The organism is Micromonospora sp. NPDC047756, from assembly GCF_055587245.1.
Map to the genome: position 1 here is coordinate 1 of NZ_JBVJGQ010000011.1, position 115,343 is coordinate 115,343.

The following is a 115,343-nucleotide window of genomic DNA, read 5'->3' on the forward strand; positions in this document are numbered from 1 at the left end:
CCTGACCCGCACAGCAAAGATCCCCGCCCAACGGGACGGGGATCGCTCGAAACGCGAAGAGAAATCACGCTTTGTGGGGAAATAACGTGTCCGAGGGGGGACTTGAACCCCCACACCCTATACGGGTACTAGCACCTCAAGCTAGCGCGTCTGCCATTCCGCCACCCGGACCTACACGTTCAGCCTACCTCGCCGACCAGATGATCTTTCATCCGGTGGTCAGCACAGCGGGCCGCACGGGGAGTTACTGTACACGCCGCCCGTGGATCATGCACATCGCCTTCCACCGCCTCTCCCCTGGCGCTTCCGGCGCTGCTAAAGCCGCCTCAAAACGGCCGCCCCGACACGCCGTCGGGCCGCGCCCGGGTAGCGTCCGGCGGCCTTCTGACGGCAGCATTGCCTCGTGTCCCATCCCTCCCCCCTGGCAGCCGCCCAGCACCGAGCCCTCGCCCTGCGCGCCGCGGGCGACCTCAGCGCCGCCCGGCAACTGCTCGCGGAGGTCGTCGATTCCGCTCCCCCGCCATACGGTGACGACCATCCCGAGGTGCTGCACACCGCGCACCTGCTGGCACGGCTGCACCGGGAGGGGGACGACCCGCTCGCCGCCCGCCGGGTCCTGGAGGAGGCGTTCGCCGCGGGCGAGCGGCGCTGGGAGCACTCCTACCCGCTGATGCTCGCCCTCGCCTTCGAACTCGCCGAGGTGGCCGAGGAACTCGGCAACCGGCACGAGGCCCGCCGCAACTACACCCGCGTCGCCACCGCCGGGCCCGCCGCGCTGGGGGAGAACCACCCGGCGGTACGCGCAGCCCGCGACTACCTCGGCCCACCCCCGCCGTCCCCGGGCGAGCAGCACCCCGCGCCGACGCCCGGTGCTGCCCCGGCCGCCCCGGTGACCGAGCCGGGCACCCGGTCGGCGCTGTCCGGCCCGACCCTGTCGCTGGCGACCCTCGCCGCGATGCGGCCCTCCGCCGTTGGCCCGCCGCCCGCCACCTCACCCTGGGCGCCGCAACCGCCGGCCGCACCCCCACAAACCCCTCCGTCGGTACGCGCAGCCGCCACACCCACGTCGCCCAGCAACGTCACCCCCGCACCGGTCCCAGCCCCTCGGGCGATGCCCGTTCAGCCGGCAGTTCCCTCGATGCCGCTTCAGCCGGCAGCTCAATCGGTGACCGGTCAGCCGGCAGTCCCCTCGATCACGCCAGCGCCGCCCGACCCGTCGACGGCCGTACCCCGACCTGCGACGCTTCCCCGCCCGCGCGCCGACGCGTCACCACCGGCAAGCGCGACGCCGCCCCGTCAGCGCCCCAACGAGCAACCGCCCGGACCGTCCCGCCCACCGGCCGGTCCGATGCCCCGGCCGGGGGTTGAAGGCCAGCCGACGACGCCGGCCGAGCAGCGGTCACCGGAGCGACCGCCGTCCGGGCCGGCCGTGGCACCACGTCAACGGGTGGGTGGTCACGTGACCCCGCCGGTGGCGGACGCGCCACCCCCGACGTCGACCCCAACTACGCCAACCTCAACCGCCCCGGCCGCGACCGCCCCGGCGTCGACACCGGGGGTGCCGGCACCTCGCTGGGACAACCCCACCATCCAGGTACGGCAGATCGAACCGCTGCTCGCCGAGGAAGCCGCCCGAGCTGCCGCCCAGCCAACCATGGCGAGCGAGTCGCACAACGTGTCCGGCGCCGAGGCGACATCATCGGGCGGCCGCCTCTCCCCGACCGTCGGCCCGCCGGGGCCGGCCTACCCGGTGAGCGGGTTACCGGCCCAGCCCATCAGCGCACCGCCGGTGACTCCGTCTCCGATCTCCGCGCCTCCCAGTCAGCCGTCCCCGGTCTCGGGACCCCCGGCCCACCCGTACCCGGTCTCCGCGCCGCCCGGCTACGGCCTGCCCACGTCCGCGGTACCCGGTCACACCTACCCGGTCTCCGCGCCGCCCAATTTCGGGCCGCCCGTGTCCGGCCCCCCTGGGCACACCTACCCGGTCTCCGCAGCACCCGGCTACGCCCAACCCGTGTCCGCACCGCCCGGGCACGCCCGACCCATGTCCGCACCGCCCGGGCACACCTACCCGGTCTCCGCACCACCCGGGCACGCCCAACCCATGTCCACGCCACCCGGCTACGCCCACCCCGTATCCGCGCCGCCCGGCTACGGCCCACCCGTGTCCGCGGCACCCCGGCACGCCTACCCCGTCTCCGCGCCGCCCGGTTTCGGGCCGCCCGTCTCGGGGCCGCCCTACGGGCCACCCGTCTCCGCGCCTCCGGTGAGCGCACCACCCGTGCCGCCCTGGGGGTTGACCGCACCGCCCTGGAGCAGCAGCGCCCCACCGCAGCCCCTGCCAACTTCAGGTGCCGACTCCCCCACCCCGACCACTACGGCTGCGCAGACGGTCACCACCGGGCAAGTCGCGCCGGCTGGGCAGACCATGATGGACGCGGGCGGAACCGGCGCGGACGTCGACTCCGGCCTGGGCATCCTCGACGCCCCGGTGACGCCGGCTCAGCAGAGCCCTGGCGCACTGTCCGACCAGACCGTGGTGTTGCCGTCCGTGCCGGCGCAGGACGGCCCGGCCGGGGTCGACACCAGCCCGGTCTGGCCCGCCGCCGCACAGGCGAACACCAGCGCCGCGCACACGCACCCCACCGCCGCGCACACGCACCCCACCGCCGCGCACACGCACCCCACGGCCGCACACCCCGCCGCCGCGCAGGCTCACCGAACAGGCACGCAGGCGAACCCGGGCCTCGCTGAGGCGGGCCCCATTGCCGCCCAGTCGGACCCCGCCGCGCAGCCGGCCTGGCTCCCGCCCGTCGGTGCCGACCCGGTGCCGCCAGCCGCACCGCCGCCGATCCAGCAGTACCACCACCAGCCACCTCAGAGCCCGTACCCGGCCCAGGACCAGGCGCCGTACCCGGGTCAGCAGTACCACCCGGTGCCGGACGCGTACCGGCCGGCGTACGCCGATGGTGGTAAGTCGACGGGCCGCAACCGGGCGGCGCTGGTCGGCGCGGTCGTGGCGGCCGGGGTGGCCGTCGTGGCGGTGGCGGGCCTGGGTGCGGTGCTGCTGACCCGCGACGATCCGCCGCCGACCGGGGCCGCGCCGACGGCGGCGGCACCGACGGTGGCGGGGCTTCCGCCGGGCGATCTCAAGCTGCGCGACGATTCGACCACGATCACGTTGACCTGGTCGGACCCGACCGGCGGGGCGGTGCCGTTCATGGTCGCCGCCGGCCGGGCCGGGCAGGCTCTGGGCGTGATGGCCACCGTGGACCCGGGGCGGACCAGCTACACGGTCAACGGGTTGAACTCCCGAGTGGATCACTGTTTCACCGTGCTGGCGGTCTACTCCACTGACAGTTTTGCGACTTCCGGACAGGTGTGCACCGCGCGGGAGCGCGACGCCACGTCGAGCGCGGAGCCCTCCGGCCGGGCGTCGCCGCGCTGAGTCGCACCGAAACCGCGCCGCGTCCACCGGGGAACCGGGCTGAGCTGGACGTCCACAACGCACACTCTCGGTATCCACAGGGGTGACGGTGCGGGTTCCCCCGCCACCACCAGCGCCATATGATGGCACCCGGCTCAGGGGAGGGGTCGCCGGAAGGCGCGCGCCACCTGCCACGACTCAGGAGAGGCAGCCGGCTGTGGCCAGCATCGACGACGCCGTACAGTCCGAGGCCCCCCGCTCCCGGTCCCGGCTGCGCGGTGGGCTGGTGACCGTCGGCACCGTGGCCGCGCTGCTGGCCGCCATGGGGCTGACCGTGCTCGGGTTGGGCGCGGCGGACAACGCGGTGGCCAACTACGACGCGAGTTCCTGGCTGTGGAGCGCGGCGCGCAGCGAGCTGGCCCGGGTCAACGGGGTCACCGCCCGGGTGGACACCCGCACCGAGATCCCCGGTGCCCGGCAGCATCCGATGCAGATCACCCAGACCGACCGGCTGTTGGTCCTGCGGGACCTGCAGACGGGGCAGGTCAGCTCCCTGGACCTGGCCACCCTCCAGCTCAGCGCGACCACCCGGACCACCCCCGGCCTGGGGGTGAGTGTGGCCCTGCACGAGGACGCGGCGTTCGTCGTCGACGCCGTGCAGGGCATCGTCCGGCAGCTCGATCCACGGTCGTTGACCCCGGTCGGTGAGCCGGTGCGCTACCCGCCGGGCATCACCGGCGGCACGTTCGACGGTAAGGGTCGACTCTGGATCGCGGTGCCCAGCCAGGGCACGGTCTCGGCGATCACCGCGGCCAAGCTGCCGTCCGCGCCGGCGACGGCAAGTGCCGGGCTCAGCCCGAAGCAGGTCGAGTCGTACGACGTCGCCGACGCCAGCCACGAGCTGGTGGTCTCCGCCCTGGACGACGGGGTGGCGGTACTCGACCGCACGGCGGGCAAGCTGGTGCGGGTGCAGCGCGGTGAGGTGCACCCCACGGCGCTGACGCTGTCCGGCCCGGCGGCGCTGCCCGCGCGCACCAGCGGCGCCCGGGTTCCGGTCACGGTGACCGCGGAGCGGCGGGTCGTGCTGGTGGGTGACGGTGGGCAGGAGAGCGCATTCACCGTGCCGGGTGAGGGGGACCGGCTCAGCCCGGCGGTGGCCTGGGCGAACCGGGTCTACTGCGCCGACGAGGCCACCGGCACCATCTACTCCTTCGACGCGGCGGGTCAGCTGGTCGAGACCATCCGCGGGCGGGCCAACGGGCCGCTGGAGCTGGAGGTCCGGGAGAACCACCTGTTCATCAACTCCCCCGACGCGGCGACCGCCCGGGTGGTGGACGACAAGCACCAGGTGCGCGAGGTCAACAAGTACGCCAACGACGTGCTCGGCGGTGACCCGCCGCCGGTTCCCCCGCCGCCGCCTCCGCCGAAGAAGCCGCGGGTGGGCAAGCCGAGCGCGCCGCGCACCGTCACCGCCGCCGCCGGCAACGCCGAGGCGCGGGTGAGTTGGCGCCCGGCCGCCGCCAACGGCGCAGAGATCATCAAGTACGTGGTGCAGGGCGCCGGGCAGCGCCTGGAGGTGGGCGCGAACCAGCGAGCGGTGGAGGTCAAGGGTCTGACCAACGGCGAGACGTACCGGTTCGCGGTGCACGCCGTCAACGCCAAGGGCGACGGCCCGCCGCGCAACAGCAACCCGGTGACGCCGACGGCGGCGGTCCCCGACCCACCCGCGAGCGTCACCGCGCAGGAACGGCCGGACGGCACGGTCCTGGTCAAGTGGCCGGCGGCGAACGGGCAGGGCAACACCATCGCGAGGTACGCGGTGACGGCCAGTTCGGCGGGGACGAACGCGCCGGCCGGCGAGTCGACCAAGACCGAGCTGGTGGTGCCCGCCGGTGAGCTGGAGTTCGGCACCCAGTACGCGTTCACAGTGGTGGCCGTCAACAGCAAGGGCGCCGGGTCGGCGGCGTCGCCGGTCAGCAACACCGTGGTGCCATTCGCGGCGCCCGGCCGCCCGCTGCAACTGCGTGCTGGCACGGTCGCCAACCAGCCGGGTGCGGTGACGGTGCAGTGGGCCCCGGCCGAGGCCAACGGCCGGCCGGTGACGAAGTACCTGGTGGACGTCGGCGGGAAGGTCAGCGAGGTGACCGACACCCGCACGACCGTCACCGGGCTCGGCAACGGCCAGAACGTCACGGTGAAGGTGAAGGCGGTCAACGAGGCCGGGCCGGGCCCGGAGGCCACCGCCACCGCCCGCACGGTCGCCGAGCCACGGGTCACCGTGACCGGCTCGTCGTCGACGGCCACCGGGGCGACTGTCACGTTCACGGTGGACGCCGGGGGTGGTCAGGCCACCTGCACGCTGACCACGACGGGCGAACCGGCGAAGGCCGGGGCGTGCTCCAGCATCACGATGACGGGCCTGACGCCGGGCACCACCTACACGTTCACGGTGACGGCGAGCAACGCCGCCGGTAAGGGCACCGCCACGAAGGCGCAGGCCACCCAGCCGCTGTACGGGGTCGCGACCTGCCGCAACGGCGCGTCCGGGCCCGAGTCGACCTACTGTGACCGCGACCGGGAAGGCCGCAACGGCAACGAGATCTTCTCGGTCACCCGGCAGGACAACGACAAGCAGGTGGGATGGGCCAAGCCCGGCACCCGGCTCCAGGCGTACTGCAAGAAGTCGGGCGAAGAGGTCTACGCCTACATCTACAACAACGAGAAGCGCAGCACCTGGTGGGTGCAGGTCAACTACAAGGGTGGCAAGAACTACATCCCCTGGGCCTGGCTCAACCTGGAGGGCGGCGATGACATCAAGGTCCTGCCCACCTGCTGAACCACCAGGCGAGGAGCACCACCGACCGTGAACACCCACGAGCCGCTCACCCAACCGGAGGTCCAGGGCTTCGCCGCCCTGGCCGCCCGGCTGGCCGAGAACGTCAACGCTGTGGTGCTCGGCAAACCGCAGGTGGTGCGGCTGGCGCTGACCGCGCTCTTCGCCCAGGGTCACGTGCTGCTGGAGGACGTGCCCGGGGTCGGTAAGACGACCCTGGCGCGGGCCATCGCCGCCACGGTCAAGGGCGAGTGGCGGCGCATCCAGTTCACGCCCGACCTGCTCCCCTCGGACGTGTCCGGCGTGACGATCTTCAACCAGGCGACCCGGGACTTCGAGTTCCATCCGGGGCCGGTCTTCGCCAACATCGTCATCGCCGATGAGATCAACCGGGCGTCGCCGAAGACCCAGTCGGCGCTGCTGGAGGTGATGGAGGAACGGACTGTCACAGTGGACGGGGTCCGGCACCCGGTGCCGTCGCCGTTCCTGGTGGTCGCCACCCAGAACCCGGTGGAGATGGACGGCACCTACCGGCTGCCCGAGGCGCAGTTGGACCGTTTCCTGGTGAAGCTCTCCGTCGGCTACCCCGACGAGGCCGTCGAGGTCGAGGTGCTGCGCGGCGCGACGGTGCGGTCCCCCGAGGCGCTCGCCCCGGTCACCGACACCGCCACCGTTGGCGAGATGGTCCGGATGGCCCGCCGGGTGCACATCGCCGAGCCGCTGTACGCGTACGCGGTCCGGTTGGCCGCTGCCACCCGCACCCACCCGCAGGTGCGCGTCGGCGTCAGCCCCCGGGGCGTGATCGCGTTGACCCGGGCGGCGTGCGCGTACGCGCTGATCGACGGACGGGGCTGGATCATGCCGGAGGACCTGAAGGCGCTCGCCGAGGCGGTCTTCGCCCACCGGCTGCTGCTCACCCCGGACGCCCAGGTGCGCGGGATGACCCCGGCCGAGGTGCTGCGCCAGGCCGTCGCCTCGGTGCCGGTGCCGCTGCCGTCGGGGCAACCCGCTCCGGTGCAGGGCTGACCGGCAGCAGCGCGATGGGAATCACCGCCCGTGGGGTCGGGCTGCTCGTCGCCGCCGTGGTGCTGCTGGGGGCGGGCTTCCGGTTCGCGTACCCCGAGTTGACGGTGCTCGGCGCGGCGGCCGGCGCGGCCGTCGGCTACGCCGCGCTGGTCGCGGCCTGGCGGCCCCGGCTGACCGTGACCCGCCGCGCGGAGCCGGACCGGGTGGCGCGCGGCGAGCCGGCCAGCATGACGGTGACAGTGCGCAACACCGGGCGGCTGCGCTCGGCGAACCTGCTGGCCGAGGACCGGTGCGGCCAGCGGACCGTGCCGGTGCCGGTGCTGCGCCTGCGGCCCGGCCGCGACACCGAGGTCCGCTACGACGTGCCGACCGACCGTCGTGGGGTGGTGCCGGTCGGGCCGCTACGGGTGACCCGCCGGGACCCGCTGGGGCTGGTGGCGTTGGCCCGCCCGTACGGCGCGGCGGTGCCGGTCTGGGTGCACCCCCGGATCCACCCGCTGACGGCGGTGCCCAGGGGCGCCGGGCGCAGCCTCGACGGCCGGGTGGACGGCGTCCCGCACGGGTCGATCACGTTCGACTCGCTACGGGAGTACGTGGTCGGCGACGAACTGCGCCGGGTGCACTGGCGCACCAGCGCCCGGGTGGGTGAGCTGATGGTGCGCGAGAACGTGGACACCAGCCTGCCGCGCCTGGTCGTCCTGCTGGACAACCGTGCCGCCGCGCACCCGCAGCGGGTCGGCGGGGTGGCGGAGTCGTTCGAGTCGGCGTGCGAGGCGGCTGCGTCGGTCGTCACCGCCGCGCACCGCGCGGACCTGCCGGTGCTGCTGCTCACGGTCGCCGCCGAAACCCTGACCTCCGACGGTAAGGCAGACGGTCCGCTCGGGCCGCTGGACCGGCTCGCCGCCGCCGAGCTCTCCGACGACGGCGACGCGGTGCGGGCGGCCACCACCCGACTGCGACAGGACCGGCTCGGCGACACGCTGATCTTCCTGACCGGGCCCGGCGGCCGCGATGAGCTGGGCCACGTCGGCGCGCTGCGCGGCGCATACCCGTCGGTGGTGGTCGCGGTGTTCGGCGCGGCCGAGCCGACGCCGCCGGGCACCGCCGGTCTGGTGGTCGTCGACGCGGCCGACGGCGCACAGTTCGCCGCGGAGTGGGACGGGGTACGCCGGTGGTGACGCTCGCCGTGCGGGTGCTGCGGGCGGCGGTCCTGCCGCTGGCCCTGATCGGGCTGACGGCGCTCGCCGGGGTGGTGCTCGGCCGGGTGTACGCGGGCAACCTGCTGACCTGGCTGGTCATCGGCGCGGCGGCGGGTTCGGTGCTGGTCAGCGTGGCCGCCCGACGGCTGCCGTCCTGGTTGGTGGCGCCGGTGTCGGTGGCCGCGATGGCCGGCTGGACACTGTGGTCGCTGCGGTTGGCCGCCACCCGCGCCGAGATACCGGGCGGCCTGCTGGAGGTCACCGCGGACGCCGCCCGCAACGGCATCCCCCGGCTGCTCACCGCCATGATCCCGGTGGAGCCCACCCCGGACACCGTGCTGGTGCCGGTCGTCGCCGCCTGGCTGGCCGGGCTGACCGGCGCAGAGGTGGCGCTACGCACCGGCCGGGTGCTGCTGGGTTACCTGCCGGCGGCCGGGCTCTACGCCGCCGCCCTCTACGTGGTCGGCCCGAACGCCGAACCCGCGGTGGGAGCGACCCTGGCGTTCGTCGCGGTCGCGGCCCTCGGCCTGGCCGCCCCCACCCGGACCACGGCGGGCGGCGGCGATCCGAGCACCGAGCTGACCCCCCGGGTACGCGCGGCGGTGCGACTGCGACTGGCCACCAGCGCGGCGCTCGGGGTGGCACTGGTGGTCGGGCTGGTGGCGTTGCTCGGCCCGGTCGTCGCCGAGCAGGTCGACGGGCGGCCGGTGGACCCCCGCCGTTACGTGGAGCCACCGCAGGTGCAGACACTCGACGAGAACCCGCTGATCCGCATCTCCGGCTGGGCGCTGCACCCGGAGCAGAAACTGCTCGACGTGAGCACGGAACGCCCCGACGCACCGCCCGCCGGCCCCCCGCCGGACGCCGATCCCGCCCCGGACACCGCGCGCAGTGTGCGGATCCGGTTGGCGGTGCTCAGCGACTACGACGGGGTGACCTGGCGGGTCGGCGCGACGTACCGCAACGCCGGGCGGATCCTGCCGGCCGCCACCGTGGCCCGCGACAGCACCGTGCGGACGGTCCGGCAGCAGATCAGCGTGGCCGAGTTGAGCGGCCGGCTGCTGCCCGCCGTGGCGACACCCCGGGAGGTCAGTGGCGCGCGGGTGGCGTACGACCCGGCGAGCGGGACGCTGATCCGACCGGAGGGGCTGACGCCGGGGCTGCGGTACGCGGTGACCTCCGCCGAGGAACGCCCCGACCAGAATCTGCTGGCCAGCGCGAACGTGCCCGCCGGCGAGGAGGTTGCCCGGGTGCTGCGGGTCGCCGACGGGGTGCCCGACCCGATGCGCCGGCTGGCCACCCAACTCGCCGAGGAGAACGGCGCCCCGTTCGCGCGCGCCTCGGCGATCGAGCAGTTCCTGGCCGAGCACTACCGGGTGGTGGCGGACGCGCCGAGCGGGCACGCGTACCCGAACCTGGGTTTCTTTCTGTTCGGGCCCCGCAACGGTGGCGGGCAGGAGGGCACCTCGGAGCAGTTCGCGGCGGCGTTCGCGGTCCTCGGCCGGCTCTCCGGGCTGCCCACCCGGGTGGTGGTGGGCTTCCGGACCAGCGGGCAGGGGCCGGTGCTGGCCGGTGACGCGTACGCCTGGCCGGAGGTGCTCTTCGACGGGCTGGGCTGGGTGTCGTTCGACCCGCTGCCCCGCCCCGACAACGAGCCGCGACCGGTGGAGGAGGACTTCCGCCCGACGCCGGAGGACCCGCCCCCGTCGGAGGCGCCGGCACCGACCGCCGAGCCCAGCGCCTCACCGGACCCGGCGACCGCCGCCGACGCCCCGCCCGGCAACAACGGGGTCTCCACGCCGGTGCTGGTCGCCGGCGGCAGCGGCGGCCTGCTGCTGGTGGTGGGGGCGCTCCTGCTCACCCTGCTGGCGATGCGCCGCTCGCTGACCCGCGGCCGGCTCGTGCGGGGCGACCCCGGCCAGCGCATCGCCGGCGCCTGGCGGGAGGTCACCGACGCGCTCCGGCTGGCCGGCACACCGGTCGGCGACGACCTGGCCGCCACCGAGGTCGCCGGGCACGCCCGGCAGACCCTCGCCGACGCCCGCCTCGCTCAAAGCGGAAGTGACACGGTCGCTGTCACGCCCAGCGGCGACACGGCGGCGGACCCGCCCGGCCCGGCCGTCGACGAACTGGCCGCCCTGCTCAACCAGGTGGGCTTCGCCCCCGGCGCGGCGACACCCGACCAGGCGGCTCACGCCGTCGACGTCGCCACCGCCTACGTGACCACCCTGCGCTCCGCCCGCCCCTGGTGGCGTCGCCTGCTCTGGTCGGTCCACCCGTCTCCCCTGCGCCACGCCCGCCGCTCCCCGCGGTGATCAAGAGCTTTGCGTCAGAAGTGGGCCCACTTCTGACGCAAAGCTCTTGATCACCGACGGCACGGGCAGCGACGGCCCTCCGGGCGGGGTCGGGGGCGGAAAACATGGTGGCGCGGAGGGTGCCCACCTACGAGCATCAGAGCGTGGATCAGCATTCGAGCGACATCGTCGACTACTACACGCAGCGCTACCGTGAGGACCAGCGGCTCACCGCCCGACCGCAGGCGCGACTGGAATGGATCCGCACGACGCAGCTCCTGCGGGATCTCCTGCCCGGTCCGGGTGCCCGGGTGCTGGACATCGGTGGGGGCACCGGCGAGTACGCCCGGGCCCTCGTCCTAGCCGGCTACGACGTCCGTCTCGTCGACCTGGTGCCCAGCCACGTCGCGCAGGCCCGCGACGGGCACCCTCCGGTCGAGGCGCAGGTGGGCGACGCGCGCGCGCTTCCCGACGCCGACGATGGATATGACGCCGCGCTGCTCCTGGGCCCGCTCTACCACCTGGTACGCCGCGCCGACCGGCTACAGGCCCTCCGCGAGGCGGTCCGGGTCACCCGCCCCGGCGGTCTCGTCGTGGCCGCCGTCATCTCCCGCTTCGCCGGCCCGTTGGACTTCGCGGCCACCGGACGACTCGACGAGAGGCTGCTCGACGAGGCCAGGGCGCTGCTGAGCGACGGCGTCAACGATCCGCGCATCGGCTTCACCCACGCCTACTTCCACCGGGTCGAGGAGATCACCGACGAGTGCGCGGTCGCGGGGCTGACCGATGTGGTCGTACACGGTGTGGAGGGCCCGGCCTGGACGGCGGCGGAGGCGGCGGCGAACGGGCCGGCGCAGGACGTCGTCTTCGCCGCGGCGTTGGACCTGGCCCGGCTCTACAGCAACGAGCCCGCGCTGATCAGCTCCAGTGCCCACCTCCTGGCCGTCGGACGCGTTCCCAGCCGGTAGCGGGTCAGGTGGTCAGCCGGCGGATGAGTTTGCGCATGCCGGCCTGCCAGCCGTCCGGGTCCTCGGCGCGACGGCGGGCGTAGTCGGCGACCTCGGGGTGCGGCAGGATCAGGAAACGTTCCTCGGCCAGCCCGGCGACGGCCGCGTCGGCGACCTGGTCCGCGGTGAGCACCGCACCGGACGCGACGACCACCCGCGCGCCCAGGTGAGCGTCGGCGAGCCCGTCGGCGAGCATCGGGGTGTCCACCCCCTGCGGGCACAGCGCGCTGACCCGGATGCCCCGGTCCCGGTAGGTGATGGCCAGCCACTCGGCGAACCCCACCGAGGCGTGCTTCGTCGCGGTGTACGGGGCGTCGCCGACAGCGGTCAGCACACCCGCCGCCGAGCAGGTGTGCAGCAGGTGCCCACCACCGCGAGCGAGCATTCCGGGCAGCACCGCGCGGGCCGAGTAGACGTGGGCGAGCACGTTGACCCGCCAGGCGCGATCCCAGCCGGCGTCGTCGACCTCCACTCCCCCGCCGGTGGTCACCCCCGCGTTGGCGCAGAACAGGTCGATCCGGCCGTACCGTTGCTCGGTGTCGGCGACCAGCGCGCGGACCTGCTCCTCGTCGGTGACGTCGAGGGCGCGGGCGTGCGCGACCGGGCCGATGCCCTCGGCTACCGCGCGGGCCGCGTCGGCGTCCAGGTCGGCGACCACCACGGCGGCGGCCCCCTCGGCGGCGAAGCGGCGCGACAGCGCCGCGCCGATGCCGCCGGCCCCGCCGGTGACCACCACGATCCGGTCGGTGAGATTCACGCGGACGCCTCCACGACGGTCGTCCCCAACTGGGCGATGAGGCCGAGCAGCGCGCTCGCGCCGCCGGCGGTGACCTCGGGCGTGGGCAACAGCGCCATGATCGGCACGTCCACCCCGGCGTCGGCGTAACGGCGCACCTCGGCGCGGCACCGCTCCGGCGAGCCGTGCAGCACCAACGCGTCGACCACCTCGTCGGGCACCGCCGCGTTCGCCCCGCGCCGGTCACCGGCGGCCCACGCCGCCCACATCGGCGCGAGCGCCTCGTCGCGGCCGAGCCAGCGGTGGAACTCGGCGTACGCCGCAACGGTGAGGTAGCTGGTGATGAGCCGGCGGCCCAGCGCCCGGGCGTACGCGGCGTCCTCGGTGGGGCAGACGAAGATCCGGGCGGCGACCTCGAAACCGGCCCGCCGCTCGCCCACCTCGGCGAGGGCACGCGGCACGTCGTCGGCGCCGAGCCAGTTGAGGATGACCCCGTCGGCCTCCGCGCCGGCCAGCCGGAGCATCCCCGGGCGCAGCGCGGCGAGCAGGATCGGTGGTGGCGTCGCCGGTGGTGCTTCCAGCGTGAAGCGGCGGATGGTGAACGTGTCGTAGGCCTCGTCGACGGTCTCGCCGGCCAACGCGGCGCGCAGGAAGCGCAGCACGTCGCGGGTGCGGCGGAACGGCTCGTCGAACGGCACCGCGTTCCAGTCCCGGACGAGCACCGGTGAGGACGCGCCGATGCCGAGCGAGAACCGGCCCGGCGCGGCCTCGGCCAGCGCCGCCGCGCTCATCGCCAGCAGACCCGGGCCTCGGGTGAACACCGGTGTGATCGCGGTGCCGAGCCGCAGCCCCGGCTGCCAGGCCGCGGCGAGCGCCAGCGGGGTGAACGCGTCGGTCCCGGCGACCTCGGACGACCAGACGTCGGTGAACCCGGCCCGGTCGAGGGCCGCGTAGGCCGCGTCGTGCTGCGCCAGCGCGATCCCGCCCAGCGGCACCGTCATGCCCCATCGATTCGTCACCGGTCGATCGTGCCCGTTGACGCGGGCCCGAGCAAGATCCCCGGGTTGGGCAGAATCGCCGGTTTCCGACCGTACGTGGCGGTGGAAAGTGTTACCACTTCGAGGTGGACCGGACCGACGGCGCAGGCCGCTGACCATGGCTTCCAGGGCGGCGGGACACCTGGAGCCGGTCCCGGCGGCGGCAACGCCCGGCCGAGCCACGTTCCTGGAACTCTTCTTCGATCTGGTGTTCGTCTTCGCGCTCACCCGGATCTCGGCGCGCGCGTTCGGGGACCTGACCGAGGAGTCCGGCCGGAGGTACATCTGGGAGGCGGTCACCGGCAGCGGCAAGACACTGCTGTTGCTGCTCGCGCTCTGGGCGGTCTGGCAGGGCACGGCGTGGACGACCAGCCGCTACGACCCCTACCGGGTGCCGTTGCAGACCGTGGTGATCACCGCGTTGGTGTGCAGCATGCTGATGGGGGTCGCGATCCCCCGGGCGTTCAGCGAGACCGCGCTGATGTTCGCGGTGGCGTACGTGATCGCGCAGGTGACCCGGCCGGTGATCCTGTCGTTCGCGTTGGGCGCGCACCCGTACCGCCGGCTGAAGGTGCGGATGGCGGTGATCTTCGCGCTGAGCGGGGTGCTCTGGATCGGCGGCGCGATGCAGGGCACCAACGGGCAGGTGGCGCTCTGGTCGGCGGCGCTGGCGTTCGAGTATCTGGCGGCCCGCTGTGGTTGGCCGGTGCCCGGCCTGGGCCGCTCGACGATCTCCAAGTGGGAGATCGCCGGGGAACACCTGGCCGAGCGGTACCAGCAGTTCTTCCTCGTCGCGCTGGGCGAGACGATCCTGGTGGCCGGTTTCGCGTACAGCAAGGGCCCGTACGAGGCAGGGCACGCGTGGGCGTTCGCGCTGGCACTGGCCACCTCGATCATGCTGTGGCGGATCTACGTGCAGCGGGCCGGGCGGATCCTGGGCGAGGCGGTGACGAAGGCCCGGCACCCCGCCACCATCGGCCGTTCCGCCGCCGACACCCACCTGCTGATGGTGATCGGTCTCGCTTCCACGGCGATCGGATACGAGCTGATCATCGAAAATCCGCTGGAGCGGATCCCCGGGCCGTGGCTGGTCATGGTGCTCGCCGGGCCGATCCTGTTCCTGGCCGGGCGGTCCCGCCTGGAGTACGAGGTGTTCGCACGGGTCTCCCCGTCCCGGTGGATCGCCCTGCTGGTCCTGCTGGCCTCAGCCGTGCCGCTACGACACCTGCCCGGGGTGGCCGCGACAGCGGTCGGAGCGGTGGTGCTGGCCGCTGTCGTGGTGGCCGACGCCCGCCGCGCCCACGGCGCCCCACCCGAGGCCGCCACGCCACCGTTCTGAGCCTCACCTGCCCTTGTCACGCCGGCGCGGAGGGCTAACCTCGGCCGGTGACCTTCTCCCTCGTCGCCCGCTCCGCCGACGGTCGCCTGCACGGCGTCGCCGTCGCCAGCAAGTTCCTCGCCGCCGGGGCGTTGGTCCCGGCCGCCGCCGCCGAGGTCGGCGCGCTGGCCACCCAGGCCCACGTCAACCTCGCCTACCGCCCGCAGGGCCTCACCCTGCTGCGTACCGGGGTGGCCCCCGCCGACGTGGTGGCCGGGCTGATCGCCGCCGACCCCGAGCGGGAGCACCGCCAACTCGGCGTCGTGGGGGCCACCGGTGCGGGTGCCACCTGGACCGGGCCGGCCTGCCATCCGTGGGCCGGCGGGCGGACCGGCGACGGTTGGGCCGCACAGGGCAACATCCTCACCGGGCCGGAGGTCGTCGACGCCCTCGGCGCGGCCTGGCAGGCGGGAGCGGCACTGCCGTTCGCGGAGCGGTTGGTCGCCGCGCTGCGGGCCGGCGACGAGGCCGGCGGCGATCGGCGGGGCCGGCAGAGCGCCGGCCTGCTGGTGGTCGAGCGCGGCGGCGGGTACGGCGGCACCAGCGACGTCGTGGTGGACCTGCGCGTGGACGACCACCCGGACCCGGTCGCCGAGCTGGGCCGGCTGCTCACAGTGCACACCATGCTGTTCGGCCGGCCGGACCCGGCCACCCTGCTCGACCTCAGCGGCGCGGTCGCCGCCGAGGTGGCGGCGTTGCTCGGCGCGCTGGGCCACCCGGTGCACGCCGACGACACGGAAGCGGCGTTGATCTCCTGGGCCGGGTTGGAGAACCTGGAGGAGCGGCTGGTGCCGGGTCGCATCGACCCGGTGGTCCTCACCCACCTGCGCGGTGTCGCCCCGCACGTCCCCGCACCGCGCGCCGCGAGCTGACCGCGCTCGGCCGCCCAGGTGGCTACGCCGGCTGGCTCAGCCCTTGACCCGGGGCACCAGCCGGTGCACGACGGTGAGGGCCAACGCCATCACCACCGCCATCGTGCCGGCGATCCCGGCGGCGCTGCCCGCGTACCCGACGAACAGGGGTCGGCGGGCCAGCTCCTCCGGCCCGGTGTCGCGCAGGTCGAGCAGCCAGGACAGCGAGAGCCCGCAGGCCACCAGGGCGAGCACACCACCGACCCCGAGCACCAGCGCCGCGACCCGGTGCGCGTCGCCGGGAGCGATCTCGGCCTGCTCCCGCTGGGTGACCAGCAGCAGCAACCCGGCCAACGCCGCCCACACACCCACCACCAGGTACGCGGCGGCGGCGTCGCTGGGTCGGTGCCAGCCGGCGGAGAGGGTGGCGACTCCGGCGACGGCGGCGTACCCGGCACCGATGAAGGCCCCGACGGCCCGCACCTTGCGCGGCAGCACGAGCATCAACGCGACCGCCACCGAGGCGGCCACCGTGGCGTGCCCGCTCGGGAGGCTGTTGCCCACCGCGGCGCGCTCCGGGTCGACACCGTAGTCGGGCCGGTTCAGCCCGTACTTGAGCAACTGGGTGGTGACGTTCGCTCCGGCGATCAGCAGGGTCGCGGTGATCGCCAGGGCGATCCGTCCCCGGATCAGCGCGATGAACCCGATCGTCGCGGTGGCGGCCAGCAGGGAGACCACCGACATCGCGTTGAGGATCTTGTCGACGGGGCCGTCGATTGTGTCCTGCCCGATCCGGTTGCCGGTGAGGGCGACCGTGTCCACCCACTGACCTATCTCGGAGTGCACGGCCACCCGCCACACGGCGAGGAAGGCGGCCGCCTGGACGAGGGCCAGTACGACCAACCAGACAGCGGTCCAACCCCGTGCCGTCGCGCGCATCCGCACACCGTAGCGGCAGGTGTCGGCGGTCCGACCGGTGGCCTGCCACCATCTGGCGGTTAGGTTGTGCCGGAGGCGAGGAGGCGGTGGTGAGCGGAGTACCGGAGCGCGACAGCGCACCGACCGAACCCGGCCCGGAGCAGGGTGAAGGCGACAAACCAGGGTCGGCGGGGCCGGTGCCGACGGGCGGCGACGCCGGTGAGCCGGCGCGGGCTGAGTCGTTGACGGATCTGCTGGGCGGGCGACGCGGCGCCATCGACGCGACCCTGCCGCCGCTGGCCTTCGCGGTGGGCTGGCTGCTGGGCGGCGAGTCGCTGTGGGGCGGGGTCGGCGCGGCGTTGGCCGTGGGCGCGGTGGTGGCCGGCGTACGGCTGCGTCGGGGTGACCGGCCGCGCTCGGTGCTGATCGGGCTGCTGGCCGTGTGCGTCGCGGCGTTGATCGCGGTACGCACCGGCCGGGCCGAGAACTTCTTTCTGATCCAGGTGCTGTCGAACGCCGCGAGCGCTCTGGCGTGGACGGTCAGCATCGTGGTGCGGTGGCCACTGCTCGGCGTGCTGGTCGGCGCGGTGCTGGGCCAGCGGGCCGGGTGGCGGCGCGACCCGGCGCTGCTGCGCGGGTACGGCCGGGCCAGTTGGGTGTGGACGGTGACCTACCTGCTGCGGGTGGCCGTGTTCGTGCCGCTCTACCTGAGTGGGCAGGTGCTCGCGCTGGTGGTGGCCCGGGTGGCGCTGACCTGGCCGCTGGTCGCCGCGGCGCTGGCGCTGAGCTGGGTGGTGCTGCGGCGCTCGCTGCCGGCCGGGCACCCGGGGTTGCGTCACCCGGTCGTGCCGCCGGGCTGAAAAGCCCGGTCCCGCTCGCCGGACTCGGGGCAAAAAAGTGGAGAGGCCGCCACGGGGGGAGCGGCCTCTCCGGTGACGTACGTTACTCCGTCACAGACCTCGGTGTGATCCCGCGACGGCCCGAATTTCTGGGCTTTTTCGCGGCTGGCTCCAGTCCGGGCGGTGGGGTGGGCCAACCGATCCGCTGCGTCGGCCAGATGGCCGGCCCACCCCGGCCTGACCGTGGGTGTCAGGCCGTCCCGCCGGCCCCGGTCCGTCGTTCCCCGGACCGGGGCCGAATCCCGGGGTGGGCGGTCCACGCCACCCACCCCGGGTCGTCTCAGCCGTTCGGGAACATGCTGCCGTAGTCGGCGTACGCCATGGCGACGTCAGCCTGTGCCCAGAACCGGTGGTAGTTGAACTCGGGCTCCGGACCACCGTCCAGGTACGCCTGCACCTTGGGCCAGTCCGGGTCGTTCTTATAGAAGGACCGGATGTCCAGGAAGCTCTTGCCGGCGGCGATGGTGTCGCCGTTCGGCATCTTCCCGGTCCAACCCGACGGCACGTAGAGGCCCTGCCCGGTGGACGCGTTGTAGACGTCGTCGAAGCGCCGGTAGTCGCCACGCTTCTCGGTGGTGGAGACACCCTTGGCGTCGCTGGCGGCCGACAGCGCGTCGAGCAGCCCCTTGGCGGTGTCCTTCGCCGCCACGTTGCCCGACTTGGCCGCGTACGCGATCAGGATCCGGGCGTAGGCGGCGGTGACACCGACGTCCTGGCCCTTGGTGATGACCTCGACGTGCAGGCCGGTGTTGGGCTGCGGGTTGGACGGGTTCCAGGTGGTCGGCTGACCGGTCCACGCCATGTCCGACGGGATCGACCAGTTGGTGCCGAGGGTGGTGTTGGCGATCGCCCAGGGCACCCACTTGTCCAGCAGCGCCTTGGCCTTCGCGTTGCCGGTCTGCTGGTACAGCTCGGCGATGCGCTGCATCGACCAGGCCTGCATACCGAACCACTGGTTCGACGGCGGGTCGTTGTAGACCGGGTCGACGTCGTAGAACATGCCGTAGAAGGTGCTGGTGCCGGCCGGCGGCTGGGCGTAGCTACCGTCCCAGCTGTTGGTGGCGCCACCGGCGATGCCGCCCTCGGCGGACTGCAACCAGGTGTAGAACTCCAGCTGCCGCTCGAAGCTCTTGGTCCAGTCGGCGGCCGCCGTCGCCGACTTCGGCGCCAGCTCCGGGGTGTTCGTCAGCGCCCAGGCCGCGAACGGGTTCTGGTAGCCGAAGTGGTTGTGGCTGGAGCCGATCCGCCAGGACCAGTTCTGGCTGGCGTCGTACGCGCCGCCCCAGGCGTAGTACCAGGACAGCAGGTAGTGCGCCGAGTCCCTGCCGCTGCCGGCGGGGCAGGTGCTGGCCCCGACGCAGTTGCCGATCTTCTTGAAGTACTTGTCGAACATCGCGTACCGCAGGTAGTCGCCCATCTTGGCGGCCTTGGTGATGGTGGCCGCGACGTCGGCCTGCTTGTTCTGCGCCTTGGACCAGGTCAGCGCCCAGTACGCGGCCTGCACGGCGCGGGCGTCGGCGTCCGGGGCGTTGGTGTACTTCCACTGCTTGGCGGGGGCGCCGGTGTCCTTGACGAACAGGTCGAGGTAGCCGTACTGACCGCCGTGCTTGAAGGTGTCGCAGGAGGGCTGCGGGATGGTCTCCCACACCGACTCCTGGGTGCCGCGCTGGAAGGTGTTGATGTAGGCCGGCTTGGTGGTGCCGTCACCGCAGCGGCCGAAGCCGTAGGTGTTGTCGACGTCCATCAGCCAGTGCATGCCGTAGATGTCGCCGGTGCCGTAGGTGGACTGCAGCTCCGAGCGGAGCGGGTCCTGGCCGACCGGGACGTTCGGGTTCAGCGCCGACGGGTACTGGCTGGGCAGGTTGAACTCCGCGGCGTACTGCGGGGTGCCCGCGGAGCCGGCGGTCGGCTGGTCGGCGTGCGTGGGGATGATGTACTTTTCCATCACCGTCCAGGCGTTGTTGAACGGGGCCCAGTTCTGGGTGACCTTGCCGTAGTAGGCCTCCAGCCAGAGCCAGAAGCTGAACGCCTCCGAGGTGGTCTCGTGGCCGTGGTCGGGCGCCTCGACGATCAGCGTCTCCACCGAGTGGTACGGCACGCCCTCGGGGCTGAAGTAGCCCGAGTTCTTGATCTTGCCGTACTGCTCGAGGAACTTCGCGGTGTAGGCGTTGTCGCCGCCGGGGGTGTCGTTGTCGATCTCGGTGGCGCTGACCGCCAGCGAGGCCAGACCGGTGGCGGACGCGGTGATGGTGGCGGCGCCACCGACGGTGTCGGCGTCCTCCGCCGCGGCGACCGTGACGGTGACCCCGGTGCTCCAGTTGCTCGGGGTCAGCGTGACGGTGGCCGGCGAGACCGTGACGTCGGTGTCACCGGTGCGGGTGAGGGTGACCGGCACGTTGGCCGTCGGGGCGGCGCTGAGCTTGAGGTTGAAGGTGGCGCTGCCACCCTCGGCGACGCTCACCGCGGACGGGGTGGCGACCAGTGTCGGGCCGGTGGCGTTGCCGACGGTGAACGCCTTCTCGTCGACCCCGATGCCGTTGGCGTTGTCGTAGGCCTTGGCCTGGACGGTGTAGCTGCCGGCCGGCAGGTCCTCCTGCGTGTACGCGTACGGAGCGGAGGTGTCGGTGTTGATCAGCAGGCCGTTGCGGTAGAACTCGACCTTGCTGATCGTCCCGTCCGGGTCGCTGGCGGTGGCCGTCAGCGGCACGTCGGCCGGCGCGGTGAACGGCCCGGTCGGCAGGCCGAGGGAGACCGTCGGCGGCTGGTTGGCCGGGGTGCCGTTGCAGGGGGTGCCGTTGAGCGTGAACGAGGTGGGCTTCGGGTTGCTGCCCGAGTGGGCGCCGTTGAAGCCGATGGTGGTGGAGGCCCCGGTGGCGAGGTTGCCGTTGTACGACTCGTTCGTCGCGGTGACCTCGCTGCCGGTCTGACTGAATCTGGCCGACCAGCCCTGGGTGACCCGCTGACCGCTGGTCGGGAAGGTCCACTTGAGCGTCCAGTTGCTCACCGGGTCACCCAGGTTCTTGATGGTGACGTTCGCGGTGAAGCCGGTGTTCCAGTCGTTGGTCGCGTAGACCACGTCACAGGCGGGTGCGGCCTGTGCGGCGCCGGCGGGCAGGGTCACCCCGCCGATGGCCAGCAGCGCGGCGGCGGCGAGCGCCACGCGGCGGCGTATTGCCAGTTGTCTCATGTGCGCGGTGTCTCCTCGGACCAGGCCGGGATGGTGCCCGGCGAGGCGCCTGCCCGCGAGGGTGGTGGTGGTCCGCGGGGATGTTGAGGCGCCGGGAAGGTGGTCTTCCCCGGGCCCGGCCGGGGTAGGGCGGTCGCGGCCCGCACGGGAGGGGTCCCGCCGGCTGCGCTCGGGTGACCGTGACCGGAGCTGACGCTGCCGGTTGCCCTCGGTGGACCCGCACTCACGCGATGTGGCTCCTGTCGCGTCGAATCGACAGTGTGCCATGGAAGCGCTCCCACAACAAGCGCACGGAGCGCTGGATCAGCTCCTTGTTTCGATCTCGTTTTGGGTCTTTCACAAAGGCGTGACGGGCGTTACAGTCGCAACATCGGTCGATGGGAGCGCTTCCATCGACAAGGTTCCAACAAGAAGATCGCTGGGGTCGTCCTGACGAGCCCAGGGACCAGACCGAGGGCCGACGACGGGCCAGCCCGGACGCCGTCGTCAGCCATCGTCCCGCCACAGGGAGGGAGGTGGAACCAGAGCCACTCGCGTGGCCCGGCTCCCGCGCGACACGCACGGCAGGACCCAAATTCCGCCCGTGTGTGTGCAGTTACGGTGGGGACGGGGGTTGCCCTCCCCCGTCCCCACACTAAACCCCCGTACACGATAGGAAAAGAGGCCGACGGGACAGGCGCGCCGCGCCGCCCGGACGGCCTCGTTCGCTGCTCGGGGCCCACACCCGCCTCCCAACCGCCAGCGCCGGCCGTTCTGACGGCCGGCTGACCGGCTGGCAGCGCCTGCCCTATCATGGGAGCGCTCCCGAATCTTTCGGCGGTGGCCCCGTATCCATGAGGAGAATCCATGTCGATACCTACCGGGCCCGCCGGCCCGCTGCGCTTCCCGGACAACTTCGGCTGGGGCGCGGCCACCTCCGCCTACCAGATCGAGGGCGCCGCCAAGGAGGACGGGCGCGGCGAGTCGGTCTGGGACACCTTCAGCCGCGTCCCAGGTCGCACCCGCAACGGCGACACCGGCGACGTGGCCATCGACCACTACCACCGCTACGCCGAGGACCTCGACCTCATGCGCGACCTCGGGTTGCGCAGCTACCGCTTCTCCATCTCCTGGCCCCGGATCCAGCCCGACGGCACCGGCACGCCCAACCAACGCGGCCTCGACTTCTACCGCCGTCTCCTCGACGGCCTGCACGAGCGCGGCATCACTCCGATGGCCACCCTCTTCCACTGGGACCTCCCGCAGGCGCTCCAGGACGCCGGCGGCTGGGAGTCACGCGACACCGCCCACCGCTTCGCCGACTACGCCGACGTGCTCTTCCGCGCCCTCGGCGACCGGGTGCCGGCCTGGCTCACCATCAACGAGCCCAAGACCGTGGTGCAGAACGGCTACCTCACCGGCCACCACGCCCCCGGGCGGCAGGACCCCGACGCCGCCTACCTGGTCGCCCACCACCTGCAACTCGCCCACGGGTACGCCGTCGCCGCGCTACGCGCCACCGGCAGCGACAGCCGCATCGGCCCCGCGCTCAACCTGCACCCCTGCTACCCCGCCGACGACTCCCCGCAGGCTGCCGCCGCCGCCCACCTCTACGACGCCTACGAGAACCGCCTCTACCTCGACTCCCTGCTCAAGGGCAGCTACCCGGAGGACCTGCTCGCCGACCTGGGCCCGCAGAGCCGGATGGCCCAGGGCATCCGCGACGGAGACCTGGAAACCATCTCCGCGCCGGTCGACCTGCTGGCCGTGCAGTACTACACCCCGATCTACGTCACCGGCGACGGCGGCACCACGCACCGCTGGGAGACCTCCGAGGCCGAATGGCAGCAGATCTACCCCGAGGGGATGTACGACCTGCTGACCCGGATCACCCGCGAATACGGGCCGATCCCGATCACCATCACCGAGAACGGGCTGCCCACACCGGACACCCTGGGCGCGGACGACACCGTCCAGGACACCGGACGGATCAGGTTCCTGCGCGACCACCTCACCGCCGCACACCGGGCCATCGCCGAGGGAGTGCCGCTGGAGAGCTTCCACGTCTGGTCACTGCTCGACAACTTCGAGTGGGACCAGGGCTACGAGCAGCGCTGGGGCCTGGTCTACGTGGACTACGCCACCCAGCGTCGGGTGCTCAAGAACTCCGCCACCTGGTACCGCTCGGTCATCGCCGACGGCGGCTTCTGAGCGCGCCGCCACCCGGACGCCCGGGCCCGGACGGCTCGGCTCGGGTGAGCCGCGACCGTCCGGGCCTCGGCCGGCCCACTCAGCGGGGCAGCGCCTGCTGCAACTCCGCCCGCAACGCCGGGGTGAGCATCTCCCCCGCCTGCTTGGCCAACCGGGCCATCTCGTAGCCCACCACGCCGATGTCCGCGTCACCGGCGGCCAGCGTGGCCAGAATCGAACCGTCGCGGATCTGCATCACCAGGAAGTAGCCCCGGCCCATCTCGACGACCGTCTGCTTGACGACATCGCCGTCGAACATCGAGGCCGCGCCCGCGGTGATGCTCATCAGCCCGGAGGTCACCGCGGCGAGCTTGTCCGCGTTGTCACGCGGCAGGTGATCGGAGATCGCCACCAGCAGCCCGTCGGAGGAGACCACCACCGCGTGCGCCACACCCGGCACCCGCTCCGCGAACGCGCTCACCAGCCAGCTCAGGTCACGCGCCTCCTGGCTCAACGTCGTCACTGTCGTCGTCCCCCTTCGTCGTGCCCCCCGGACGGTGGCACGGGTATCTCGGTGGTGTCCTCAGCCTCGGCGCGCCGTACTCCGCTGTAGAGCCGCGAGAGCATGCCGCCGACCGCCTCCGGGTCCGGGTCGGTGCGGGTCGGTGCCGTCATCGGTTGGGCCGAACGGGTGACCGCGCTCAACTGCGCCATGGGCACCCGTACCGGCAATCCCCGCTCATTGGTGCCGGCGGTCACCGGGATCGCCGGTGGCGCCGCCGCGGCGGGCACCGCCGGTGCCGGGCCCTGCCGCGAATACCAGCCCCCGCCGGAACCGCGAGCGCCGGCGGGGGTCAACACGTCCTCGGCGCGTACCGGCACCGGGCGGCCCTGACGCGGCACGCCGACGCCCGGCGGACGGCCGGCCACCGGCAGGTCCCGCACCGCGCCGTTCACCATCGGGGCAGCAGCGGCCGGGCGGGCGGCCCCGGGCTGCGGAACCACCCCTCGCGCCGCGCTCGCCGCCAGCATCCGCGCCGACGGGGGCGCGTCCAGCTCGACGCTGCCCGCCGGCGCCAGCAACTCCGCGGGCAGGGCGAGCCGAGCGACCAGGCCGTCCTCGCCGCCCGCCAACCGCACGCGGACGCTCAGCCGGGCCGCGAGGTGACTGACCACGAAGAGCCCCATCCGCTCCACCGCCGCGACGTCCGCGGCCGGCGGGCTGGCCAGCACCTCGTTCGCCTGCACCAACGCGGTCGGGCTCATACCCAGACCCCGGTCGACGATCTCGATCAGCGCACCGCCCGCCTCGACCCGGGCGGTCACCACCACGACGGTGTCCGGGCGGGAGAAGGCCGTGGCGTTCTCCAGCAGCTCGGCCAGCAGGTGCACCAACTCGCCGACGGCGTGCCCAACCACGTGCACATCGGCGACCGACTCGATCCGGACCCGCTGGTACTGCTCGATCTCCGCGGCGGCGGCCAGCAGCACCGCACCGAGCCCGACCGGCCGGTTCCACCGGCGGGTGGAGTCGGTGCCGGCGAGCACCAGCAGGCTCTCGTCGTTACGGCGCATCCGGGCGGCCAGGTGATCGAGCTTGAACAGGTTCTCCAGCTGGTCCGGGTCGCTCTCCTCGCGCTCCAGGTCGTCCAACAGCTCAAGCTGACGTTCCACCAGCACCTGGCTGCGGCGGGCCAGGTTGACGAACATCGCGTTGACGTTGCGCCGCATCAGCGCCTGCTCGACGGCGACCGTGACCGCGCTGCGGTGCACCGCCACGAACGCCTCGGCCAGCTCGCCGATCTCGTCGAGTGACCGGACCACCGCCGGCGCGACGTCGATGCGCGGCACCCCACCGGTGACGGTCTTCAGCCGGTCCAGGGCGTCCGGCAACTCGACCTGGGCGATCCGCAACGCCTGGCTGCGCAGCAGCCGCATCGACCGGGCGACCGAGCGACCGATGAGCAACGAGATCAGCAGTGCCGCCAGCAGGACCGTGACCACCCCGCCGACGACCAGCAGGGTCGTGCGCAGCTGATCGTCGCTGGCCTCCTCGGCCTGCCGGACAGCGTCGTCGAGCACCCCCGCCTCAAGCTGACGCAGCAGCTCCTGACGCTGCTGGCTGGCCGACCACCACTGCTCCGACGGCAGCACCTGCGGCGACGCGCCGCCGGAGGACAGGCTGCGCTCCTCCAACCCGGTGGCGACCAGGAACATCGGCGACACCGAGGTCTCGTCGTAGCGGCGGATCTGCTCACTGGTCGCGGCCACCCGGAACGCGCCGAGCGCGGTGAGTTGCTGACCGCGCAGGTCGGCGAGGACCACCCGGTCCTCGGTGCCGTACGCGCCGGCACGGGCAGCGGCGTAGAGCTGGGCCCCCACCCGGGAGGAGAGCTCCTTGACCCGGGCCAACTGGACGTAGCGCAGCACCGCGTCGTTCAACGCCGGCTGGTTCTGCCCCGGCGTCGGCTCTGCCAGCAGGTCGAGCAACGCCGCGACGGCCCGGTTGTAGTTGCCCAGGACGGTCTCGTTGCTGAGCACCGCCGGGGGGATCGCCGAGCGGATGTCGACCACCTGGTCGTACGTCTCCAACGCCTCGGAGAAGGCGACCCGCCAGGACGCGTCCGCGTCGGCCAACGGCTCGGCGGCCCGGCTGAGGTCCACGATGGCCTTGTCGGTGGCCTCCTGCAACGGCTTCAGGTCGTTCGCGGTGGCCTGCCGGTCACCACCTTTGCGCAGCTCCGCCAGCTCCCCCGCCGAGCGGTCCCGCTCCTGCTGGAGCTGGTGCACCGCCGCGGTGATCTGCCGGCCGATGCCGACCTGACTGGAGAAGTCGTTCAACGCCGTCGTCCGCCCCACCAGGGTGCTGGTCTGCACCCCGGCGAGCAGGAGGAACGCCATCGACGGCACCACGAGCACGGTGGCGAGCTTCGTGCTCATCCGCCAGTCGCGCAGCCGGAACGGCGACCGCCGTCGATGCGGAACAACTCGGACATCGAAGCGACGCCGGCGATGGTTCGACACCGCGCCGTTCGCCGGGTCGGGACCTGCCGCCACCCTGCCTCCTCCGTCCTACCGCGTCCACCGCGGTCGGGGGAGCGCAGTCCATCCAACCAGGCTCGGTACCGCTGTCAACGGCCCGGGCGAGGCCGAGGTTCAGGAAGGATACTGCGGGTGGGAACGTCCTGCCGTGGTCGGTAAAACCAGCTCGTCCGTCCGGCCGATGTCGGCGAGCTGGATCGCGTCACCGAAGCGCCCCAGCGCCACCAACGCGGCACCGGTGGCACCGATCTCCGGGTTGCGCTGATGCGACACCGGTCGCGGGGCGAGCGCGGTCGCGAAGGCCTGCCGCCACCACACCGAGGCCGCCACCGCACCACCGCCCAACACCACGCCCACCGGCTTGTCGATTGTGGACTCCAGGACCCCGAGATCCTCGGCGACCAGCTCACACAACCCCTGCATCAGCCCCGCCAGGATGTCGACCGAGGTGGTGCTGAAACTCAGACCGCGCAGCTCACCACTGCCCGCCGGGGCCAGCCCCGGCGCCCGGTCGCCACCGAAGCGGGGGTTCGCCGGCCGGCCACCACCGGTCGGCACCAGCGCCAACGCCGCGTCCAGCTCGGCGCCCTGCGGCAACCGCAGCTCCCGGTTCGCCCAGGCGAAGAGGTTGCCCCCGTTGGCGTACGCGGCCCCGGTCACCACGTGCTCGTGGTCGACCCGGTACCGCCAAAGCCGTTCGGGCAGGCGCGGCATCGGCTCGCCCGCCGGGATCCGCTGCATCAGCCGTACGGCGGCGGAGGTGCCCACCGTGACAGCGACCCGGCTCGGGTCGACGCAGCCCGAGCCGACGTTCGACGCCCCGCCGTCGCCCACCGGCGGCGACCAGCGGGCCTTCGCCAACTGCGGCCACCGACGAGCCAGGTCGACCCGGAGCCGGCCGTGCCAGTCCAGCTCACCCAGCGGCGGCAGCTCCGCCGGCCGCGCCTCGGCCAGCGTCAGCGCCTCCTCGTCCCAGCTCAGGGTGCGCAGATCCAGCAGACCGGTGCCGGAGGCCTGGGAGATCGACATCGGCGCCGAGTCGAGCAACTCGCCCAGCACGTACTCGGGCAGACCCACGAACCGGGCGATCGGGGTGCCGGACTGCTCACGCAACCAGGGCAACCGCATCGACCAGTACGAACGGTGCCACCAGCAGCCGGTGCGCTGGTGGAAGCCGTCCGGGTCGGCCGGCCCGGGGGTGCGCCCGACCGGGGCGGGCCGGGTGTCCAGCCAGGTGACCACCGGGCCCATCGGGGCGCCGTCGCGGTCCAACGGAAGCACCGAGTGCCACTGGGCGGAGACCGCCACCAGGCCGACATCGTGCAGGTGCCCCGAGTCGGCCAGCTCGTCCAGGCACTCGACCAGGCTGGCCAGATAGTCCCGACCGGACAGCGTGCCGGTGCCGTCATCGCCGATGGCGAGGTCGATCTTGCGGCGGGCCAGAGCGCCGGGCAGCGGCTGGGTGTCCGCGTCCAGCACCAGCCCGCGTACCGAGGAGGTGCCCAGATCGAGCGCGAGAATGTTCATCGACGGTCAAGTTACCCCGTGCCAGCCGGCCGACGGGCGCGTAGGGTGGATCACATGCTCGCGCAGTTGACCATTTGGTGGCCCGCCGACCCGGCGGCCATCTCCCGCGCGTAGCTCCATCCACGCGGCCGCCATCGAGGCGGTCGCCGGATCTCCCGGCCGAAGAGCCGCCCGACGGCGGCACCCGGCCCGACGGAGACTCCGATGACCCACCTGACCGACCTGCTCGCCGCCGTCGCCCACGGCGTCGACCCCGGCCCCTTCGCGCTGTTACGCCGCGAGGGCGCGGACGAGCTGGACCTGTTGACCGGCCCGGTCGACACCGTCGAGAAACTCAGCGACCTCCCGCTGCCGGCGGGCCCGCCCGGGGCGCGGACGCTGGCCCTGGTGCCGTACCGGCAGATCTCCGAGCGTGGCTTCGCCTGCGTCGACGACGCCGCCCCGCTGGAGTTCCTCCGGGTCCGTGAACACCGACGGATCACCCTGACCGACGCCCTCGCCGCGCTGCCCGACGAACCGGTGCGCACCACCGACGCGGGCTTCGACGTCAGCGACGACGAGTACGCGCGGACCGTGCAGCGGGTGCTGTCCGAGGAGATCGGCCGCGGCGAGGGCGCGAACTTCGTCATCCACCGCGCCCTGCACGCCACCGTGCAGGGCTCACCGTTGGGGGCCGCGCTGGCCGCGCTCCGCCGGCTGCTGATCGCCGAGCGCGGCGCGTACTGGACGTTCGTGGTGCACACCGGCGCCCGGACGCTGGTCGGCGCCAGCCCGGAGCGCCACGTCAGCGTCGACGACGGGCTGGTGATGATGAACCCGATCAGCGGCACCTTCCGCTGCCCCGGTGGCGTCGCGGACACCGCGGCGCTGCTGCGTTTCCTCGCCGACCCGAAGGAGATCGAAGAGCTCTACATGGTGCTCGACGAGGAGCTGAAGATGATGGCCGCCGTCGCCGAGCAGGGTGGGCAGGTCATCGGACCGCAGCTCAAGGAGATGTCGCACCTGGCGCACACCGAGTACCTGCTGGCCGGGCGGGGCACCCGCGACGTGCGGGAGGTGCTGCGCGAGACGATGTTCGCCCCCACCGTCACCGGCAGCCCGATCGAGAACGCCTGCCGGGTGATCGCCCGGCACGAGCGCCGGGGCCGGGGCTACTACGGGGGCGTGCTGGCGCTGCTCGGCCACGACGAGGCCGGCCGGCAGACGCTCGACGCCCCGATCCTGATCCGGACCGCCGAGATCTCCCCGACCGGCCGGCTGCGGGTGCCGGTCGGCGCGACCCTGGTCCGGCACTCGACGGCGGCCGGCGAGGTGGCCGAGACGCACGCCAAGGCCGCCGGGGTGCTGGCCGCGCTGGGCCTCGGGCCGGCGGCGTCCGTCGGCGACCGCGGGCCGGTCGCGCGGCTGGCCGACGACCCGGCGGTACGCGACGCGCTGGCCGCGCGTAACGCCCCGCTGGCACGGTTCTGGCTGGACCAGCGGTCACCGGACGCGCCCGGACTGCCGGGGCTGGTCGGCCGCCGAGCGTTGATCGTGGACGCCGAGGACACCTTCACCGCAATGCTGGCCCACCAACTGAGCGCGTTGGGTCTCGCGGTGACCACCCGCGCCTGGCACACCAGCGGCCCGGTCGACGACTACGACCTGGTGGTCGCTGGTCCCGGGCCGGGCGACCCGGGCAGCGCGGACGAGCCGAAGATGCTGGCGCTGCGCAACCTGCTGACCGGGCTGCTGACCACCGGCCGTCCCACCCTCGCGGTCTGCCTCGGCCACCAGGTGCTGGCCGGGTTGCTGGGGCTGACGCTGCACCGCCGGGACGCGCCCTACCAGGGGTTGCAGCGAGAGGTGACGGTGTTCGGCCGCTCCCGCCGGGTCGGTTTCTACTCGACGTTCACCGCCCGCTCCGACGCCGACCGGCTGGCCACCGCGTACGGGCCGGTGGAGCTGGCCCGCGACCCGGACGACGGCGCCGTGCACGCCCTGCGGGGCCGCGGCTTCGCCGGGGTGCAGTTCCACGCCGAGTCGGTGCTCAGCCCCGACGGGCTCGCCGTGTTGAGCGAGTTGCTGACCGAGCTGCTGCCCGCGTCACGCCCGGACGAGCTGTCCGCGACCCGCGAAGGCGCATGATCGTCCCGGCCCGGGGGTAGGGCTGGATGGGCCGGTGGCGCGGACGGGCCGAGAGCCCCCGCCCGCGCCACCGGTCACCCTCGTTCGGTCAGCCGGACAGGCCCGCCTTGAGCGCGGTTCCCAGCAGCACGGCACGCCGGGCGGTCAGCGCGCAGGCCCCGAGCGCCACGGCGTCCGGGGCGATCTCCCCGTTGTTGCTGGTGTGCGAGGGACCGTACGGGTTGCCGGCGATGAACTGACTGGTGTCGGTGTAACCGGGGGTCACCACCACACCGCCCCAGTGGTAGAAGACGTTGAAGAGCGAGGTCAGCGTGGTCTCCTGCCCTCCGTGCGAGGTCGCCGTCGAGGTGAAGGCGGAGTAGACCTTGTTGGCCAGCGCGCCCTGGGCCCAGAGCGGGCCGGTGGTGTCGATGAACTGCTTCAGCTGAGCGGCGATCATGCCGTATCGGGTCGGCGCGCCGAGGATCACCACGTCGGCCCAGGCCAGGTCGTCGATCATCGCCTCGGGCACGTCCTGCGTCTCCAGGTGGTGCGCCTGCCACCCGGAGTTGGAGCGGATCGCCTCGTCCGGCGCCAACTCGCGCACCTTGCGCAGGCGTACCTCGGCACCGGCGTCCCCGGCGGCCTCACACACGGCCTGCGCCATCTGGTACGTGATACCGGTGGCGCTGTAGTAGATCACCGCTACCTTGGTCTGGGCAGCCATCAGAGTGTCCCCTTCTCGTCTCGGATCAGCTCCCGCGACTACCCGCTGCGGACGCGCTCTAACGAGCGCCACCGGGGCCGCTGGCTACCGGTCCGCCGGCTCAAGTTTTCCGCAACTTCCCGGTCGTTCCGGCCCGCCGCCACGCCCGGACGACGATCCTGGTGCCATCGGTGCCGGCGGGATCGAGCCGCCGCCCCGCACCGGGCACCTGAACGGGGGATCGCGCTCCGCCAGCAACGGCGCTGGCGTAGCGCGATCAGGGGACGATCAGCACTCCCACGCTCCGGCTCAGCGGACCAGGGTCGCCATCAACCGGTCCAGCTCGGCAGCCGGGTCGGCGGTGAGACCGGTGTGCACCGGCCCGGTCTGGATCATCGTGCTACGCGGCGCGGCCAGCCAGTGGAACCGCTCACCGAGGCGCATCCGGGTCGCCGGCCCGTCACCGGAGCAGGTCCGGTCCCAGGAGTCGAGCACCGCGGCCACCGCCGGCAGGTCGACGTCGGGCGCCAGTGCGCGCACCCGGTCGGCGTCCAGGTGCGTGCGCGCGGCCAGGAAGTCGCGCTGCTGGCAGTAGAGCAACACCCCGACGTTGATCTGCTCACCGCGCTCGATGCGGGGCACGAGCCGGATCAGCGCGTACTCGAAGGGTTGCCTCATGCCCCGCTCCCCGATGGCAGCCAGTCGGCCGTGCGGGCGACCCGGCGGGACAGGTGATCCAGGTACGCGCCGCGCGCGGCGTCGGCCGTCTCGAAGTCGGCGGCGGTCAACCACTCCCCCGGCACCTGGGCCAGCACCTCGGTGAGCAGCTCCGGGGTGACCTGGGGGGCCAGCTCGGCGTCGGCCTCGGCCAGCCTCGACGCGTACGGCGCCAGCACGTGGTCCTCCGCGCGGTAGGCCCGGTGCACGGCGGCCTCGGCGCGCGGCCAGTTGTGGTGGAAGTACAGCGAGGCGCCGTGGTCGATGAGCCACAGCTCCCGGTGCCAGACCAGCAGGTTCGGGTTGCGCCAGCTCCGGTCGACGTTCTCCACGTACGCGTCGAACCAGAGCACCCGGGAGGCCAGCGTCGGGTCGACCGGGTGGGCCACCGGGTCGAAGCCCAGCGCACCGGGGAGGAAGTCCATCCCGAGGTTGGCGCCGCCGCTGCTGCGCAGCAGCTCCTGCACCTCCTGGTCGGGCTCGGCCCGCCCGATCACCGGGTCGACGTCGAGGACCACCAGCGGCGGCACCCGTAACCCCAGCCGTCGCGCCAGCTCACCGCAGATCACCTCGGCGATCAGCGCCTTGGGCCCCTGCCCGGCGCCTCGGAACTTCGCCACGTAGGTGCCCAGGTCGTCGGCCTCCACCACGCCCGGCAGCGACCCACCCTCGCGCAGCGGGGTGACGTAACGGATCGCGGTGACCTGGCGGAGCACGCCGCCCACCCTACTGTGGCCGGCCGGGACGGGTGGCGGGCCGGCCCAGACCGGCACGCGCGGGTCAGTCGATCTTGTCGCGCAGCTTGTCGACCTGGGTCTGCAGGCGGTCCACCGCGTTCTCGTTGTTGACGAACGTGGTGATACCCGCGGCCAGGCCGAGCCCGATCAGCACGGCCAGGATGCTGAGCACCAGGCCGCCGATCGACACGCCACGACCGGTGACCCCGGGTCGACGCGCCATCTTGAGGCCGACGATGCCCAGGATGATCCCGATGATGCCGAGCACCAACCCCAGCCAGGCGAGGATCGCCGTCAACACGCTGAACAGAGCGGCCACCCCGAACACCAGGGCGAAGGTCGCGGCGGCGCTCGTCTTCGCGCGGGCGTCCCCGCGATGGCCGCGGGACCCGGCCGTCACGCCGGCGCCCCGCGCCGGCTCGCTTGCGGCAGTCATGAGATTCCCTTCCGTACGCGCGGCGCGCGTACTTCCGGCGAGCCGCATTCCCCCGCCGACCGCCGTTACGCCTCCCACCAGCAGGAGTGTCGGCGCGCGGGCCTAGGCTGGCCGCCCGGCCACGAAAAGGAGCGCAGGATGCCTGTCGACCTCGGCGCGGCCGACGCGCTGGCGCTGCGGATGACCAGCCTGCTGCTGCGCCCGCACCCGAGCACCCGCCCCGGCACCGTCGCCGAGGTGGTCGAGTGGTTCGGCGCGATGCAGGCACAGGATCTGGCCAGCGGGCTGTGGTCGCTGGGCGCCCGGCTGCCCGGTCGCGGCGTGACCGACGTGCAGGCGGCGTTGGAGCGGCGTGAGGCGCTGCGCACCTGGCCGATGCGGGGCACCGTGCACCTCGTTCCGTCCGCCGATGCCCGCTGGATGCTGGAGCTGACGGGCGTACGATCCCTGGCCGGCGCGGCGACCCGGCGGGCGCAGCTCGGGCTGAGCGAGGCCGACGCGGACCGGGCGGTCGACGTCCTCGGCACCGCGTTGGCCGGCGGCGGTCGACTCACCCGCGCGCAGTGCCTTGCCACCCTGCGGGCGGCCGGCCTGGGCACCGACGGGCAACGTGGCTACCACCTGCTGTGGTATGCGAGCACGCGCGGCGTGACCTGCGTGGCGCCGAACGTCGGCACCGAGCAGACCTTCGCCCTGCTCGACGAGTGGGCGCCCACGTCCCAGCGGCTGGAGCGGGACGAGGCGCTGGCCCTGCTCGCCCACCGCTACGTCCGCGGGCACGGCCCGGTCACCGACCGCGAGTTCGCCGGGTGGAGCGGCCTCACAGTGACCGACGCCCGGCGCGGACTGGCCGCCGCCGACGACGCGCTGAGCACGGTACGCGTCGACGGCACCGCGATGTACGTCGACGCGGCCCTGGCCGACGCGCCCCGCACCGCGCCGGACGACGTGTTGGCGCTGCCCGGCTTCGACGAGTACCTGCTCGGCTACCGCGACCGCACGTTGATGCTCGACCCCGCTCACCAGGCGGCCGTCGTGCCGGGCAACAACGGCATCTTCCAGGCCACAGTCGTCCGCGCCGGCCGGGTGGTGGGCGTGTGGAAACGCAAGATCGGCCGCACGGCGGTCACCGTGACGGTCCAGCCGCTCACCACGCTCGACGCCGCCGCGCGGGCCCGGGCGGAGCAGGCGCTCGGGCGCTACGCCGAATTCCTCGGGCTGCCAGCCCGCTTCGACTGGCTGACCTGACCCGGCGGCGACGGGTCGGCCGGTCGTGGGCGGGCGGCGCTGAGCAGGTCGACGATCCGGGCCACCCGGGGGTCCGCGCGGATCTGCGCCACGCTGGCCGGCAGCGGCAGCCGCCAGTTCGGATACTCGTCGACGGTGCCCGGCATGTTGGGTTGGCGCACCTCGCCCAGCACGTCGTAGAGGGAGACGCCGAGCAGCCGGGTCGGGCTGGCCGCGAGTGCTGCGTGCATCGCCACCACCACCTCGCCGTCGTCGGGTGCCGCGCCCGCGTCGGGCAGCGCCGAACCGGAATCCGTCCTTTGCTCTGCACCCGCGGAGGCGACAGTGACGGACGGTGGCCGCGGAGTCGGCTCGGGCAGCAGATTCTCGGCACGCAACATGCCCAGCAGCCGGTCCCGGTCGGCGGCGGCGCGGGCCCGCTCCACCGCCACGTCGGTGCTGAGCAGCTTCAGCTCGTCGCGCACCCGCACGTGCTCACCGGTCAGGAAGCCCGGCGCGGTGGGCAGGTCGTGGGTGGAGATGGTGGCGAGGGCGTTGCGCGGCCACCGGGCCGGCGGGACGAAGTCCCCGGCCTCGTCGCGTGCGAACCACAGCACCGTCGAGCCGAGCATGTTGCGCCCCCGCAACCCTCGGGTCACCGCCGGTTGGACCGTGCCGAGATCCTCACCGACCACCACCGCGCCGGCCCGGTGCGCCTCCAACGCGAGGATGCCGAGCATCGCCTCGGCGTCGTAGCGCACGTAGGTGCCCTCGGCAGCGCCGCCGCCCGGCGGCACCCACCACAGTCGCCACAGACCGGCGACGTGGTCGACCCGCAGGCCACCCGCGTGCCGCAGGACGCGGCGCAGCATGTCCCGGTAGGCGGCGTAACCGGTGGCGGCGAGGCGGTCCGGGCGCCACGCGGCGAGCCCCCAGTCCTGGCCGAGCTGGTTGAAGTCGTCCGGTGGCGCGCCGACCCGCACCCCCTGGGCCAGCACGTCGGCGAGCTGCCACCCGTCCGCGCCGCCCGGGTCGATGCCGACAGCCAGATCGTGCACGACACCGACCGGCATCCCCGCCTCGCGGGCCGCCGCCGTGACGGCGTCGAGCTGCTCGTCGCAGAGGTGTTGCAGCCAGGCGTGGAAGGTGACCCGGTCGGCGAGACGCCGACGCTGCTCGGCGACCGCCGGCGCGTCCGGGTGGTGCAGTTCCGCCGGCCAGGCCCGCCAGTCGTTGCCATGCCGCTCGGCGAGCGCGCACCAGGTGGCGAAGCTGGTCAGCGCCGGGTCCGCCGCAAGGTCCACCGGCTGGGCGTACGGGTGCAGCAACTCCAGCGCGCTCCGCTTGGCGGCCCACACCTCGTCATAGTCGATCAGGGACCCGCGGTCGGGGCGCAGCGCGTCGACCACCGCCCGGGTGGCCGGGTCCGCCGCCCGGTACGCGGCGGTGTCGCTGACCCGTAGATAGAGCGGATTGACGAAGCGTCGACTGGCCGGCGAATACGGTGAGGTGGCCACCGGGTGCGCCGGCCCGACCGCGTGCAGCGGGTTGAGCAGCACCAGCCCGGCCCCGGTGGCACCGGCCCACCCGGTGAACTCGGCGAGATCACCGAGGTCTCCCATGCCCCAGGAACGCTCCGACGTGAGCGCGTACAGCTGGAGCATCCACCCCCAGCTGGACGGCGGCACCGGCAGCCGACGCGGCACCACCACCAGTGTCACCTCCCGGTCGGCACAGGCCAGCCGGTGCCAACCCAGCGGCAGGTCCGCCGGCAGCTCACCGTCGACCGCGCGACGGCCACCGTCCTCCAGGGTCACCATCCCCGGGCCGGGCAGCGCCCGGCCGCGACCGTGGGTGAGCACGACCGTGTCCGGAAGGGCGTTCCGGTCGACCGCACGGGCGGCGGCGAGCGCGTCGGCGATCGCCGCCGGGCTGGTGGCGTCCACGCCGAGCAGCCCCAGCACACCCACCACTGTCCGCGGTGCGACCTCGACACGGCGGTGCCGCCAGTCCTCGTACCAGGTGGAAACACCGTGCGCGTTGGCCAGCGCGGCCAATCGTCGGTCCATGCGCCCCCCGCTCCACAACGCGACCCGAGACCACCTTCCCACGCCCACCCCCACCCCGCAGAACACGCACCCCACCCCGCCCCCGCGCGCCCCCGCGCGCCCGCGCACCTCGCCCCGCCCGCGCGCCGCGCCGCGCACCACACCGCACCGCCGATCTTGCACTTTCTGTCCCGACACAAGGGGCATTCCCACCTGTATCGACAACCGAAAGTGCAAGATCGGCGCGTGAAGGAGCGCGCGGAGAACGGCGCGCGGGGGCGCGGGGAAGGGCGGGGGCGCGGGGAAGGGCGGGGGCGCGGGGAGGGTTGTTAGTCGGCTAGGGCGCCGGCGGCTCGGCCCTCCTGCAGGGTCAGGTTGCGGCCGTTGGCCGGGTCGAACAGGTGGATCTTCTCCAGGTTGAACCAGACCCGCCGCGTCTGCCCCTCGGCGACCGGGGACTCGGCGGACAACCGGGTCACCAGGTTGCCACCGGCACCGGCGAAGTCGGCGGCGCCGGCGTCGGCGGCCAACTCCTCCAGCTCGGCGGCGCTGGCCTTCTCCCCCTCGACGGTGAAGTAGACGTACTTGTCCGAGCCCATCGACTCGACGATGTCCACCGGCGCCTCGAACTCCATCCCCCGCCGACGGGTGTCGTCGTCGACCAGTTCGGCGTCCTCGAAGTGCTCGGGCCGGATGCCGAGGATCAGCTCGCGGGGCGCGTCGGCCGCCTCCAGCTCCCGGCGGACCCGGTCACCGATCGGCACGGTGCCCAGGGCGGTGTGCAGCTCGCCGTCCTGCACGGCGGCGTGCAGGAAGTTCATCGACGGCGAGCCGATGAAGCCGGCCACGAAGAGGTTCTTGGGGTGGTCGTACAGCTCCTGCGGCGGCCCGACCTGCTGCACCGCGCCCCCGCGCATGATCACCACGCGGTCGCCGAGGGTCATCGCCTCGGTCTGGTCGTGGGTGACGTAGACGGTGGTGGTGCCGAGCTGCTTCTGCAGGCGGGACACCACGGTACGCATCTGCACCCGCAGCTTGGCGTCGAGATTGGACAACGGCTCGTCCATCAGGAACGCCTTCGGCTGGCGGACGATCGCCCGGCCCATCGCCACCCGCTGACGCTGGCCACCGGAGAGGTTGGCCGGCTTGCGGTCCAGCAGCGAGGTCAACTCCAGCACCTTCGCCGCCTCGTCGACCTTGCGGTCGATGGTCTCCTTGTCGAGCTTCGCCAGGCGCAGCGGGAACGCCATGTTCTCCCGCACCGTCATGTTGGGGTACAGCGCGTACGACTGGAACACCATGGCGATGTCCCGGTCCCGGGGGGCCTTGTCGTTGACCCGCTGCCCGGCGATGCGCAGCTCACCGGAGCTGATGTCCTCCAGCCCGGCGATCATGTTGAGGGTGGTGGACTTGCCGCAGCCCGAGGGCCCGACCAGGATCACGAACTCGCCGTCGGCGATCTCCAGGTCGACGTCCTGCACGGCGACGGTCCCGTCCGGGAAGCTCTTGCTCACCTTGTCCAGCACGATGTCAGCCATGACTACCCACCTATCCCTTGACCGCGCCGGAGGTCAGACCGGACACGATGCGACGCTGGAAGAAGAGAACGAACAGGATGATCGGAACGGTGATCACCACGGCGGCGGCGCAGATCGCCCCGGTGGGGTCCTCGAACTGCGACGCTCCGGTGAAGAACGACAGCGCGGCCGGCACCGTGCGGGACCGCTCGGTCGAGGTCAGCGAGATCGCGAACAGGAAGTCGTTCCAGCAGAAGATGAAGACCAGGATCGCCGTGGTGAACAGCCCGGGTGCGGCCAGTGGCGCGATCACCCGCCGGAACGCCTGCCCCTGGGTGGCGCCGTCCATCTTCGCGGCCTTCTCCAGGTCCCACGGGATCTGCTTGAAGAACGCCGAGAGCGTGTAGATCGCCAGCGGCAGCGCGAAGGTGATGTACGGCAGGATCAGCCCCGGCCAGGTGTCGAAGATCCCCAGCTGTCGCTCGATCTCGAACAGCGGCGACACCAGTGACACCTGCGGGAACATCGCGATCAGCAGGGAGACGCCGACCAGCAGCTTCTTTCCGGGGAAGTCCAGCCGGCTGATCGCGTACGCGGCCATCGCGCCGAGCACCACCGCGATCAGCGTGGCGATCAGCGCGATGCCGATCGAGTTGACCAGCGCCCGGACGAACTGGTCGGTGTCGAAGATGGTCCGGTAGTTGTCCAGCGTCCACTCCCGGGGGATGAAGTTCCCGTCGGTGAGGGTCGCCGGCGTCTTGAACGACAGCGACGCGATCCACAGCACCGGGACCAGCGCGAAGACGACCACGAGGACATCGAGCAGACCCCAGCGCAGCTTTGCCCTGGTCGTGGTTTCGACAGCCATGTCAGCGCCTCTCCCCGTCGTCGCTGCCCGGGGCAGCGGTGCCGAACAGCTTCACGAAGACGAAGGCGATGATCGCCACGGTGATGAAGATCAGCACCGACATCGTCGAGCCGATGCCGAGGTTGAGACCCCGGATCAGGTTGTTGTAGGCGAGCATCGACACCGACGAGGTCTCGTTGCCTCCGGCGGTCAACACGAAGATGTTGTCGAAGACCCGGAACGCGTCCAGGGTGCGGAACAGCAACGCGACCAGGATCGCCGGCTTCATCACCGGCAGCATCACCTTGGTGAACTTCTGCCAGGCGGTCGCGCCGTCGGTGGAGGCCGCCTTGAGCAGGTCCTCCGGGACCAGCGCCAGCCCGGCCATCAGCAGCAGCGCCATGAACGGGGTGGTCTTCCAGATCTCGGCCAGCATGATGATCGCCAGGGAGCTGGCCCGCTCGGTGAGCGGCGCGCCGTCGCTGAACAGGTCGGCCAGGTAGCCGGTACCGGGCGTCCAGGCGTACCGCCAGGAGAACGCGGCGACCACCGTGACGATCCCGTACGGGATCAGCGCCGAGGTGCGGACCAGACCGCGCCCGACGATGGTGCGGTGCATGATGATCGCCAGGCCCATGCCGAGCACCAGCTCGACGGCGACGGTGACCACCGTGATCAGCGCGGTCACCCCGAACGCCGTCCACCAGAACTCGTTGGTGAGCACGGTGACGTAGTTCTCCAGCCCGATGAACTCACGCTGGTCGGGGAAGCGCAGGTCGAAGCGCTGCAACGACAGCCAGACCGAGTAGATGATCGGGTACGCGGTCACCGCGATCATGACCAGCGCGGCCGGCGCGCAGAGCAGCAGACCGAGCCGGCGTTCGGCCTTCTTGTTCTCGCTCAACGGCGGCTTACCACGGCCGCCGCGTTGCTTCGGTACGGAGGCGGGCCGCTGGGTTTCCTCGGCGGCGACCTCGGCGCCGGTCGGGCTGGCGTTGATACTCACGGCAGGACCCCCTTGGACTGGAGGGCGTCGGCGATGGCGTCGCGCAGCTCGTCGGCGGTCTGCTGCGGGCGGATGCCGGACGGCGGCGACAGGATCGCCGACATCACTGTGGAGATGCTCTGGTAGGCGGGGGTCAGCGGACGCGTCGCCGGTTCCTTCAGCTCCTCCAGGATGGTGTCCTTCATCGGGTACGCCTCGGCCATCTCCGGGTCGTCGAAGACCGCCTCGATGGTCGGCGGCACACCGTCGTTGATGGCGGAGAACTTCTGGTGCTCGGCGCTGCGGATGCACCGGGCCGCCTCGAAGGACTGCTCCGGGTGCGTGGAGTAGGAGCTGACCGCCAGGTTGACCCCACCGATGGTGACCTTGCTGGGGGTGCCCTCGTCGATGCCCGGGATCCGGGCCCAGCCGACCTGCTTGGCCAGGTCCGGGTTCGCCTCCTGCAGAGCCGGGTAGACGAACGGCCAGTTCACCTGGAACGCGCCCGCGCCGGACTGGAACTCCAGCCGAACGGGGTCCTCGGTGGCGTTGCTGAACGACGGCGACGTCACGCCCGACGTGGCGAACTTCTTCAGCTGCTCCAACGCCCGGACCGTGCCCTCGTCCATCTCGGCCTTCGTGCCGTCGTCGTTGAGGATCTTCCCGCCAGCGCTTTCGGCGAGGGTGTTGTAGAGGACGACCAGACCCTCGTACTGCGCGCCCATGGTGAGCACCTGGTACGGCTTGCCCTGGTCCTTGAGCTGCTGGGCCGCGCTGATCATCTGGTCCCAGGTGGTCGGCGGCTGCGGCACCAGGTCCTTGCGGTACCAGAGCAGCTGGACGTTGGTGTTCTTCGGTGCCGCGTACAACTTGTCCTGGTAGCGGGCGGTGTCCAACGGCCCGGCGAGCGTGCCCTGCTCGACCTCGGCCTTGTCCTGGCCGGTCCACTCGCGGATCCAGTCGGCGCTGGCGAACTCCTGGGTCCAGGTGACGTCCAGCCCGAGCAGATCCATCCCGTCGTCCTCGGCGGCCAGCCGGCGCACCATCTGCACCCGCTGGTCGTCGGCCTGCCGGGGCAGCACCCGGTAGGCGATCTCGTAGCGTCCCTGGGCCTGCGCGTTGCAGTCGTCGACGACCTTCTGCAGGTTCTGCTCGGGCGGGTAGTACAGGTTGATCGTCGGTGGGCCACCAGCGTCGTCCCTGCCGCACGCGGCCAGCGGCGCCACGAGTGCCAGCGCGGCGGCCGCCGCGCCCAGCCGTGCTACCGGCCGGCGTCGGTGTCGAGCCGTTTCGGGGTCCGTCATCGCCCTCCCCCTCTCCTCGGCGAAAGACCGGGGAGGGCATCCGTGCCCCGGCGCACGGCGAGCCGATTCCGAGTCGGCAAGCTGCGGAAACACCGGCTCAGACGCTCTGTAGCGGGTACTCTGCCCCACCCGTGAAGCCGCGAAACCTGGCTGTCACAGCGGATGTTCACGCCGGTATATCGTGACGCCGAATAGCCCGGTAGTATGTGCCGCATGATAGCGGCGGCGGAGGGCGAGTCCATCGAGGACGGCGACCGGCAGACCCAACTCCTGCGGGGCGCACTGGACATGTGCCTGCTAGCGCTGCTGGCACGCGAGCCAGCGCACGGCTACGAGCTGGTTCGGCGGATGGAGACAGCCGGCTTCGGCGCCATCAGCTACGGCACCATCTATCCCCTGCTGACGCGCATGCGCAGACTCGGCCTTGTCGCTCACGAACAGCAGGTCAGCCCCACCGGCCCGCCGCGAAAGGTCTACGCGCTGACCGCGCCCGGTCGGATCCACCTCGATGCCTGGCAGAAACAGTGGGACCGCTTCACCGACACCGTCGACGCCGTTCTCCGCCCGCTCGAGCCCAACACCACGAGGAGTTGACCCATGGACACCATCGACAGCATTCTGGGCGAAGCCGACCAGGCGTGGCGGGGGTACGGGGTCGGCTCGGCCGACCGGGCGACACTCGCCGCCGACCTGCGCCTCGACCTGCGGGCCGCCGCTGCCGACGGGGGCGATCCCGCGCAGTTGATCGGCGGGGACGTGGCCGGCTTCGCCCGGCGGCTCGCCGACGAGGCTGGCGTCCAACGGGTGCGCGGCGACTACGGCCGCGTCCTCGGCACCGCGCTGATCGGCGCGGTGCTCGGTGTCGTGCTCGGCTACGGCCTCCTGATGGTGGCCTACCCGGCCTTCGTCCGCATGGTCGACATCCGCCGCTCGATCGACGTACCGGTCCAGCTCGCCGTCGCCGTCTACTACGGCATACCGGCCGCCGTGGTCGTCACAGGAGCGGTCATCGCGGTGCGGACCCGGTTACGCGACCTGCCCATGATCCGGCGGACGGCTCAGTTGATGAGCGTCCTCATGCCGATGGCGGGCCTCGTCATGACGCCGATCACTGTCGCCTTCGCCTGGGCCACGGACTACAGCACGGCACCGCCGGTGGTGGTCGCGGAGATCGCCATGGTCCTGGCCGCGCTCGCGGGCGCCGCGGCGCTGGCACGCCGCTTGTCGCTGCGCGAGGCCCGGACCGCCGCCGTCAGCCCGCACCCTGACGCCGCCAGAGTCAAACCCGCTTGAGGGTACGAGCAGCGCCAGCTCGGCAGCGCAGGACCCCGCCGCCCCGACCTGGCCGCAGCCGCCGTGGCGGGCCTGACCCACGACGCCGCGGTGCTGACCAGTGAGGGCCCCGGGTACTCCGACGGGGTGCCGCTGATCCACTTTCCGGGCTGAACGACGGCGCGCCGACCGTCAACCGCGGGCCCTGGCCCAGGAGAGGAAGCGCTCGGTCATCCGGGCCGGCGGGTGGTCCGGATGGAGTTGGGTGAGCTGGTTCGTCGCCTCGTACATCAGAGTGCCGAGATAGATCAGCAGCGCGGTCCGGTCGGCCCGATACTCCGTGAGCAGGGCGAGCTTGGCCGGCTGGCAGGGCCACTCCCGGCCGCAGTTGCGGCACCGCCAGAGCGGGCGCATGGCGACGTGCGGGACGGGCGGCCGGACCACAACCATCACCGCCACCGCACCGATGGGCTCAGCACATCGTCCTCCTGAAGGTGGGTGAGGGGGCCGCTCCCGCAAGGGGGAGACGGGAGCGACCCCGGGTGCAGAGCCTGCCGCCGCCACTCCGGCCACCAGCGGACCCGCCACTGGTGACAGTCTGGTGATGAGGCGACTACCGTCGATACGTGCTCGCGCCATCCGTGCAGCTCAGCCGTCCAGGTGAGCACCCATGAGGGACACGCCGAGCCACACTGAGCGAAGGTTGGGGAATCGATGGGGACCGTGACCGACTACGTGCTGGAGGAGTTGCGCCTGCTCCGGGCGGAAACAGGGCTCAGTCAGGAAGATTTCGGCAGAGGCATCGGCTATTCGGGTTCACACGTCAGCTCGGTGGAGACCGGCGGGCGACCGCCCACGAAGGAGTACATGAGGGCGCTCGACACCCACCACCAGACCGGCGGGCGCTTCCTCCGCATGCTGGACGGGTTGGCCCGGCTCGACGCCGAGCCGGCCTGGCTTCGCGAGTGGATCGAGTTCGAGCGGGAGGCGACCACGCTGCGCTGGTTCGAGTTGGCGTACGTGCCGGGCCTGCTCCAGACCGAGCGGTACGCTCGCGCGACACTGGCCGGTGGCCGGTTCGACCCCGAGGACGTGGACCGGATCGTCGCCTCCCGGCTGGAGCGCCAGGCGATCCTGCAACGCCCGCGCCCGCCGCAGCTCATCGCCGTGCTGGACGAGGCGGTGCTGCGCCGGCCGGTGCTCGACCAGCCGGGCCTCATGGTCGAGCAGTGCGAGCACCTGGCCCAGTTGGCGGTGGCGGAACATATCCAGGTGCACATCGTCCCGACGGATGCTGGGATGTACCTGGGGCTGGCCGGTCAGTTCATCATCGCCGAGATGCCGGACGGCGAGCGGGTGGCCCACGCCGACAACCAGCTCACCGCGCAGGTGGTTGACGCGTCGACCGACGTCGCTAAGCTGGCGAAGACATGGGAGATCGTGCGGAACGAGGCGCTCCCCCGCCGGCAGTCAACCGAGCTGATCAAGGAAGTGGCGAAGTCATGGGCATGCTGACTCCACAGTGGCGAAAGTCGACCCGGTCCGGCGGCAACGGCGGCTCCTGCGTCGAGGTCGCCGACAACCTGCCGAGCGTGGTGCTGGTGCGCGACACCAAGGACCGCGACGGCGGCACCCTGCACGTCGACCCAACAGCTTGGAAAGCCTTCATCACGTACGCCAAACAGCACTAACCCCCCCTTCCCCACCCCGCCCCTGCCTGCCCCCGGCCCCGCGGCCCGGCCAACCGCGCCGATCTTGCAGTTTCGGTCGTCGAAAAGCGTGGAATGCCGCCTAAGTCGCGACAGTAAGTGCAAGATCGCGGCAGGCCTGGCCGGGGCCGAGACCGCAACGGGCGCGGGTACCCCTCGGGACCAGGCATGCTGGCACGATGATCGCGCGCTTCAAGGACCTCTGCCTGGACGCCAACGACCCGCTGGCGCTGGGCGCCTTCTGGGCCCGGATGCTCGACGGGGACGTGGCCGACGCCGGTGACGACGACACGCGGGTGGACCCCCGCTCGGCCCGCTCACCCGCAGAGTCGATCTGGGTGAACAAGGTTCCGGAGCCCCGGGTCGGCAGGACCCGCGTACACCTGGATCTGCGGTTGCCCGGTGCGGACCCGGCGGCGTTGCTGGCGGACGGTGCCCGGCTGGTCCGCGAGCCGAACGACGACGGCCGGTGGGTGCTGGCCGACCCGGACGGCAACGAGTTCTGTGCGCTCGCGGCCGACGCCGACAGTCGACCGGGCCCGTCTCAGCTGGTGGTGGACGCGCTCGACCCGGCCGCCCAGGCGACCTGGTGGGCCGGCGTGCTCGGCGGCACCGCCGAACACGGATCGACCGACGCGTTGGTGCTCGGGTCCGCCGGCCTGCCGTGGGACCACTGGATCTTCGACGGGGTGGATGAGCCCAAGACGGTCAAGAACCGTATGCACTGGGACGTCGAGCTGGCCGACCCGGAGCCGATGGCGCTGATCGCGGCGGGCGCGACGCTGCTGCGCGAGCCGCTCGACGAGGCGCACTGGTGGTGGGTGCTGGCCGACCCCGAGGGCAACGAGTTCTGCGCCTTCGCACCACGCCCCACCGGGTGAACGACCGACTACCGAGCGCGGGCGTCGTCGGCTAGCGTTTTCCTAGCGCCGTAGCTGGCGCGTTCGCCGCCGTCGTCGACACGCCTCCGGCCGACCCATGCCTGCCCGATCGGTTGGTAATCGCGGGAACGTCCCACCGCCGCTCCCCCGTTTCGGCAGGATCGTCCCAACGAGGAGGTGCCGTCGTGCAGGACACCCGCGCTCTCGCCCTGACATTCGAGGTGAGCGGCCTGCCACCGGTCAAGACCGAAGCGTTGTCCATCTTCGCCGCCGGGCACCGGCAGGCGACGAGGGTCCGCACCCTGCTCCAGGCCGCCCTCGCCGCGGCCCAGCGCACCGGCTGGACACCGTTGCCCGGGCCGATCGAGGTGGACCTGGTGTTGCGCTGCCCGCCCGGGCACCGGACGTCCGACGCCAGCACCCTGCTCGGCGGCGTCTGCGCGGTGTTGCAGGACAAGAAGCGGGTGTCGAGCATCGGCCTCACCCACCTCGGTGTGCTGGTGGACGTCGCCCTCTACGACGACGACCGGCAGATCCGCCGGCTGTCGTACCGCGAGGAGCCGGCTGAGGAGTTCTCGTACCAGGTGCGGGTCGCCGCCGTACCGACAGGGGTTTGACCGACGTCCGCGGTGGGGTATCGCGGACGCCGACGAAGGGAGCACCGATGTCGGAGCCACATGTCACGCTCGACCCCCGCGGGCTCGATCCTGTGCAGCAGAAGCTGCGCGGCCCGCTGGAGGAGCAGCTGACCTCGGCGCTTCAGGCAGCCACCGAGCGGGTCCGCTCCGGCTACGCCGGCGAGCCGGTCGAGCAGGTCTGCCAGCGGCTGTTGGAGGAGACCCGCTCCGGGTTGCATCCCGACATCGCGGCCGGCTTCAACCCGGACATGGACGAGTTCTGCCGGGTGGCGGTGGCGATCGTCCGACGCGAGGAAGGCTGAGCCGCAGCGGCTCCCGCAGCGGCTCTCAGTATCGGCTGAGCTGGGCGTACGGGCTGAGCACGATCCTCGGCGACAGCGCCGGGTCCAGCCAGTTGAGCACGTCGACCAGGTGATCGTGGGCGAGGGAGACACAACCGGCGGTGGCGTTGCCGGCGCTGGTGCTGAACTGGTGCAGGAAGATCCCGCTGCCCGCGTTCGGCACCGGCTTCGACACGTTCGGCGGCATGTTGTAGGTGATCACCGCGAAGTGCGTGTACGCGGGGACCTCCTGCCACAGTGCCTCGCTGGCCCCACCCGGGTTGGTCGCACTGTGCTGGAAGGTGTTGTAGAGCGCCGACGACGGGTTCTCGTTCCACCAGTCACCGCTGACCAGCCGGTGGTAGGGGAACCGCACGCCCGGGTCGGCGGCGATGCCGTACATGGTGGGGCCGATCGAGTAGACGCCGGTCGGCGTGGTCGGCACACCCTCCACGTGGTTGTCGCTGAAGCCCTTCGAGCCGATCCGGGCGGGCAACGACGCCGAGGCCGGCTGCCAGGTGCTCCGCACCCGCACGAACGCCTCCAGGGTGGCGTAGGTGGTGGTGTAGCTGCTGGCGCCGACGACGATCACCTGCTTCGTCTCCGCCGGCAGCGTGGTCAGCGCGCTGGCCCGGTTCTGGGGCTGCCACATCGGCGGGGGTCGCCGCGGCGGGGCCGTGGCTGCGCCCGCGCGCAGCGGGCCGCTCGCCGCGAGTGCGGGCGCGGCCGGGGCGAGCGCGGCCGGGGCGAGCGCGGCCGGGGCGACCAGACCCGCCGCCGCGCCGAGAAAGAGAGATCTGCGTTTCATGCCGCCATCCTGACAGTCGAACCGGCGCGCGGTGTGCCCCGTTCGAACGATCCGCGGGCCGGGTCAGGACCGGGTCCGCAACTACCCGGCCCTGACCCTCGGCCGTCCGGCGGGAAAAGCGGACAGCTCCGGCACCCCGCCGCGCGGGCGTGGCACGACGCCACGCGCCAGAACGGGGTGAGCCAGCCACTTCGCACTCAGCTCCACGGTGCTCACCCGCCGAACGCCGACGCGCCCCGACACACCCCGGGGGGCCGGGAGCGCCGGGCCAGGTTAGGCGCGCCCCGACCGGCCGGACAAGCCGTGTCGGACGACCGGCGTCAGGACTGATCCCACGCTGAAAATCGGACAGATTCGCGTAACGCGACCATGATCGCCGACGCTGTTCGGCTTCGGGACGGTCAGAAGTGGCGCAGCAGGTCCCGGAACGCGGCGAGCCGCAGCACCCCGCCGTCGGTCGGGTCCAGCTCGTCGTCCTCCAGCACCCAGGTGTTCTCGTTCGGAATGAACACCGCGTTCAACCCGGCGGCCCGGGCCGGCAGGATGTCGGACTTCGGGGAGTTGCCGATCATCCACGCGCCGTCCGGCGTGAAGCCGTGCTCCCGAGTCAGCCACCGGTACGTGTCGACGTTCTTCTCGGCGACGATGTGCGCCGCCCCGAAGTGGTGCAGCAGACCGCAGGCGTCCAGCTTGCGCTGCTGCTCCTCGCGGTCGCCCTTGGTGAGCAGCAGCAACTCGTGCCGGCCGGCCAACTCGTCGAGCGCGTCGGCCACCCCGGGCATCAGCTCCACCTGGTGCTCGACGAGCGCCACCGCCAGCCGGTCGATCTCCTGACGTTCGGAGTCGGTGGCCGGCCGCTCCCGCAGCCGCTCCAGGCACTCCGCCAGGCTGCGCAGGAAGACCTTGCTGCCGTACCCGTGCGCCACCGCGTTGGCCCGCTCGATGTCGTCGAGGACGGCCCGCAGCGCGGCCCGGTCCAGGGTGGGATGGTCCAGCCAGCCCAGGAAGTCGTCGATCACCCGCTCGAAGACGACGTTGTTCTCCCACAACGTGTCGTCCGCATCGAAGATCAACACCTGTGCCTGCCGTCGCGCCGCCACGCCGACCGTCATGCCATGCCCTCCCCGTGCCATCGCCCGCCAGGCCGAGAGACAGGATAGGCGGGCGATCGATGTGAGATCTTCCGGATTTTCGTGAACCGTTGCGGCACGGCCGCCGTCATGGGGACGCGACATCCATGATGATTCCCGCCCAGGTTCGGGACCGCTGTTGAGGAGTACGACATGGCCACCATGAAATGGGTCACCGGCGCGGCGATGCTGGCCTGCACCAGCGCGCTGGTGGCGTGCCACGGCGGTGCCGACCCGACGCCGGGCACCGCGGCGGGCACGCCGACGCCGTCGGGTGCCGTGGCAGGCACGTCGACGCCCACGGCAGCGACGCCGCCCCCGTCGGCGGCGGCGGCGACCGACCCGCTGCTGTCCGGCAAGCGGGAGATCACGATCACCCGGGTGCGGGGGTCGGGGGAACCGTTGGAGATCAGCGGGCGGCTCGAGGAGGGCGGCGACACCGGCGGTCGCATCCTGTTCGTACCGACACCGATCGGCGGCGACCGGTACGTCATCAGGGCATTCGGCACCAAGGACGGCCACCCCGCGAACGACGATCCGTCCTGCTGGCAGGTCAACGGCCTGGACATCGAACCCGAACTGACCATCGGAGTCGCCGTCTGCGACCAGGACGACCCGATCCAGCGGTTCACCATCATCGCCAAGGGCGACGGCACGTACGCGATCGGCAGCGAGACCCGGTTCCTCCAGCACCTCCCCGGCAACGGCCTCATCCTCAAGGAGTTGGGCAACGCGAAGCTGAACACCACGTTCCGGTTCGCCGACGAGGGCCCGGCCGACCGCGAGCCCCTCAACTGACCACGATCGGCTGTGGGCCGTGCGGTGGTCACGGCCACCGCAGCAACCGCTGCGCGATCAGCGCCTCGCGGTCCTCCTGCCCCTCGGGTCGCAGCCGGCCGCCCCGGGTGAGCATCACCACGCCGTGCAGCAGGCTCCAACCCACCTCGGCGAGGGTGTCCGGGTCCCGCCCCTCGGCCAGCGGGGTCAGGGCCGCCCGCAGTTCGGCGAAGACCGCCCGCGGCGCGGCCGGCACCCCGTCCACGCCGAGGGCCAGGTCGGGGGTCAGCGCGAGCATCGCGTCATAGACCTCGGGATTCGTGTACGCGAAGTCGAGGTACGCGGACGCGACCGCCGGCCATACCCCCTCCGGGCTGCCGGTGGTCTCCGCGTGCGCCTCGGCGAGGTCGGCGGCCAGATCGGCGAAGGCGCACACCGCGACCGCGGCGATCAGCGCCTCCAGATCGGCGAAGTGCCGGTAGATGTCGCCCATGTCGATCTCGGTGCGTTCGGCGAGCCGCCGGGTGGTGACACCCGCCCAGCCCTCCGTCTCAGCCAACTCTCGCGCGACAGTGACGATGAGGTCACGCCGGTCCTGTTCAGTGGCCTTCTCGGCAGGTCCGGGCACGACCACGAGCGTAAGCGCGCACACCTGCCGTAGCCCTCCGGTGACAGATTGGCGACTGTTGTGGTGAGGCGACGCCTTCGCTCCACGTGCCACAGCCGCCCCTGACTCGTTAGGCGAGGAGATCACCGCGACGGGAGGGCACGTGATCGGTCGGCGACATCCGCGCGCGGCGAACCGATGAGGAACACCCCCGACGGGTTGCTGCGCAACGAGACCACCCGCCAGCGGGCCACCTTCCTGGAGCTCTTCCTCGACCTGGTCTTCGTCTTCGCCCTGACCAGGATCTCCGCGCGCCTGATCACCGACTTCACCGACGGCCAACGCGGCGTGTACGCGGGCCTCGGCCAGGCTCTGCTGCTGTTCCTGGCGCTGTGGGCGGTCTGGTCGGTGACGGTGTGGTCGACCAGTTGGCTGGACCCGGACACCCCGATCGTCCAGACCGTCATCATCATGACGTTGGTCGGTTCCATGACGATGGCCGTCGCCGTGCCGGACGGCTTCGGCGCACGGGCCTCCCTCTTCGCCATCACCCTGGTGACCCTCCAGATCGGCCGGGTGGTGTTCTTCCGCGTCGTCGGGCACGGCCGGCCGGACCCGCAACAGTCCATCCGGATCCTGTTCTGGTTCGGCGTAAGCGCACCGTTCTGGGTCGTCGGCGGGCTGGTCGACGACGGCAGGGCTCGCGGGGCGCTCTGGACACTCGCCGTCCTGATCGACTACACCGGACTGTTCCTCGGCTGGCCGACCCCCCGACTCGGCGCACGACGGCTCGGCGTCCAGACGATCGCGGCCGAGCACCTGGCCGAGCGGTACCAGCAGTTCCTCCTCATCGCTCTCGGCGAAGCGATCTTCGTGATCGGGCTCGCCTTCAGCGGCAGCGAGTTCCACACCGACCAGACGGGTGGCTTCGTCCTGGCGCTGGCGAGCACCGTCCTGCTCTGGCGGATCTACTTCCACGAGGCCGGGGGGATGCTGGGCACTGCGGTCGACCGTTCCCGTAACCCGACCCGGCTCGCGACCGACATGGCGTTCGCCCACCTGACCATGATCGCGGGGATCGTGCTCACCGGCGTCGGCTTCGAACTGTTCATCACCGAGCCGCGCGGTCACCTCCCGCCGACCTGGCTCATCGCCATCCTCGGGGGCCCCGCGCTCTTCCTCGCCGGGCGATCGACGCTCGAATACCAGGTATTCGGCCGGGTCTCCCGAAGCCGGATCGCCGGCCTGCTGACCCTCGGCCTCCTGAGCCCGGCGGCACCGCACCTCCGGCCGGTCACCGCCGGCGCGGTTGCCGCCGTGGTGCTGCTCGGCATCGTCGCAGCGGACACACGACGTTCCCGTCGACAGCCACCGGAGACACCCACTCCCCCGTACTAGGTGCTCTCATCGGCGCAGGGTGGTCGCCCGCCGCATGTGCGACAGCTTCTCCGGATTGCGCACGGCGTAGACCCCGCTGATCAGACCATCGTCGAGCCGCAGCGCGAGGACCGTGTCGACCGCGCCGTCGAGCCGCAGAATCAGCGCCGGGTGACCGTTGACCTGGGTGGGGTGCAACGACATGGTCGCGGTCCTGGCGTGTGTGCTGCACAGCAGACGGGCCACCTTGTCGGCCCCGGCGACAGGCCGCAGCACGGCCTGCTTGATCCCGCCGCCGTCGCCGAGGAGCACCACATCCGGCGCGAGGACGTCGAGCAGGCCCTGCACGTCGCCGGTCTCGACGGCTCGCCGGAACGCGTTCAACGCCCGCCGCGTGTCCGCCGCCGAGACCATCCCCCGGGGTCGGCGCGCGGCCACGTGCGCCCGCGCCCGATGCGCGATCTGGCGGACCGCGGCCGGACTCTTGTCGACCGCCTCGGCGATCTCGTCGTAGGCGAGGTCGAAGACCTCCCGGAGGACGAACACCGCCCGTTCGGTCGGCGCGAGTGTCTCCAGCACCAGCAGCATGGCCATCGAGACGCTCTCGGCGAGTTCGACGTCGTCGGCGACGTCGGGTGCGGTCAGCAGCGGTTCCGGCAACCAGGAGCCGACATAGGACTCTCTGCGCCGACCGACCGCCCGCAGCCGGTTGAGCGACAGTCGGGTGGTGATCCGGACCAGGTAGGCGCGCTGGTCGCGCACCGCCGCCAGATCCGCGTCCGCCCACCGCAGCCAGGTCTCCTGGAGTACGTCCTCCGCGTCCGCGGCCGAGCCGAGCATCTCGTACGCGACGGTGAAGAGCAGGTTCCGGTGCGTGACGAACGCGTCGACGGCCCGGTCCCCCCGGCCGTCCGCGCTCGTGGTTGCGCCTCCCGCGTCCATGCGCCCTCCAGTCTGACCTAACTCGACCGCGTCGCCCACCAGACACCGCTCCCGCGACTTCTGTGACACCGGGCGTCCCGTGCTCCTCGTCACGTCCCGAGCTGTCACAGCGCACCGGCCGGCGGTGTCTCCTGTGCGACTACGGAGGGACACTCATGAACCTGGCACTGTGGATCGCGGCCGGACTGTTGGCCGCAGTCGCCCTGGCCGGCGGCATCACCAAGACGTTCGTACCCAAGCAGAAGTTGGCCGCCCACGACGGCGGCGGATGGACCGGCGACGCCAGCGTGGGCTTCGTCAAGACCCTCGGGGTCCTCGAACTCCTGGCCGCGGTCGGCCTGGTCCTGCCCGGCGTGCTCGACATCGCACCGGTGCTGGTGCCGGTGACCGCCATCTGCTGGATCCTGCTGATGGTCGGCGCGATGATCACCCACCTGCGCTACGGCGAGGCGAGGTTCATCGTGCTGAATCTGATCTACCTCGCGATCGCCGCGTTCGTGGCCTGGGGCCGCCTCGGACCCGAGCCGCTCAGCGGCTGACCTGAGCCCGCTCCTGCCCCGGCTGGTCGACGACCCCCGCCGGCCTCGCGCGATGAGGTCGCGGAGCGCACCGGGCGCGGACCTGCCGGGGCAGGGCGGCGCTCAGGAGGGCGCGGCGGCGGGGAACCCGTCGGTGAGCGCGCCGATCACCCGCTGGATCCGGTGCGCCGCCGTCGGGTCGGTGGGGTCGGTCGACGCGACGTGGTGCAGCACGCCGACCACCGCCAGGGCCAGCGCCTCGGTGTCGACGCCGGCCGGCACGCGCCCGCGGGTCCGCTCGGCGGCCAGGTAGTCGGCGACCGCGCGTTCGACCCCCCGCAGCCCCGACATCCCACTGCCCAGGACCGCCTCGACGTTCGCCGCCAACTCCGGCCGGAACGCGGTGAGCCGGGTCAACGCCGTCAGCGTGCCCAGCGGTGTCGCCAGGACGGCCTGGCGCAGGTTGTCGGCGACCGTGCCGGACCCGGCGCGCTCCGGTAGGCCGGCCACCTCGCCGGTGATGTGGAAGACGCGGTCGACCGCGAACCCGGTCAGGAAGTCGTCGAAGTTCGCGAAGTGCGCGTAGAGCAGGCCGGTCGCGACGCCGGCCTCGCGCGTGACGGCCCGGCCGGTGAGCCGGCTCGGCCCCTCTTCCACGATCAACCGCTCGACGGCGGCGAAGAGCTGCTGTCTGAGCGCTGGGATGGCGACACCGCGCGGCATGGCTTGAAGTCTAGGCGGTTGCGCCGCCGCCGTTTGCGTCGGTATGAACAGTCGCTCATACTGGTTTGAGCAGATGCTCATTCTAGTGGCGAGGTGCGCGATGCGACGTGCGGTGATCGTGGGTGCGGGGATAGCCGGGCTGGCCACAGCCCTCCGACTCCACCAGGACGGATGGCAGGTCCTCGTGGCCGAACGGGCCCCGGCCCGACGCAGCAGCGGCTACCTGGTGAACCTGATCGGGCCGGGCTACGACGCCGCCGAACGCCTCGGCCTGCTCCCCGCCCTGTCCGCCGCCGACCTGGGCCCGTTCACCACCGTGCTGGTCCACGCCGACGGACGGCCCAAGTTCACCGTGCCGTCCGCCATCGCCGAGGCCGCACTCGGCAAGCGGGCCCTCTCGGTATTCCGCGGCGACCTGGAAGCCAGCCTCTTCGAAGCGGTGCGGGACCGGGTCGACATCCGCTTCGGCACCACCGTCACGTCCGTCGACCAGGACACCGACCACGTACGCGTGCAGTTGAGCGACGGCACCACCGAACAGGCCGACCTGCTGGTCGGTGCCGACGGAGTGCACTCCACCACCCGCACCGCCCTGTTCGGCCCCGACTTCCGGGTGGACCTCCCGTACCTCGTGGCCGCCTTCGGGCTGCCCCACCCGATGCCGGGCGTGCCCGAGTCGTCCGCCACCACCCACATCGGTCCCGGGCGCACCGCGGCGATGATCAACCTGGGCCCGCAGCGGTCGTCGGCGTTCTTCACCTATCGCCGCACGGAGCCCGCCGCCGACCTGGGACGCGGGCCGGTCGACGCGCTGCGGGCCGCGTTCGGAGATCTGGCCGGTGGCGTGCCCGACGCCATCGACCATCTTGCGCAGGACCCGTCCAGCGCCTACTTCGACGCCGTCAGCCAGGTGGTCATGCCACGCTGGAGCACCGGCCGCGTCGTCCTGCTCGGAGACGCGGCCTGGTGCGTGACGCTCTTCGCCGGACACGGCGCGGCCCTCGCCCTCGCCGGCGCCGACCACCTCGGCACCGCCCTGCGACGGCACGCCGACGACCTCCCGGCGGCACTCGCCGAGTGGGAGGCCGGACTCCGCCCCGAGGTCGGCAAACGACAGGCGCTCGCCCGCCGGGGAATGGCCCAGTACGCGCCACCCAGCCGATTCCACGTCTGGATGAGCGACCTGACCATCCGGGCGGTCACCCTGCCCGGCATCAGCGGCCTCGTCCGGCGGGGCATCGAACGGGCGAACCGCTGAGCGGCGCCCCGCGTCACGTCCGCAACAACGGCGGCCTCCTCGACCTGGCGACGATGCTCGCGCGGCACCTGCCGAGCCTGGCCGATCGGGTGCCGGCCCGGAGTGTGGCGACGACAAGGTTCGGGAAGCCGCGAAGACCGAGCCGGCGTTCCGCGAGCCGCCGCCCTTCAGGGTCAGGCGCCGATGATCAGCGACGACAAGGCCCGCAACGTCCTCGGCTGGCGGCCCCGCCCGGTGGCAACCACCGACACCGCCGACAGCCTCATCCAGCTCGGCGTGATCACCATCTGACGCAGCCCACGCCAGCGGTCGCGCCGAGGCCGGGCGGCGGGGGTCCGTCGTGCCCGCAAGATCCGCACACTTTCCCTGATGTTGCTGCCTTGGACCGCCCCCGAGACAGCAACATCAGGGAAGTTGCGCCGATCTTGCGGGCAGCGCGGGCGGGGCGGGTTGGGGCGGCGGGGCGGGGCCGAAGGGGGGTCAGCGGCGGAGGGTGAGGATCAGGTCGGCCACCAGGGCGGTCCAGCCGGTCTGGTGCCACGCGCCCAGGCCGGCCCCGTTGTCGCCGTGGAAGTACTCGGGGAACGCGATCAGGTTGCGCCAGTCCGGGTGGGTCTGGAACATCTGAGCGGCACCGTAGATCGGCCGTCGACCCCAGTCGTCCTGGGTGAAGAGCGAGATGAGCCGGGCGGAGAGGTCGTCGGCGATCTCGTCCAGGGTGTGCTTGACCCCGGAGCGGGTCGGATACTCCACCTGGAGGTCGTCGCCGAAGAACGCCGCGTAGTCGCGCAACGCGCTGATCAGCAGGAAGTTCGTCGGCATCCAGATCGGACCGCGCCAGTTCGAGTTGCCACCGAACAGTCCGCTGGTCGACTCGGCCGGCTCGTAGCCGACCGAGAACTCCTGCCCGCCAAGGCTCACCGAGAACGGCTTGTCCAGGTGCGCGCGCGACAGCGTACGGAGGCCGAAGTCGGAGAGGAACTCGTCCGGGTCGAGCATCCGGGCGAGCAGGCGTACCACCTGCTCCGGGCCGACCATGGACAGCAGTCGCTGCTGCCGGCCATCGGGGCCCAGCCGGCGGGTGCCGATCACCTGCGCGTACTCCGGGCGGTTGGTGAGGAACCAGCGCAGCCGGGCACCCAGTTCCGGTAGGTGGTGCAGGGTCCGGGCGGTGAGCCGGGTGGTGGCGGCCAGCGGCAGGAGCCCGACGACGGAGCGGACCTTCAGCGGCACCTTCGTGCCGTCGGCGAGGCGCAGCACGTCGTAGAAGAAGGCGTCCTCGTCGTCCCACAACCCCTGCTCGTACGCGGCGGCGGCGATGTAGGCGAAGTGCTCGAAGAACTTGGTGGCGGTGTCCACCCAGGTCCGGTCGTGTTCGGCGAGAACGATCGCGATGTCCAGCAGGTTGAGCGCGTACATGCCCATCCAGCCGGTGCCGTCGGACTGCTCCAGCACCCCGGCGACCGGCAGCGCCGCCGAGCGGTCGAACGGCCCGACGTTGTCCAGCCCGAGGAAGCCGCCCTCGAAGACGTTGTTGCCGCCGGTGTCCTTGCGGTTGACCCACCAGGTGAAGTTGAGCAGCAGCTTGTGCATCACCCGGGCCAGGAACTCGTAGTCCCGGCCGCCGTCGATCTCGAACACCTTCAGCGCCGCCCACGCGTGCACCGGCGGGTTCACGTCGCCGAACGCCCACTCGTACGCCGGGATCTGCCCGTTGGGGTGCAGGTACCACTCGCGGAGCAGGAGCAGGATCTGCTCCTTGGCGAAGCCCGGGTCGACCCGGGCGATGCTCACGCAGTGGAACGCCAGGTCCCAGGCCGCGTACCAGGGGTATTCCCACGGGTCCGGCATGGAGATGACGTCGAAGCTGGTCATGTGCCACCAGGCGCTGTTGCGCCCGTGCCGGCGCCCGGCCGGCGGGGTCGAGCCCGGGTCGCCGTCGAGCCAGCGTTTGACGTCGAAGTGGTAGAACTGCTTGCCCCACATCAGCCCGGCGATGGCCTGCCGGGCGACCAGCGCCTCGTCGGGGGTGGCGGCCGGCGGGATCACGCCGGCGAAGAACCGGTTCGCCTCGGCCCGCCGCGCCCACACCACGGCCTCGAAGCCGTCGCTGAGGTCGGCCGGGGGCGGCGGCGCGGCGGCCGGTGGCGACGCGGTGCGGGTCAGTCGCAGCCGGATCTGACGCTGCCCACCGGCCGGCACGTCGAGCACGTAGTGCAGCGCGCCCTTGGTGCCCTCCCGGGCCGGGTTGACCGTTGCCGCGCCGTTGACGACGTGGTCGTTGATGCCGTCCTTCGGGTACGGGGAGCGGCCGGGCAGACCCCAGAGCCGTTCGGCGTTGGTGTCGTTGTCGCAGAGCAGCGGCACCGGGCCGCCGTCGCCCTCCAGCAGCAGTTGGCCGAACACCCGGTGCTCGCCGACGAGGCGGGTGCCCTGACCGGTCAGCCGGGGGATCCGGTCGCCGCCGGGCAGACCCCAGGACCAGGTGTTACGGAACCACAGGGTGGGCAGGACGTGCAGGGTGGCCGCCTGGTCGCCCCGGTTGGCCACGGTCACCACCATGCAGAGGTCGGTCGGGGACGCCTTGGCGTAGTCGACCGTCACCGCCCAGTACCTGTCGTCGTCGAAGATCCCCGTGTCGACCAGCTCGTACTCGGTGTCGTCACGGCCGCGCAACGCGTTGACCGCGACGAGTTCGTCGTACGGGAAGGCGGCCTGCGGGTAGTGGTAGCGCCAGCGCATCCAGGAGTGGGTGGGCGTGGAGTCCTCGTACCACCAGTACTCCTTGGCGTCCTCGCCGTGGTTGCCGCTGTCGCCGCCGAGGCCGAACATCCGCTCCTTGAGGATCGGGTCCTTGCCGTTCCAGAGGGCGAGGGCGAACGCGAAGGTCTGTCGTTCGTCGCAGACGCCGGCCATCCCGTCTTCACTCCACCGGTAGGCTCTGGACCGCGCGTGGTCATGCGGGAAGTAGTCCCAGGCCGTACCGTGCTCGCTGTAGTCCTCCCGTACCGTCCCCCACGCCCGCTCGGACAGATAGGGACCCCATGCACGCCAGTCCTGCTCCCCCGAGTCGGCCTGGGCGAGCCGGAGCCGCTCAGCGTCGGGTGGCGAGGCGTCGGAGGACGATCGGTCAGTGATCACGTGCACATCTTTGACGTCGCCGCGGGACTTGACCACAGCGGCCATTCTCGTCGTGGCGTGTTACACGTTGCCGCCGGTGGAGGAAACTTGATCGACATTCGGTTCGGCCCGCAGGTCTGCGGCGATCTGACCAGCGCGGCCAGCCGGGAGTGGCTGGTCCCCGACGGCCTCGGCGGCTACGCGATGGGCACCGTCGGCGGGCTGCGGACACGTCGCTACCACGGCCTGTTGGTGGTTCCCGGCGAAACGCCGGCGTCCCGTCAGGTGGGACTGGTGAGCCTCGATCCGGCGGTCACCCTGCCGTCCGGCGCACGGGTCCGCCTCGGCGCGCACGAGTGGGCCTCCGGCGACGTGGACCCGCGCGGCTTCGAGCTGTTGGAACGCTTCGACCTGGTCGACGGGCTACCCCGGTGGCGGTGGCGGATCGGCGCGGTGGTCATCGAACGGGAGCTGGCCATGCTTCCCGGCCGCTCCTGCGTCGCGGTGGTGCACCGCCTGGTCGCCGGTGGTCCCGTGCGACTGGAGTTGTCGGCCGCCTGCACCTGGCGGGACGCGCACGGCGAACGGCGGGCCGACGGCCCGGTCCCGCAGGTCGAGGCGGTGGCCGACGGCGCGGTGGTCGAGGGCGCGTACCGGCTCGCCGGCCCGGGCTGGACGCCCGAGGGGCAGTGGTGGCTGGGCGTGCACCACCGCGAGGAGGCCAACCGTGGCCTGAACCCGGACGAGGATCTCTGGTACGCGGGCCGCTTCTCCGGTGAGCTGGAACGCCCCGGCGACACGGTGTCGGTGCGGGCCTGGGCCGGTCGGCTCGACGAGGAGCCGCCGCCGGCCACGGAGATCGTGGCGACCGCCCGGCGGCGCAACCGGCGGGTGGTGGCGACGGCGAAGCCGGCCGACGACGTGGACGCCACCCTGGCGCTGGCCGCCGACGCGTTCGTGGTGCGCACCGACCGGGCGGCGGTCGACGTGGTGGCCGGGTACCCGTGGTTCGGGGCGTGGTCGCGGGACACGATGATCTCGTACGAGGGGCTGTTCCTCTGCACGGGTCGCGCCGACGAGGGTCGGGAGCTGCTGCGGGCGTACGCGGCGACGCTGTCCGAGGGGATGCTCGCCAACACGGCCGACACCGGTCGGGTGGAGTACAACACCGTCGACGGCACGCTGTGGTTCCTGCACGCGGTGAGCCGGCACGTCACCGTCACCGGCGACACCGACCTCGGCGACGAGCTGCTGCCGGCGCTGCGCACGGTGGTCGACGCCCACACCGCCGGCACCCGGTACGGGATCCGGGTCGACCCGGCCGACGGGCTGCTCACCCAGGGCGCCGCCGGCACCGCGCTGACCTGGATGGACGCCCGGGTCTACGGGGTGCCGGTCACTCCGCGCACCGGTAAGCCGGTCGAGGTCAACGCGTTGTGGATCAACGGGTTGGCCGGGCTCGCGGAGCTGGCCGAGCTGGCCGGGCAGGACGCCGACGAGCTGTGGCGACTCCACCGGCAGGCCACCGCCTCGTTCCGGGAGCGGTTCCCGGCCCCGACCGGCTGGCTGCACGACGTGCTGGACGCGCCCGCGCCGGCGTACCCGTTGGGTGGCGCCGCCCTGCACGACGACGACGCGTTGCGTCCCAACCAACTGCTGGCCTGGTCGCTGCCGTACGCGCCGCTGGAGCCGGACGAGGCGACGGTGCGGCGGGTCGGGGGCGGTCTGCTCACCCCCCTCGGGCCGCGCAGTCTGGCCCCGGATGCCGCGGAGTTCGTGGGCCGGCACCGGGGCGGCCCGGCCGAGCGGGACGGGGGCTACCACCAGGGGACGGTGTGGCCGTGGTTGCTCGGCCCGTACGTGGACGCCGCCCGCCGGGGGAAGATGTCCGTCGATGACGTTTTCGTCGGCATTGAGGCGCATTTGATGGAATATGGGTTAGGCTCAGTTAGCGAGACGGCAGATGGCCTCGCGCCGCACACCGCTACCGGGTGCCCGTTCCAGGCATGGTCGGTGGCCGAGCTGCTGCGGGTGCGACGAAAGAGCCAGTAGCGCTTTACACGACCGCAACGGTGGTGTCGCCGCTGGTTATCGCGATCCCGGCAGGATTGGCCTCGATCCAGACGCGACGGCGACATCGATTCGGTGTCGGTCGGCGCGCGCCCGGAGACAACTCAAAGGGGGCCGCATGTCACTCGATGCCCACGTGATCGACATCAACCCCGCCCGACAGCTGCGGGTGCTGATGCTCTCCTGGGAGTACCCGCCGGTGCTCGTCGGCGGCCTCGGCCGACACGTGCACGCCCTCTCCGTCGCCCTCGCCGCCGCCGGCCACGAGGTCACCGTCGTCACCCGCCACAGCGACGGCGCACCCCTGGAGGAGTACGCCGACGGCGTCCGCATCCTGCGCGCCCCCGAAGACCCCGTCACCTTCCCCCTCGCCACCAGCTCCCTGCTGGCCTGGACCATGGCCTTCAACCACACCCTCACCCGCACCGCCCTGCGCGCCACCCAGGCCGGCGCCTACGACGTCATCCACGCCCACGACTGGCTCGTCGCCCACACCGCCGTCACCCTCGCCGATCACCTGGACCTCCCCCTGGTCACTACCATCCACGCCACCGAGGCGGGCCGGCACCAGGGCTGGTTGCCCGAGGAGATGAACCGCACCATCCACGGCGTCGAACACTGGCTCAGCAACTCCTCCATCCGGGTCATCACCTGCTCGGGTTACATGCGCGACCAGGTGACCGCGCTGTTCGACGTGCCCGCCGGCCAGGTCGACGTGGTGCCCAACGGGGTCGACGACCGGGCCTGGCGGGCCCGCCCCCGAGCGGTCGCGTCGGCCCGGGCCCGGTTCGCCGGGGACGGCCCGCTGGTCGGGTACGCCGGACGGCTGGTCTACGAGAAGGGCGTCCAGCACCTGGTGCACGCCATCCCCCGGCTGCGCGAACGGCACCCGGGGCTGCGCGTGGTGATCGCCGGCGACGGCCCGTACCGCACCGAACTGGAGGCGGAGGCCCGACGACTGGCGCTCAGCTCGACGGTCCGGTTCACCGGGTTCCTCGACTCCACCCAACTACCGGCGATGCTCGGCGCCACCGACGCGACGGTGGTCCCCAGCCTCTACGAGCCGTTCGGCATGGTGGCGCTGGAGGCGGCGGCCGCCGGAGCACCCCTCGCCGTGGCCCGTACCGGCGGCCTCGCCGAGATCGTCGAACCCGGCGTGACCGGGGTGACGTTCCCGCACAGCGACCCGGACGCGCTCGCCGGCGCGGTCGGCCAACTGCTCGGCGACGAGGTCTTCGCCCGGCGGCTGGCCCGCCGGGCCCGCACGATGGTCGGCGAGCGGTACGGCTGGGCCACCATCGCGGCCCGCACCGCCGCCAGCTACGCCACCGCGCGCCGTGAACACGGCACCGTGCAGGCCCGCCGCGCCGCCGCCCGACTGAGCGGCGGACGGACCCGCATCGCCATCCCGGAAGGGAACCTGCTCGCCGCCGCCGACCACGCCGTCTGCTGAGCCGAGTCGGACGACCGATAGGTGACTTCCGATCCGCTGGTTAGGGTGTAGCCCGGACAGCGGCTGAGGAGGAGCGTGCACAGGTGCTGATCGCCGGTCGGTACCGGCTGCTCGACCTGGTGGGTCGCGGGGGCATGGGTCGGGTGTGGCGTGCCCGCGACGAGATGCTGCACCGCGAGGTGGCGGTCAAGGAGATCGTCCCACCGAGTTGGTTGGCCGATCATGAACGGGACGAGGTGCGCTCACGCACCATGCGGGAGGCGCGCGCCGCGGCCCGACTCAACCACCCCACGGTGGTCCGGCTCTACGACGTCGTCGCGGTCGACGGCAGCCCGTGGATCATCATGGAGTACGTCCCGTCCCGCACCCTTCAGGACGTCGTGGACGCCGAGGGGCCGCTCGATCCGGCCCGCGCGGCCCGGATCGGGCTGGCCGTGCTCGACGCGCTCCAGGCCGCGCACACCGCCGGAGTGCTGCACCGCGACATCAAACCGCAGAACGTGCTCGTGGCGCACGACGGGCGGGTGATGCTCACCGACTTCGGCCTGGCCACCTTCGACGGTGGCGACGGCGCGATGACCCGCCCCGGCATGGTCTTCGGCTCCCCGCAGTACGTGGCCCCCGAGCGGGCCGCCGAGGGCGTGTCCACGGTGACCGCCGATCTGTGGTCGCTCGGGGCGACCCTGCACGCCGCCGTGGAGGGCCGGTCCCCGTACGCCCGCAGCACCGCGATGGCCACCCTGAGCGCGCTGGCCGCCGGCCCGCCCGACCCCGCCCCCCACGCCGGGGCGCTCGCGCCGGTGCTGGAGGGGTTGCTGCGCCGCGACCCGCGCGAGCGCCTCGACCACGACGCGGCCCGCCGGTTGCTCACGATGGCCGCGACCGGCCGCGCCGACCTGCCGCCGACGACCGACCGGCCCGCCGACGACGGGCCGGTGCCGGGCCTGATCGCCCACCCCGCCGCCGTCGACGACGACCAGGACCCCACCCTCCCGTTGCCCGATCCGTCCGACGCCCCGAACCCTGCCCCGGCCGCCGACGAAGGGGCCTCCCGGGCACCGGGCGCAGACCGGGCGGCCCGGGGACCGGCCACCCGCCGGCTGGCGCTGATCGGTGTGACGCTGCTGGTGGCCGTCGCGGCCGGTGTCGGCACCGCGTTGACCTTCGCCGGCGACAAGCCCGGCGACACGGCCGCCTCGTCCTCCCCGCAGCCACCGAACCGTCCACCCGACAACCGACCGGGCGGACCGGGCGGACCAGGCGGACCGGGCCCCGACTGGCCGGGGCCGCCGCCCGACGGACGCGACGTCCCCCCGCCGCCGTTCGCGTGTGTCCGCCCGCATGTCGCCGGCACGCCGGTGCTGGCCGGCGACCCCGCCACCGCCGAGAGGTTCCGGCCACCGCCGGGCTGGGTCTGGCACGCCGACACCACAGGCTTCCGGGTCTCCGTGCCGGCCACCTGGTACTACTCCCGCGACGACGGGGTGGCCTGCTTCCAGGACCCGGCGACCGGCCGGGCCTTCAGCGTCGCACCCGGCAACAGCGCCGACCCGTTGGTCCGGCTCCGCGCGGCCCGGGACGCCGCCGCCGGGGCCGGGGCGTTGCCGGGGTACGACGAGATCCGGCTCGCCGCCAGCGACGACGGGGCGGAGTGGGAACTCCGGTGGCAGGCCCCCCACGGCGGCCGGTGGCTGCACGCCCGGCAACAGGCTGTCGCCGCCGGCCGCTGGACGCTGGTCTGGATCACCCACGACGAGGACTGGACCGGGGCCGCCGCCGACTGGAAAAAGGTACGAGAGAGTTTCCGACCACCCCGCTGACCTGCACCGTATGGCCATGATCGGGACCACCGTCCGTCGTGGATCGAGGCCGCTCAGTGGATGAATAAGCAGCCATTGGTGGCTATCGTGGATCCCGGGGTGACCGAGGGGGAGCGACCGTGCATCAGTTGCTGATCGCGGGTCGGTACCGGCTGCTCGACCTGGTCGGCACCGGCGGAATGGGCCGGGTGTGGCTTGCTCGCGACGAGATGTTGCACCGCGACGTGGCGGTGAAGGAGGTCGTGCCGCCGGCCTGGCTGGCCGAGACCGAACGCGAGGAGTTGCGGCTACGGACCCTGCGCGAGGCACGCACCGCCGCCCGCCTCAACCATCCCAACGTGGTCCGCCTCTACGACGTGGTGCACGACCGGGAGAGCCCCTGGATCGTGATGGAGTACGTGCCGTCGCGATCCGTGCAGCAGATCATCAGCGCCGAGGGCCCGCTGAGCCCGCAGAGCACGGCCCGGATCGGGCTGGCGGTGCTCGCCGCGTTGCGCGCCGCCCACGCCGCCGGGGTGCTGCACCGCGACGTGAAGCCGCACAACGTGCTGGTCGCCGACGACGGGCGGGTGGTGCTCACCGACTTCGGGCTGGCCACCTTCGACGGCGGTGACGGTGTGATGACCGGGCCCGGCACCGTGCTCGGATCGCCGCAGTTCGTCGCCCCCGAGCGGGCCCGCGAAGGGGTGTCCGACGTGCGCACCGACCTGTGGTCGCTGGGCGCGACGCTCTACGCCACGGTCGAAGGGCAGTCACCGTACGCCAGGTCGAGCGCGATGGCGACGCTCAGCGCGCTGGCCACCGAACCACCGGACCCGATGCGTCGGGCCGGCCCGTTACGTCCCGTCCTTATCGGCCTGTTGCAGCGCGACCCCTGGCGGCGGTTGACCGCCGCCGAGGCGGAGCCGCTGCTGCGCAGCGCCCAGGCGAGCCACGACGAACCCACCCCGTCGTCCCGCTCCACGGCGGTAGCGGCGGCCCGGGACGCCGGGCAGGCCAGGGCGGTCCGGGACGCCGGACGCGCCAGAGCGCCCCAACCGGTCGAACCGGTCGCCCCGTCGGACGAGCCGGCCACTCCGACCCCGGGCCCGCGGCGCCGACCCGGCCGGCGACGGCGCCTGATCGCCCTGGGTGGCGCGGCTGCCGCTGTGCTCGTCGCGGGAGGCGTCACGCTCGCGCTGGTCAACCGGCACGACGACCGGACCCCTCCGTCCGGCTCGGGCGGTGGCGCGCCGACCTCCCGACCGGCCGCGTTCGCCTGCACGGCTCCCCCGCCACCGTCGGCGACCCCGGTGGTGGCGGTGTCACCGCCACCCGGCGTGAAGTACGGGCTACGCGAGGGCTGGACCTGGTACGACGACCCGAGTGGGTTTCGGATCGCCGCGCCGGTGGGGTGGGCGCGCTGGACCGAGGGCTCGGTGACCTGCTTCCGGAGATCCAGCGGGAGCCGGGTGCTCAGCGTCGAGACGGGGCCGGTCCGCCCCGATCCGGTGGCGCACTGGGAGGCCGAGGAGGATCGGCTGACCGCCAGCGCGGCGCTACCGGACTATCGCAAGGTGGACATCTCCGCGATGGACATCTTCGAGGGCGGCGCGGTGTGGGAGTGCGGCTGGAAGAACGCCCTCGGCGTCCCGGTGCACAGCTTCCGCTTGCTGGCTAACACCTCGGCCGACCGCTCCTACACCGTCTCGTGGTTGACAGAAGAGTTCGACTGGCAGGTCAACGCGGCATACTTGCCGATGATCCGGCAGAGCTTCACCCCCACCCTGTGACCCGGTCCGATGTGGACCTTCCGGGTGATGCCCCTGCGGCGCCGACGCTTACTACAGTGGCGTAGTTTTGGGCGCTCAAGATCCCTGGGGAGGGTGAGCCGAGATGATGGGACCGCAACACGCGCTGTCCGGCGCGGCGGTGTGGCTGGCTGGCTCCTGGGCACTGCAGCAGTTCGCCGACTACCACCAGTCGCCGCTCGCGTTGGCGGTGGGCACCGCGGTGTGCGCCGGCGGCGCGCTCTTCCCCGACCTCGACATGTCGGGCAAGGTGACCAAGAACCAGGGTGGGGCCACCGTGGCCCGTACCTTCGGAGTCTTCTCGCTCTTCGCCGCCGAGGTGATGGAGAAGATCTCGCTCGGGGTCTACTACGCCACGAAGCTCAGCAGGGACCCGCGTCGCAACAACGGGCACCGGACCCTCACCCACACGCTGCCGTTCACCGCGCTGGTCGGCTGGGGCACCACCGCCCTCTGCGCCGCGTACGGCAAGTGGGCGGTCATCACCATCCTGTTCTTCATGTTCGGCCTGGCGCTGCGGGGGCTGTTCGACGAGTGGGCCGAACGGGCCGGCTGGGTGATCATCACGCTGGCATCGGCCGGGGCCGCCTGGTTCACCTTCGCCAACCTGCCGGGCGGACGCGGCTATCCCCTGATCGGCACCGCGCTGGGCGTGGGCTGCTTCGTGCACATCCTCGGCGACATGATCACCAGAGCCGGCGTGCCGATCCTCTGGCCGATCCCCATCAAGCGCCGCATGTGGATGATGATCGGCCTGCCGAACAAGATCGCCCTGCGCGTCGGCAGCAAGGCCGAAGTGGTCGGAATGCGCATCGCACTGACCGTCGTCTCCGCGCTCGCCACCGTCGGCCTGATCGCGCCCTCGGTGCTGAGCCGTTTCGACATCGACGTATGACCGATCCGGTCCCGATGCCGGCGCCGGCAGGCACGGCTGGCGACCAGTTGCCGGTCCCGGTGCCGGTGCCGGGCGGCTCGGCCGGCGACCAGTCGCCGGTCCCGGTGCCGGTGCCGCCCGGCTCGGCCGGCGACCACCTGCCGGTCCCGGTGCCGGTCCCGGGCGGCTCGGCCGGCGACCAGCTGCCGGTCCCACCCGAGGCGGACGACCGCGTACCCGAGTTCTGCCGCGCCCTGGGGCTGCCCGGCCTCGCCGACGTGCACGTGCACTTCCTGCCACCACGCCTGTTGCGTCGGGTGTGGGCCTACTTCGACGCCGCCGGGCCGCTGGTCGGCACCGAATGGCCGATCCGCTACCGCTGGAGCGACGCCGACCGGGTCGCGCACCTGCGCCGGCTCGGGGTGCGGGCGTTCAGCGCCCTGGCGTACGCACACCGACCGGGCATGGCGGTAGAACTCAACCGCTGGACGCTGGACTTCGCCCGCGACACCCCCGGGTGCCTGGCCTCAGCCACGTTCTACCCGGAACCGGACGCACCCGGCTACGTCGAGTCAGCCCTCGCCGAAGGTGCCCAGGTGTTCAAGCTGCACCTACAGGTCGGGGGCTTCGCGCCGACCGATCCGGCGCTGGACCCGGTGTGGGGGATGCTGTCCGACGCGGGTGTGCCGGTGGTGGTGCACGCCGGGCACGCCCCGGTGGGAACCTCCCACACCGGCCCGGAACCGTTCGCCGCCCTCCTCGCCCGCCACCCTCGACTGACCGCCGTGGTGGCGCACATGGGAGCCCCGGACTACCAGGCCTTCCTGGACCTCGCCGAGACGTACGAGCGGGTCAAACTGGACACCACGATGGTGTTCACGCCCTACTTCGACCAGTTCGTTCCCTACCCCGCCGAGGAGTTGCCCCGGTTACGCGAGTTGGGGCTGGCCGGCAAGGTGCTGCTGGGAAGCGACTTTCCGAACATCCCGTACCCGTACGCCGACCAGATCACCGGGCTGACCCGACTGGACCTGAGCGACGACTGGCTCCGGGCGGTCTGCTGGAACAGCGCCGCCACCCTGTTCAGCCTGCCCTGACCCTTCGACCGCCACGCTCCTCGGGCCCCGCCCCCTCGCCTTGCCCCTCGCCCCGCCGCGTCGTTACGCGCCTTCCCCCTCCCCCTCGCCCTATCGGGCCGCATCCTCACGCCCTCGCCCCACCGGACCGCATCCTCACGCCCTCGCCCCACCGGGCCGCATCCTCACGCCCTCGCCCCACCGGACCGCATCCTCACGCCCTCGCCCCACCCGGACCGCGCCGCATCCCGCCCCGCCGCGCCCCACCACGCCCCGCCGCGCCCCACCACGCCACGCCCCACCACGCCGCTGCGCGCCCTCGCGCACCGGCCGCACCGCACCCCGCACCCCGCACCCCGCACCCCGCACCCCGCACCCAAGATCGTGCTCGATCCTGGATGTAGTGGCCTCCACGACTATCCAAGGGACTACATCCAGGATCGAGCACGATCTTGCCGCCGCCCGGCCCGCCCACCCCTTGACCCGGGGCCAAGATCCGCGCAACTACCCGGATGTTGCTGCCTCCGGCGGATGGGAGGCAGCAACATCCCCGACGTTGCGCAGATCTTGGCCATGACCGTCCTGCGCGACTGACCGACCGGGGGCGGCACGAGCGGGAGCAGCGCGCACAGACCGGGAGCAGCACGGCGCGGCGCGGACCGACCGGAAGCGGCGGCACTGCGGACCGACCAGGAGCAGCCCGCGGCGTGGGCTGGTGAGGGCCGGGCACCCTTCCAGCCTGGCCGCGCGCAGGGCGCTCGGGCGGGACCGACGCAGGGGCTCGCGGGCCGGTGAATTCTTTTCGACATCGGCTATTGACGTCGCCGTAACAGGTGGCCTAGCGTCCTGTCGAACCGCTTCGTCGAAACGCTTCGACGAAGCTCGGGAGCGATCCCACCCCAGGCCGGAGGAGGTGCGCGGTGGCCACCATGCACGACGTCGCCCGCCTCGCACAGGTCTCGGTCAGCACCGTGTCGTACGTGCTCACGGGCACCCGCCCGATCTCGCAGGCCACCCGTAACAAGGTGCTCGCCGCGATGGCGCAGCTCGACTACCAGCCCAACGCGATGGCCCGTGGGCTGGCCAGTCGCCGCAGCCGGATCCTCGGCCTGCTGATGCCGATGGACGAGCGTGGCCTCGGTGCCACCGAGACCGCGTTCGTCACCGGTGCCGCCGCTGCGGCCAGCGTCGCCGGCTATCACCTGGTGCTCTCGCCGGTCGGCGGGGGCAACCTCGACGACCTGCGTCGGCTGGCCAGTCAGCGGATGCTCGACGGGGTCGTGCTGATGGAGGTCCAGCTGGCCGACGAGCGGGTGACGGTGCTCCAGGAGGCGGGGGTGCCGCTGGTGCTGATCGGTCGCACCGGCGACACCAGCCAGCTCTCCTACGTCGACATCGACTTCGACCAGACTGTCCGGGAGGCTGTCGCGCACCTGGTCGGCCTCGGGCATCGGCGCATCGTTTACGTCAACCACTCGGCTGCCACGTTGGCCAGCGGTTACGGGCCGGCGTTGCGTACCCGTGACGCCTTCACCGCGGCGATGACCGGGCACGGCCTGGAGCCGGTGATGATCGCGGCCGAGGACAGCGCGGCCGGCGGGCGGGCGGCCCTGGCCGCCGCGTTCGCGCAGGCCCCGGAGCTGACAGCGGTGTTGGCGATGAACGAGACGGCGATCTTCGGCATCCTCGGCGAGCTGACCGGCCGCGGGTTGTCCGTGCCCGACGACGTCTCCGTCGTCTCGATGGTCACCTCGCCGCAGGTCGCCGAGCTGGCCACCCCGGCGCTGACGGCGATGACGTCACCCGGTTCGGCGCTCGGCCGGATGGCGATCGAGGCGCTGACGCGCCAGTTGGATGGCCCGGCTGACCTTCGTCACCAGCAACTGCTGCCGTGCGCGTTGGAGGTCCGTGGGTCGACCGCCGTGCCCCGAAGCCACCAGCTGATGGGGGCCGATCGGTAAATGGCCCGTCGCCGCGCTGCAACGCGACGACGGGCCCCGTGAAGTACCGGCTAGATACTCAACGAGGAGGATGCTAATGCAGCGATTCCACCGGCTCGTCGCCGCGATCGCCCTGGCGGCGATGGCGACGACCACCGTGGCCGCGTGCGGCGGTGGTGACAGCGGGGACGACAGTGACGCCAAGGTCCTGAAGCTCTGGCACTACGAGAGCGAGAACAGCGCCATGGGGGTCGGCTGGGACCGGGCGATCGAGATCTTCAAGTCCGAGCACCCGGGCGTGGAGGTGCGCTTCGAGCGCAAGGCGTTCGAGCAGATCCAGCAGAACGCCGGCATGATCATCAACTCGTCCGAGGGCCCGGACATCATGGAGTACAACAAGGGCAACGCGACCGCCGGGCTGCTCTCCTCCCAGGGCCTGCTGGCCGACCTGAGCAGCGAGGCCGACAAGCGCGGCTGGGCCGGCAAGCTCAGCCCCAGCCTGCAGACCACCGCCCGGTACAGCGACAAGGGCGTGATGGGCTCCGGCAAGTGGTTCGGTGTGCCCAACTACGGCGAGTACGTCACCGTCTACTACAACAAGGACCTGTTCCAGAGCAACGGCGTCACGGTCCCGACCTCGATGGCCGAGATGACCGCCGCGATGGACACCTTCGTCGGCAAGGGCATCACCCCGCTGGGCATGGCCGGTGCCGAGTACCCGGCCGGGCAGCTCTTCTACCAGCTCGCCCTCTCCAAGGGCGACCGGCAGTTCGTCGACAACTACCAGCTCTACAAGAACCCGGTCGACTTCAAGGCCGACCCGCTCAAGTACGGCGCGGACACCTTCGCCCAGTGGGTGCAGAAGGGCTACGTCGCGAAGAACTCGGCCAGCCTCAAGGCCGAGGACATGGGCACCGCCTTCATCGGCGGCAAGGTTCCGATGATCGTTTCGGGTAGCTGGTGGTACGGCCGGTTCAAGACCGAGATGAAGGCCAACTGGGACACCTTCCTCTTCCCCGGCAACACCCTGCAGGCCGGCTCCTCCGGCAACCTCTGGGTCGTCCCGGAGAACAGCAAGGCCAAGAGCCTGGCGTACGACTTCATCGACATCACCCTGCGGCCGGAGATCCAGGACCTGATCGGCAACAACGGTGGTGTTCCGGTCGCCGCTGACGCGTCGAAGATCAGCGACCCGAAGGACCGCAAGCTGATCGAGGACTTCAACACGGTCAGCAAGTCCGACGGTCTCGCCTTCTACCCGGACTGGCCGGTCCCCGGCTACTACGACGTGCTGGTCTCCGGCTTCCAGGGTCTGATCAACGGCTCGAAGTCGCCCGACCAGGTTCTGGACACGATCGCCAAGCCGTACGCCGATGGCGTCAAGGAGATCACCGGCAAGTGACACGGCGAGCGGCGGGCGCGACCGGCACGACCGGCGCGCGCCCGCCCGCCCCGCCGGGAAGGATCTTCCATGGCTGTCTCCGAGACGGTCGCCGCCACACCGCCGGCCGCGACCCCCACCCCGCCCGCGCCCAGCCGCAGACGCCGCGGCCGCAACGCGGCGTACTGGCTCTACCTGCTCCCCGGAGCGGCGCTCTTTCTCCTGGTCATCGGCGCGCCGCTGGTCGGCACCCTCTACCTGTCGCTGACCAAGTGGTCCGGCATCGGCGACCCCCGGTGGGTCGGCCTGGACAACTACCGGCAGTTGCTGCAGGACGACGTGTTCTGGGCGTCGTTCCGCAACACCGTCTGGATGCTCGTCGCGATGGTGGTGGTGCCCACGGTGCTGGGGCTGCTGCTGGCCGCGGTGCTCTTCGACGTCGTCGGCCGCCGGTTCAAGCCCCGCACCGCCGCCGCGCTGCGGGCCGCGTTCTACCTCCCGCAGGTGCTGCCGGTCGTGGTGGCCGGCATCGTCTGGGGCTGGATCCTGCGCCCCGACGGCGCGTTCAACAGCCTTCTCGACGTGGTCGGTCTCGGCGCGTTACGCCATGACTGGCTCGGCGACCCGGGCACCGCACTGCCGGCCGTGATGGCCGTGATGATCTGGGTGCAAATCGGCTACCCGGTGGTCGTCTTCATGGCGGCGTTGCAGCGCGTCGACCCCGAGTTGTACGAGGCGGCCGAGGTCGACGGCGCGAACTGGCTGCACCGGTTCCGGGCGATCACCCTTCCGCAGATCCGGCCGGAGACCTTCGTGGTGGCCCTGACCTGCACCATCGCCGCGTTGAAGGTGTTCGGGCCGATCTTCGCGCTGACCCGGGGTGGCCCGGACAACGCGACGAACGTGCCGAGCTACTTCGCCTACTACACGTTCTTCAAGAAGCTGCAGGTCGGCTACGGCTCCGCGATCTCCATGGTGCTGACACTGATCATCGTGGTGGTGGCCGGGGTCTTCATCTGGATGCAGGCCCGCAGCGAGCGCCGGGACCGGGGGTTCTGACATGGCCGTCACGCTCACACCGAGCCCCGCGCCGGTGCTACCGGCCCGGCCCGTACGCGATCGACACCACCGTGGCGTCAGCCGCTGGGTGGTGCTCGCCCTGGTCACCCTCGGCGCGCTCGTCATGCTGGTGCCGTTCGCGTTCATGCTGCTCAACGCGTTCAAGTCGCCCGGCGACTACTCGTCGGGCGGCCCGCTGAGCTGGCCGACGGAGTTCTACACCAAGGGTCTGCGCACGTACTGGACCGAGGTCAACTTCCCGCTGAAGTTCTGGAACTCGGCGGTCATCGCCGGCTCGGTGGCAGTGCTCGGCGTCGCCGTGTCACTGCTCAACGCGTACGCGCTGGGCATCGGCCGGGTCCGGGGCCGGCTGTGGATCGTGGGTCTCTTCCTGCTGGCCAACATGCTGCCGCAGGAGGCGCTGATCTACCCGCTGTACTACGTGGCGAAGCAGGTCGGCCTCTACAACACCCAACTCTCGGTGATCATCATCTTCACCGTGATCCAGAGCGCGTTCGGCACGTACCTGCTGGCCTCGGTGATGGGCACCTTCCCGCGTTCGCTGCTGGAGGCCGCCGCGCTCGACGGCGCCGGCAAATGGACGGTGCTGTGGCGGGTGGTCTTCCCGAACCTGCGGCCCACCCTCGCGGTGCTGCTCATCTTCTTCTTCATCTGGACGTGGAACGAGTTCCTCATCCCGCTGGTCATGCTGATCGACAACCAGACGCAGACCATTCCGGTCGCGCTGGCGTCCTTGCAGGGCGACCGGCTGATGGACGCTCCGACCACCAACGCCGGCGCGCTGATCAGCCTGGTGCCGGCCATCCTCTTCTTCCTCATCTTCCAGCGCACTCTGGCGCGCGGCATCACGGCAGGAGCCGAGAAGTGAAGTTCACCGACGGGTACTGGCAGCTGCGCCCCGGCGTCAGCGTCCTGCGCCCCGGCACCGTGGAGTCGGTCGAGCCGGACGCGCGCGGCTTCACCGTCTTCGCACCGACCGGTCAGATCACCGGCCGCGGCGACACCCTGAACCGCCCCTTGGTCACCGTCCGGTTCTTCTCCCCCGCCCCCGGTGTCATCGGCGTGACCATCGCCCACCACACCGGCGGGCTGCCCCGCGAGCCGCACTTCGGGTTGAGCACCGACGACACCCACCCGGTCACCGTCGACGTCACCGGGCTCAGCGCGACGCTGACCACCGGCGAGCTGACCGCGCGGGTCGCGCTCATCGACGGGTGGCGGGTCGACTTCCTGCACGGCGACCGGCTGGTCACCGCGTCCACCGCCCGCAGCGTCGGCGTCGTCACCGACGCCGAGGGCCGCCGGCACGTACACGAACGGCTCGCCCTCGGTGTCGGCGAGACGGTGTACGGGTTGGGCGAGCGCTTCGGCCCGTTCGTGAAGAACGGGCAGACCGTCGACATCTGGAACGCCGACGGGGGCACCGCCAGCGAGCAGGCGTACAAGAACGTGCCGTTCTACCTGAGCAGCGCCGGCTACGGGGTCTTCGTGGACCACCCGGAGCACGTGTCGTTCGAGGTCGGCTCCGAGGTCGTGGCTCAGACCCAGTTCAGCGTCGAGGGCCAGTCGCTCACCTACTACGTCATCGACGGGCCCACTCCGAAGGACGTGCTGCGCCGCTACACCGCCCTCACCGGCCGCCCGGCCCGGGTGCCGGCCTGGTCGTACGGGCTCTGGTTGTCCACCTCGTTCACCACCTCGTACGACGAGAAGACGGTGACCGAGTTCGTCGACGGGATGGCCGAGCGCGGGCTGCCGCTGTCGGTGTTCCACTTCGACTGTTTCTGGATGCGCCAGTTCCACTGGGTCGACTTCATCTGGGACCCGGCGACCTTCCCCGATCCCGAGGGAATGCTGCGCCGGCTGCACGAGCGCGACCTGAAGGTGTGCGTCTGGATCAACCCGTACATCGCGCAGCGCTCGTACCTCTTCGAGGAGGGCCGCGCGGCCGGTTACCTGGTGCGCAACCCGGACGGTTCGGTCTGGCAGTGGGACAAGTGGCAGGCCGGCATGGCGCTCGTCGACTTCACCAACCCGGACGCGGTCCGCTGGTTCACCGGCAAACTCAAGGCCCTGCTGGACATGGGCGTCGACTGCTTCAAGACCGACTTCGGTGAGCGCATCCCGACCGACGTGGTGTGGCACGACGGCTCGGATCCGCAGCGGATGCACAACTACTACTCGTACCTCTACAACAAGGCGGTCTTCGAGCTGCTGGAGACCGAGCGCGGCGAGGGCGAGGCGGTGCTGTTCGCCCGCTCGGCCACCGCCGGCGGGCAGCAGTTCCCGGTGCACTGGGGTGGCGACTGCGAGTCGACGTTCGTCGCGATGGCCGAGTCGCTGCGCGGTGGGTTGTCCCTGGCGGCCTCCGGCTTCGGCTACTGGAGCCACGACATCGGCGGCTTCGAGGGCACTCCCGACCCGGCGGTGTTCAAACGGTGGGTCGCCTTCGGGCTGCTCTCCTCTCATTCCCGGCTGCACGGCTCCGGCTCGTACCGGGTGCCGTGGGCGTACGACGAGGAGGCCGTGGACGTGCTGCGGCACTTCACCCACCTCAAGCTCAGCCTGATGCCGTACCTGGCGGCCGCCGCCCAGGAGGCGCACCGCGACGGTACGCCGGTGATGCGCCCGATGTTCCTGGAGTTCCCGGACGACCCGGCGACGGCGCATCTGGACCGGCAGTACATGCTCGGCCCGGACGTGCTGGTCGCCCCGGTGCTCAGCGCCGACGGCGACGTCACCTACTACGTGCCCGCCGGCACCTGGACGCACCTGGTCACCGGCGCGCAGGTCACCGGCCCGGCCTGGCTGACCGAGAAGCACTGCTTCGACAGCCTGCCGGTGCTGGCCCGACCGGGCGCGGTCATCCCGTTCGGCTCGCGCACCGACCGACCGGACTACGAGTGGGCCGACGATGTGCGGCTGCGGGTGTACGCACCGGCCGAGGGGCAGCGGACCCGGGTACGGGTACCGTCACCCGGCAACGGGCCGGGCGCCGAGTTCGACGTGCGCTACGCGGGTGGGACGGCCAGCGCCGAACTGGTGGCCGGCACCTCGACGGGCTACATCTGCGAGATCCAGGGGACGCAACGATGACGCAACACCACTTCCCGGAGAGCTTCGTCTGGGGCTCGGCGACGGCCGCGTACCAGATCGAGGGCGCGGCGACCGAGGACGGGCGCGGACCGTCCATCTGGGACACCTACAGCCACACACCGGGTCGGACCCTCAACGGTGACACCGGTGACGTGGCCGCCGACCACTACCACCGGTGGGCCGACGACCTCGGGCACATCGCCGACCTCGGGCTGGACGCGTACCGGTTCTCCATCGCCTGGCCACGGGTGCAGCCGGGCGGCTCGGGCGCCTTCAACCAGGCCGGCATCGACTTCTACTCCCGGCTGGTGGACGGGCTGCTGGAGCGGGGCGTCCGCCCGGTCGCCACCATGTACCACTGGGACCTGCCGCAGGAGTTGGAGGACGCCGGCGGGTGGGCGGCGCGGGAGACCGCGTTGCGCTTCCAGGAGTACGCGGCGGGCATCGTCGGCGCGCTGGGCGACCGGGTGCACACCTGGACGACGCTCAACGAGCCGTGGTGCTCCGCGTACCTGGGCTACGCCTCCGGTGTGCACGCGCCGGGTCGGACCGAGCCGGCGGCGGCGCTGGCCGCGGTGCACCACCTCAACCTCGCGCACGGCCTGGCCGGTCGGGTGGTCCGGGAGCTGGCCCCGTCCGCCGAGCTGTCGGTGACGCTGAACCTGCACGTCATCCGGGGTGCGTCCGACTCGGCCGCCGACCAGGACGCGGTCCGGCGGATCGACGCGTTGGCGAACCGGGCGTTCCTCGGCCCGATGCTGGACGGGGAGTACCCGGCCGACCTGCTGGCCGACACCGCCTCCGTCACCGACTGGTCGTTCGTCCGCGAGGGCGACGAGAAGCTGATCGCGGTGCCGCTGGACGTGCTCGGGGTCAACTACTACTCCAGCACACTGGTCCGGGCGTGGGACGGGGTGTCGGCCCGCTCCGACGCCGACGGGCACGGCGCGTCGACCTCCACGCCGTGGGTCGCCGCGGAGAACGTCGACTTCCTGCCGCAGCCCGGCCCGTACACGGCGATGGGGTGGAACATCGACCCGCCGGCGCTGACCGAGCTGCTGCTGCGGCTGCGGCGCGAATACCCCAATCAGCCCATGATGATCACCGAGAACGGCGCGGCGTTCGACGATGTGGTGTCGGCCGACGGCCGGATCCACGACGACCGGCGGATCGACTACCTGCGTCGGCACATCGGCGCGATGGCCGACGCCCGCACGCAGGGCGCGGATGTGCGCGGCTACTTCGTCTGGTCGTTGCTGGACAACTTCGAGTGGGGCTACGGATACGACCGCCGCTTCGGCATCATCCGGGTCGACTACGACACCCAGGTACGCACCTGGAAGGACAGCGCCCACTGGTACCAGCGACTCGCCGCCACCGGTGAGCTGGACCAGGCGCAGGACTGACACCGACCGGTGGCGCGTCGCCGTCCCCGCCCGTCGAGGGCCGGGGGCGGCGACGCCGTTTCAGCGCCATGCCCGGCGGAACTCCGCGCGGACATTTGTCCAAGACATCCGAGCGACGGCCGGGCATCGTCGTCGCCATGAGCGAGTACGACGTCGCGCGGTCGCCGGCAATGCACGTGGTTCACGACGGTCCGCCGGGGGCGCCGCCGCTGTTGCTGATCCACGGATCAGGGATGTCGGGCGCCTCCTGGAATCCGGTGGTGCCGGCGCTCGCTGGCCACCACCACGTCATCCGGGTGGACCTCCCGGGCTGCGGCCGGTCGCCGGCCCCGCCGTCGTACGCGGTGCCCGACCAGGCGGACCGGGTGGCCGCGGTGCTCGACGACCTCGGCGTCCGGCCCGTCGTCGCACTCGGGCACTCCAGCGGCGGTTACATCGCCACCGCGCTCGCCGAACGACGCCCGGACCTGGTGCGCTCGCTCGCACTGGTCAGCACCGGCCCGAGTCCGGACGCCTTGCTCCCACAGCCGGCCCTGCTCCGGGCCCTGCTGGCTCCACCGCTCGGACCGCTGCTCTGGGCGCGGCGATCGGACGCCATGATCCGCAGGGGGATCAGCGTCACCTGCGCGCGTCCGGTCGACGTTCCGGACGAGCTGGTCGGCGACCTGCGACACCTCACCTACCGCACGCTGAGGTCGGTGCTGCGCGCCTACGACGCGTACATCGCGCAGCGCAGCGTGCCCGAGCGCCTTGCCCCTCTCGACGTCCCGGTGCTGGTGGTCTTCGGCGGCGCCGACCCCCGCTGGGAGCCGTCGTCGGCGCACCGGTACGAGACGGTGCCGAAGGCGCGGGTCGAACTGCTGCCCGGCGTCGGACACGTCCCCATGCTCGAAGCGCCCGAGGCGACCGGCCGGCTGCTGCTGGGCTTCACGGCAACCCCCGCGGGCACCCCACCGACGCCCCCGACTGCCTAGACTCGGCAGATGCGGCCGATGGGGACGACCCCGCTCGACTGGTCGTTGGTGGACGTGGTGGTCCCGCGCCCGTCGACCCGGTTGCCGGGGGTTCGCATGGCCGGGTTCCGGCACCGCGCCCGCGCACCGGTGGACATCGCCATGGTCGCGCACCCGTCGATCACCCTGATCGTCGACCTCAGTGAGGAGACCGGCCTCACCTACGCCGTGGACGGCCAGCCCAGACATGGCAGCGCCGTCGTCGGCCTGCTTCCCGGCGACCTCCGGGCAACCGGCCGGGGGTTCGGCGAGTGCCTCCAGATCCGGTTGGAACCGGTCGTCGCGGCCGCCGTGCTCGGCGCGTCGAGGGAGATCTGCGGGGCGGTGGTCTCCCTCGACGACGTCTGGGGCCGCGACGCCGAACGCACGGAGGCCCGGCTACGTGCCACCGCGTCCTGGGACGAACGGTTCGCCATCGCCACCGAGATCCTCGCCCGGCGGCTGGACGCTCGCCGACCGGCCGATCCGGAGGTCACCCACGCCTGGCGGCGGACCCGCACCAGCCGGGGCCGGGTACGGGTCGACAGCCTGGCCGACGAGGTCGGCTGGAGCCGCAAACGCCTGCTGTCCCGCTTCCGCTCCCAGGTGGGCATCACACCCAAACGCGCCGCCCGCCTGGTGCGGTTCGACCACGCCGTGCACCTGCTGGCCGCCGGCCACTGCGCCGCGACGGTCGCCACCGAGAGTGGCTTCGTCGACCAGTCACACCTGCACCGCGACGTGGTGGAGTTCGCCGGGCAGACGCCCACGGCGGTGGCCGCCGCGCCGTGGCTCGCCATCGACGACGTGGCGTGGCCCGCCCGCTAGACCCCGACGCGCTGCGGCGGGACGGTGAGCCCGTACATCTCCATCAGCTCCGGGGTGTCGACCCGGCTGCCGTCGGCCACCGAGTCGCAGGCGATGTCGACGATCTGGTCCTTGTGCGCCAACAGGTACGGCCGGGCGCCGACGTCGGCGCTGGCCAGGGTGGCGATGCCGGGCCAGTGCCGGCGGCCGAACAACATCGGGTAGCCGCGCAGCCCGTCGTAGGTGGCGCAGACCAGCACGTCCGGGTACGGCAGCGCGGCCACCCGGCTGACCGCCGCGGCGGTCAGGCCCGGCATGTCGACCGGCACCACCACCACCGCCTCGATCCCCTCGTCGTCCATCGCGGCCAGGCCGGCCCGGATGGACGAGCCGACCCCGGTGCCCCACGCCTTGTTGATCACAACGGTCGCCTTGGCCAGGTCGGCGGTCTCCTGGACCTGCTCGGCGGCAGCCCCCAGGACGACCACGATCCGCTCGCAGCCCGCCTCGGTCATCGTGTCGATCATCTGATTCACCAGGGGCTTGTCGCCCTGGTGCAGCAGCGCCTCGGGACCACCGATCCGTCGTCCCCCGCCTGCGGCGATGATCATTCCTGCGATCCCGTTCAGCTGCGCCCCCTCAAGCATGGGAGCGACCGCGACCGATCTGCCCCCTCCTACGGACACTGCAACGAGGAGCGCCAACCAGGGGTGGCGGGGCGAAAAGGAGAAATAGCACAACCGTTATACACCGGACCCGCAGCCGATCCGCCCCGCTTCCGCTCCCGCGGCGAGCCGTTGATCAAGAGATGAGAAAGAGGTCGGCAGGGCTCCTGGAACCTACTTCAGGTCACCTGATCATGGCGGGAGTGGCGGTCAGGCCGCGTCGGCGTAACAGTCGACGATCGACAGGTCCAGTGGGAACCGGACCGGCGTCGCGCCGAAGAGCAACGCGGAGGCGCGCTCACCCGACCGGTTGACGGCCTCGGCGACCGCGTCCGCCTGATCGGCCGGCGCGTGCACGACCACCTCGTCGTGCTGGAAGAAGACCAGCTCGGCGTCGCTGCCGGACAGCTCCGTGCGCAGCGTGGCCAGCAACGTGGAGGCCCACTCCGCCGCCGTGGCCTGGATGACGAAGTTGCGGGTGAAGCGCCCCCGGGACCGGGCGGCACGCGCCCGCGGACTGTGCGGATCACCCGCCGCCTCCGGATCGGCGGGCTCGTCGTCGGAATCACCGAACCCGACCGAGCCGGGCGGGCACGTCCGCCCCAGCCACGACCGCACCAACCCACCCGTCTCACCGGTACGCGCCGCCGCCTCGACGTAACCGAACGCCGTCGGATAGCTGCGCTTCAGCACCGCCAACGCGGGCACCGCGGCCCCGCCGGTCTGCCCGTACATCGCGCCGAGCAGGGCCACCTTGGCCTTGGCCCGGTCACCGCCGAACGCGTCCCGGGCCAGGGCCGCGTAGAGGTCGCCAGCACCACCCGCCGCCGCCAACCGCTCGTCGCCGGAGACCGCGGCCAGCACCCGGGGCTCCAACTGGCCGGCGTCGGCGACCACCAACCGCCAGCCCGGATCGGCCACCACCGCCCGTCGGATCACCTTGGGAATCTGCAACGCGCCACCACCCCGGGTGGCCCACCGGCCGGAGACGACACCAGCCGGCACGTACTCCGGTTGGAACCGGCCGCCCCGCGCCCACTGATCGAGCCAGGACCAGCCGTGCGCCGTCCAGACCCGGTACAGCTCCTTGTATTCCAGCACCAGCGGCACCGCCGGATGGTCCACCCCGCGCAGCACCCAGGCCCGCGTGTTGGGCAGCTCCACCCCGGCCCGGGCGAACGCCTTCAGCAGCTCCGCCGGAGAGTCCGCGTGCAGACCGCGTACGCCGAGCGCGTCGGCGATCCGGGCGGCCAGCTCGGCGAGTCGGCGGGGCGGACCACCGACCGGGGACGCCTCGCCGAGCAGCTCGTGCAGGATCTCGTTGTGCACGTCGGCCCGCCAGGGCAGCCCGGCGACACCCATCTCCGTCGCGACCAGCGCGCCGGCCGACTCCGCGGCCACCAGCAACCGGAACCGGCCGGGGTGCTCGGTCGCGGCGACGCGGGTGAGCTGGTCGGCGTACACCTGGATCAGTGCCTCGATGCCCGGGCCCGGCGGACCGGGCAGGGTGTCGAAGAGCGCGCCCTGCCCGTGCCCGGGAGGCGCCGCGACGCGCGGCGGCGGGTCGGGCGGCACCGCCGCGCCGGTCAGCCGGGCCCAGGCGGCGGCCAGCGAGCGGGGCTCACCCCACCGGCCCACGTGCCCGAGCAGCAACGCCTCGGTCAACTCCACGTCATGACACCGATCGACCCGGACGCCGGCGCGCAGCAGCGTCGGGTAGATCGCGGTGGCGGTCGACCAGACCCAGCGCGGGTGCTCGGCGGCCTCGCGGGCGGCGAGCGCGGCGACCAGATCGGTGACGACCTCGGGTGCGCCGCTCGGCCGGCCGGTGGCGTCCAGCGGGCACAGCACTCCCCCACCCCTCTCGTCGGACACCACCGCCACCAGCACGAACGTGATTCTGCCTCTCCGGTCCGACAGGAACGGAGGCGCACCTCACCGTCGTCGGGCCGGTGGGCTGTCGGGGCCGCTCGGTAGCGTGATCGGGTGCCTCCCCAGATCCCGCATCCCGATCCCGGCACCCCCGACGCCCGCGGTCCGATGCGCTACCTGTGGTGGCTCGTCCGCTGCCAACCCTGGCGGGTGCTGCGCGGCAGCCTGATCGGCACGGCCTGGATGATCGGGCTCTCGGCCCGGCCCTACCTCATCGCCCGCGCCGTCGACGACGGGCTGCGCGAACGCGACACCCGAGCCCTGGCCCTCTGGGTAGCGGCCATCGTCGTCGCGGGCGTGGCCCTGTCCTACCTGGGCATCATGCGGCACCGCACGATGACCTTCATCCGGGAGGACGCCAAGGCCCGCTCGGCGGAGGTTCTGCTGCGCCACCTGTCCCGCATCGGCGCGGTGCTGCCCCGGCGGGTCGGAGCGGGCGAGGTGTCCACCATCGGCGGCTCCGACATCGACTGGACGGCGCAGGTGCTGACGCTGACCGGGCCCGGCGTCGGCGCTGTCATCGCGTACGGGGTGATCGCCGTGGTGCTCTGGTCGGTCTCCCCGATGCTCGCGCTCTGCGTGCTGGTGGGGGTGCCGGTGGTCGGTCTGATCGTGGGGCCGCTGCTGCGCCGCCTGGAACAGGTCGAATCGGTCTACCGTCGGCAACAGGGCGCGCTCACCGCCCGATCCGGTGACATCGTGTCCGGCCTGCGGGTGCTCGCCGGGGTGGGCGGCCGGGACCTGTTCGCCCGGCGGTACGCGGCCCGGTCCCAGGAGCTGCGCGCCGAGGGCTACCGGGTCGGCGCGGTCAACAGCTGGATCGACGCGGCGACCGTCGCCATCCCCGGGCTGTTCCTGGCGGCGGTGGTGTGGCTGACGGCCCGGATGGCGGTGACCGGCGACGTCACGATCGGCGAATTGGTCGCCGTCTACGGCTACGTGGCGACCCTGATCGTGCCGGTCTGGTTTCTGCTGGAGGGCAGCCACCAGCTCATTCGCGGCCGGGTGGCCGCCCGACGCATCGCCGACCTGCTCAACGTGACACCGGACGACGTCGGCGGCCCGGGCCGCCGGTGGCCGGGCGCCGTGCCCGAGGCACGCCGGCCGGACGACCTGACCGGGCCGGCCGACCCGGCCGACCTGCACGACCCGGTGACCGGCCTGACCGTACGCGCCGGCCACCTGACCGGGGTGGCGGCGGACGACCCGGCGGCAGCCGTGGCGTTGGCCGACCGGCTCGGCCGGTACGTCGCCAGCGACGTCACCTGGGGCGGTGTGCCGCTGCGCGACGTCGCCCTGGACGAGGTCCGGGCGCGGATCCTCGTCGCCGACCACGACTCCTACCTCTTCGCCGGCACCCTGCGTGACATCCTGCGCGCCGGGGCCGACGACGATGACGATGACGAACGGATCGACGCGGCCCTGCGGACCGCCTCCGCGCAGGACGTCGTCGACGCCCTGCCCGCCGGGCTGGACACCCCGATCGACGCACGAGGCCGGACGCTGTCCGGCGGCCAACGCCAACGGCTGCGCCTGGCCCGGGCGTTGCGCAGCGAACCGGAGGTGCTGATCCTCGTCGATCCGACGTCGGCGGTGGACGCGCACACCGAGGCGCGGGTTGCCGAGCGGCTGCGGGCCGCGCGGGCCGGGCGGACCACAGTGGTGATCGCCGCGTCGCCGCTGCTGCTCGGCCGGGCCGACGTGGTCGCGCTGGTGAGCGCCGGCCGGGTCACCGCCACCGGCAGCCACGCCGACCTGCTCGACGACGACCCGGCCTACCGGCACCTGGTGGCCCGTGGCAGCGAGGAGGCGTACCGGTGAGCCGGCTGCCGGTCGCCGACCGTGGCACCGTACGCCGGGCCCTGCGGGACATGATCAGTCGGCATCGGCGCGCCGTCGGGTTCGTGCTGGCGCTGCACAGCGCCGCCGCGGTCGCCGGGCTCGCCCCGCCGTGGCTGCTCGGCACCATCGTCGACCGGGTCACCGCGGGCGCGGGCGTGGCGACCGTGGACCGGCTGGCACTGGCCATCGCCGGCTGCGTCGTGGTCAGCGCACTGCTCTCCCGGTACGCCCAGTACGCCGGCCACCGCTTCGGCGAACGGGCCGTCGCCGAGCTGCGCGAGGAGTTCGTCTCCCGGACTCTCGGGCTGCCCGTCTCGGTCGTCGAGCGTGCCGGCTCCGGGGACCTGGCCACCCGCAGCTCGGTCGACGTGTCGACGGTCGGCACCACCGTCCGGGACGTGGTGCCCACCATCGTCATCGCCACGGTGCAGTTGACGTTGCTGTTCGGGGCTGTCTTCCTGCTGCACCCGCTGCTCGGGTTGGCCGCGCTGGCCGGGCTCCCGTCGATCGTGGCGGTGACCCGCTGGTACCTGCGCCGGGCCAGCTCCGCGTACCTCACCGAGGGCGCGGCGGCGGCCGAGCTGACCGAGACGCTGACCACCACCGCCGAGGGCGCGCGCACCGTGGAGGCGCTGCGGCTGGCCGACGACCGGGTCCGGCACGGCACCACCCGCGTCACAGCCGTGTGGCGGGCCCGCCGGGCGACCCTCGCGCTGCGTACGGTGTTCTTCTCGGTCGTCGAGGCCAGCTATCCGCTGCCGGTCGCCATGGTCCTGCTCGTCGGGGGCTACCTGCTCTCCCGGGACATGGTGTCGCTCGGCGCGGTGGTCGCCGCCGCGCTCTACCTGCAACAGGCGATCGACCCGTTGGACCGGCTGTTGCAGTGGACCGAGCAGGCGCAACGCGGCTTCGCGTCGTACGCGCGACTGCTCGGCGTGGGCATGGTCCCGCCGGAAGCACCCGGCACGAACGCCTCGTCACGGGGTGAGCGGCTGGTCGTCAGCGACGCCCGGTTCTCCTACTCCGACGGGCCGGACGTGCTGCACGGCATCGACCTGGAGGTGCAGCCCGGTGAGCGGCTGGCCGTCGTCGGCCCGTCCGGCGCCGGCAAGTCCACCCTGGCCCGGCTGCTGGCCGGGATCGACGCGCCACGCGACGGTTCTGTCACCATCGGCGGCTGCCCGATCACCGACCTCGACCCGGCCGAGCGACGCCGCCGGATCGCCCTGGTCACCCAGGAGCACCACGTCTTCATCGGCTCGGTACGCGACAACCTCTCCTTCGCCGCGCCCGACGCCTCCGACGACCAGATGCGCGCCGCGCTGCTCACCGTGGGCGCCGAGTGGTTCGCCGAGTTCCCCGACGACCTGGACACCCAGCTCGGCGACGGGGCCCGTCAACTCGGCGCGGCCGAGGCCCAACAGCTCGCGCTGGCCCGGTTGGTGCTCGCCGACCCGCACACGCTGATCCTGGACGAGGCGACCGCCGCGCTCGACCCGTCCACCGCCCGCCGGACCGAACGCGCGCTGGCCGCCGTGCTGGTCGGTCGGACCGTCATCGCGATCGCGCACCGGCTCAACACCGCGCACGACGCCGACCGGGTCGCCGTGCTCGCCGACGGTCGGATCACCGAGATCGGCAGCCACGACGAGCTGGTCGCGGCCGGCGGGGCGTACGCAGCCCTGTGGCGCTCCTGGCACACCCGCGTCGCCGAGCGGTGAGGCGTCCTACTTCACCGCTCCGGAGGTGAGGCCGGCCTGGATCTGACGCTGGAAGACCGCGTACACGATGATCATCGGAAGGATGGCGATGGTCAGCGCGGCGAACAGCCCGGACCAGTCCGCCTCGTAGCCGGCGTTGACGGAGATGTCGGCGATGCCCTGGGTGAGCACCCACTTGTCCTTGGCGTTGGAGAGCAGCACCAACGGCAGCTGGTACTGCGCCCACTGGCCGATGATGTTGAAGATCGCCACGCTGATCAGGCCCGGCTTCGCCATCGGCATCATCACCTGGAAGAACAGCCGGGTGTGTGAGCAGCCGTCGATCATCCCCGCCTCGGCCACCGACGACGGCAGCGTCTTGAAGAACGCGGCCAGGAAGAACACGGTGAACGGCAACGAGTACGCCGCGTACACCAGGATCACGCCGGTGTGGGTGTCGAGCAGACCGAGGTTCTTCACCACGAAGAAGAGCGGCACCAGGGCCAGGAAGACCGGGAAGGCCAACCCGGAGACGAACAGGTAGTAGACCGCGCGGTTGCCCCAGAACTTGTAACGGGCCAGCACGTACGCGGCCATCGAACCGAGCAGCATGGTGAGGAACGTGCTGCACGACACCACGATCACGCTGTTGATGAAGTAACGGCCGACGTGCGCCTTGGTCCAGGCCCGCCCGAAGTTCTCCCACCGCAGCTCGGCCGGGAGCGTCCACGGGCTGCTGAAGATCTCGCTGGTGTTCTTGAACGCGGCCAGGAAGGTCCAGAGGATCGGCACGATGACGATCACCGCCCACACGGCGAGCGCGACGTGCCCCAGGCCGGCGAAGAGCCGTACCTCCGAGCGGGGGTCCTTGCGCCCCGGCCCGGCGGGGGCGGACGGGTCACCGGTCTTCGGCGGCAGCGCGGCCGGGGTCGGCGGCAGCGTCGACTGCGGATTCATCAGTACTCCACGCTTTCCCGCTTGGTGAGCCGCAGCGTCAGCGCCGCGAACGTGAGGGTGAGGAAGAACAGCGCCACGCCCATCGCCGAGGCGTAGCCGTACTTCGAGTAGACGAAGGCGTTGCGGTAGATCTCCATGGCCAGCACGGTGGTGGCGCCGTCCGGGCCGCCACCGTCCACCGAGAGCACCGCCACGATGGCGAACGCGTCGAACGCCGCGATCCCGAGGTACACCCAGGCCACCTGGAGCGTGTCCCACAGCAGCGGCAGGGTGACCCGGAAGAACAGCGTCACCCTCGTCGCCCCGTCCATCTCGGCGGCCTCGTAGATCTCACCGGGAATGGAGGCCATCCCCGCCGAGAAGAGCACCACGTAGAAGCCGACCGCCTGCCAGATCAGCACCGCGAGGATCGACCAGAGCGCCAGGCTCGGCTTGACCAGGAAGAGGATCGGCTCGATGCCGAACTTCATCAACACACCGTTGATCAGGCCGGACTCGTTCGGCCGGTACACCATCTGGAACAACACCGCGATGATGGCCACCGCCAGGACCTGGGGGAAGAAGAACACCACCCGGTAGAACTTCGCCCCCCAGACCCCCTGGCGTTGACCACCGCTGCTCTTGCCGCCCACGTTGAGCAGGAAGGAGAAGAACAACGCGATGGCAATGGTGATCAGCGGCAGGGCAAGCAGCAGTACGCCGTGGTGCTGGACCGCCTTCCAGAAGGCCCCGTCGTCGAGCAACCTCCGGTAGTTGTCGAAGCCCACCCACTGCGGGGCGGACAGCCCCCGCCAGTTGGTCATCGAGATCTGGAACGCCTGCGCGTACGGCCAGATCACGAATGTCACGTACAGCGCGACCGGGGCGAACAGGAACCCGATCACGAATGGATACTTGCCGTGCCGCATGACCCTAGCTCCGATCGATCAGCGCTTGAACTTGGTGACGGAGCTGTCCTTCTTGATGGCGTCGGCGCGCTTCTGGATCCGCTCCACGAAGGCGTCGGCGTTGATCCGGCCGAACATCAGCTCGTTGGTGGCGGTACGCGCCTCCGTGTCGAGCTCCTTGTACCAGCCGTCGAAGTACAGGTTGAACACGTCCTGGCCGGCCGCCTTGAGCGCGGCCTGCGAGCTGGCCACACCGGGCGGGAAGGCGAAGCCCTCCGAGCCGGCGGTGACCACGGTCGGGGCCTTGACCACCTCGGTGAAGCCCTTCGCGCCCGCCTTCGACAGCATCTGACGCATGTACTCCAGGCCACCCTTGGGGTTCTTGCTCTTGGCCGAGACGAAGTAGCCCTCACCGGCGGTGGCGCGCAGCGCGGTGGCCGGCAGCTTGTCCGACGCGGTCAGGCTCGGCACCGGCATGAGCTGGTAGTCGAAGCCGGCCGGGGTGTCCTTCTTCTGCTCGCCCTCCAGCCAGTCACCACTGGGGTACAGGGCCACCTTGTACTGGTTCTGCCGCAGCTGCACGTCGGTGTGCTTGAGGCCCTCGAAGCTCTTGTCGCTGAACTTCGCCCCGACCTCGGCCCACGCCGCGGCCGCCTGCTTCACGGCGTCCTGCTTCCAGGCGCCGTCCTCCAGGTTGTCGATGTTCTTCAGCACGTCCGTGCCGCCGATCTTGGCGGCCTGGGTGAGGATCACGTTCCACTGGTAGTAGGCCGCGTTCGCACCGGCGTAGCCGTACGGGGTGATGCCCTTGGCCTTGATGTTGGTGAGCAGGGTCATGAACTCGTCCCAGGTCTTCGCCGGGGCCCAGCCATTGTCCTTGAACAGCTTCGCCGAGTACCAGATGCCGAAGACCGTGGAGACGTAGTACAGGACGAACGGCTTGCCGTTGAACGAACCCGCCTCGATGGTGCCGGGCACCACGGTGTCGCGGACCTTCTTGCTCGGGTCGTCGACCGACGGCGCGTCCCACAGCTCGGTGAGGTCCTGGAGCTGACCGTCGGCGACGAGCGAACCGAAGTCGATCAGCTTCTCGCCCGAGTTGTTGACGAACTCCGGCGGGTTGCCGGAGGCGAAGCGCGGCTGGAGCACGGTGGAGACGGCCTGGGTGGCCTGGTGCTTGACCTCGGCCTTGGGGAACGCCTTCTTGTACAGCGGCTCGTGCACGTCGGTGGCGTACTTCTCGCCGTAGCCACCGTTGAAGATGACCACCTCGATCGCGGCGTCCTCCTTGACGCCCAGCGGGTTCGCCTCGCTCTTGGTGCCGCCGGCGACCTGCTCGTTGTCACCGTCACTGCCGCTGGTGGCGCAGGCGCCGAGCAGGCCGATGGCCGGAGTGGCGAGCATGCCCACGGCGGCGGCGCGACGCAGGACCGTCCGACGGTCGAGTGCGGCCGGGTGTTCGGGGGTAATCGACATCGTCGTCTCTCCTTGTGAAATTCGGGTCATGCGGTACGCCGGAGACGTCCGGCGTACCGCGACTCGAGGGCGAGGTTGTGCTCGTCCCCGCCGGGGACGTTGGCGGAGAGGTAGATAGGGGGTACCTCCCCGGCCTGGTGGAACCGTCGTACGACCTCCGCGGTCAGCAACTGCGCCAGCAGCGCCGTGGTGACCGAGGAGACCGCACAGACCGCGCCGCCGCCCTCGAGCGGCAGCAGTGCATCGCCGTACGGCGCGCCGTTGTCCAGCACGACGTCGGCGAGGTCGGCGAGCCGGTGTCCGGACGGGTGCCGTGGCGCCACCCGCGCGGTGTGCTCGACCGACGTGACCGCGATCAACGGGTGACCGCGCTCGGTGACCAGCGCCGCCAGCTCGACCACCGAGCCGTTGATGCCGGACTGGGACGCCACCACGAACACGTCGCGCGGCTGGGGCGCCGCGAGCGCGTAGATCTGGTGGGCGATGGAGGGATTACGTTCCAGCTTGGGGTCGGCGAGCACGTCACGCGGGGCGTCACCGTGCATCACCAGATCCCGTACCGAGAGCCGGTTGGTGGGGACCAGCCCGCCGGCCCGGGCGACCAGCTCGGCGGCGAACGCCTCCGAGTGCCCGGCGCCGAATGCCTGGAGCACGCCGCCGTCACGCAGGCTGTCGGCGATCAGGTCGGCGGCCCGGGTGATCCCGTCGGCCTCCGAGTCGAGCAGCCGGTCGAGCACCGGGCGGACGGCCTCCGCGTACCCCTGGGCGCTGATCATGAGAGGGCTCCCTTCGCTGCCTTGTGCCCGTCGACGGCCTGCGCTGTCCGCCGGAATGCCGCGTGCGCGCGGTCGTGCGTGCGTTGGGCGACGGCGATGTAGAGCAGGTCGAGTACCACCAGTTGGGGGTGCCGGGCGGAGAGCGCGTCCGGCCGGAAGGTGGTCGCCTGGCTGGCCGTGAGCAGGACGATGTCGGCCAGCTCGGCCAACGGGGAGCGAGGAAAGCCGGTGAGCGCCAGCGTGGTGGCGCCCCGGCTGCCCGCCTCGGCGAGCATCTCGATCGTCTCCCGGGTCTGCCCGGTGTGCGAGATGCCGAGCGCCACGTCCCCCGAGCGCAGCAGCGCGGCGCTGGCCAGCCCCTCGTGCACGTCGTTCCACGCCCACGCCGCCACACCGATGCGGTGCAGGCTGAACTGCATCTCCTCACCGACCAGGGCGCTGCCGCTGGCACCGAAGATGTTCACCCTGTTGGCGCCGGCGATCGCCACCGCGGCCCGCTCCACCTCGGTGAGGTCGAGCAGGGTGGCGGTGTCGTGCATGGCCCGGGTGTCGGCGGCCATGATCTGGTCGAGCACCCGGGCCAGCGGGTCGCTCGGCTGGATCTCGCGTCCGATGTCGACGGTCCAACCGGCGGAGCGGGCCCGGCCGGTCTCGGAGGCGATGCCCAGTCGCAGGTCGGCGTACCCCTCGAAGCCCATCGCGCGGCAGAACCGGGTGATGGTCGCCGGTGAGGTGCCACTGCGCTCGGCCAGTTCGACGATCGTGGAGCGGGCGGCGGCCTCCGGGTCGCTGAGCACGTGCTCGGCGACCCGACGCAGGGCGCCGGTCAACTCGCCGAGCCCGTTGCGAACCCGGGCCAACACCCCGTCGGAGGCCAACGTCCGTCGCTCGATCACGTCGGCGTCGACCACCGCGGTCCCCGCGGCGGTGTCCACCTCGTGATCAACCATGAGACGCCCCTGCTTTCCGAAAAGACTGTTAACTGTTAGTGGTAAAAGTTCTTACTGAACGACCCTCTGTGTCAAGACTGTGGGCGAAGTTTTCAAACTGTTACCTGCTGCACAGCCCTCCACGCTCGCCACAACTTGCCCCGCACGACCCCGCCGACCAGCATGAACAAGCCAGATCGCCGTTCCGCGCAAGGAGCCTCGTGCCGATGTCCGACACCGTCGTGGTGGGTCTCGATATCGGCGGTACGTCCACCCGGGCGACCGTCCTCACCCTCACCGGGCAACGCGTCGGCACCGGCCGCGCCGGCGGCGGCAACCCCACCAGTCACGGTGCCGAGCGCGCCGCCGCCGAACTGCTGACCGCGCTCCGCGAAGCGCTCGTCGACGTCGACCCGACGAGGGCCGCCGCCGGCACCATCGGGCTCGCCGGAGCCGGCCGACTGTTGGCCGACCCGGCCGGGCGGGCCGCCTTCGACCAGGCCTGGCACGACGCCGGCCTACGCTGCCCGTACGAGGTCCACGGCGACGCCCTGGTCGCGTACGCCTCCGGCACCGCCGCCCCGGACGGCACCATCCTCATCGCCGGCACCGGCGCGATCACCGCCCACGTCCACGAACTGCGGCTCGACCGGATCGCCGACGGCCACGGCTGGCTGCTCGGCGACGCCGGGTCGGGCTTCTGGCTCGGCCGGGAAGCCGTACGCCGACTGCTGGCCGACCTCGACGCCGGCAGTGCGCTTGGCGCGCTGACCACGACCGTGCTCACCGAGATTCTGGGCAGCGCCGACATCGCCGCCCGCCCTCGGGACACCGTCGACGCCACCATCCAGACGGTGACCCGTCGACCCCCCGTCGAACTGGCCCGGCTCGCGCCGCTGGTCGTCGAGGCCGCCGCCCACGGCGACCCGGTCGCCACCGACCTGATCACCGAAGCCGCCGCGCACCTCACCAAGAGCGTGAGCCGCATCCGCCCCGCCGGGGCGGTCACACCGATCGTGCTCGGCGGCGGCCTGCTCACCGCGGACACCCCGCTCGCCGCCGCCGTCAGCGCCGAGGTCGCGCGCCACTGGCCGGACGCGCCGCTGCGCACCGCCGGAGACGGGGCCGCCGCCGCGGCCTGGCTCGCCGCGCGTGGCCTCCCCGAGGTGACCGACCCCGACGCCCTGCACGCCCTCCTCTTCCCCACCCCCTGACCCACCCCGCGCCGATCAGACGCCCGCCCGCACTGCACCCCGATGCGCGCCACCGCACCGCACCCCGATGCGCGCCACCGCACTGCACCCCGATGCGCACCGCACTGCACCGTGATGCGCGCCGCACTGCACCCCGATGCGCGCCACCTGGCGGCCTTACGGTCGCGCGGCCCCTCATGATCGTGCTCGATCCTGGATGTAGTCCCCTCCCGGCCGCGCGAGACCACTACATCCAGGATCGAGCACGATCATGGCGGCGGCCTGGGCTCCACACCCGCACGCACGCTCAGAGCGCCTGTACCCGCCCCGGCCCATCGCGGCATTGCCGAGATCCGCGCACTTTCGGTGAAACTGCTGCCTTACGACGCGGCGAGGGAGCAGTTTCACCGAAGTTGCACGGATCTTGGCGTCGCAGGTGGGGTCCGACTGGGCGCGGTTGGTGGGACGGTTCGGTTGGGCGTGGATCAAGGTGCGGGTCGGCGCGGACGGGGCGGGAGCGGGGCGAGGGGCACGGCGCGCGGGGCGGGAGCGAGGCGAGGGGCGAGGCCTATTCGGTCGCCGAAAGGGGGTGATCGGGATCGGTCAGACCCAGAAGGGGACCCTACTTGAGCTGCCCCGCGGTGAGGCCCGCCTGCACCTGCCGCTGGAAGGCCACGTAGACCGCGAGAACCGGGAGCACCGCGATGCTCAGCCCGGCGAAGAGCCGGGCGTAGTCGCCGGCGTACCCCTGACTGACCGACAGCGCGAAGAGCCCCTGCGCCAGCATCCACTTCGACTCGTCGCCCTGCAACAGCACCTGCGGTAGCAGGAACTGATTCCAGTGGCTGAGGAAGTTGAAGATCGCCACACTGATCAGTCCCGGACGTGCCATGGGAAGCATCACTCGGAAGAAGAGCCGGAAGTGACCGCAGCCGTCGACCAAAGCGGCTTCCGCCACCGAGGTCGGCAGGCTCCGGAAGAACGCGGTCAGGAAGAACACGGTGAACGGCAGCGAGTAGGCCGCGTACACGAGGATCAGCCCGAGCCAGCTGTTGAAGAGGCCGGCGTTGCGGACCACGAAGAAGAGCGGCACCAGGGCGAGGAACACCGGGAACATCAGGCCGCCGACGAACAGGTAGTAGACGACCTGGCGACCACGGAACTCGTACCGGGCGAAGACGTACGCGGCGGTGGCGCCCATCAGCATGGTGAGGCTGACCGAGCCGGCCACCACCACCAGGCTGTTCAGGAAGTACCGGCCGATGTGCGCGCCGGTCCAGGCCCGCGCCCAGTTGTCCAGGTGCAGCGCGCCGGGCAGCCCCCACGGGTCGGCGAGGATCTCGCCGTTGGTCTTGAACGAGCTGATGAACATCCACAGCAGTGGCAGGACGGTGAGCAGGCCCCAGAGCAACAGGAAGCCGTGCGAGAGGGCGTTGGCCACGCCGAGTTCCCGGCGTACCGGGCGGTCCCCGCCGGTGACCGGGGTCGGGGCGGTCGCGGTGGGCTGATCCAGAGTGGTCACGAGTACTCGATCCGTTCGCGCCGGCCGACCCGCAGCGACAGCACCGCCACCGAGAGGGTCAGGAAGAACATCACCACGCCGATAGCCGAGGCGTAGCCGAACTTGGTCTCGCTGCCGAAGGCGGTGTCGTACATGCGCACGCCGATCACGTCGGTGGAGAAGTTCGGCCCGCCGTTCGTCATGAGCTGGACGAGGATGAACCCGTCCAGGGCGAAGATGGCCAGGTAGACCCAGGCGACCTGGACGGTGTCCCAGAGCAGCGGCAGGGTGACCCGGCGCAGGGTGGTGAACCGGGACGCGCCGTCGAGCAGGACGGCCTCGTAGATCTCCTTCGGCACCGCCGACATCGCCGCCCCGAACAGCACCACGTAGAAGCCGACGTTGCTCCACACCATCACCGCCAGCACGCACCAGAAGGCGGTCGCCGGGTCGCCGAGCCAGGTCGGCGCGGGCAGGCCGAGGCCGTGCAGAGCTGTGGTGAGCAGCCCCTTGTTGGGGTGGTACACCTCCTTCCACAGCAACGCGATGATCACCACGGAGAGCACCTGCGGGAAGAAGTAGACGGTGCGGTACAGGGCGCCGCCGCGTACCCCGGTGACGCCCGCACTGCCCTTACGCCCGCCCATGGCGAGCATGGTGGCGAAGAAGAGCCCGAGCACGATGGTGAGCACCGGCACCAGCGCCAGCAGGATCGCGTTGTTCTTCAGCGCGTTCCACACGTAGTCGTCGTGCCAGAGGGTCTTGAAGTTGGCCAGACCGACCGGGTTGGCGTCGGCCGAGTAGCCGAGCCAGTCGGTGGTGGAGATCTGGAACGCCTGGAGGTACGGCGAGACGACGAAGAACACGTACAGCAGCACCGGTGGCACCAGGAACGTGACGATCAGCGGCCACTTGCCATGTTTCACGAGAGGGACCTCTCCGTTGGGGTCGGCCGGTGGGGGCGGACGTCTCCCCCACCGGCCGGGCGGTCAGGCCGCTCGCTTGTACTTCTTGATCGTGCTGTCCTGGGCGATCGAGTCGGCGCCCTTCTGGCACTGATCGAGGAACTCGGCGGGGCCGATCCGGCCGCTGAAGAACTCGCCGCACGCGGCGTCGACGAGGTTGCGCTCCAACTTGCGGTAGAAGCTGTTGTAGACCCAGTTGAAGCCGTTGGCGCCGGACGCGTCGAGGGCCTTCACCACGGTGCTCAGCCCGTACGGCAGCTCGACGCCCTCGGTGGCGCCGGCGACCACGGTGAGGCTGGCGACCTTCTTCGTGAAGTCCTGGGCGCCCCTCTTGGAGAGCATGGTCCGGAAGTACTCCAGGCCGCCGGCGACGTTGCGGGCCTTGGCGGGCACCATGAACGGTTCCCCGGCGGTGCCCCGGATCGCCTCGAACGGCAACTTGTCGCCGCTGCCGAGGCTCGGCGTGGGCGCGATGGTCATGGTGAACCCGGCCGGGGTGACGTCCTTCTGCTCGCTCTCCAGCCAGGAGCCGCAGGAGATGAAGGCGGCCTTGCCCTGACACCAGGCGGTCTGCGACTGCTTGTGGTCCAGGCCGGGCGAGCCCTCCAGGATGTACTTGTCCTTGACGATCTGGTGCCAGGCGTCGGCGGCGGCGCGCATCGAGTCGGACTTCCAGGCGTTCGGCTCCAGGTTGTCGATGGCGGTCGCCACCGACGGGCCGCCGAACTTGATCGCCGTGGAGATCAGCGGCCAGCTCATGTAGCGCGGGTGCAGGCCGGCGTACGTCCAGGGGGCGATGCCGGCGGCCTTGATCTGCTTGCAGAGCGCGATGTGCTCGTCCCAGGTCTTGGCGTACGACCAGCCGCGGTCGGCGAAGAGCTTGGCGGAGTGCCAGATGCCGTAGGCGGTGTAGGTGTAGTTGAGCACCAGGAACTTGCCGTCGTAGGAGCCGACCTCGACCGCGCCGGGCAGCAGGGTGTCCTTGACCGTCTTGCCGGGGATGTCGAGGCTGGGGGCGGCCAGCAGCTCGTCGAGGCCGGCGAGGGCGTTCTGGCTGACCAGGCCGTTGAAGTCGATCTGGCTGGAGCCGGAGTTGTTGACCACGTCGGGCGGGGTGCCGTCGACGAAGCGCGGCTGGAGGGTCTTGCTGATCTCCTGGGTGGAGGAGTGCCTGATCTTCGCCTTCGGGTACTTCTCGGTGTACATGGCTTCGTGGGCCTTGGCGTACTCCTCACCGAACCCACCGCCGAAGATCACCACCTCGAGTGGGGCGTCCTCCTTCACGCCGAGCGGGTTCTCGGCGCTCTTGGTGCCGCGGTAGGTCTCGGCATCGTTCTTGTCACCGCCACCGCTGGTGGCGCAGCCGGACAGCAGACCGGCGGCGGGGGTGGCCAGGAGGCCGGCGGCGGCGCTGCGCCGCAGGATGTCACGCCTGTTCATGGGTTCTCCTCGGGTCGGGTCGGGCGGATCGCCGGTCGTGTGGGGGAGGCGTCCACCGCGCGAGGGGCGGTAGTTCTCTTCAGTTAATGCTCCGTTGCTGAAGAATTTCTACGACAGCCGGGCTCGGACTTCAAGTCCTGACTGTCGAACCGTTATCGCCACCCGCGCAGACCGACGCCGCCGGGCGCGTCGAATCCCCACGATCCGGGGGTACGCCGACGAAGGCCGGCCCACCTCGCGGCGGACCGGCCCGATGGTGTCGGCGACGACTGTCAGGTCTGGGTGGGGAACCCGAGGTTGACCCCGCCGTGCCGCGGGTCCAACCAGCGGCTGGTGACGACCTTGCCCCGGGTGAAGAACCGCACCCCGTCCTCGCCGTGCGCGTGCAGGTCACCGAAGAGCGACGACTTCCAGCCGCCGAACGAGTGGTACGCCATCGGCACCGGGATGGGCACGTTGATCCCGACCATGCCCACCTCCACCTCGTGCTGGTAGCGCCGGGCCGCCCCGCCGTCGTTGGTGAAGATCGCGGTGCCGTTGCCGTACGGGCTGGCGTTGACCAGGTCCACCGCCTCGTCGTACGAGTCGACCCGGATCACACTCAGCACCGGCCCGAAGATCTCGTCGGTGTAGATCGACATGTCCGGGCTCACCCGGTCGAACAGCGTCGGGCCGAGCCAGAAACCGTCCGGGTCGCCGTCCGGCGTCACGTCCCGCCCGTCCACCACCGGCACCGCACCGGCGGCGACACCCGCGTCCACGTAGGAGCGCACCTTCGCCGCGTGCGCGGCGGTCACCAGCGGGCCCATGTCGCAGCCCCGCCGGCCGTCGCCGGTGCGCAGACCCCTCACCCGCGCCGCGATCCGCTCGACCAGCGCGTCCGCCACCGGCTCCACCGCCACCAGCACCGAGATGGCCATGCACCGCTCCCCCGCCGAGCCGAAACCGGCGTTGACCGCCGCGTCGGCCGCCAGGTCCAGATCCGCGTCCGGGAGCACCACCATGTGGTTCTTCGCCCCACCGAGCGCCTGCACCCGCTTGCCGGCGGCCGTGCCACGTTGGTAGACGTACCGGGCGATCGGCGTGGAGCCGACGAACGACACCGCCCGCACCTCCGGGTGCTCCAGCAACGCGTCGACCGCCTCCCTGTCACCGTTGACCACGTTGAGCACCCCGTCGGGCAGGCCCGCCTCGGCGAACCATTCGGCCAGCAGCAGCGCCGCGCTCGGGTCCTTCTCGCTCGGCTTGAGCACCACCGCGTTGCCGCAGGCCACGGCCACCGGCACGAACCACAGCGGCACCATCACCGGGAAGTTGAACGGCGAGATCACCGCCACCACGCCGAGCGGCTGCCGGATGGTGTACGAGTCGACCTCGGTGGACACGTTCTCGCTGAACGCGCCGCGCAGCGCCGACGGCAGGCCGCACGCGTACTCGATGACCTCCAGGCCGCGCTGCACCTCGCCGGCGGCGTCGGCGAGCACCTTGCCGTGCTCGGCGGTGATCACCTCGGCGAGCCGGTCCCGCCGGGCGTGCACCAACTCCCGGAAGGCGAACAGCACCGCCGACCGCCGGGCCAGCGACGCGTCCCGCCAGGCCCGCGCCGCGCGGGTGGCGGCCCGCACCGCCACGTCGACGTCCGCGGTCGAGGCCAGCTCGACCTCGGCGGTACGCCGACCGGTCGCCGGGTCGAACACGACGCCGCGCCGCTGCGACGTGCCGTCGACCCGCTTGCCGTCGATGAAGTGACCGATGCTCATTCCGCCACCCCCGCCGCCGAGCGGATCGCGTCGACGAGGATCGCCAGGCCCTCGTGGGCCTCCTCCTCGGTCAGCGTCAACGGTGGACCCATCCGCAGCACGTTGCCGTGCAGCCCGCCCTTGCCGGTCAGCAGGCCACCGTCGCGGGCGGCTTCGAAGACCCGGTTGGTCAACGCCGGATCCGGCTCACTGCCGCCCGGCCGGACGAACTCGACGCCGAGCATCAGCCCCTTTCCGCGTACCTCGGCGACGCAGTCGAGCCCGCCCACGGCGGACCGCAGCCCGTCGGCGAGGATCGCGCCGACGCGGGCGGCGTTCGCCTGGAGGTCGTGCGCGATCAGGTAGTCGAGCACCGCGTTGCCGGCCGCCGTGGAGATCGGGTTGCCGCCGAAGGTGGAGAAGCTGATGGCCGGCACCGCCTGGAGCACGTCGGCCCGGCCGACCACCCCGGCCAGGGTGAACCCGTTGCCGATGCCCTTGGCGAAGGTGAGCAGGTCGGGGGTGATGCCGTGCGCCTGGTAACCCCAGAAGTGCTCCCCGGTGCGCCCCCAGCCGGTCTGCACCTCGTCGGCGATGAACAGGATGCCGTGCTCGTCGAGGACCTTCTTCCAGCCGGCGAAGAGCCCGTCCGGCGGGTGCACGAAACCGCCCACGCCCTGGATCGGCTCGGCGATCAGCGCGGCCACGTCACCGGCGGTCTGGGTGGCCAACACCTCGCGCAGGTCCTCCACCGCCGCGTCGACCTGTTCGTCGGCGCTGAGCCGGGCCAGCAGACCCCGCACCCGGTCACCGGAGTGCAGCCACGCCACCTGGAGCGGGTTGAGGCCGCTGGCCGACCAGGCGCGGTTGCCGGTGACGCCCATCGCCGCGAACGACCGGCCGTGGTAACTGTTGCGCACGGCCAGGATCTGGTGCGAGCGGCGGTGGTTGGTGGCCACCAGCAGCGCCGCCTCGTTCGCCTCGGTGCCGGAGTTCGTGAAGAACACCCGGGCGTCCGGGATGCCGGAGCGCTGGGCGATCTTCTCGGCCAGCTCCACCTGTTGACGGATCAGGTAGAGCGTCGAGGTGTGCACGATGCCGGTGGCGAGCTGCCGCTCGACGGCCTCCCGGATCTCCGGGATGTCGTAGCCGATCATGTTGGTCAACACGCCGCCGAAGAAGTCCAGGTAGCTGCGGCCCTGCGCGTCGGTGACCCGGCGGCCCGAGCCGGAGACCAGCTCGATCGGCTCGGCGTAGTACAACGGCATCCAGGACGGGAGCACGGCCCGGTGCCGGGCCAGCAGGTCGTCGGTCATCGTGGCAACCCTTCAGCGGCGTTCGTGGATACCGCACGCTCCCACCGCCGGCCGACGCGAACAACTGTCAGCCTGTAGCGCATGGACGTCCCGACCTGACAGCACGTCAACGGTTTCCACGGTCGTGATCGTCGTCGGCCGCTGGATTTCGCGGCGATCCTGGCATCCGTCCACTCGATCCGTAGTCTGGTCGGCCGTCGCTACCCTGGGTCCGTCCACTGTCGCCAGGGAGGCACGCGGTGCGCATCGAAGAGACGGTCGCCGACCTGGAACGCGTCGCCGCGCGCGAGGTGGGCCGGGGCAGCGAGGCGCTGGCCGGGCCCGCGGCGGGCGGGCTGCTGGCCGCCGCCCGGTCACTCGCCGCCGGGGCGACCGACGCCGCGGTGTTCACCGGGTTCTTCATTCCCGGCGCCGAGCCGCCCGCCGCGGAGACCGACGGCCCGCTCGGCGCGGTCCAGATCGCCGCCGCGCTGCGCCTGCTCGGTGGGCGGTGCCGGCTCGTCACCGACGAGCCCTGCGCCCCGGTGGTCGAGGCGGCCGTCGCCGCCGCCGGGCCGGGCCTGCCGGTCGACGTCGCGCCGCTGCGGGGCTACGAGGAGTGGGCCGCCACCCTCCGCCCCGAGTACGGCGGGCTGACCCACCTCATCGCCTGCGAACGGGCCGGCCCCGGGGCGGACGGTCGCCCCCGCAACATGCGCGGCGAGGACAACGGCGCGCACACCGCACCCCTGGAACGGCTCTACACCTCCGGGTCGGCGTACCGGATCGGCATCGGCGACGGTGGCAACGAGATCGGCATGGGCCGCCTACCGGCGGACCTGATCGGGCGGGTGGTCGCCTCCGGCGAGCGCATCCGGTGCGTGGTGGGCGCGGACGCGTTGCTCGTCGGCGGAACGTCCAACTGGGCCGCCGCCGCCCTCGTCGGCGCGCTGTCGCTGCTCCGCCCCGAGGTGCCCGAGCTTCGGACGCTGCTGGAGCCCGCCTGGTCGTACGACCTGCTGACCGCGATCGTGCGCGCGGGCGCGGTGGACGGCGTACGCCGGCGGTCCACGCTCAGCGTCGACGGTCTCGACTGGCCCGCGTACGCCGAACCGCTCACCCGGATCGCCGAACTGGTCAGGGCAGGCCGCCGCTAGCTGTGGGCGGCTCGGTCGCCGGCCGCAGTGCCCTCGACGGGCGGCCCGCCGCCCGCGCGTGCGCGACCTGACGGGGGCGCGACGGCAGGTGCAGAACGGCGGCGACCACCGCGAAGGCCGCCCAGCCGGCGCCCAGCGCCGCAGCCGACGAGACGTCCTGACAATAGTGGTACGCGGTGAGGAACCCGACCAGCGCGAGGCTGTTGCGGGCGAAGTGCCGGCTGAACTCGGCCAACTGCCGGCGGGCCTCGACGGCGACCAGCACCCCCGAGTACGGGAACGTCACCACCATGCCGCGCAGCACCGCGCCGAGCAGTGCGGTCAGGACCGCCCCGACGAAGATGACCACCAGCTTGAGCAGCACCGGCAGCCCGTCCGGCCGGGTCTCCGCGACGGCGACCGTCTCCTGCGCGGAAGCGCCTCGTCGGCGGGCGCGGCGGCGCAACCACAGGACGGCCGCCAGCCACAGCACGAGCGTGCCGGCGAGGGCCGCCTCGAACGGAATGTCGACGGCCAACAGGCCGGCGCTCAGCGCCACGTAGACGGCGATCCCCGCGACGTCGGCCAGCAGGATCGGCCACCGCCACCGCCGGTGGGTGACGGCCACGGTGACGAAGAAGAGGTTGAGCCCGAGCACGCCGAGCACCTGCGCGCCGTCCACCCGATGACCGGTGGTGACCAGGGCGAGCGTCATCGGCAACGGCAGGCTGTAGACCAGCGCGCGGAGCCGGACGGAACGGATCACGCTGACCGCCCAGACCACGGCCGTCACCAGCAGGACCGCGCTCCACGTCATGGCTCACCCGCTCCCGCCCCGGTGGGGGCCCTCAGTCCTGGAAGGTCGCGGCGTTCGCGCAGAGGTCGAACACGCGGGTGAGCCGAGCGACGTCCGTCCGGTTGACCGAGAACTGATTCTCGCCGATCTCGCCGTGCGCGGTCATGTGGGCCTCCCAACAGCTCGACCCGTCCCAGAGGGTCAGGTTCACGTGCAGGTGCGGACTGACCACCCCGAGCGGCAGCAGACCCACCCGCGCCCCGGCCGCGCGCTGCATCTGCACCAGGGCGGACAGATCGTCGGTCAGCGTGGCGTAGACGAAGACCCGGGTGATCTGGACACCCCGTTGCAGGGCGTCCAGGTTGGCCTCCCAGTAGCGCCGGCCGATCTCACTGCGCCACCAGCTCAACTCCCCGCTGACCCGGGGCATCACGTTGGTCAACCCGTCCAGCCGTCGTACGCAGGCCTGGGTCGCGCCGACCAGGTCCTCGTCCTCGTCACCGCGCCGGATGATCCGACCGTCCGCGAGCTGCTCGGCCTCCAACCGGAACTGCTCGTAGCGCCGCTGCGCCTCCACCGCGACCCGGGTGCCGGCATGCTGCTCGGCCGCCTCCCGCATGGCCCCGGCCAGCTCCGTCGTGGTGCGGACCAGCCAGGGCGGGCCGTCCAACAGGGTGCGCAGGTGGAAGCGGCGCTCCGCGCGGGCCAGCGAGTCGACGAGCAGCGAGATGGTGATGCCCATCAGACCGGCCAACAGCGACTCCACCCCGGAGGCGGCGTTGCTGAGGTCGAGCACGACGCTGAGGGTGATCGACAGCGTGATGCCGACCAACGCCACCGGGTCGGTGTGCGCCACCAGCCGGACGAAGTCCGCGCCCGAACCGCCGCTCTCCCGTACCCGCTGACGGACCACGTCACGAGACATCGAGATCCCCCCATCAGCCGCTCCCGCCAGCGTAGACAGCAACCACAACCAGCAGCCCCGACGCGGCGGGCCGGTAGCATCCCGCAGGTGCACAGAGCGGACGGGCCACCGTCGACCGGAACGGACGACGAGCGGATCACGGCGGACATCCGGGCCTGGGTCTGCTCCACCCCGATCCGCGGCCTGGTCGCCCACTTCGGCGGCGCCTGGCCCGACGGCGACCTCATCGACGTGCTCCGCCACCTCGACGACTTCTCCGCCCTCCACTGGGACTTCCGGGGCGGCCGGGAACGGCCCGACGCCCGGGAGCCCGACCTCGACCCGGCCGCCGCGACCCTCGTGCTGGACGCGGCTGCCGCACTCCGGCTGATCCATCCGGTGCCACCGGCCCGGTCGGCGTACGCCCACCTGGTGGTGCTCGGTGGTCTGGCGCACGCCTGCGTACGCCGCGTCGGCTACGCCGCGCACCTGCTGCGCGCCGGCCTACCGGTGAGCGGCGAGGTCGCCGTCCTGGGCAGCTTCCGGCCGCTGTCGGACGGGGAACGCCGCACCCTCGCCGAGGCGGGCCTGCCGGCCGACGAGACCGAGGTGGACGTGCTGGACACGGCCGTGCGCCGGGTGTTCGAGGTGAGCGCCCCGGCCGAGCAGGACGGCGTCGACGCCGGTCACCCGCACCACTCCTGGTCCTCGCGGACCTACCGACCGGACGGGCTGCCGCCGGTCCGGGTGCTGGCCGCGCCGTCCAGCGAACCCGACCAGCGACGGGCCCACACCGCCGACACCCAGCGGTTCTGGGCCGGCCACGTCCGGCTCGCCCCGGGCGACGAGGTGCTGATGGTCACCGCGCCGATCTACGTGCCGTTCCAGCACTGCGACGCGCTGCGCACCCTGGCCGTGCCGTACGGCTGCGGCATCGACACGGTCGGCGTGGACCCCAACCTCGCCGACCTGGCGGTGCTGCCCGAGCAGACCCTCACCCCGGGGCGCTACCTGCAGGAGATCCGCTCCGCGATCCGCTCGATGCGCGCCCTGCACGCCGGGCTCCGCACGAGCTGAGACGCCGACGAGGGCTGGCGGCATCGGCGACGCCGGTTCAGCCGGCGGCATCGGCGACGGGGGCTCAGCCGGCGGTGTCGGCGACGGGGGCTCAGCCGGCGGTGTCGGCGACGGCCTGGGCGAAGACCTCGGAGCGGTGCTCGAAGTTGCGGAACCGACCGTAGCTGGGCGCGGCCGGGGACAGCAGCACCACCCCGCCGGCAGGGGTCACCTCGCGGGACAGCCGGACCGCGTCCACCAGGTCGTCGACCAGTTCGGTACGCACCTTCGGCAGGCCGGCGAGCACCTCGACGATGCGGGTGCCGCTGTCCGGAATCCCGATCACCGTCAGCTCCCGCTCGGCCAGGTGCTCGGCGAGCGGCGTGTAGTCCAGACCCCGGTCGTTGCCACCGACGATCACTGTCAACGGCCGCCCGTCGTACGCGTCGATGGCGTGCATGGCCGCGTACGGGCTGGTGGCCAGGGTGTCGTCGACGAACGTCAGCCCGGACGGGTCGGTGATCTCGGTGAGCCGGTGGGCCAGCCCCTGGAACTCGGCGACCGCGACGGCGAGGTGGTCCTTGTTGCCCACCACGTCCACGCCGAGCGCGTCGAGCACGGCGAGCGCCACGCAGAGGTTCCCCTCGTTGTGCCGGCCGACCAGCGGCAGCACCGCACGCGGGAAGAGCGGCTGGGCACCGAGGTGGAACCACGGCGTGCCGTCGGCCCCGGTGGCGACGTGGGTGGTGTCGGGGCCACCGGCGCGGACCGCCGGCAGCTCACCCAGTTCCGCGGCGAGCCGCGGGTCGCCACCGTTGACCACGATCGTCTGCGGGTCGTGGGCGAGCAGGTTCAGCTTGTCCCGGTAGTACTCCCGCTCCCCTCCGTGCGCGTCCAGGTGCTCGGGGAAGAGCGCGGTGACCACCGCCACCCGGGGCGAGTCGGTCAGGTCACTGCACTGGTAGCTGGACAGCTCCAGCACGTACAGCTCCGCCTCCGGCAGGTCCAGCGTCGGCACCCCGATGTTGCCGCCGAACACGTTCGGCCGACCCAGCGCGGTGAGCAGGTGGCTGATCAGGCTGGAGGTGGTGCTCTTGCCCTTGCTGCCGGTGACCCCGACGGTCCGGGCGGCGTGGTCGGCCATCCACAGCGCGGTGCCCTGGGTCACCATGACCCCGCGTCGGCGCAGCTCGACCAGCCACGGGTGCGTCTGCGGCACGCCCGGGGACCGCACCACTACGTCCGCGGCGGCCAGCCGTTCGAAGCCCGCCTCACCGGTGACCAGCGGCGCCGCCTCGGCCAGCGGGCCGTCCCACGGCAACGACAGGAAGTTCGCGCTGTCGTCGACGGCGACCAGCTCGGCCGGGCCGTGCGCGGCGATGGCGGTCACAGCGGCCCGGCCCTCCCGACCGGTGCCCCAGACGGCGACGGAACGTCCGCGCAGGTCAGACAGGCGCACTGGGCTCTCCTCGGGGGTCACGGCGGCAGCGGGGCGGGCCCGGTCCGGACACGGCCGGACGAACCAGGGCCTAGTATGGCGTGTGCCTAACGAGCAGCTCCGGCGGATGGACGCCTTCACCTTCCCGTCCTACTCGATCGACTTCGCCACCGGCGAGGTGTTGTTCGACTACGCCCTGACCGGCCCGGCCGGCGATCAGCGGTTCACCGAGGTGATCACCCTCCCGCTGCCGGCGGAGCCGCCCTCGGACGAGACGGTGGCGACCCTCAACCGGGTGCTGGAGGTGCTGCACCTCGTCGCCGGAGTCAGCTACTACAAGGCCGCCGCGCCGCCCCGGCTCGTGCTGCCGACGCCGCTGGGCGCGGCCACCGTCGACTACGTCACGGCCATCTACACCAAGGGCCTCGCGGAGTACGCGTACCGCAACAAACTGCCGCACGTGCTCACGCTGCGCCCGGAGGCGCCGGCCGGCTCCCCGGCGACCCCCCGGGTGTACGACGACTCGGACCGTCGCCCGCTCTCCGCGGTCGGCGGCGGCAAGGACTCCATCGTCAGCCTGGAGGCGCTGCGCCGCGCCGAGCTGGACCCGGTGCCGTTCTCGGTCAACCCGAACCACGTGATCGTCGCCGTCAACGAGGCGTCCGGGCTGGTCCCGCTCGCCGCTCGGCGGCGCATCGACCCGGTGCTGTTCGACCTGAACGCGGCCGGCGCGCTGAACGGGCACATCCCGGTCACCGCCATCAACTCCCTGATCGCGGTGGCCACCGCCGTCCTGCACGGGCTGGGCCCGGTGGTGATGTCCAACGAGCGTTCGGCGTCCGACCCGAACCTGGTCTGGGACGGTCACGAGATCAACCACCAGTGGTCCAAGGGCGTCGAGGCGGAGGGGCTGCTGCGGGCGTCGCTAGCCGAGCACGCCGGTCTCACCGACCCGTACTTCTCCCTGCTGCGGTCGCTGTCCGAGCTGCACATCGCCCGGCTGTTCGCCGAGTTCACCCGGTACGACGACGTGGTGACGAGCTGCAACCAGGCGTTCAAGCTGCGCGACGCGAGTGAGCGCTGGTGCCGGGACTGCCCGAAGTGCCGGTTCGTCTTCCTGGCCATGGCGCCGTTCATGCCCCGCGAGCGGGTGGTGGGCATCTTCGGCGGTGACCTGCTCGCCGACGAGTCGCAGATCCCCGGCTACCGGGAGCTGCTGGGCGTGGACGGGCACAAGCCGTTCGAGTGCGTGGGCGAGGTCGAGGAGTCGGTGGTGGCCCTCGGGCTGCTCGCCGAACAGGACCAGTGGCGCGACGCCCCGGTGATCCAGGCCCTGGTCGACGCCGTCCCGGAGACGGCCTGGTCCGCAGTGGCCCATTCGGACGTCTTCACCCCCGGCGGCCCCAACCACATCCCCCCCACCTACGCAAAAGCCCTGAACGCCCTAGCAACCTAACCAACCCCACCCCTCCCGCCCCCCGCCGCGCCCCGTCCCGCCGATCTTGCACTTTGTGTTGTCGATATGCCGCTTTTACGAGGGTTAGTCCCAGCAGAAAGTGCAAGATCGCGGAGTGTGGGGGTGGGGGGCGCGGGGTTACGGGGTGCGGACTGCTTCTAGGGCCAGTAGGGCTACGTGTAGGGAGAGGGTGGCTTCTACCGAGTCGAGGTCCACGTCGAGGATGCGGGCGATGCGGGCCAGGCGTTCGTAGAAGGCCGGCCGGGACAGGTGGGCGGCGGCAGCGGCTGCGGACTTGTTGCGCCCCTGCTCCAGGTACGCCCGCAGGGTGTCCAGCAGCCGCTCCCTCGGGTGCCGGGCGTCGTACTCCAGCAGGGCGCCGAGTTCTCGTTCCACGAACGTCTGCAGGCGGGGCTCGTCGCGCAGCAGGTGCAGCAGCCCGGCCAGCCCGACGTGCGGGAGCCGGAAGATCGGCAGGTCGCGCCGGTCCCGACGGGCCGCCTCGGCGATCTGCCGCGCCTCGACGAGCGACCGGCGGGCCTCCCGCAGGGTGCTGACCCCGGATCCGGCGGCCACGATCACGGCACCCGGGCCAGCACCCCGGGACGCATCGGCACCGAAGCCCGCGCCCCGGGACGCATCGGCACCGAAGCCCGTACGGGACGGATCGGCGCCGGACGCCGCGTGGGCCGGATCTGAGCCGGAGCCCGCACGGGACGGGTCGGCACCCGACGCCGCACGGGAAGCACCCGACGCCGCACGGGAAGCACCCGACGCCGCACGGGAAGCACCCGACGCCGCACGGGACACGTCGACGGTGGAAGGAGCCCGAGTCGTCTCGACCCCCGGTCCCAGTCGGCCGGTGCCGGCGTCGAGGCGTACCCGACGAAGGGCGCTGGCGAACGCGGACAGCGCGCGGTCCTCGGCGGCCGGGTCCGTCAGGGCCAGCAGCGCGCCCACCGAGTTGTCGTCGACCGCACTGGTCAGCGCCGTCAGCTTCGCCTCCCGCAGGGCCTGGCCGACCGCCTCGGAGAGATCGCGCAGCCGGGCCTGGCCGGCTTCGGGGCCGACCTCCCCGGCGGGGTCGTCGGCGCGGTGCCGGACCATCACGCCGACCAGGTGCCGCCGGTCGAGCACCACGCCGAGCGCCTTGGCCCGCAGTCCCACCTCGTCCACCGGGCGGGAGTGGTCGAGCAGCGCGGTGAGCAGGGTGCGGTGGATCTGCCGTTCCAGGCCCTCGGCGTCGCGGCGGATCAGCCGGCCCAGCGCGAGGGTGGACGCTGCCCGCTCGATCAGGATGGTGAGCCGGGTCGGCGAGCCCGCGCTCGGTTCGACGGCCTGGGCGCTGGGCACGTCGCCGCTGGCCGGCCAGCGCAGCAGCAGCCGCCCCCAGTCCTGCCCCCGGGCGCCGACGGTGGTCACCAGCCAGCCGCTGTCCGGGTCGTACGCGGTCCGCCCGGCCGGACGGATCCGCCGGGAGTGCTGCTCCCAGCCGTCCAGCAGCAGCTCGGCGCTCTCCCCCGCCGGGTCGTACCCGAGCACCTGCCGGGACAGGTTCTCCAGCACCACCGGGCAGCCGGACAGCTCGGCGGCCTGTCGGATCACCTCGGCGGCGTCGGCACCCTCCACGGACAGGTCGTTGAACCGCTGGTGGATCTCCTCGGTGGCGCGCAGCTCGGTGAGCTGCGCGTCGACGATCAGCGCGTGCACCGCCTCGGTGATCCGGACGAACGGGGTGGCCCGGCGCAGCTCCACCAGGGGCAGCCCACGCCGCTCGGCGGCGGCGGCCATCACCCGGGGTACACCGCTGACGTAGCGGCGGCCCAGCTCGACGACGAGTCCGGAGACCCCGACGTCGGCGAGATCACCGATGAACGCGCGCAGCCCGGCGTCGTCCCCGGGCAGGCCGATGCCGGTGGTGAGCACCAGTTCGCCACCGCCGAGCAGAGTGGCGATGTCCGGCACCTCGGCGACGTGCACCCAGCGGACGGGTCGGTCCAGCCCTTCGTCGCCGGCGACCACGCGAGGCGCGCCGTGGCGGACCGGGTCCAGGGCGAGGACCTCACGGACGGTAGGGAACACGGCCGACACGCTACCGTCCGTGACGCCGGATCTCGAACAGCGGCCGGCGACGCGAGCCGGGGCGGCGGCGTGGGCTGCCCCGGCCTGGCGGCGTGGCGCGAGGGCTCAGTCGACCCCGAACTCCATCGCGGCGCGGTCGAGGGCCTCGTCCTCCGCCGAGGCGACGCCCCGGGACGCGATCGCTTCCGCGCCGCCCTCGGGCATCGCGCCGATCAACCCGGTGGAGGCGGCCTGCGCGGCCCCGATCATCCGCTGCGGGTTCCCGCCGCCGCCGACCAGCCCGAGGGAGGCGTACTGCTCCAGCTTCGCCCGCGAGTCGGCGATGTCCAGGTTGCGCATGGTGAGCTGGCCGATCCGGTCCGACGGGCCGAACGCCGAGTCCTCGGTGCGCTCCATGGACAGCTTGTCCGGGTGGTAGCTGAACGACGGGCCGGTGGTGTCCAGGATCGAGTAGTCCTCGCCCCGGCGCAGCCGCAACGTCACCTCGCCGGTGACCGCGGTGCCGACCCACCGCTGCAACGACTCGCGCAGCATCAGCGCCTGCGGGTCCAGCCAGCGGCCCTCGTACATCAACCGACCCAGGCGGCGACCCTCGTTGTGGTAGTTCGCCAGGGTGTCCTCGTTGTGGATGGCGTTCACCAGCCGCTCGTACGCGTAGTGCAGCAGCGCCATCCCGGGCGCCTCGTAGATGCCGCGGCTCTTGGCCTCGATGATCCGGTTCTCGATCTGGTCCGACATGCCCAGGCCGTGCCGGCCGCCGATGGCGTTGGCCTCCAGCACCAGGTCGACGGCGCTGCCGAACTCCTTGCCGTTGATCGTGACCGGGCGACCCTGGTCGAAACCGACGGTGACGTCCTCGGTCGGAATCTCCACCGACGGGTCCCAGAACCGGACGCCCATGATCGGGTTGACCGTCTCGATGCCGGTGTCGAGGTGCTCCAGGGTCTTCGCCTCGTGCGTGGCGCCCCAGATGTTGGCGTCGGTCGAGTACGCCTTCTCGGTGCTGTCGCGGTAGGGCAGGCCGCGCTCCAGCAGCCACTCGGACATCTCCTTACGGCCACCCAGTTCGGTGACGAAGGCGGTGTCGAGCCACGGCTTGTAGATGCGCAGCATCGGGTTGGCCAGCAGGCCGTACCGGTAGAACCGCTCGATGTCGTTGCCCTTGAAGGTCGAGCCGTCGCCCCAGATCTGCACGTCGTCGGCGACCATCGCCCGCACCAGCAGGGTGCCGGTCACGGCGCGGCCCAGCGGGGTGGTGTTGAAGTAGGCCCGACCGCCGGTGCGAATGTGGAAGGCGCCGCAGGTCAACGCGGCGAGGCCCTCCTCGACCAGGGCGGCGCGGCAGTCGACCAGGCGGCCGAGCTCGGCGCCGTAGCTGAGCGCACGACCGGGCACCGAGGCGATGTCGGGCTCGTCGTACTGGCCGATGTCGGCGGTGTAGGCGCAGGGAATGGCGCCCTTGTCGCGCATCCACGCGACCGCGACCGAGGTGTCGAGGCCGCCGGAGAAGGCGATGCCGACACGTTCGCCGGTGGGCAGGGAGGTGAGAACCTTGGACACGGGGAAAATTATGCAATAGAACGTATGGCCATGCAAGCTGATGCGGTCTACCCGCCGTCGACCGGCGCGTCGTCGCGCCCGAGCTCCCAGAACGCCACCGCCGCCGCGGCGGCGACGTTCAACGAATCCACGCCGCGCCGCATCGGAAGGACCACCCGCACGTCGCTGGCGGCCTGCGCCGCCGCGGTGAGGCCGGGCCCCTCGGCACCGAGCAGCAACGCCGCCCGCTCACGCTGCGCCGGGGTCAACCGCTGCATCGGTACGGCGTCCGGCGCGGGCGTCATCGCGAGCACCGTGAAGCCGGCCTCCCGCACCTGGTCCAGGCCCGCGGGCCAGCGGTCGAGCTTCGCGTACGGCATGGCGAAGACCTCACCCATGCTGACCCGCACGCTGCGCCGGTAGAGCGGATCGGCGCAGGTCGGCGACAGCAGCACCGCGTCGACACCGAGCGCGGCGGCACCCCGGAAGATCGCGCCCAGGTTGGTGTGGTTGTTCACGTCCTCCAGGACCACGACCCGGCGCGCGGTGGCGAGCACCTCGGCCGCCGTCGGCAGCGGCCGGCGGTGGAACGACGCCAACACCCCCCGGTGTACGTGGAAACCGGTGGCCCGTTGCAGCACGTCCTGGGTCGCGGCGTAGACCGGGGCGTCGCCGGTGTCCAGGTCGGCGAGCTGGTCGGCCCGCTTGGCGTCGACCAGGTACGACCGGGCCGGGTAGCCCGCGCGCAACGCCCGGCGCAGCACCAGCTCCCCCTCGGCGATGAACAGGCCGTGCGGTGGTTCCCAACGGGTGCGCAGCTCGACGTCGGTGAGCGCCCGGTAGTCGGCGATCCGGTCGTCGTCGGGGTCGGTGATCTGGTGGACGGGCACCCGACGATTCTGCCGGACGCGGAGCAGCGCGCTCCGAGGCCCGCCCAACGGGGTGTTTTGTCCGAAGAAGAAGGGGAATGACCGGCGGACACCGGACGTGACGGGAAGGACCAGCCAGGTGAGCGCAGACGACACCACCCCGGGCGAAGCGGGCACCCTGCCCCGGCGTCCGACCGTCGCGGACCACATCGTGTCGCGACTGTTCAGCTGGGGCGTACACCGCTACTTCGGCTACCCCGGCGACGGCATCAACGGCCTCACCTCCGCGCTGCAACGCACGAACGGACGGGCCCAGTTCATCCAGGTCCGCCACGAGGAGACCGCCGGCTTCGCCGCCTCCGCGCACGTCAAGTACGGCGGCGGCCCGCTGGGCTGCGCGCTGGTCACCAGCGGGCCGGGCGCCATCCACCTGCTCAACGGCCTGTACGACGCGAAGCTCGACCACCAACCGGTGATCGCCCTGGTCGGGCACACCGCGACCACCGCCGAGGGCGGCGGCTACTACCAGGAGGTCGACCTGCTCGCCCTCTACAAGGACGTGGCGGCAGCGTTCCTGGCCCAGCTCGACAACCCGGCACAGGTACGCCACCTGGTCGACCGCGCGTGCCGCACGGCGCTGGCCCGGCGTACCGTCACCGCGCTGATCCTTCCCCTGGACATCCAGGACGAGCCGGCTGTCCCGAACCCGCCCCACGCCCACGGCTACTACCAGACCAGCAACGCGCCGAGCAGCACCCCGACGGTGCCGCCGGAGGCGGACGTACGCCGGGCCGCCGAGGTGCTGCGCGGCGGGCAGCGGGTGGCGATGCTGGTCGGGCAGGGCGCACTCGGCGCACGCGACGAGGTCCGTGAGATCGCCGACCGGCTCGGCGCCGGCGTGGCCACCGCCCTGCTCGGCTTCACCGCCGTCGACCACCGCGAACCATGGGTGACCGGCGCGATCGGGCTGCTCGGCACCCGACCGAGCTGGCAGCTGATGAGCGGCTGCGACCGGCTGCTGATCGTGGGCAGCAACATGCCGTACTCGGAGTTCTACCCGCAACCCGGGCAGGCCCGCGCGGTGCAGATCGACCTGGACGGCACCCAGCTCGGGCTGCGCTACCCGACCGAGGTGAACCTGACCGGCGACGCCCGCCCCACGCTGCGGGCCCTGCTGGACGAGCTGGGCCCCGGCCCCGGGCCGACCGCCTGGCGGGCGGAGGTCACCGAGGCCACCTCGGCGTGGCGCCGCGTGCAACGCGACCTGGCCGAGCAGGCCGCCGACCCGGTCAACCCGCAGTTGCTCTTCCACACCCTCAACGAACGGCTGCCCGACGACGTGCTGCTGGCTGTCGACTGCGGCACCACCACCGCCTGGTACGCCCGACACATCCAGGTACGCCCCGGCATGCTGGCCAGCCTCTCCGGCACGCTGCTGTCCATGGGCGGCGCCATGCCGTACGCGCTGAGCGCCAAGTTCGCCCACCCCGACCGGCCGCTGGTCGCGCTGATCGGTGACGGCGCCATGCAGATGAACGGCGTCAACGAGCTGATCACCGTGGCGAAGTACTGGCGCAGCTGGTCCGACCCGCGCTTCGTGGTGCTGGTGCTCAACAACCGGGACCTGGCGTTCGTCAGCTGGGAACAGCGCTCCACCGAGGGGACGCCGATGTTCCCGGACAGCCAGCAGTTGCCGGACATCGCCTACCACCAGTGGGCCGACGTGCTCGGGCTGCACGGCGAGTTGATCGACTCACCGGATCAGGTGCGCGACGTCTGGGACCGGGCGCTCACCGCCGACCGGCCGGTGGTCATCAACGCCCTGGTCGACCCGGCGGAGCTGATGCTGCCACCGCACTTCACCGTCGAGCAGGCCCGCAAGACCGCGGCTGCGGTGCTGCGCGGCGACACCGACTGGGCCGGAATCATCCGCCGCGGCCTCCCCGCCACCCTGGCCAGCTACCGCCCCCGCCGCCGAGACCGCTGACACCACCCCGCACCCCGCACCCCGCACCCCGCACCCCGCACCCCGCACCCCGCACCCCGCGATCTTGCACTTTCTGCACCGACGAATGCGGGCAAAAGGGCTATTCCGGCAACCGAAAGTGCAAGATCGCGGGGGCAGAGCCGGGGCGGGGACGGGTGGGTGGGTGGGTGGTTAGCCTCGGCGGTCCAGCCAGCGCTGGAGGGCGGAGCGGGGATCGTCGGTGGTGGGGTCCTCTCGACGGTCCGGGGCCTTGGGGCGCTCGACCGGGCGGTGCGGGTCGCCGGCCAGCTCGTGGCTCGGTGCGACGAACGCCTTCTCCGGTTGGCCCTTCACGGCGGTGGCGATGACCCGGGCCACCGCGTCGATCACCTTGGTCTGCACCGCTGACCCCACCGAGTCGGCCGGGTCGTCCGGGTTCGCGGCGATACCGGCCACCGCGACCTGCGGGGTGAAGCCGACGAACGTCTCGGTGGAGTTCTGCTCCGAGCTACCCGTCTTGCCGGCCACCGGCCGGCCGTCGAGGATGTCGTTCACACCGGTGGCGGTGCCGCCGTTGCACTGCCCGAACGCCGACTGCTGACCCACCGGGCAGCGCGCCGCGTCGGTCGCGGCACGGGCCACGTCCGCGTCGAGCACCCGCTTGCAGGACGGCTGCCCCACCGGCACCTTCGTGCCGTCCGCGCCGGTCACCGAGACCACCGGCACCGGCGTGCAGTAGGTGCCCTCGGCGGCCACCGTCGCGTACGCGTTGGCCAGGTCCAGCGGGGTGGTGGCCGCCACTCCCAGAGTGAACGAGCCCCAGTTCGCGGCATTGTTCTTGGCGAAGGCCGCGTCCGAGTCGGCGCGGAACGTGATGCCGAGCCGCTGCGCCATCTGGACCACCTTGTCCTGGCCGACCTGCTCGGCCAGCCAGACGAAGTAGGTGTTCACCGAGCGGCCGAACCCGTCCCACATCATCCGGTACCCGTCCATCCAGTCCGGGTTGGCGTTCGCCGGGCACCAGTGGCCGTCACAGCTACCCGGCCCCTCGGCGGGGTACCGGGTGGGCAGCTTGGCGGGCGCGTCGAAACCGGTGGAGAGGGTACGGCCCGACTCCAGCGCGGCGAGCATGGTGAACATCTTGAACGTGGAACCCGCCTGGTACCCGTCGACGCTGGCTCCGCCGGAGATCAACGGGTTGACGGTGTTCGGGTAGTTCGCCTGCCCGGCCGGGTTGTCGCCGAGGCTGTAGTGCCGGTTGACCGCCATCGCCAACACCCGCCCGGTGCCGGGCTGGACCGCCGCGATCGGCAGGGCGCGCTTGTTGTCGTACCCGTAGACCTTTGTGGCCTGCTGTTGCGCGGTGGCCTGGATCTTCGGGTCCAGCGAGGTGACCACGGTGTAGCCGCCCGCACGCAGTGCCTGCTCGCGCTCCGCGACGGTCGCCCCGAAGGCCGGCTGGGTCAGCCACCACTGGCGCAGGTAGTCGCAGAAGTAGCCCCAGTCGTCGTGGCCCTGGGAGACGGCGGTGCAGCCGTTGGGCTGGGCGGTGGGGTGCAGGGCCAGCGGCTCGGCCTTGGCCTGGGCGGCCTGCGCCGCGGTGATCGCGTTCGTGGCGACCATCGAGTCCAGCACGTACGACCGGCGGGTCAGCGCATCGTCCTTGTCGCCGCTGATCGGGCTGTACGCGTCCGGGGACTGGACCAGACCGGCCAACAGCGCCGACTCGGCGAGGGTCAACTGCGCCGGGGGCTTGCCGAAGTATCGCTGGCTGGCCGCCGCGATCCCGTACGCGCCGGAGCCGAAGTAGGCGATGTTCAGGTACCGGTCGAGGATCTCGTCCTTGCCGAGGTTCTTGTCCAGCGCGCTCGCGTACCGGATCTCCTGGATCTTGCGGCCCACCGTGGGATCGGTGGCGGCGGCGCGCTCTTCGGCGGTGCGGCTGGGGTCGGTCTTGAGCACGTTACGGACGTACTGCATGGTCAGCGTGGAGCCGCCCTGCTCGGTGCCGCCACCCTTGACGTTGGCCACCAGCGCCCGAGCCAGGCCGCGCAGGTCCGCGCCACCGTGGTCGTAGAAGCGCCGGTCCTCGGCCGCCACGATCGCCTGCCGCATGACCGGGGCGATCTCCGACAGGGGTACGTCGGTGCGGTTCACGTCGTAGAACGTGGTGATCAGCGTCTTGCCGTCGTTGGCGTAGAGGTACGAACGCTGCGGCGTGGCCGGGGTCTTCAGCGAGGCCGGCAACGCGGCGTACGACCCGAGCGCGGAGCGGGCGGTGAGCCCGAGCAGCAGGTTGCCCGGCAGCGCGGCGACTGCCAGGACGAGCCCGGCCAACACGCCGGCGAGCAGCACGGTGAACAGCCGCGACAGCGGCGAGCGAGGGGCGGCCATGCTCCCCAGGATTGCCACGAAAGCCGCCAACCGACCACCCCCACACCCGAATTGTCAGCAACTTCACCCCCCCACCACCCAACCCCATGTCTCCAAACCCCCGTCCCCATCTCGGTGATCATGAAGTTATTGCCGGGACACGCCGAGGGCGAGCGCAATAACTTCATGATCAACCGGCGCGGGGGCGGGCGGGGCGGGCGCGCCGGGGTGGGGGGCGGGCGGTGGGGTTAGGGGTTTGGGGTGCTCAGGCTGGCGGTGGCGGCGTCTCTGGCGGTTTCGCGGGGCATCAGGCGGCCGGAGCGGTAGCCGATGCCGATGCCGGCGATCAGCACGAAGATCGCGCCGAAGGTCTGCAGCGAGCCGATCAGGGCGCCGCCGAGGCCGAGCAGCGGCGCGGCGATGATCAACATGACGCCGTCGCCGAGGCTGAAGGTGCCCGAGCGGGCCACCGCCCACCCGGTGAGGAACCAGCCCGCGCTGTAGAACGTGGCGCCGAGCAGAACCAGCGACCGCGCGGTGGTGCCGAAGACCGGCGTCTGCTCCTCGAACCCGGCGAACGGCAGCATCAGCACGGTGCCGGCGATGCTGACCAGCAGCCCGGCGGCGGCCACCCGGCGGCTGCGGGTCGCGGCCAACAGCCCGGTGAGGGCCAGCAGCGCGAGCAGGCCGAGCCAGACCGCGGCCACCCAGCCGATCAGGTACACCGCCCGGCCGTCGGCCGGATAGGGGTCGTTGCCCACCCCTCCGTCGCTGGCCATCGCCACCGCGCCGTAGAGGATGGCGTACGCGGGCAGCAGCCAGACCGCCGCCCGTGCGAACCGGCGCACCGACCAGGCCCAACTGGCGTTCGTGGCGGGGGCGCCCGGGGTGGGCTCGCCGACGAAGGGCAGTACGCCGAACCCGCCACCGCTGCGCCGGGAGCCCAGCGGGGCGACCGGGTCGTGCGCGCCGGGCACCGGGGCCGAGGACCACATCCGCTTCGCCGGATCCTTCATGCGTCACCTCGCTCGTCGTCGAGCGGTGCACCGACGCGCCGGGGCGCCCCGATTGCCTGGTCACCACCCGTCCTAGGACCGATCGTGGCAGGCGTCGGAGCGCCCCATGAGTCTTTCTCGTATTTAGTTGACCGGGCGGCCGGCGTACCGGATCAGCCGCGCTCGCGCTGGTCGGCCGGATCCTCGACGAGGCTGGTCGGCGACACCGGCTCCGGTGCGGGCAGCCCCTGCCGCCCCTTGCCGCCGGTGGCCTGCGCCTCGGCGACGCGTACCTCGTCGTGGATCTGTTGGGCGGCGTCCGCCGCTGCCTGCGCCGCCTCCGCGGCCTCCCGCTCGACCTGGCTCGCGTGGTCCGCGGCCTCCGGCGCGGGCATGTCCCCCACCATCTGGCTCAGCCCACCGAGCGCGCCACCCATCCCCTCCAGGGCCTTGGTCAACTCGGCCGGGACGATCCAGACCTTGTTGGCGCTGCCCTGGGCGATCTGCGGAAGAGCCTGGAGGTACTGGTAGGCCAGCACCTTCTGGCTCGGGTTGGCCTGGTGGATCGCGTCGAAGACGGTACGGATCGCCTTCGCCTGACCCTCGGCCTGCAGGATGCGGGCCTGCCGGTCACCGTCGGCCCGCAGCACCGCCGACTGCTTCTCACCCTCGGCGGTGAGGATCTGCGACTGCTTGTGCCCCTCGGCGGTCAGGATCGCCGCACGGCGGTCCCGCTCGGCGCGCATCTGCTTCTCCATCGAGTCGCGGATGCTGGCCGGCGGCTCGATCGCCTTGATCTCGACCCGGGTCACCTTGATGCCCCAGCGGCCGGTGGTCTCGTCCAGCACACCCGAGAGGTGCCTGTTGATCTCGTCGCGGCTGGTGAGCGCCCGCTCCAGATCGAGCGAACCGATCACGTTCCGCAGCGTGGTGACGGTCAACTGCTCGATGGCCTGAAGGAAGCTGGAGATCTCGTAGGTCGCCCGGACCGAGTCGACCACCTTGAAGTAGAGGACCGTGTCGATCGAGACCACCAGGTTGTCCGAGGTGATCACCGGCTGCGGCGGGAAGCTGACCACCTGCTCCCGCATGTCGACCTTGGTACGGACCGCGTCGATGAACGGCACCAGCAGGTTGAGGCCGGGGCTGAGGGTGCGCTTGTACTTGCCGAGCCGTTCCACCACGTCCTGGCGCTGCTGCGGCACGATCCGCACCGCCTTGGCCAGCGTTATCACGGCGATCAACGCCACCGCGATCACCACCACCCCGATAAACGTCATCCCGTTCACCCTCTCGATTCCGGCAGCTCGCCGGCGGAAGAAACATCGTCCTGCCACACCAGGGCGGTAGCGCCCCGGACCTTTATCACCCGAACCCGTTGACCGGGGTCGTAGACCTGTGTCGTGTCGTACGACCGGGCGCTCCACAACTCACCGTCAATCTTGACGAGACCCTGCTCGGCGTCCACCCGTTCCAGCACCAGCGCCGTGGAGCCCTCGATCGCCTCCACACCGAACGGCTGCTCGCCACTCTCCAGCGCCGAGCGGCTGTGCCGCCGGATGACCGGTCGGACCACCACCAGGCTCAAGGCCGACACCACAGCGAAGACCAGCGCCTGCACGGCGACCGGCGCGCCCAGGGCGGCCGCACCGGCAGCGGCGAACGCACCGGCCCCGAACATGATCAGAAATAGCGTCGTCGTGAAAATCTCGGCGACGGCCAGCAGCACACCCAAAACGATCCACACCACGGCGTCCACCCCACGATCGTGACACGCAAATGCACGCGCGGCCTCCCCGCGAAGATCAGTAGGCTCGGCGGGACCCTTTTCCGGCCCGCAAAACACCACGAATCGGCGGCCCGACCCGAGGAGATCCCGTTGACCCTGTTACCCGAGACCGCCCGACAGATCGACACCCGGGTCGCCCAGGCGCAGGCCGACGGTCACACCCCGTCGCTGGTGCTGGGCGTGGTCCGCGACGGCACGCTGGCGCATGTGGCCGCCGCCGGCGAACACCCCCGCCCGGACGTCGATCTCCAGTACCGGGTGGGCTCGATCAGCAAGACGATGACCGCCACCCTGATCATGCAGTTGCGCGACGCCGGCCGACTCGCTCTGGACGACCGGCTGGAGCAGCACCTGCCGGGCACCGGTGTGGGCGCGCTCACGGTGCGCCAACTACTCGGCCACGCCAGCGGCATCCAGCGCGAACCCGAGGGTGACTGGTGGGAGCGGGCGGCGGGCGTCGATCTCACCACCCTGCTCGCCGACGTCGACGCCGACAAGATCGCCTACCCGCCGCACCGCGCGTACCACTACTCCAACCTGGCGTACGGGCTGCTCGGCGGGCTGCTCGAACGGCTCACCGGGAAACCCTGGGCCGACCTGCTCGACGAACGGGTCCTCGCCCCGCTGGGCCTGCGCCGCACCACCTACGCGGCCACCGAGCCGTACGCCCGCGGCTACGTCGTCCACCCCTGGCACGGCACGCTGCGCGAGGAACCCCGTACCGACACCGGCGCCATGGCCCCCGCCGGGCAGCTCTGGTCGACGATCGAGGACCTCGGCCGTTGGGCCGCGTTCCTGGCCGACCCCGACCCGGCGGTGCTGGCCGCCGAGACGCTGACCGAGATGTGCGCCCCCGTGGTGATCAGCGATCTCGACTCCTGGACCGGCGGGCACGGCCTGGGGCTGGAGCTCTACCGCGACGGCGAGCGGGTGTACGTCGGGCACGGCGGCTCGATGCCCGGGTACGTGGCCGCCCTCGTGGTCCACCGACCGAGCCGCACCGCCGTGGTCGGCTTCGCCAACTCGTACGGCTTCCCGATCACCGGGCTCGGCCGTCAACTGCTGACCATGGTGCTGGACGCCGAGCCGGCGCTCCCGCAGCCGTGGCGGCCGGCCGCCGCCGCACCCGATGCGGGGTCGGCCGAGCTGACCGGTCGCTGGTGGTGGATGGGCACGTCGCTGGACCTGAGCTGGGACGCGGGTGACCTGGTGGCGCACGTACGCGGTGAGCGGGTGAGCCGGTTCACCGCCGAGGGGACGGACCGCTGGCGGGGACGTTCCGGCCCGGAGAACGGCGAGATCCTGTCGGTGCTGCGCGACGACAGCGGACGGACGGTGGCGGTCGACATCGCCACGTTCGTCTTCACGCGCAGCCCGGACGAGGTTCCCTGACCCGCCGCCGGCGGGCCGGCGGTCACGCCGGAAGCGGACGGGCGGTCCCGCCGGCGGGCGGGCGGTCACGCTGGCGGGCGGGCGGTCACGCTGGCGGGCGAACCGGCGGCGGCCGGCGGTCAGGCCGGCTCGGTGACGAAGTCGATGAGCCGTTCCATGGCGTTGATCAGCGGGGTCTCCACGTCGGCGAAGCTGTTCACCCGGGACAGGATGTGCCGCCACATGTCGGC

The 115,343-nt window shown here is 72.0% G+C and carries 91 protein-coding genes and 1 tRNA gene (1 of these 92 running past the window's edge); 45 read left to right on the plus strand and 47 right to left on the minus strand.

What is annotated here, in order from left to right:
* Positions 1-87: 87 nt before the first annotated feature.
* Positions 88-171: transfer RNA gene (locus ACZ6NZ_RS30935), tRNA-Leu, on the minus strand.
* A 232-nt stretch (positions 172-403) separates the two neighbouring features.
* Between ACZ6NZ_RS30935 and ACZ6NZ_RS30940 the strand changes: the two genes are divergently transcribed.
* The 6 genes from ACZ6NZ_RS30940 to ACZ6NZ_RS30965 all read left to right on the plus strand — a co-directional run bounded on the left by ACZ6NZ_RS30940 (position 404) and on the right by ACZ6NZ_RS30965 (position 11,747).
* The gene (locus ACZ6NZ_RS30940) at positions 404-3,448 is read left to right on the plus strand and encodes a fibronectin type III domain-containing protein (RefSeq protein ID WP_465861371.1); all 3,045 of its coding nucleotides are present in this window, start codon (positions 404-406) and stop codon (positions 3,446-3,448) included.
* Between the two features lie 196 nt (positions 3,449-3,644).
* A complete protein-coding gene (locus ACZ6NZ_RS30945) occupies positions 3,645-6,263 on the plus strand; it encodes a fibronectin type III domain-containing protein (RefSeq protein ID WP_465861373.1) in 2,619 nt (872 codons plus the stop codon).
* A gap of 27 nt (positions 6,264-6,290) precedes the next feature.
* Entirely contained in the window at positions 6,291-7,286 is a 996-nt protein-coding gene (locus ACZ6NZ_RS30950) for an AAA family ATPase (protein WP_124777372.1), read from the plus strand.
* 14 nt (positions 7,287-7,300) lie between these two features.
* Positions 7,301-8,464 carry a DUF58 domain-containing protein gene (locus ACZ6NZ_RS30955; protein ID WP_465861375.1) on the plus strand — a complete coding sequence of 388 codons (1,164 nt, stop codon included), beginning with the start codon at positions 7,301-7,303 and terminating at the stop codon, positions 8,462-8,464.
* Positions 8,458-10,800 carry a transglutaminase TgpA family protein gene (locus ACZ6NZ_RS30960; protein WP_465861377.1) on the plus strand — a complete coding sequence of 781 codons (2,343 nt, stop codon included), beginning with the start codon at positions 8,458-8,460 and terminating at the stop codon, positions 10,798-10,800. The genes ACZ6NZ_RS30955 and ACZ6NZ_RS30960 overlap by 7 nt, the downstream gene beginning before the upstream one ends.
* 143 nt (positions 10,801-10,943) lie before the next feature.
* On the plus strand, positions 10,944-11,747 hold the full coding sequence (locus ACZ6NZ_RS30965; RefSeq protein WP_465861379.1) for a class I SAM-dependent methyltransferase: 804 nt from the start codon (positions 10,944-10,946) through the stop codon (positions 11,745-11,747).
* 4 nt (positions 11,748-11,751) lie between these two features.
* Here the strand turns inward: ACZ6NZ_RS30965 and ACZ6NZ_RS30970 are convergent, their stop codons facing one another.
* Positions 11,752-12,543 (minus strand): SDR family oxidoreductase, encoded by a 792-nt coding sequence (locus ACZ6NZ_RS30970; protein WP_465861381.1) that lies wholly within the window; start codon positions 12,541-12,543, stop codon positions 11,752-11,754.
* On the minus strand, positions 12,540-13,523 hold the full coding sequence (locus ACZ6NZ_RS30975) for an LLM class F420-dependent oxidoreductase (RefSeq protein WP_465861536.1): 984 nt from the start codon (positions 13,521-13,523) through the stop codon (positions 12,540-12,542). The genes ACZ6NZ_RS30970 and ACZ6NZ_RS30975 overlap by 4 nt, the downstream gene beginning before the upstream one ends.
* Positions 13,524-13,677: 154 nt before the next feature.
* On the opposite strand from ACZ6NZ_RS30975, the gene ACZ6NZ_RS30980 reads away from it, so the two are divergent.
* Entirely contained in the window at positions 13,678-14,898 is a 1,221-nt protein-coding gene (locus ACZ6NZ_RS30980; RefSeq protein ID WP_465861382.1) for a low temperature requirement protein A, read from the plus strand.
* 47 nt (positions 14,899-14,945) lie between these two features.
* Positions 14,946-15,809 (plus strand): DUF1028 domain-containing protein, encoded by an 864-nt coding sequence (locus tag ACZ6NZ_RS30985; RefSeq protein ID WP_465861383.1) that lies wholly within the window; start codon positions 14,946-14,948, stop codon positions 15,807-15,809.
* A 36-nt stretch (positions 15,810-15,845) separates the two neighbouring features.
* Here the strand turns inward: ACZ6NZ_RS30985 and ACZ6NZ_RS30990 are convergent, their stop codons facing one another.
* A complete protein-coding gene (locus ACZ6NZ_RS30990; protein WP_465861385.1) occupies positions 15,846-16,733 on the minus strand; it encodes a phosphatase PAP2 family protein in 888 nt (295 codons plus the stop codon).
* Positions 16,734-16,903: 170 nt separating this feature from the next.
* On the opposite strand from ACZ6NZ_RS30990, the gene ACZ6NZ_RS30995 reads away from it, so the two are divergent.
* The gene (locus ACZ6NZ_RS30995) at positions 16,904-17,566 is read left to right on the plus strand and encodes a DUF3159 domain-containing protein (protein WP_465861537.1); all 663 of its coding nucleotides are present in this window, start codon (positions 16,904-16,906) and stop codon (positions 17,564-17,566) included.
* 319 nt (positions 17,567-17,885) lie between these two features.
* Here the strand turns inward: ACZ6NZ_RS30995 and ACZ6NZ_RS31000 are convergent, their stop codons facing one another.
* Positions 17,886-20,792: a glycoside hydrolase family 48 protein gene (locus ACZ6NZ_RS31000; protein ID WP_465861387.1), complete on the minus strand. Its 2,907-nt coding sequence runs from the start codon at positions 20,790-20,792 to the stop codon at positions 17,886-17,888.
* Positions 20,793-21,638: 846 nt separating this feature from the next.
* Between ACZ6NZ_RS31000 and ACZ6NZ_RS31005 the strand changes: the two genes are divergently transcribed.
* Positions 21,639-22,982, plus strand: a complete 1,344-nt coding sequence (locus ACZ6NZ_RS31005) for a GH1 family beta-glucosidase (RefSeq protein ID WP_465861388.1) — start codon at positions 21,639-21,641, stop codon at positions 22,980-22,982.
* Between the two features lie 79 nt (positions 22,983-23,061).
* On the opposite strand, the gene ACZ6NZ_RS31010 is transcribed toward ACZ6NZ_RS31005, so the two are convergent.
* The 3 genes from ACZ6NZ_RS31010 to ACZ6NZ_RS31020 all read right to left on the minus strand — a co-directional run bounded on the left by ACZ6NZ_RS31010 (position 23,062) and on the right by ACZ6NZ_RS31020 (position 27,530).
* Positions 23,062-23,484: a roadblock/LC7 domain-containing protein gene (locus ACZ6NZ_RS31010; protein ID WP_088988684.1), complete on the minus strand. Its 423-nt coding sequence runs from the start codon at positions 23,482-23,484 to the stop codon at positions 23,062-23,064.
* On the minus strand, positions 23,481-26,018 hold the full coding sequence (locus ACZ6NZ_RS31015) for a sensor histidine kinase (protein WP_465861390.1): 2,538 nt from the start codon (positions 26,016-26,018) through the stop codon (positions 23,481-23,483). The genes ACZ6NZ_RS31010 and ACZ6NZ_RS31015 overlap by 4 nt, the downstream gene beginning before the upstream one ends.
* Positions 26,019-26,117: 99 nt before the next feature.
* The gene (locus tag ACZ6NZ_RS31020; protein ID WP_465861392.1) at positions 26,118-27,530 is read right to left on the minus strand and encodes an FGGY family carbohydrate kinase; all 1,413 of its coding nucleotides are present in this window, start codon (positions 27,528-27,530) and stop codon (positions 26,118-26,120) included.
* 204 nt (positions 27,531-27,734) lie between these two features.
* On the opposite strand from ACZ6NZ_RS31020, the gene ACZ6NZ_RS31025 reads away from it, so the two are divergent.
* Positions 27,735-29,657 (plus strand): anthranilate synthase family protein, encoded by a 1,923-nt coding sequence (locus ACZ6NZ_RS31025; protein ID WP_465861394.1) that lies wholly within the window; start codon positions 27,735-27,737, stop codon positions 29,655-29,657.
* A gap of 88 nt (positions 29,658-29,745) precedes the next feature.
* Here the strand turns inward: ACZ6NZ_RS31025 and wrbA are convergent, their stop codons facing one another.
* The 4 genes from wrbA to ACZ6NZ_RS31045 all read right to left on the minus strand — a co-directional run bounded on the left by wrbA (position 29,746) and on the right by ACZ6NZ_RS31045 (position 32,232).
* Positions 29,746-30,363 (minus strand): NAD(P)H:quinone oxidoreductase, encoded by a 618-nt coding sequence (gene wrbA, locus ACZ6NZ_RS31030; protein ID WP_366608661.1) that lies wholly within the window; start codon positions 30,361-30,363, stop codon positions 29,746-29,748.
* Between the two features lie 288 nt (positions 30,364-30,651).
* Entirely contained in the window at positions 30,652-31,020 is a 369-nt protein-coding gene (locus tag ACZ6NZ_RS31035; RefSeq protein WP_366608662.1) for a DUF3037 domain-containing protein, read from the minus strand.
* Positions 31,017-31,775: a HipA family kinase gene (locus tag ACZ6NZ_RS31040; protein WP_465861395.1), complete on the minus strand. Its 759-nt coding sequence runs from the start codon at positions 31,773-31,775 to the stop codon at positions 31,017-31,019. Before ACZ6NZ_RS31040 ends, ACZ6NZ_RS31035 begins: the two co-directional genes overlap by 4 nt.
* Before the next feature lie 64 nt (positions 31,776-31,839).
* A complete protein-coding gene (locus ACZ6NZ_RS31045) occupies positions 31,840-32,232 on the minus strand; it encodes a hypothetical protein (RefSeq protein WP_410816193.1) in 393 nt (130 codons plus the stop codon).
* Between the two features lie 138 nt (positions 32,233-32,370).
* On the opposite strand from ACZ6NZ_RS31045, the gene ACZ6NZ_RS31050 reads away from it, so the two are divergent.
* Complete coding sequence (locus ACZ6NZ_RS31050) at positions 32,371-33,480, plus strand: winged helix DNA-binding domain-containing protein (protein WP_465861397.1); 1,110 nt, start codon at positions 32,371-32,373, stop codon at positions 33,478-33,480.
* On the opposite strand, the gene malQ is transcribed toward ACZ6NZ_RS31050, so the two are convergent.
* The 5 genes from malQ to ACZ6NZ_RS31075 all read right to left on the minus strand — a co-directional run bounded on the left by malQ (position 33,432) and on the right by ACZ6NZ_RS31075 (position 40,160).
* Positions 33,432-35,528, minus strand: a complete 2,097-nt coding sequence (gene malQ / locus ACZ6NZ_RS31055; RefSeq protein WP_465861398.1) for a 4-alpha-glucanotransferase — start codon at positions 35,526-35,528, stop codon at positions 33,432-33,434. The two genes, ACZ6NZ_RS31050 and malQ, sit on opposite strands and share 49 nt — an antisense overlap.
* Positions 35,529-35,836: 308 nt before the next feature.
* On the minus strand, positions 35,837-37,045 hold the full coding sequence (locus ACZ6NZ_RS31060; protein WP_465861400.1) for an ABC transporter ATP-binding protein: 1,209 nt from the start codon (positions 37,043-37,045) through the stop codon (positions 35,837-35,839).
* Between the two features lie 10 nt (positions 37,046-37,055).
* Complete coding sequence (locus ACZ6NZ_RS31065) at positions 37,056-37,892, minus strand: carbohydrate ABC transporter permease (RefSeq protein ID WP_366608667.1); 837 nt, start codon at positions 37,890-37,892, stop codon at positions 37,056-37,058.
* A 1-nt stretch (position 37,893) separates the two neighbouring features.
* Complete coding sequence (locus tag ACZ6NZ_RS31070; RefSeq protein WP_465861402.1) at positions 37,894-38,877, minus strand: carbohydrate ABC transporter permease; 984 nt, start codon at positions 38,875-38,877, stop codon at positions 37,894-37,896.
* Positions 38,874-40,160 carry an ABC transporter substrate-binding protein gene (locus ACZ6NZ_RS31075; RefSeq protein WP_465861404.1) on the minus strand — a complete coding sequence of 429 codons (1,287 nt, stop codon included), beginning with the start codon at positions 40,158-40,160 and terminating at the stop codon, positions 38,874-38,876. Before ACZ6NZ_RS31075 ends, ACZ6NZ_RS31070 begins: the two co-directional genes overlap by 4 nt.
* A 213-nt stretch (positions 40,161-40,373) precedes the next feature.
* Here ACZ6NZ_RS31075 and ACZ6NZ_RS31080 point away from each other — a divergent pair, with 213 nt between their 5' ends.
* A complete protein-coding gene (locus tag ACZ6NZ_RS31080; protein ID WP_465861405.1) occupies positions 40,374-40,754 on the plus strand; it encodes a PadR family transcriptional regulator in 381 nt (126 codons plus the stop codon).
* A gap of 3 nt (positions 40,755-40,757) precedes the next feature.
* Entirely contained in the window at positions 40,758-41,453 is a 696-nt protein-coding gene (locus ACZ6NZ_RS31085) for a hypothetical protein (protein WP_465861407.1), read from the plus strand.
* Between the two features lie 171 nt (positions 41,454-41,624).
* Here ACZ6NZ_RS31085 and ACZ6NZ_RS31090 read toward each other — a convergent pair whose 3' ends face one another.
* Positions 41,625-41,882, minus strand: coding sequence for a flavin reductase (locus ACZ6NZ_RS31090; protein WP_465861408.1), 258 nt, complete (start codon positions 41,880-41,882; stop codon positions 41,625-41,627).
* Between the two features lie 264 nt (positions 41,883-42,146).
* Between ACZ6NZ_RS31090 and ACZ6NZ_RS31095 the strand changes: the two genes are divergently transcribed.
* The 5 genes from ACZ6NZ_RS31095 (at position 42,147) to ACZ6NZ_RS31115 (ending at position 44,962) form a co-directional block, all read left to right on the plus strand.
* Entirely contained in the window at positions 42,147-42,947 is an 801-nt protein-coding gene (locus tag ACZ6NZ_RS31095; RefSeq protein ID WP_465861409.1) for a helix-turn-helix domain-containing protein, read from the plus strand.
* Entirely contained in the window at positions 42,941-43,123 is a 183-nt protein-coding gene (locus ACZ6NZ_RS31100; RefSeq protein WP_396795626.1) for a DUF397 domain-containing protein, read from the plus strand. The genes ACZ6NZ_RS31095 and ACZ6NZ_RS31100 overlap by 7 nt, the downstream gene beginning before the upstream one ends.
* 197 nt (positions 43,124-43,320) lie before the next feature.
* Entirely contained in the window at positions 43,321-44,022 is a 702-nt protein-coding gene (locus tag ACZ6NZ_RS31105) for a VOC family protein (protein WP_465861411.1), read from the plus strand.
* A gap of 185 nt (positions 44,023-44,207) precedes the next feature.
* Complete coding sequence (locus tag ACZ6NZ_RS31110) at positions 44,208-44,639, plus strand: RusA family crossover junction endodeoxyribonuclease (protein ID WP_465861412.1); 432 nt, start codon at positions 44,208-44,210, stop codon at positions 44,637-44,639.
* Positions 44,640-44,686: 47 nt separating this feature from the next.
* The gene (locus ACZ6NZ_RS31115; protein ID WP_357230032.1) at positions 44,687-44,962 is read left to right on the plus strand and encodes a hypothetical protein; all 276 of its coding nucleotides are present in this window, start codon (positions 44,687-44,689) and stop codon (positions 44,960-44,962) included.
* Positions 44,963-44,987: 25 nt separating this feature from the next.
* Here the strand turns inward: ACZ6NZ_RS31115 and ACZ6NZ_RS31120 are convergent, their stop codons facing one another.
* Complete coding sequence (locus tag ACZ6NZ_RS31120) at positions 44,988-45,788, minus strand: L,D-transpeptidase family protein (protein WP_465861413.1); 801 nt, start codon at positions 45,786-45,788, stop codon at positions 44,988-44,990.
* Between the two features lie 401 nt (positions 45,789-46,189).
* The gene (locus ACZ6NZ_RS31125; RefSeq protein ID WP_465861415.1) at positions 46,190-46,900 is read right to left on the minus strand and encodes an HAD family hydrolase; all 711 of its coding nucleotides are present in this window, start codon (positions 46,898-46,900) and stop codon (positions 46,190-46,192) included.
* 171 nt (positions 46,901-47,071) lie between these two features.
* Here ACZ6NZ_RS31125 and ACZ6NZ_RS31130 point away from each other — a divergent pair, with 171 nt between their 5' ends.
* Positions 47,072-47,716, plus strand: a complete 645-nt coding sequence (locus ACZ6NZ_RS31130) for a hypothetical protein (protein WP_465861417.1) — start codon at positions 47,072-47,074, stop codon at positions 47,714-47,716.
* Positions 47,717-47,744: 28 nt separating this feature from the next.
* Here the strand turns inward: ACZ6NZ_RS31130 and ACZ6NZ_RS31135 are convergent, their stop codons facing one another.
* Positions 47,745-48,323: a TetR/AcrR family transcriptional regulator gene (locus tag ACZ6NZ_RS31135; protein ID WP_366608678.1), complete on the minus strand. Its 579-nt coding sequence runs from the start codon at positions 48,321-48,323 to the stop codon at positions 47,745-47,747.
* Between the two features lie 177 nt (positions 48,324-48,500).
* On the opposite strand from ACZ6NZ_RS31135, the gene ACZ6NZ_RS31140 reads away from it, so the two are divergent.
* Positions 48,501-49,700, plus strand: coding sequence for a low temperature requirement protein A (locus ACZ6NZ_RS31140; RefSeq protein WP_465861418.1), 1,200 nt, complete (start codon positions 48,501-48,503; stop codon positions 49,698-49,700).
* 6 nt (positions 49,701-49,706) lie between these two features.
* Here ACZ6NZ_RS31140 and ACZ6NZ_RS31145 read toward each other — a convergent pair whose 3' ends face one another.
* Positions 49,707-50,621 carry an RNA polymerase sigma-70 factor gene (locus tag ACZ6NZ_RS31145; RefSeq protein WP_465861420.1) on the minus strand — a complete coding sequence of 305 codons (915 nt, stop codon included), beginning with the start codon at positions 50,619-50,621 and terminating at the stop codon, positions 49,707-49,709.
* A gap of 155 nt (positions 50,622-50,776) precedes the next feature.
* On the opposite strand from ACZ6NZ_RS31145, the gene ACZ6NZ_RS31150 reads away from it, so the two are divergent.
* Positions 50,777-51,160 carry a DoxX family protein gene (locus ACZ6NZ_RS31150; protein ID WP_465861421.1) on the plus strand — a complete coding sequence of 128 codons (384 nt, stop codon included), beginning with the start codon at positions 50,777-50,779 and terminating at the stop codon, positions 51,158-51,160.
* A gap of 102 nt (positions 51,161-51,262) precedes the next feature.
* On the opposite strand, the gene ACZ6NZ_RS31155 is transcribed toward ACZ6NZ_RS31150, so the two are convergent.
* Positions 51,263-51,862 (minus strand): TetR/AcrR family transcriptional regulator, encoded by a 600-nt coding sequence (locus tag ACZ6NZ_RS31155; RefSeq protein ID WP_465861423.1) that lies wholly within the window; start codon positions 51,860-51,862, stop codon positions 51,263-51,265.
* Positions 51,863-51,962: 100 nt separating this feature from the next.
* On the opposite strand from ACZ6NZ_RS31155, the gene ACZ6NZ_RS31160 reads away from it, so the two are divergent.
* Positions 51,963-53,120, plus strand: a complete 1,158-nt coding sequence (locus ACZ6NZ_RS31160; RefSeq protein ID WP_465861425.1) for an FAD-dependent oxidoreductase — start codon at positions 51,963-51,965, stop codon at positions 53,118-53,120.
* A 480-nt stretch (positions 53,121-53,600) separates the two neighbouring features.
* Here ACZ6NZ_RS31160 and ACZ6NZ_RS31165 read toward each other — a convergent pair whose 3' ends face one another.
* Positions 53,601-56,306, minus strand: coding sequence for an MGH1-like glycoside hydrolase domain-containing protein (locus ACZ6NZ_RS31165; RefSeq protein ID WP_465861427.1), 2,706 nt, complete (start codon positions 56,304-56,306; stop codon positions 53,601-53,603).
* Between the two features lie 42 nt (positions 56,307-56,348).
* Here ACZ6NZ_RS31165 and ACZ6NZ_RS31170 point away from each other — a divergent pair, with 42 nt between their 5' ends.
* The 14 genes from ACZ6NZ_RS31170 to ACZ6NZ_RS31235 all read left to right on the plus strand — a co-directional run bounded on the left by ACZ6NZ_RS31170 (position 56,349) and on the right by ACZ6NZ_RS31235 (position 76,046).
* Positions 56,349-58,292 carry an amylo-alpha-1,6-glucosidase gene (locus ACZ6NZ_RS31170; protein WP_465861429.1) on the plus strand — a complete coding sequence of 648 codons (1,944 nt, stop codon included), beginning with the start codon at positions 56,349-56,351 and terminating at the stop codon, positions 58,290-58,292.
* A 136-nt stretch (positions 58,293-58,428) separates the two neighbouring features.
* Complete coding sequence (locus ACZ6NZ_RS31175; RefSeq protein ID WP_465861430.1) at positions 58,429-59,763, plus strand: glycosyltransferase family 4 protein; 1,335 nt, start codon at positions 58,429-58,431, stop codon at positions 59,761-59,763.
* Positions 59,764-59,846: 83 nt separating this feature from the next.
* Positions 59,847-61,583, plus strand: a complete 1,737-nt coding sequence (locus ACZ6NZ_RS31180) for a serine/threonine-protein kinase (RefSeq protein WP_465861432.1) — start codon at positions 59,847-59,849, stop codon at positions 61,581-61,583.
* Between the two features lie 119 nt (positions 61,584-61,702).
* Positions 61,703-63,355, plus strand: coding sequence for a serine/threonine-protein kinase (locus ACZ6NZ_RS31185; RefSeq protein ID WP_465861433.1), 1,653 nt, complete (start codon positions 61,703-61,705; stop codon positions 63,353-63,355).
* Positions 63,356-63,458: 103 nt separating this feature from the next.
* Entirely contained in the window at positions 63,459-64,268 is an 810-nt protein-coding gene (locus ACZ6NZ_RS31190; protein ID WP_465861434.1) for a metal-dependent hydrolase, read from the plus strand.
* 182 nt (positions 64,269-64,450) lie between these two features.
* Positions 64,451-65,344: an amidohydrolase family protein gene (locus tag ACZ6NZ_RS31195; RefSeq protein ID WP_465861538.1), complete on the plus strand. Its 894-nt coding sequence runs from the start codon at positions 64,451-64,453 to the stop codon at positions 65,342-65,344.
* A 908-nt stretch (positions 65,345-66,252) separates the two neighbouring features.
* The gene (locus ACZ6NZ_RS31200) at positions 66,253-67,284 is read left to right on the plus strand and encodes a LacI family DNA-binding transcriptional regulator (RefSeq protein WP_366608734.1); all 1,032 of its coding nucleotides are present in this window, start codon (positions 66,253-66,255) and stop codon (positions 67,282-67,284) included.
* A gap of 76 nt (positions 67,285-67,360) precedes the next feature.
* Positions 67,361-68,665, plus strand: a complete 1,305-nt coding sequence (locus ACZ6NZ_RS31205) for an ABC transporter substrate-binding protein (RefSeq protein ID WP_366608691.1) — start codon at positions 67,361-67,363, stop codon at positions 68,663-68,665.
* A 69-nt stretch (positions 68,666-68,734) separates the two neighbouring features.
* Positions 68,735-69,703 carry a carbohydrate ABC transporter permease gene (locus ACZ6NZ_RS31210; protein ID WP_465861436.1) on the plus strand — a complete coding sequence of 323 codons (969 nt, stop codon included), beginning with the start codon at positions 68,735-68,737 and terminating at the stop codon, positions 69,701-69,703.
* A gap of 1 nt (position 69,704) precedes the next feature.
* Entirely contained in the window at positions 69,705-70,592 is an 888-nt protein-coding gene (locus ACZ6NZ_RS31215; protein WP_465861437.1) for a carbohydrate ABC transporter permease, read from the plus strand.
* Positions 70,589-72,820: an alpha-xylosidase gene (yicI, locus tag ACZ6NZ_RS31220; protein WP_465861439.1), complete on the plus strand. Its 2,232-nt coding sequence runs from the start codon at positions 70,589-70,591 to the stop codon at positions 72,818-72,820. Before ACZ6NZ_RS31215 ends, yicI begins: the two co-directional genes overlap by 4 nt.
* Entirely contained in the window at positions 72,817-74,226 is a 1,410-nt protein-coding gene (locus tag ACZ6NZ_RS31225) for a GH1 family beta-glucosidase (protein ID WP_465861440.1), read from the plus strand. Before yicI ends, ACZ6NZ_RS31225 begins: the two co-directional genes overlap by 4 nt.
* Before the next feature lie 137 nt (positions 74,227-74,363).
* The gene (locus ACZ6NZ_RS31230; RefSeq protein ID WP_465861441.1) at positions 74,364-75,200 is read left to right on the plus strand and encodes an alpha/beta fold hydrolase; all 837 of its coding nucleotides are present in this window, start codon (positions 74,364-74,366) and stop codon (positions 75,198-75,200) included.
* A 9-nt stretch (positions 75,201-75,209) separates the two neighbouring features.
* Positions 75,210-76,046, plus strand: coding sequence for a helix-turn-helix domain-containing protein (locus ACZ6NZ_RS31235; protein WP_465861443.1), 837 nt, complete (start codon positions 75,210-75,212; stop codon positions 76,044-76,046).
* Here ACZ6NZ_RS31235 and ACZ6NZ_RS31240 read toward each other — a convergent pair.
* Positions 76,043-76,636: a nucleotidyltransferase family protein gene (locus ACZ6NZ_RS31240; RefSeq protein ID WP_366608697.1), complete on the minus strand. Its 594-nt coding sequence runs from the start codon at positions 76,634-76,636 to the stop codon at positions 76,043-76,045. The genes ACZ6NZ_RS31235 and ACZ6NZ_RS31240 overlap by 4 nt on opposite strands.
* A gap of 264 nt (positions 76,637-76,900) precedes the next feature.
* Positions 76,901-78,610: a bifunctional 3'-5' exonuclease/DNA polymerase gene (locus tag ACZ6NZ_RS31245; RefSeq protein ID WP_465861539.1), complete on the minus strand. Its 1,710-nt coding sequence runs from the start codon at positions 78,608-78,610 to the stop codon at positions 76,901-76,903.
* Positions 78,611-78,730: 120 nt separating this feature from the next.
* On the opposite strand from ACZ6NZ_RS31245, the gene ACZ6NZ_RS31250 reads away from it, so the two are divergent.
* Positions 78,731-80,443 (plus strand): ABC transporter ATP-binding protein, encoded by a 1,713-nt coding sequence (locus ACZ6NZ_RS31250; protein ID WP_465861540.1) that lies wholly within the window; start codon positions 78,731-78,733, stop codon positions 80,441-80,443.
* 50 nt (positions 80,444-80,493) lie between these two features.
* Positions 80,494-82,185, plus strand: coding sequence for an ABC transporter ATP-binding protein (locus tag ACZ6NZ_RS31255; protein WP_465861541.1), 1,692 nt, complete (start codon positions 80,494-80,496; stop codon positions 82,183-82,185).
* Positions 82,186-82,191: 6 nt separating this feature from the next.
* Here ACZ6NZ_RS31255 and ACZ6NZ_RS31260 read toward each other — a convergent pair whose 3' ends face one another.
* Genes ACZ6NZ_RS31260 through ACZ6NZ_RS31280 form a run of 5 tightly spaced genes read right to left on the minus strand, consistent with a single transcriptional unit; the run spans position 82,192 to position 87,210 of the window.
* Positions 82,192-83,121 (minus strand): carbohydrate ABC transporter permease, encoded by a 930-nt coding sequence (locus tag ACZ6NZ_RS31260; RefSeq protein WP_465861445.1) that lies wholly within the window; start codon positions 83,119-83,121, stop codon positions 82,192-82,194.
* On the minus strand, positions 83,121-84,029 hold the full coding sequence (locus ACZ6NZ_RS31265; protein ID WP_366608699.1) for a carbohydrate ABC transporter permease: 909 nt from the start codon (positions 84,027-84,029) through the stop codon (positions 83,121-83,123). The genes ACZ6NZ_RS31260 and ACZ6NZ_RS31265 overlap by 1 nt, the downstream gene beginning before the upstream one ends.
* An 18-nt stretch (positions 84,030-84,047) precedes the next feature.
* A complete protein-coding gene (ngcE, locus tag ACZ6NZ_RS31270; protein ID WP_366608700.1) occupies positions 84,048-85,484 on the minus strand; it encodes an N-acetylglucosamine/diacetylchitobiose ABC transporter substrate-binding protein in 1,437 nt (478 codons plus the stop codon).
* Positions 85,485-85,510: 26 nt separating this feature from the next.
* Entirely contained in the window at positions 85,511-86,260 is a 750-nt protein-coding gene (locus ACZ6NZ_RS31275; protein WP_465861446.1) for a sugar isomerase domain-containing protein, read from the minus strand.
* Complete coding sequence (locus ACZ6NZ_RS31280) at positions 86,257-87,210, minus strand: MurR/RpiR family transcriptional regulator (protein WP_465861447.1); 954 nt, start codon at positions 87,208-87,210, stop codon at positions 86,257-86,259. Before ACZ6NZ_RS31280 ends, ACZ6NZ_RS31275 begins: the two co-directional genes overlap by 4 nt.
* Positions 87,211-87,416: 206 nt before the next feature.
* Here ACZ6NZ_RS31280 and ACZ6NZ_RS31285 point away from each other — a divergent pair, with 206 nt between their 5' ends.
* Positions 87,417-88,403, plus strand: a complete 987-nt coding sequence (locus tag ACZ6NZ_RS31285; RefSeq protein WP_465861448.1) for an N-acetylglucosamine kinase — start codon at positions 87,417-87,419, stop codon at positions 88,401-88,403.
* A gap of 601 nt (positions 88,404-89,004) precedes the next feature.
* Here the strand turns inward: ACZ6NZ_RS31285 and ACZ6NZ_RS31290 are convergent.
* The 5 genes from ACZ6NZ_RS31290 to ACZ6NZ_RS31310 all read right to left on the minus strand — a co-directional run bounded on the left by ACZ6NZ_RS31290 (position 89,005) and on the right by ACZ6NZ_RS31310 (position 95,343).
* Positions 89,005-89,904: a carbohydrate ABC transporter permease gene (locus tag ACZ6NZ_RS31290; protein WP_465861450.1), complete on the minus strand. Its 900-nt coding sequence runs from the start codon at positions 89,902-89,904 to the stop codon at positions 89,005-89,007.
* Positions 89,901-90,809 (minus strand): carbohydrate ABC transporter permease, encoded by a 909-nt coding sequence (locus tag ACZ6NZ_RS31295; RefSeq protein WP_366608705.1) that lies wholly within the window; start codon positions 90,807-90,809, stop codon positions 89,901-89,903. Before ACZ6NZ_RS31295 ends, ACZ6NZ_RS31290 begins: the two co-directional genes overlap by 4 nt.
* Positions 90,810-90,872: 63 nt before the next feature.
* On the minus strand, positions 90,873-92,288 hold the full coding sequence (gene ngcE, locus ACZ6NZ_RS31300) for an N-acetylglucosamine/diacetylchitobiose ABC transporter substrate-binding protein (protein WP_465861451.1): 1,416 nt from the start codon (positions 92,286-92,288) through the stop codon (positions 90,873-90,875).
* A gap of 272 nt (positions 92,289-92,560) precedes the next feature.
* Positions 92,561-94,048 carry a CoA-acylating methylmalonate-semialdehyde dehydrogenase gene (locus ACZ6NZ_RS31305; RefSeq protein WP_465861452.1) on the minus strand — a complete coding sequence of 496 codons (1,488 nt, stop codon included), beginning with the start codon at positions 94,046-94,048 and terminating at the stop codon, positions 92,561-92,563.
* Positions 94,045-95,343 (minus strand): aspartate aminotransferase family protein, encoded by a 1,299-nt coding sequence (locus tag ACZ6NZ_RS31310; protein ID WP_465861454.1) that lies wholly within the window; start codon positions 95,341-95,343, stop codon positions 94,045-94,047. Before ACZ6NZ_RS31310 ends, ACZ6NZ_RS31305 begins: the two co-directional genes overlap by 4 nt.
* Before the next feature lie 239 nt (positions 95,344-95,582).
* Here ACZ6NZ_RS31310 and ACZ6NZ_RS31315 point away from each other — a divergent pair, with 239 nt between their 5' ends.
* Positions 95,583-96,479: a glutamate cyclase domain-containing protein gene (locus ACZ6NZ_RS31315; protein WP_465861456.1), complete on the plus strand. Its 897-nt coding sequence runs from the start codon at positions 95,583-95,585 to the stop codon at positions 96,477-96,479.
* Here ACZ6NZ_RS31315 and ACZ6NZ_RS31320 read toward each other — a convergent pair.
* Together ACZ6NZ_RS31320 and ACZ6NZ_RS31325 are read right to left on the minus strand one after the other, a co-directional pair.
* Positions 96,460-97,275, minus strand: coding sequence for a hypothetical protein (locus ACZ6NZ_RS31320; protein WP_465861457.1), 816 nt, complete (start codon positions 97,273-97,275; stop codon positions 96,460-96,462). The genes ACZ6NZ_RS31315 and ACZ6NZ_RS31320 overlap by 20 nt on opposite strands.
* A gap of 31 nt (positions 97,276-97,306) precedes the next feature.
* Positions 97,307-98,179 (minus strand): hypothetical protein, encoded by an 873-nt coding sequence (locus ACZ6NZ_RS31325; protein WP_465861458.1) that lies wholly within the window; start codon positions 98,177-98,179, stop codon positions 97,307-97,309.
* 87 nt (positions 98,180-98,266) lie between these two features.
* Between ACZ6NZ_RS31325 and ACZ6NZ_RS31330 the strand changes: the two genes are divergently transcribed.
* Complete coding sequence (locus ACZ6NZ_RS31330; protein WP_465861459.1) at positions 98,267-99,235, plus strand: hypothetical protein; 969 nt, start codon at positions 98,267-98,269, stop codon at positions 99,233-99,235.
* A gap of 91 nt (positions 99,236-99,326) precedes the next feature.
* Here the strand turns inward: ACZ6NZ_RS31330 and murD are convergent, their stop codons facing one another.
* Complete coding sequence (murD, locus tag ACZ6NZ_RS31335) at positions 99,327-100,673, minus strand: UDP-N-acetylmuramoyl-L-alanine--D-glutamate ligase (protein WP_465861461.1); 1,347 nt, start codon at positions 100,671-100,673, stop codon at positions 99,327-99,329.
* An 82-nt stretch (positions 100,674-100,755) separates the two neighbouring features.
* Here murD and ACZ6NZ_RS31340 point away from each other — a divergent pair, with 82 nt between their 5' ends.
* Positions 100,756-102,108 (plus strand): MurL-like N-terminal domain-containing, encoded by a 1,353-nt coding sequence (locus tag ACZ6NZ_RS31340; RefSeq protein ID WP_465861462.1) that lies wholly within the window; start codon positions 100,756-100,758, stop codon positions 102,106-102,108.
* Between the two features lie 138 nt (positions 102,109-102,246).
* Here the strand turns inward: ACZ6NZ_RS31340 and ACZ6NZ_RS31345 are convergent, their stop codons facing one another.
* From ACZ6NZ_RS31345 to ACZ6NZ_RS31355, 3 genes are all read right to left on the minus strand, one after another.
* Positions 102,247-104,190, minus strand: coding sequence for a PucR family transcriptional regulator (locus ACZ6NZ_RS31345; protein ID WP_465861463.1), 1,944 nt, complete (start codon positions 104,188-104,190; stop codon positions 102,247-102,249).
* A gap of 105 nt (positions 104,191-104,295) precedes the next feature.
* Complete coding sequence (argG, locus tag ACZ6NZ_RS31350) at positions 104,296-105,750, minus strand: argininosuccinate synthase (protein ID WP_465861464.1); 1,455 nt, start codon at positions 105,748-105,750, stop codon at positions 104,296-104,298.
* 47 nt (positions 105,751-105,797) lie between these two features.
* Positions 105,798-106,667 carry a TrmH family RNA methyltransferase gene (locus tag ACZ6NZ_RS31355; RefSeq protein ID WP_465861465.1) on the minus strand — a complete coding sequence of 290 codons (870 nt, stop codon included), beginning with the start codon at positions 106,665-106,667 and terminating at the stop codon, positions 105,798-105,800.
* Between the two features lie 70 nt (positions 106,668-106,737).
* Between ACZ6NZ_RS31355 and ACZ6NZ_RS31360 the strand changes: the two genes are divergently transcribed.
* Positions 106,738-108,585: a thiamine pyrophosphate-requiring protein gene (locus ACZ6NZ_RS31360; RefSeq protein WP_465861467.1), complete on the plus strand. Its 1,848-nt coding sequence runs from the start codon at positions 106,738-106,740 to the stop codon at positions 108,583-108,585.
* 171 nt (positions 108,586-108,756) lie between these two features.
* On the opposite strand, the gene ACZ6NZ_RS31365 is transcribed toward ACZ6NZ_RS31360, so the two are convergent.
* From ACZ6NZ_RS31365 to ACZ6NZ_RS31380, 4 genes are all read right to left on the minus strand, one after another.
* The gene (locus tag ACZ6NZ_RS31365) at positions 108,757-110,958 is read right to left on the minus strand and encodes a transglycosylase domain-containing protein (RefSeq protein WP_465861468.1); all 2,202 of its coding nucleotides are present in this window, start codon (positions 110,956-110,958) and stop codon (positions 108,757-108,759) included.
* Positions 110,959-111,185: 227 nt separating this feature from the next.
* Complete coding sequence (locus ACZ6NZ_RS31370; protein ID WP_465861470.1) at positions 111,186-111,953, minus strand: hypothetical protein; 768 nt, start codon at positions 111,951-111,953, stop codon at positions 111,186-111,188.
* Positions 111,954-112,105: 152 nt separating this feature from the next.
* The gene (locus ACZ6NZ_RS31375) at positions 112,106-113,212 is read right to left on the minus strand and encodes an SPFH domain-containing protein (protein WP_366613143.1); all 1,107 of its coding nucleotides are present in this window, start codon (positions 113,210-113,212) and stop codon (positions 112,106-112,108) included.
* A 5-nt stretch (positions 113,213-113,217) separates the two neighbouring features.
* Entirely contained in the window at positions 113,218-113,691 is a 474-nt protein-coding gene (locus ACZ6NZ_RS31380) for an NfeD family protein (protein ID WP_091403880.1), read from the minus strand.
* 120 nt (positions 113,692-113,811) lie between these two features.
* On the opposite strand from ACZ6NZ_RS31380, the gene ACZ6NZ_RS31385 reads away from it, so the two are divergent.
* The gene (locus ACZ6NZ_RS31385; protein ID WP_465861472.1) at positions 113,812-115,113 is read left to right on the plus strand and encodes a serine hydrolase domain-containing protein; all 1,302 of its coding nucleotides are present in this window, start codon (positions 113,812-113,814) and stop codon (positions 115,111-115,113) included.
* Between the two features lie 119 nt (positions 115,114-115,232).
* Here ACZ6NZ_RS31385 and ACZ6NZ_RS31390 read toward each other — a convergent pair whose 3' ends face one another.
* Positions 115,233-115,343: the 3' portion of a DUF3097 domain-containing protein gene (locus ACZ6NZ_RS31390; RefSeq protein ID WP_366613139.1), read on the minus strand. 702 nt of this gene lie beyond the right edge of the window; 111 of the gene's 813 nt are visible here — the last part of the coding sequence; its start codon lies beyond the right edge, outside the window — the gene reads right to left on this strand; its stop codon occupies positions 115,233-115,235.

Excerpts from the sequence above, each read along its gene's own strand:
- ngcE (WP_465861451.1), bottom strand. The coding sequence starts at position 92,288 with ATGAACAGGCGTGACATCCTGCGGCGCAGCGCCGCCGCCGGCCTCCTG.
- ACZ6NZ_RS30975 (WP_465861536.1), bottom strand. The coding sequence starts at position 13,523 with ATGACGGTGCCGCTGGGCGGGATCGCGCTGGCGCAGCACGACGCGGCC.
- ACZ6NZ_RS31120 (WP_465861413.1), bottom strand. The coding sequence starts at position 45,788 with ATGAAACGCAGATCTCTCTTTCTCGGCGCGGCGGCGGGTCTGGTCGCC.
- ACZ6NZ_RS31155 (WP_465861423.1), bottom strand. The coding sequence starts at position 51,862 with ATGCCGCGCGGTGTCGCCATCCCAGCGCTCAGACAGCAGCTCTTCGCC.
- ACZ6NZ_RS31250 (WP_465861540.1), top strand. The coding sequence starts at position 78,731 with ATGCGCTACCTGTGGTGGCTCGTCCGCTGCCAACCCTGGCGGGTGCTG.
- ACZ6NZ_RS30955 (WP_465861375.1), top strand. The coding sequence starts at position 7,301 with ATGGGAATCACCGCCCGTGGGGTCGGGCTGCTCGTCGCCGCCGTGGTG.
- ACZ6NZ_RS31050 (WP_465861397.1), top strand. The coding sequence starts at position 32,371 with ATGCCTGTCGACCTCGGCGCGGCCGACGCGCTGGCGCTGCGGATGACC.
- ACZ6NZ_RS31035 (WP_366608662.1), bottom strand. The coding sequence starts at position 31,020 with ATGAGGCAACCCTTCGAGTACGCGCTGATCCGGCTCGTGCCCCGCATC.
- ACZ6NZ_RS31085 (WP_465861407.1), top strand. The coding sequence starts at position 40,758 with ATGGACACCATCGACAGCATTCTGGGCGAAGCCGACCAGGCGTGGCGG.
- ACZ6NZ_RS31210 (WP_465861436.1), top strand. The coding sequence starts at position 68,735 with ATGGCTGTCTCCGAGACGGTCGCCGCCACACCGCCGGCCGCGACCCCC.
- ACZ6NZ_RS31095 (WP_465861409.1), top strand. The coding sequence starts at position 42,147 with ATGGGGACCGTGACCGACTACGTGCTGGAGGAGTTGCGCCTGCTCCGG.
- ACZ6NZ_RS31375 (WP_366613143.1), bottom strand. The coding sequence starts at position 113,212 with ATGACGTTTATCGGGGTGGTGGTGATCGCGGTGGCGTTGATCGCCGTG.
- ACZ6NZ_RS31280 (WP_465861447.1), bottom strand. The coding sequence starts at position 87,210 with ATGGTTGATCACGAGGTGGACACCGCCGCGGGGACCGCGGTGGTCGAC.
- ACZ6NZ_RS31255 (WP_465861541.1), top strand. The coding sequence starts at position 80,494 with ATGATCAGTCGGCATCGGCGCGCCGTCGGGTTCGTGCTGGCGCTGCAC.
- ACZ6NZ_RS31205 (WP_366608691.1), top strand. The coding sequence starts at position 67,361 with ATGCAGCGATTCCACCGGCTCGTCGCCGCGATCGCCCTGGCGGCGATG.
- ACZ6NZ_RS30980 (WP_465861382.1), top strand. The coding sequence starts at position 13,678 with ATGGCTTCCAGGGCGGCGGGACACCTGGAGCCGGTCCCGGCGGCGGCA.
- wrbA (WP_366608661.1), bottom strand. The coding sequence starts at position 30,363 with ATGGCTGCCCAGACCAAGGTAGCGGTGATCTACTACAGCGCCACCGGT.
- ACZ6NZ_RS31175 (WP_465861430.1), top strand. The coding sequence starts at position 58,429 with ATGTCACTCGATGCCCACGTGATCGACATCAACCCCGCCCGACAGCTG.
- ACZ6NZ_RS31075 (WP_465861404.1), bottom strand. The coding sequence starts at position 40,160 with ATGACGGACCCCGAAACGGCTCGACACCGACGCCGGCCGGTAGCACGG.
- ACZ6NZ_RS31285 (WP_465861448.1), top strand. The coding sequence starts at position 87,417 with ATGTCCGACACCGTCGTGGTGGGTCTCGATATCGGCGGTACGTCCACC.
- ACZ6NZ_RS31235 (WP_465861443.1), top strand. The coding sequence starts at position 75,210 with ATGCGGCCGATGGGGACGACCCCGCTCGACTGGTCGTTGGTGGACGTG.
- ACZ6NZ_RS31160 (WP_465861425.1), top strand. The coding sequence starts at position 51,963 with ATGCGACGTGCGGTGATCGTGGGTGCGGGGATAGCCGGGCTGGCCACA.
- ACZ6NZ_RS31265 (WP_366608699.1), bottom strand. The coding sequence starts at position 84,029 with ATGCGGCACGGCAAGTATCCATTCGTGATCGGGTTCCTGTTCGCCCCG.
- ACZ6NZ_RS31305 (WP_465861452.1), bottom strand. The coding sequence starts at position 94,048 with ATGAGCATCGGTCACTTCATCGACGGCAAGCGGGTCGACGGCACGTCG.
- ACZ6NZ_RS31200 (WP_366608734.1), top strand. The coding sequence starts at position 66,253 with ATGCACGACGTCGCCCGCCTCGCACAGGTCTCGGTCAGCACCGTGTCG.
- ACZ6NZ_RS31260 (WP_465861445.1), bottom strand. The coding sequence starts at position 83,121 with ATGAATCCGCAGTCGACGCTGCCGCCGACCCCGGCCGCGCTGCCGCCG.
- ACZ6NZ_RS31065 (WP_366608667.1), bottom strand. The coding sequence starts at position 37,892 with ATGGCTGTCGAAACCACGACCAGGGCAAAGCTGCGCTGGGGTCTGCTC.
- ACZ6NZ_RS31020 (WP_465861392.1), bottom strand. The coding sequence starts at position 27,530 with ATGAACATTCTCGCGCTCGATCTGGGCACCTCCTCGGTACGCGGGCTG.
- ACZ6NZ_RS31150 (WP_465861421.1), top strand. The coding sequence starts at position 50,777 with ATGAACCTGGCACTGTGGATCGCGGCCGGACTGTTGGCCGCAGTCGCC.
- malQ (WP_465861398.1), bottom strand. The coding sequence starts at position 35,528 with ATGGACCGACGATTGGCCGCGCTGGCCAACGCGCACGGTGTTTCCACC.
- ACZ6NZ_RS31100 (WP_396795626.1), top strand. The coding sequence starts at position 42,941 with ATGCTGACTCCACAGTGGCGAAAGTCGACCCGGTCCGGCGGCAACGGC.
- ACZ6NZ_RS31080 (WP_465861405.1), top strand. The coding sequence starts at position 40,374 with ATGATAGCGGCGGCGGAGGGCGAGTCCATCGAGGACGGCGACCGGCAG.
- ACZ6NZ_RS31240 (WP_366608697.1), bottom strand. The coding sequence starts at position 76,636 with ATGATCATCGCCGCAGGCGGGGGACGACGGATCGGTGGTCCCGAGGCG.
- ACZ6NZ_RS31230 (WP_465861441.1), top strand. The coding sequence starts at position 74,364 with ATGAGCGAGTACGACGTCGCGCGGTCGCCGGCAATGCACGTGGTTCAC.
- ACZ6NZ_RS31145 (WP_465861420.1), bottom strand. The coding sequence starts at position 50,621 with ATGGACGCGGGAGGCGCAACCACGAGCGCGGACGGCCGGGGGGACCGG.
- ngcE (WP_366608700.1), bottom strand. The coding sequence starts at position 85,484 with ATGTCGATTACCCCCGAACACCCGGCCGCACTCGACCGTCGGACGGTC.
- ACZ6NZ_RS31045 (WP_410816193.1), bottom strand. The coding sequence starts at position 32,232 with ATGACTGCCGCAAGCGAGCCGGCGCGGGGCGCCGGCGTGACGGCCGGG.
- ACZ6NZ_RS31215 (WP_465861437.1), top strand. The coding sequence starts at position 69,705 with ATGGCCGTCACGCTCACACCGAGCCCCGCGCCGGTGCTACCGGCCCGG.
- ACZ6NZ_RS31060 (WP_465861400.1), bottom strand. The coding sequence starts at position 37,045 with ATGGCTGACATCGTGCTGGACAAGGTGAGCAAGAGCTTCCCGGACGGG.
- ACZ6NZ_RS31130 (WP_465861417.1), top strand. The coding sequence starts at position 47,072 with ATGGCCACCATGAAATGGGTCACCGGCGCGGCGATGCTGGCCTGCACC.
- ACZ6NZ_RS31140 (WP_465861418.1), top strand. The coding sequence starts at position 48,501 with ATGAGGAACACCCCCGACGGGTTGCTGCGCAACGAGACCACCCGCCAG.
- ACZ6NZ_RS31125 (WP_465861415.1), bottom strand. The coding sequence starts at position 46,900 with ATGACGGTCGGCGTGGCGGCGCGACGGCAGGCACAGGTGTTGATCTTC.
- ACZ6NZ_RS31165 (WP_465861427.1), bottom strand. The coding sequence starts at position 56,306 with ATGGCCGCTGTGGTCAAGTCCCGCGGCGACGTCAAAGATGTGCACGTG.
- ACZ6NZ_RS31325 (WP_465861458.1), bottom strand. The coding sequence starts at position 98,179 with ATGTCTCGTGACGTGGTCCGTCAGCGGGTACGGGAGAGCGGCGGTTCG.
- ACZ6NZ_RS31310 (WP_465861454.1), bottom strand. The coding sequence starts at position 95,343 with ATGACCGACGACCTGCTGGCCCGGCACCGGGCCGTGCTCCCGTCCTGG.
- ACZ6NZ_RS31365 (WP_465861468.1), bottom strand. The coding sequence starts at position 110,958 with ATGGCCGCCCCTCGCTCGCCGCTGTCGCGGCTGTTCACCGTGCTGCTC.
- ACZ6NZ_RS31105 (WP_465861411.1), top strand. The coding sequence starts at position 43,321 with ATGATCGCGCGCTTCAAGGACCTCTGCCTGGACGCCAACGACCCGCTG.
- ACZ6NZ_RS31025 (WP_465861394.1), top strand. The coding sequence starts at position 27,735 with ATGACCCACCTGACCGACCTGCTCGCCGCCGTCGCCCACGGCGTCGAC.
- ACZ6NZ_RS31000 (WP_465861387.1), bottom strand. The coding sequence starts at position 20,792 with ATGAGACAACTGGCAATACGCCGCCGCGTGGCGCTCGCCGCCGCCGCG.
- ACZ6NZ_RS31190 (WP_465861434.1), top strand. The coding sequence starts at position 63,459 with ATGATGGGACCGCAACACGCGCTGTCCGGCGCGGCGGTGTGGCTGGCT.
- ACZ6NZ_RS31275 (WP_465861446.1), bottom strand. The coding sequence starts at position 86,260 with ATGATCAGCGCCCAGGGGTACGCGGAGGCCGTCCGCCCGGTGCTCGAC.
- ACZ6NZ_RS31370 (WP_465861470.1), bottom strand. The coding sequence starts at position 111,953 with ATGAAGGATCCGGCGAAGCGGATGTGGTCCTCGGCCCCGGTGCCCGGC.
- ACZ6NZ_RS31115 (WP_357230032.1), top strand. The coding sequence starts at position 44,687 with ATGTCGGAGCCACATGTCACGCTCGACCCCCGCGGGCTCGATCCTGTG.
- ACZ6NZ_RS31090 (WP_465861408.1), bottom strand. The coding sequence starts at position 41,882 with ATGGTTGTGGTCCGGCCGCCCGTCCCGCACGTCGCCATGCGCCCGCTC.
- ACZ6NZ_RS31225 (WP_465861440.1), top strand. The coding sequence starts at position 72,817 with ATGACGCAACACCACTTCCCGGAGAGCTTCGTCTGGGGCTCGGCGACG.
- ACZ6NZ_RS31320 (WP_465861457.1), bottom strand. The coding sequence starts at position 97,275 with ATGACGTGGAGCGCGGTCCTGCTGGTGACGGCCGTGGTCTGGGCGGTC.
- ACZ6NZ_RS31005 (WP_465861388.1), top strand. The coding sequence starts at position 21,639 with ATGTCGATACCTACCGGGCCCGCCGGCCCGCTGCGCTTCCCGGACAAC.